The 115,343-nt window shown below is 52.2% G+C and carries 100 protein-coding genes, 1 other RNA gene and 1 pseudogene (2 of these 102 running past the window's edge); 69 read left to right on the forward strand and 33 right to left on the reverse strand.

Going from position 1 to position 115,343, the window contains the following annotated elements:
- A protein-coding gene (locus tag GN242_RS04805) for a hypothetical protein (protein ID WP_156286988.1) crosses the window boundary here: on the forward strand, positions 1–42 show its 3' end. 381 nt of this gene lie to the left of the window's left edge; only the last 42 of its 423 coding nucleotides appear in the window; the start codon falls outside the window, past its left edge; the stop codon is at positions 40–42.
- Between the two features lie 41 nt (positions 43–83).
- Here the strand turns inward: GN242_RS04805 and speG are convergent, their stop codons facing one another.
- The 7 genes from speG to GN242_RS04840 form a co-directional block, all read right to left on the reverse strand.
- The gene (gene speG / locus GN242_RS04810) at positions 84–650 is read right to left on the reverse strand and encodes a spermidine N1-acetyltransferase (protein ID WP_156286989.1); all 567 of its coding nucleotides are present in this window, start codon (positions 648–650) and stop codon (positions 84–86) included.
- A gap of 110 nt (positions 651–760) precedes the next feature.
- A complete protein-coding gene (locus tag GN242_RS04815) occupies positions 761–1,627 on the reverse strand; it encodes a nucleoside-specific channel-forming protein Tsx (RefSeq protein ID WP_154753724.1) in 867 nt (288 codons plus the stop codon).
- Positions 1,628–2,037: 410 nt separating this feature from the next.
- Entirely contained in the window at positions 2,038–3,180 is a 1,143-nt protein-coding gene (locus GN242_RS04820; protein ID WP_154753725.1) for a DUF4056 domain-containing protein, read from the reverse strand.
- Positions 3,180–4,229, reverse strand: coding sequence for a BamA/TamA family outer membrane protein (locus GN242_RS04825; protein WP_231617131.1), 1,050 nt, complete (start codon positions 4,227–4,229; stop codon positions 3,180–3,182). The genes GN242_RS04820 and GN242_RS04825 overlap by 1 nt, the downstream gene beginning before the upstream one ends.
- Positions 4,230–4,315: 86 nt before the next feature.
- Complete coding sequence (locus GN242_RS04830; protein WP_154753727.1) at positions 4,316–5,365, reverse strand: hypothetical protein; 1,050 nt, start codon at positions 5,363–5,365, stop codon at positions 4,316–4,318.
- A gap of 286 nt (positions 5,366–5,651) precedes the next feature.
- Positions 5,652–6,179 carry a rhodanese family protein gene (locus GN242_RS04835; RefSeq protein WP_154753728.1) on the reverse strand — a complete coding sequence of 176 codons (528 nt, stop codon included), beginning with the start codon at positions 6,177–6,179 and terminating at the stop codon, positions 5,652–5,654.
- 9 nt (positions 6,180–6,188) lie between these two features.
- Positions 6,189–6,494 (reverse strand): ArsR/SmtB family transcription factor, encoded by a 306-nt coding sequence (locus tag GN242_RS04840; protein ID WP_154753729.1) that lies wholly within the window; start codon positions 6,492–6,494, stop codon positions 6,189–6,191.
- 315 nt (positions 6,495–6,809) lie between these two features.
- Between GN242_RS04840 and GN242_RS04845 the strand changes: the two genes are divergently transcribed.
- Positions 6,810–7,577, forward strand: a complete 768-nt coding sequence (locus GN242_RS04845; protein WP_154753730.1) for a TdeIII family type II restriction endonuclease — start codon at positions 6,810–6,812, stop codon at positions 7,575–7,577.
- Positions 7,578–7,619: 42 nt separating this feature from the next.
- On the opposite strand, the gene GN242_RS04850 is transcribed toward GN242_RS04845, so the two are convergent.
- From GN242_RS04850 to GN242_RS04880, 7 genes are all read right to left on the reverse strand, one after another.
- Positions 7,620–9,002, reverse strand: coding sequence for a DNA cytosine methyltransferase (locus tag GN242_RS04850; protein WP_156286990.1), 1,383 nt, complete (start codon positions 9,000–9,002; stop codon positions 7,620–7,622).
- A 225-nt stretch (positions 9,003–9,227) separates the two neighbouring features.
- Entirely contained in the window at positions 9,228–10,082 is an 855-nt protein-coding gene (locus GN242_RS04855) for a PA4780 family RIO1-like protein kinase (RefSeq protein WP_154753732.1), read from the reverse strand.
- A 279-nt stretch (positions 10,083–10,361) separates the two neighbouring features.
- The gene (locus tag GN242_RS04860) at positions 10,362–11,438 is read right to left on the reverse strand and encodes an ABC transporter ATP-binding protein (protein WP_154753733.1); all 1,077 of its coding nucleotides are present in this window, start codon (positions 11,436–11,438) and stop codon (positions 10,362–10,364) included.
- Positions 11,431–13,200, reverse strand: a complete 1,770-nt coding sequence (locus GN242_RS04865) for an ABC transporter permease (protein ID WP_154753734.1) — start codon at positions 13,198–13,200, stop codon at positions 11,431–11,433. The genes GN242_RS04860 and GN242_RS04865 overlap by 8 nt, the downstream gene beginning before the upstream one ends.
- A 78-nt stretch (positions 13,201–13,278) precedes the next feature.
- Positions 13,279–14,367 carry an ABC transporter substrate-binding protein gene (locus GN242_RS04870; protein ID WP_154753735.1) on the reverse strand — a complete coding sequence of 363 codons (1,089 nt, stop codon included), beginning with the start codon at positions 14,365–14,367 and terminating at the stop codon, positions 13,279–13,281.
- Positions 14,368–14,540: 173 nt separating this feature from the next.
- A complete protein-coding gene (locus tag GN242_RS04875; RefSeq protein ID WP_156286991.1) occupies positions 14,541–15,239 on the reverse strand; it encodes a response regulator in 699 nt (232 codons plus the stop codon).
- On the reverse strand, positions 15,217–16,881 hold the full coding sequence (locus tag GN242_RS04880; RefSeq protein WP_156286992.1) for an ATP-binding protein: 1,665 nt from the start codon (positions 16,879–16,881) through the stop codon (positions 15,217–15,219). Before GN242_RS04880 ends, GN242_RS04875 begins: the two co-directional genes overlap by 23 nt.
- Before the next feature lie 1,029 nt (positions 16,882–17,910).
- Between GN242_RS04880 and GN242_RS04885 the strand changes: the two genes are divergently transcribed.
- Entirely contained in the window at positions 17,911–18,261 is a 351-nt protein-coding gene (locus tag GN242_RS04885; RefSeq protein WP_154753738.1) for a hypothetical protein, read from the forward strand.
- Between the two features lie 164 nt (positions 18,262–18,425).
- Here GN242_RS04885 and GN242_RS04890 read toward each other — a convergent pair.
- The 3 genes and pseudogenes from GN242_RS04890 to smpB form a co-directional block, all read right to left on the reverse strand.
- Positions 18,426–18,849: pseudogene (locus GN242_RS04890) on the reverse strand (integrase arm-type DNA-binding domain-containing protein); the annotation flags it as partial.
- Between the two features lie 190 nt (positions 18,850–19,039).
- Positions 19,040–19,403, reverse strand: a transfer-messenger RNA (tmRNA) gene (gene ssrA / locus GN242_RS04895).
- A 49-nt stretch (positions 19,404–19,452) separates the two neighbouring features.
- The gene (smpB, locus tag GN242_RS04900; RefSeq protein WP_154753739.1) at positions 19,453–19,935 is read right to left on the reverse strand and encodes an SsrA-binding protein SmpB; all 483 of its coding nucleotides are present in this window, start codon (positions 19,933–19,935) and stop codon (positions 19,453–19,455) included.
- Positions 19,936–20,166: 231 nt separating this feature from the next.
- Here smpB and GN242_RS04905 point away from each other — a divergent pair, with 231 nt between their 5' ends.
- Together GN242_RS04905 and GN242_RS04910 are read left to right on the forward strand one after the other, a co-directional pair.
- Complete coding sequence (locus GN242_RS04905; protein ID WP_154753740.1) at positions 20,167–20,601, forward strand: type II toxin-antitoxin system RatA family toxin; 435 nt, start codon at positions 20,167–20,169, stop codon at positions 20,599–20,601.
- Complete coding sequence (locus GN242_RS04910; RefSeq protein ID WP_156286993.1) at positions 20,594–20,881, forward strand: RnfH family protein; 288 nt, start codon at positions 20,594–20,596, stop codon at positions 20,879–20,881. The genes GN242_RS04905 and GN242_RS04910 overlap by 8 nt, the downstream gene beginning before the upstream one ends.
- Positions 20,882–20,956: 75 nt before the next feature.
- Here GN242_RS04910 and bamE read toward each other — a convergent pair whose 3' ends face one another.
- From bamE to nadK, 3 genes are all read right to left on the reverse strand, one after another.
- The gene (gene bamE, locus GN242_RS04915) at positions 20,957–21,304 is read right to left on the reverse strand and encodes an outer membrane protein assembly factor BamE (RefSeq protein WP_154753742.1); all 348 of its coding nucleotides are present in this window, start codon (positions 21,302–21,304) and stop codon (positions 20,957–20,959) included.
- 183 nt (positions 21,305–21,487) lie between these two features.
- A complete protein-coding gene (gene recN / locus GN242_RS04920) occupies positions 21,488–23,149 on the reverse strand; it encodes a DNA repair protein RecN (protein WP_154753743.1) in 1,662 nt (553 codons plus the stop codon).
- A gap of 85 nt (positions 23,150–23,234) precedes the next feature.
- Entirely contained in the window at positions 23,235–24,113 is an 879-nt protein-coding gene (gene nadK / locus GN242_RS04925; RefSeq protein WP_154753744.1) for an NAD(+) kinase, read from the reverse strand.
- A gap of 123 nt (positions 24,114–24,236) precedes the next feature.
- On the opposite strand from nadK, the gene grpE reads away from it, so the two are divergent.
- Complete coding sequence (grpE, locus tag GN242_RS04930; RefSeq protein ID WP_154753745.1) at positions 24,237–24,818, forward strand: nucleotide exchange factor GrpE; 582 nt, start codon at positions 24,237–24,239, stop codon at positions 24,816–24,818.
- Positions 24,819–24,936: 118 nt separating this feature from the next.
- On the opposite strand, the gene ung is transcribed toward grpE, so the two are convergent.
- Positions 24,937–25,626, reverse strand: a complete 690-nt coding sequence (gene ung / locus GN242_RS04935) for a uracil-DNA glycosylase (RefSeq protein WP_154753746.1) — start codon at positions 25,624–25,626, stop codon at positions 24,937–24,939.
- A 289-nt stretch (positions 25,627–25,915) separates the two neighbouring features.
- On the opposite strand from ung, the gene grcA reads away from it, so the two are divergent.
- Positions 25,916–26,299: an autonomous glycyl radical cofactor GrcA gene (gene grcA / locus GN242_RS04940; RefSeq protein WP_154753747.1), complete on the forward strand. Its 384-nt coding sequence runs from the start codon at positions 25,916–25,918 to the stop codon at positions 26,297–26,299.
- 228 nt (positions 26,300–26,527) lie between these two features.
- Here grcA and srmB read toward each other — a convergent pair whose 3' ends face one another.
- Positions 26,528–27,856: an ATP-dependent RNA helicase SrmB gene (srmB, locus tag GN242_RS04945; RefSeq protein WP_154753748.1), complete on the reverse strand. Its 1,329-nt coding sequence runs from the start codon at positions 27,854–27,856 to the stop codon at positions 26,528–26,530.
- 132 nt (positions 27,857–27,988) lie between these two features.
- Between srmB and trmN the strand changes: the two genes are divergently transcribed.
- On the forward strand, positions 27,989–28,726 hold the full coding sequence (gene trmN, locus GN242_RS04950; RefSeq protein WP_154753749.1) for a tRNA(1)(Val) (adenine(37)-N(6))-methyltransferase TrmN: 738 nt from the start codon (positions 27,989–27,991) through the stop codon (positions 28,724–28,726).
- Here trmN and nadB read toward each other — a convergent pair whose 3' ends face one another.
- Positions 28,727–30,328 carry an L-aspartate oxidase gene (nadB, locus tag GN242_RS04955; RefSeq protein ID WP_154753750.1) on the reverse strand — a complete coding sequence of 534 codons (1,602 nt, stop codon included), beginning with the start codon at positions 30,326–30,328 and terminating at the stop codon, positions 28,727–28,729.
- Positions 30,329–30,799: 471 nt separating this feature from the next.
- Between nadB and rpoE the strand changes: the two genes are divergently transcribed.
- From rpoE to acpS, 11 genes are all read left to right on the forward strand, one after another.
- The gene (gene rpoE, locus GN242_RS04960) at positions 30,800–31,375 is read left to right on the forward strand and encodes an RNA polymerase sigma factor RpoE (protein ID WP_062744587.1); all 576 of its coding nucleotides are present in this window, start codon (positions 30,800–30,802) and stop codon (positions 31,373–31,375) included.
- 29 nt (positions 31,376–31,404) lie between these two features.
- Positions 31,405–32,058 (forward strand): anti-sigma-E factor RseA, encoded by a 654-nt coding sequence (gene rseA, locus GN242_RS04965; protein WP_154753751.1) that lies wholly within the window; start codon positions 31,405–31,407, stop codon positions 32,056–32,058.
- Positions 32,055–33,011: a sigma-E factor regulatory protein RseB gene (gene rseB / locus GN242_RS04970; RefSeq protein WP_156286994.1), complete on the forward strand. Its 957-nt coding sequence runs from the start codon at positions 32,055–32,057 to the stop codon at positions 33,009–33,011. Before rseA ends, rseB begins: the two co-directional genes overlap by 4 nt.
- Positions 33,008–33,472, forward strand: coding sequence for a SoxR-reducing system protein RseC (rseC, locus tag GN242_RS04975; protein WP_154753753.1), 465 nt, complete (start codon positions 33,008–33,010; stop codon positions 33,470–33,472). Before rseB ends, rseC begins: the two co-directional genes overlap by 4 nt.
- Positions 33,473–33,710: 238 nt before the next feature.
- Complete coding sequence (gene lepA / locus GN242_RS04980) at positions 33,711–35,510, forward strand: translation elongation factor 4 (RefSeq protein WP_154753754.1); 1,800 nt, start codon at positions 33,711–33,713, stop codon at positions 35,508–35,510.
- Between the two features lie 29 nt (positions 35,511–35,539).
- Entirely contained in the window at positions 35,540–36,475 is a 936-nt protein-coding gene (gene lepB / locus GN242_RS04985; protein ID WP_154753755.1) for a signal peptidase I, read from the forward strand.
- 138 nt (positions 36,476–36,613) lie between these two features.
- Positions 36,614–37,294, forward strand: a complete 681-nt coding sequence (rnc, locus tag GN242_RS04990; protein WP_154753756.1) for a ribonuclease III — start codon at positions 36,614–36,616, stop codon at positions 37,292–37,294.
- Positions 37,291–38,196, forward strand: coding sequence for a GTPase Era (gene era, locus GN242_RS04995; protein ID WP_154753757.1), 906 nt, complete (start codon positions 37,291–37,293; stop codon positions 38,194–38,196). Before rnc ends, era begins: the two co-directional genes overlap by 4 nt.
- 5 nt (positions 38,197–38,201) lie before the next feature.
- Positions 38,202–38,939, forward strand: a complete 738-nt coding sequence (gene recO, locus GN242_RS05000) for a DNA repair protein RecO (RefSeq protein WP_154753758.1) — start codon at positions 38,202–38,204, stop codon at positions 38,937–38,939.
- Between the two features lie 74 nt (positions 38,940–39,013).
- Positions 39,014–39,745: a pyridoxine 5'-phosphate synthase gene (gene pdxJ / locus GN242_RS05005; protein WP_154753759.1), complete on the forward strand. Its 732-nt coding sequence runs from the start codon at positions 39,014–39,016 to the stop codon at positions 39,743–39,745.
- The gene (gene acpS, locus GN242_RS05010) at positions 39,745–40,125 is read left to right on the forward strand and encodes a holo-ACP synthase (protein WP_154753760.1); all 381 of its coding nucleotides are present in this window, start codon (positions 39,745–39,747) and stop codon (positions 40,123–40,125) included. Before pdxJ ends, acpS begins: the two co-directional genes overlap by 1 nt.
- Here acpS and GN242_RS05015 read toward each other — a convergent pair.
- The gene (locus tag GN242_RS05015) at positions 40,122–40,376 is read right to left on the reverse strand and encodes a YfhL family 4Fe-4S dicluster ferredoxin (protein WP_156286995.1); all 255 of its coding nucleotides are present in this window, start codon (positions 40,374–40,376) and stop codon (positions 40,122–40,124) included. The genes acpS and GN242_RS05015 overlap by 4 nt on opposite strands.
- A 755-nt stretch (positions 40,377–41,131) precedes the next feature.
- Here GN242_RS05015 and tssF point away from each other — a divergent pair.
- From tssF to GN242_RS05085, 14 genes are read left to right on the forward strand one after another with little or no spacing between them, the layout of a single operon-like run.
- Positions 41,132–42,865, forward strand: a complete 1,734-nt coding sequence (tssF, locus tag GN242_RS05020; protein ID WP_154753761.1) for a type VI secretion system baseplate subunit TssF — start codon at positions 41,132–41,134, stop codon at positions 42,863–42,865.
- A 10-nt stretch (positions 42,866–42,875) separates the two neighbouring features.
- A complete protein-coding gene (tssI, locus tag GN242_RS05025; RefSeq protein WP_154753762.1) occupies positions 42,876–44,753 on the forward strand; it encodes a type VI secretion system tip protein TssI/VgrG in 1,878 nt (625 codons plus the stop codon).
- 10 nt (positions 44,754–44,763) lie between these two features.
- Positions 44,764–46,005: a hypothetical protein gene (locus tag GN242_RS05030; RefSeq protein WP_154753763.1), complete on the forward strand. Its 1,242-nt coding sequence runs from the start codon at positions 44,764–44,766 to the stop codon at positions 46,003–46,005.
- A 26-nt stretch (positions 46,006–46,031) separates the two neighbouring features.
- On the forward strand, positions 46,032–46,271 hold the full coding sequence (locus GN242_RS05035) for a hypothetical protein (protein ID WP_154753764.1): 240 nt from the start codon (positions 46,032–46,034) through the stop codon (positions 46,269–46,271).
- Positions 46,272–46,285: 14 nt separating this feature from the next.
- Positions 46,286–47,317 carry a DUF2169 family type VI secretion system accessory protein gene (locus GN242_RS05040; RefSeq protein WP_154753765.1) on the forward strand — a complete coding sequence of 344 codons (1,032 nt, stop codon included), beginning with the start codon at positions 46,286–46,288 and terminating at the stop codon, positions 47,315–47,317.
- On the forward strand, positions 47,314–48,387 hold the full coding sequence (locus tag GN242_RS05045) for a hypothetical protein (RefSeq protein ID WP_154753766.1): 1,074 nt from the start codon (positions 47,314–47,316) through the stop codon (positions 48,385–48,387). The genes GN242_RS05040 and GN242_RS05045 overlap by 4 nt, the downstream gene beginning before the upstream one ends.
- Positions 48,371–49,462, forward strand: coding sequence for a DUF4150 domain-containing protein (locus tag GN242_RS05050; protein ID WP_154753767.1), 1,092 nt, complete (start codon positions 48,371–48,373; stop codon positions 49,460–49,462). The genes GN242_RS05045 and GN242_RS05050 overlap by 17 nt, the downstream gene beginning before the upstream one ends.
- Positions 49,463–49,491: 29 nt before the next feature.
- A complete protein-coding gene (locus GN242_RS21620) occupies positions 49,492–50,478 on the forward strand; it encodes a type VI immunity family protein (RefSeq protein WP_197094764.1) in 987 nt (328 codons plus the stop codon).
- Positions 50,479–50,512: 34 nt separating this feature from the next.
- On the forward strand, positions 50,513–51,502 hold the full coding sequence (locus GN242_RS05060) for a type VI immunity family protein (RefSeq protein WP_154753768.1): 990 nt from the start codon (positions 50,513–50,515) through the stop codon (positions 51,500–51,502).
- Between the two features lie 34 nt (positions 51,503–51,536).
- Positions 51,537–52,523 (forward strand): type VI immunity family protein, encoded by a 987-nt coding sequence (locus GN242_RS05065; protein WP_154753769.1) that lies wholly within the window; start codon positions 51,537–51,539, stop codon positions 52,521–52,523.
- Between the two features lie 34 nt (positions 52,524–52,557).
- A complete protein-coding gene (locus GN242_RS05070; RefSeq protein WP_156286996.1) occupies positions 52,558–53,544 on the forward strand; it encodes a type VI immunity family protein in 987 nt (328 codons plus the stop codon).
- A 34-nt stretch (positions 53,545–53,578) separates the two neighbouring features.
- The gene (locus GN242_RS05075) at positions 53,579–54,688 is read left to right on the forward strand and encodes a DUF4150 domain-containing protein (RefSeq protein ID WP_230320739.1); all 1,110 of its coding nucleotides are present in this window, start codon (positions 53,579–53,581) and stop codon (positions 54,686–54,688) included.
- A 29-nt stretch (positions 54,689–54,717) separates the two neighbouring features.
- Complete coding sequence (locus GN242_RS05080) at positions 54,718–55,704, forward strand: type VI immunity family protein (RefSeq protein WP_154753771.1); 987 nt, start codon at positions 54,718–54,720, stop codon at positions 55,702–55,704.
- Positions 55,705–55,738: 34 nt separating this feature from the next.
- Positions 55,739–56,725 carry a type VI immunity family protein gene (locus GN242_RS05085; RefSeq protein ID WP_154753772.1) on the forward strand — a complete coding sequence of 329 codons (987 nt, stop codon included), beginning with the start codon at positions 55,739–55,741 and terminating at the stop codon, positions 56,723–56,725.
- Positions 56,726–56,905: 180 nt separating this feature from the next.
- Here GN242_RS05085 and GN242_RS05090 read toward each other — a convergent pair whose 3' ends face one another.
- Positions 56,906–57,745: a MurR/RpiR family transcriptional regulator gene (locus GN242_RS05090; RefSeq protein ID WP_154753891.1), complete on the reverse strand. Its 840-nt coding sequence runs from the start codon at positions 57,743–57,745 to the stop codon at positions 56,906–56,908.
- Between the two features lie 186 nt (positions 57,746–57,931).
- Between GN242_RS05090 and murQ the strand changes: the two genes are divergently transcribed.
- From murQ to tadA, 3 genes are all read left to right on the forward strand, one after another.
- The gene (gene murQ / locus GN242_RS05095; RefSeq protein ID WP_154753773.1) at positions 57,932–58,828 is read left to right on the forward strand and encodes an N-acetylmuramic acid 6-phosphate etherase; all 897 of its coding nucleotides are present in this window, start codon (positions 57,932–57,934) and stop codon (positions 58,826–58,828) included.
- A gap of 159 nt (positions 58,829–58,987) precedes the next feature.
- Positions 58,988–59,626, forward strand: a complete 639-nt coding sequence (gene yfhb / locus GN242_RS05100; RefSeq protein ID WP_154753774.1) for a phosphatidylglycerophosphatase C — start codon at positions 58,988–58,990, stop codon at positions 59,624–59,626.
- Between the two features lie 71 nt (positions 59,627–59,697).
- Positions 59,698–60,195: a tRNA adenosine(34) deaminase TadA gene (gene tadA, locus GN242_RS05105; RefSeq protein WP_156286997.1), complete on the forward strand. Its 498-nt coding sequence runs from the start codon at positions 59,698–59,700 to the stop codon at positions 60,193–60,195.
- On the opposite strand, the gene mltF is transcribed toward tadA, so the two are convergent.
- Positions 60,187–61,644, reverse strand: coding sequence for a membrane-bound lytic murein transglycosylase MltF (gene mltF / locus GN242_RS05110; RefSeq protein WP_154753776.1), 1,458 nt, complete (start codon positions 61,642–61,644; stop codon positions 60,187–60,189). The two genes, tadA and mltF, sit on opposite strands and share 9 nt — an antisense overlap.
- Before the next feature lie 270 nt (positions 61,645–61,914).
- Between mltF and purL the strand changes: the two genes are divergently transcribed.
- The 5 genes from purL (at position 61,915) to glnB (ending at position 70,423) form a co-directional block, all read left to right on the forward strand.
- Positions 61,915–65,799, forward strand: coding sequence for a phosphoribosylformylglycinamidine synthase (purL, locus tag GN242_RS05115; protein ID WP_156286998.1), 3,885 nt, complete (start codon positions 61,915–61,917; stop codon positions 65,797–65,799).
- Between the two features lie 664 nt (positions 65,800–66,463).
- Positions 66,464–67,840 carry a HAMP domain-containing sensor histidine kinase gene (locus GN242_RS05120; protein WP_154753892.1) on the forward strand — a complete coding sequence of 459 codons (1,377 nt, stop codon included), beginning with the start codon at positions 66,464–66,466 and terminating at the stop codon, positions 67,838–67,840.
- 5 nt (positions 67,841–67,845) lie between these two features.
- Positions 67,846–68,577, forward strand: coding sequence for a two-component system QseEF-associated lipoprotein QseG (qseG, locus tag GN242_RS05125; RefSeq protein ID WP_154753778.1), 732 nt, complete (start codon positions 67,846–67,848; stop codon positions 68,575–68,577).
- The gene (gene glrR / locus GN242_RS05130; RefSeq protein ID WP_154753779.1) at positions 68,574–69,908 is read left to right on the forward strand and encodes a two-component system response regulator GlrR; all 1,335 of its coding nucleotides are present in this window, start codon (positions 68,574–68,576) and stop codon (positions 69,906–69,908) included. Before qseG ends, glrR begins: the two co-directional genes overlap by 4 nt.
- A gap of 176 nt (positions 69,909–70,084) precedes the next feature.
- Positions 70,085–70,423 carry a nitrogen regulatory protein P-II gene (gene glnB / locus GN242_RS05135; protein WP_062744629.1) on the forward strand — a complete coding sequence of 113 codons (339 nt, stop codon included), beginning with the start codon at positions 70,085–70,087 and terminating at the stop codon, positions 70,421–70,423.
- A gap of 63 nt (positions 70,424–70,486) precedes the next feature.
- Here the strand turns inward: glnB and hmpA are convergent, their stop codons facing one another.
- On the reverse strand, positions 70,487–71,671 hold the full coding sequence (gene hmpA, locus GN242_RS05140) for an NO-inducible flavohemoprotein (RefSeq protein WP_154753780.1): 1,185 nt from the start codon (positions 71,669–71,671) through the stop codon (positions 70,487–70,489).
- A gap of 332 nt (positions 71,672–72,003) precedes the next feature.
- On the opposite strand from hmpA, the gene glyA reads away from it, so the two are divergent.
- Together glyA and GN242_RS05150 are read left to right on the forward strand one after the other, a co-directional pair.
- Complete coding sequence (gene glyA / locus GN242_RS05145; protein WP_154753781.1) at positions 72,004–73,257, forward strand: serine hydroxymethyltransferase; 1,254 nt, start codon at positions 72,004–72,006, stop codon at positions 73,255–73,257.
- 194 nt (positions 73,258–73,451) lie between these two features.
- Entirely contained in the window at positions 73,452–74,588 is a 1,137-nt protein-coding gene (locus tag GN242_RS05150) for a 3-phenylpropionate MFS transporter (protein ID WP_154753782.1), read from the forward strand.
- On the opposite strand, the gene csiE is transcribed toward GN242_RS05150, so the two are convergent.
- Complete coding sequence (gene csiE / locus GN242_RS05155) at positions 74,589–75,857, reverse strand: stationary phase inducible protein CsiE (protein WP_154753783.1); 1,269 nt, start codon at positions 75,855–75,857, stop codon at positions 74,589–74,591. It lies immediately after the preceding gene.
- 136 nt (positions 75,858–75,993) lie between these two features.
- Here csiE and GN242_RS05160 point away from each other — a divergent pair, with 136 nt between their 5' ends.
- Both GN242_RS05160 and GN242_RS05165 read left to right on the forward strand, forming a co-directional pair.
- Positions 75,994–76,641 carry a DUF1007 family protein gene (locus GN242_RS05160; RefSeq protein ID WP_154753784.1) on the forward strand — a complete coding sequence of 216 codons (648 nt, stop codon included), beginning with the start codon at positions 75,994–75,996 and terminating at the stop codon, positions 76,639–76,641.
- On the forward strand, positions 76,632–77,633 hold the full coding sequence (locus tag GN242_RS05165; RefSeq protein ID WP_154753785.1) for a nickel/cobalt transporter: 1,002 nt from the start codon (positions 76,632–76,634) through the stop codon (positions 77,631–77,633). The genes GN242_RS05160 and GN242_RS05165 overlap by 10 nt, the downstream gene beginning before the upstream one ends.
- Before the next feature lie 84 nt (positions 77,634–77,717).
- Here the strand turns inward: GN242_RS05165 and suhB are convergent, their stop codons facing one another.
- Positions 77,718–78,521: an inositol-1-monophosphatase gene (gene suhB / locus GN242_RS05170; protein WP_154753786.1), complete on the reverse strand. Its 804-nt coding sequence runs from the start codon at positions 78,519–78,521 to the stop codon at positions 77,718–77,720.
- Between the two features lie 257 nt (positions 78,522–78,778).
- Here suhB and trmJ point away from each other — a divergent pair, with 257 nt between their 5' ends.
- The 5 genes from trmJ to sseB all read left to right on the forward strand — a co-directional run bounded on the left by trmJ (position 78,779) and on the right by sseB (position 83,852).
- A complete protein-coding gene (trmJ, locus tag GN242_RS05175) occupies positions 78,779–79,504 on the forward strand; it encodes a tRNA (cytosine(32)/uridine(32)-2'-O)-methyltransferase TrmJ (RefSeq protein ID WP_154753787.1) in 726 nt (241 codons plus the stop codon).
- A 165-nt stretch (positions 79,505–79,669) separates the two neighbouring features.
- Complete coding sequence (gene iscR, locus GN242_RS05180) at positions 79,670–80,167, forward strand: Fe-S cluster assembly transcriptional regulator IscR (protein WP_154753788.1); 498 nt, start codon at positions 79,670–79,672, stop codon at positions 80,165–80,167.
- A 141-nt stretch (positions 80,168–80,308) separates the two neighbouring features.
- Positions 80,309–81,508 carry an IscS subfamily cysteine desulfurase gene (locus GN242_RS05185; RefSeq protein WP_154753789.1) on the forward strand — a complete coding sequence of 400 codons (1,200 nt, stop codon included), beginning with the start codon at positions 80,309–80,311 and terminating at the stop codon, positions 81,506–81,508.
- Positions 81,509–81,691: 183 nt separating this feature from the next.
- Positions 81,692–82,981, forward strand: coding sequence for an aminopeptidase PepB (gene pepB, locus GN242_RS05190; RefSeq protein WP_154753790.1), 1,290 nt, complete (start codon positions 81,692–81,694; stop codon positions 82,979–82,981).
- A gap of 91 nt (positions 82,982–83,072) precedes the next feature.
- A complete protein-coding gene (gene sseB / locus GN242_RS05195) occupies positions 83,073–83,852 on the forward strand; it encodes an enhanced serine sensitivity protein SseB (protein ID WP_154753791.1) in 780 nt (259 codons plus the stop codon).
- Between the two features lie 42 nt (positions 83,853–83,894).
- Here sseB and sseA read toward each other — a convergent pair whose 3' ends face one another.
- The gene (gene sseA / locus GN242_RS05200; protein WP_154753792.1) at positions 83,895–84,749 is read right to left on the reverse strand and encodes a 3-mercaptopyruvate sulfurtransferase; all 855 of its coding nucleotides are present in this window, start codon (positions 84,747–84,749) and stop codon (positions 83,895–83,897) included.
- Positions 84,750–84,941: 192 nt separating this feature from the next.
- Between sseA and GN242_RS05205 the strand changes: the two genes are divergently transcribed.
- The 13 genes from GN242_RS05205 (at position 84,942) to GN242_RS05265 (ending at position 106,166) form a co-directional block, all read left to right on the forward strand.
- The gene (locus GN242_RS05205) at positions 84,942–90,893 is read left to right on the forward strand and encodes an alpha-2-macroglobulin family protein (protein WP_156287000.1); all 5,952 of its coding nucleotides are present in this window, start codon (positions 84,942–84,944) and stop codon (positions 90,891–90,893) included.
- Positions 90,894–90,917: 24 nt separating this feature from the next.
- Positions 90,918–93,233, forward strand: a complete 2,316-nt coding sequence (pbpC, locus tag GN242_RS05210) for a penicillin-binding protein 1C (protein WP_156287001.1) — start codon at positions 90,918–90,920, stop codon at positions 93,231–93,233.
- A gap of 219 nt (positions 93,234–93,452) precedes the next feature.
- Positions 93,453–93,884, forward strand: coding sequence for a nucleoside-diphosphate kinase (ndk, locus tag GN242_RS05215; RefSeq protein ID WP_154753795.1), 432 nt, complete (start codon positions 93,453–93,455; stop codon positions 93,882–93,884).
- Positions 93,885–94,051: 167 nt separating this feature from the next.
- Positions 94,052–95,221, forward strand: a complete 1,170-nt coding sequence (gene rlmN / locus GN242_RS05220; RefSeq protein WP_154753796.1) for a dual-specificity RNA methyltransferase RlmN — start codon at positions 94,052–94,054, stop codon at positions 95,219–95,221.
- 87 nt (positions 95,222–95,308) lie between these two features.
- Positions 95,309–96,040 (forward strand): type IV pilus biogenesis/stability protein PilW, encoded by a 732-nt coding sequence (gene pilW, locus GN242_RS05225; RefSeq protein ID WP_156287002.1) that lies wholly within the window; start codon positions 95,309–95,311, stop codon positions 96,038–96,040.
- A complete protein-coding gene (gene rodZ / locus GN242_RS05230) occupies positions 96,030–97,028 on the forward strand; it encodes a cytoskeleton protein RodZ (RefSeq protein WP_154753798.1) in 999 nt (332 codons plus the stop codon). The genes pilW and rodZ overlap by 11 nt, the downstream gene beginning before the upstream one ends.
- Positions 97,029–97,068: 40 nt before the next feature.
- Entirely contained in the window at positions 97,069–98,190 is a 1,122-nt protein-coding gene (gene ispG, locus GN242_RS05235) for a flavodoxin-dependent (E)-4-hydroxy-3-methylbut-2-enyl-diphosphate synthase (RefSeq protein ID WP_154753799.1), read from the forward strand.
- A gap of 96 nt (positions 98,191–98,286) precedes the next feature.
- Complete coding sequence (gene hisS, locus GN242_RS05240; protein ID WP_156287003.1) at positions 98,287–99,564, forward strand: histidine--tRNA ligase; 1,278 nt, start codon at positions 98,287–98,289, stop codon at positions 99,562–99,564.
- Positions 99,565–99,601: 37 nt separating this feature from the next.
- Complete coding sequence (locus GN242_RS05245; RefSeq protein ID WP_156287004.1) at positions 99,602–100,222, forward strand: YfgM family protein; 621 nt, start codon at positions 99,602–99,604, stop codon at positions 100,220–100,222.
- A gap of 33 nt (positions 100,223–100,255) precedes the next feature.
- A complete protein-coding gene (bamB, locus tag GN242_RS05250; RefSeq protein WP_154753800.1) occupies positions 100,256–101,437 on the forward strand; it encodes an outer membrane protein assembly factor BamB in 1,182 nt (393 codons plus the stop codon).
- Between the two features lie 220 nt (positions 101,438–101,657).
- Positions 101,658–103,157: a ribosome biogenesis GTPase Der gene (gene der / locus GN242_RS05255; protein WP_154753801.1), complete on the forward strand. Its 1,500-nt coding sequence runs from the start codon at positions 101,658–101,660 to the stop codon at positions 103,155–103,157.
- Positions 103,158–103,246: 89 nt separating this feature from the next.
- Positions 103,247–103,471, forward strand: a complete 225-nt coding sequence (locus GN242_RS05260; protein ID WP_154753802.1) for a zinc ribbon domain-containing protein — start codon at positions 103,247–103,249, stop codon at positions 103,469–103,471.
- Between the two features lie 262 nt (positions 103,472–103,733).
- A complete protein-coding gene (locus tag GN242_RS05265) occupies positions 103,734–106,166 on the forward strand; it encodes a glucose/quinate/shikimate family membrane-bound PQQ-dependent dehydrogenase (protein WP_154753803.1) in 2,433 nt (810 codons plus the stop codon).
- Positions 106,167–106,254: 88 nt separating this feature from the next.
- Here the strand turns inward: GN242_RS05265 and xseA are convergent, their stop codons facing one another.
- Positions 106,255–107,628 carry an exodeoxyribonuclease VII large subunit gene (gene xseA, locus GN242_RS05270; RefSeq protein ID WP_154753804.1) on the reverse strand — a complete coding sequence of 458 codons (1,374 nt, stop codon included), beginning with the start codon at positions 107,626–107,628 and terminating at the stop codon, positions 106,255–106,257.
- A 170-nt stretch (positions 107,629–107,798) separates the two neighbouring features.
- On the opposite strand from xseA, the gene guaB reads away from it, so the two are divergent.
- The 6 genes from guaB to GN242_RS05295 all read left to right on the forward strand — a co-directional run bounded on the left by guaB (position 107,799) and on the right by GN242_RS05295 (position 113,342).
- Positions 107,799–109,265, forward strand: coding sequence for an IMP dehydrogenase (gene guaB / locus GN242_RS05275; RefSeq protein ID WP_154753805.1), 1,467 nt, complete (start codon positions 107,799–107,801; stop codon positions 109,263–109,265).
- Positions 109,266–109,348: 83 nt separating this feature from the next.
- Positions 109,349–110,929: a glutamine-hydrolyzing GMP synthase gene (guaA, locus tag GN242_RS05280; RefSeq protein ID WP_154753806.1), complete on the forward strand. Its 1,581-nt coding sequence runs from the start codon at positions 109,349–109,351 to the stop codon at positions 110,927–110,929.
- 126 nt (positions 110,930–111,055) lie between these two features.
- Positions 111,056–111,205 (forward strand): phage integrase N-terminal domain-containing protein, encoded by a 150-nt coding sequence (locus GN242_RS21710; RefSeq protein ID WP_230320740.1) that lies wholly within the window; start codon positions 111,056–111,058, stop codon positions 111,203–111,205.
- 92 nt (positions 111,206–111,297) lie between these two features.
- Positions 111,298–111,774, forward strand: a complete 477-nt coding sequence (locus tag GN242_RS05285; RefSeq protein WP_231617151.1) for an integrase domain-containing protein — start codon at positions 111,298–111,300, stop codon at positions 111,772–111,774.
- The gene (locus GN242_RS05290; protein WP_156287005.1) at positions 111,758–112,417 is read left to right on the forward strand and encodes a hypothetical protein; all 660 of its coding nucleotides are present in this window, start codon (positions 111,758–111,760) and stop codon (positions 112,415–112,417) included. The genes GN242_RS05285 and GN242_RS05290 overlap by 17 nt, the downstream gene beginning before the upstream one ends.
- Before the next feature lie 148 nt (positions 112,418–112,565).
- Positions 112,566–113,342 (forward strand): hypothetical protein, encoded by a 777-nt coding sequence (locus tag GN242_RS05295; RefSeq protein WP_156287006.1) that lies wholly within the window; start codon positions 112,566–112,568, stop codon positions 113,340–113,342.
- A 417-nt stretch (positions 113,343–113,759) separates the two neighbouring features.
- Here the strand turns inward: GN242_RS05295 and GN242_RS05300 are convergent, their stop codons facing one another.
- Both GN242_RS05300 and GN242_RS05305 read right to left on the reverse strand, forming a co-directional pair.
- Positions 113,760–114,899, reverse strand: coding sequence for a response regulator (locus GN242_RS05300; RefSeq protein ID WP_156287007.1), 1,140 nt, complete (start codon positions 114,897–114,899; stop codon positions 113,760–113,762).
- Positions 114,892–115,343, reverse strand: partial view of an HDOD domain-containing protein gene (locus GN242_RS05305; RefSeq protein ID WP_156288190.1) — the 3' portion only. It continues 646 nt past the right edge of the window; 452 of the gene's 1,098 nt are visible here — the last part of the coding sequence; its start codon lies off the right edge, out of view — the gene reads right to left on this strand; the stop codon is at positions 114,892–114,894. Before GN242_RS05305 ends, GN242_RS05300 begins: the two co-directional genes overlap by 8 nt.

The raw sequence follows: 115,343 nt of genomic DNA on the forward strand, positions 1-115,343 counted from the left end.
CTGCAGACCATTATGAATCCGGTTGGCGCACGCGGCGGTTAAAACCAAACGGCAGGCGGGATTATCCCCCTGCCGTTGTCGTTTTATTGTGCAGTGGTTTTTACCATGCCCTGTGCAGGTTTAAATTTCTCCAGATACTGATGCTGGAAGATGCACATACGAATAGTGTTGCGGTATTCACCGTTGATAAAGAATTCGTGGATCAGCTCGCCTTCAATTTCAAAACCCAGCTTGCGGTAAATATGTATCGCTCTCTCATTCTCTTTATCGACAATCAGATAGAGTTTGTAGAGGTTGAGCACGGAAAATCCGTAATCCATCGCCAGTTTCGCCGCCTTGCTGCCCAGCCCTTTTCCCTGATGGCTGGGGGCAATAATGATCTGAAACTCTGCGCGGCGATGGATATGATTGATCTCCACCAGTTCAACCAGCCCGGCGTTACATCCATCGTGTTCCACCATAAAGCGGCGTTCGCTCTGGTCGTGGATATGCTTGTCGTAAAGATCGGACAGCTCCACAAATGCCTCATACGGCTCTTCAAACCAGTAGCGCATCACGCTGGCATTATTATCCAGCTGGTGGACAAACCGCAGATCTTCACGCTCCAGCGGGCGCAGTTTTACGCTGTTATCAACATACCTGGCAGACATAAAAATTCCTTTTAGCAAAAGCAACATTGCCCGGAGAGTATAACGGTTTATCACGGCCAAAAAAAACGCGCCCTGAGGCGCGTTAAGTCAGTATTGGATGATACGGTCAATCAGAAGTTGTAACCGACAACCAGGTAGTAACCGAAACCATTAGATTTCACGTTAAAGTTACCTTTACCGAAGTTCAGCTCGGTGCCGTCGTTCCACTGGCCGCCGTTGTGGAAGTAACGCGCCACAAACGAGTAGTGCCAGTGGTCGTAGCCCAGCGCAAGAATGTGGCTGGAAGCAATAGAGTTACTGGTGCGCTGGTGGTTTGGATCGTCACCGAGGTCGGAGCCCCAGTCAAAGTTGGTGAACCCGATATAGGTCAGGTTGCCGCCCCACAGCTGGGTCAGTGGTACAAAGTATTTCACCTTGAAGCGGTAGCCATCCCAGCTATCTTCATTTGCTGCACCGTAGTTTTCCCACTGGTGTTTCGCATATACGTTCAGTGACAGGCCAATATCGGAATGGGTGTCGATATCGGTACCCAGACCCATGTACCAGGTATTCTGGCGGCTCGCCTTATTGTCGCCCATATCGTAGATATAGTTGTTGGCGAAATACCACTCTTTAAACGGACCAAAACCAAGGTTAGTGCCGGTCAGTTTATCAATAGAGAAGCGCGGTTCGATCTCCATAAAGAACGGAGAACCATCGTCCCATGCGCCGACATCGTTGCCATTACCGACGCCGAACACTTTTGGCACATCGATATAGCCATAAAAATCAAACCAGTCTTTTTTGGCAAAGGCTTCGTATTCAAGATACAGGTCGTTATTCAGCTGCGGCCCGAAACGGGTATGGTAGCTTCCCACTACGTTAACACTCTGATGCCACCAGTCGGAAAGGTATTCCGGGTTGCTCTCTTCAGCCATTGAAACATTGGTATAAGAAAGTGCTGCCAGTGCGCCAGCCATCATAATTTTATATTTCATTTTTTATTACCACATGCTCTGAGACCTTGCTCAACAGCCAGCGCGCTGGAGGGGTCAGGTTATCTAAGGGCGACAAATGGGTGATTATTGATAGGAAGAAAGCACCCGCCATGAATACTGCGGCAGTGTGCCGCTAACAGGTCATTAGGAAATAGAGATTGCTCACACTTGTCAAATTCTGTTTCATTTCAATTCAGCTAAAGTGTGATGTAAGTCACAAATAATCACCCGTGCCGGGAACTTTCTCAATAATTGCGGTTTTCTGCGCCTGAAAACCTAAGTAAACGGTTGCCTGCGATAAGATGGCCTGTTCAGAGGAAAATCGGTCATTCATAACGCTACCCGTGCACGCTCGCAGTCTGCTTTAAATATAAGAATTTCTTATAAAAAAGAGCGTCGCTGCGGGGGTTTTAGTTGCATCCATCCCCGAGTTGCGCCAGCGTTTTTTGGTCGGATTTTTCCGCCTGCTGCGCCAGACGGGGAAAATCATCATAGCTGTACATCAGTGAAGGGGCGGGCAGGTTAGCCATATGATTACCCTGCCAAATCTCCAGGCGGCCAAAGTGCGAAAGGGGCTGATGGCCAAAATGATCGGGCAGCGTCAGCCAAAGTTCTGGCAGCGTATCTGCCGGACGAGAGGGTAAACGCCTGTCGCTGACGCTGTAGTTGCGTAGCCTGACCAGAAACTTATCCGGCACACGGCAGTGGCTGTTCCACCATGTGCCATCCACCATATCAAAATGGAAACGTGTGGCCTGCGGGCTGACCGCCTGTAGCTGTGCCAGCGCCTGTGGGATCATTTGTGCCATCGAATGCTGATACTGACGCAGTGACGACCCCCCGCCATTATTCAGCAGGTCGGTGGCTATACGTGCGCCGATCAGATTGGAATAAAGATCTTCCGGTGAAAACGCAGAAATAGCTTCTGAGTAACCGGGAACAGACTGGAAACCATACCACTGGGCGACTTCATGCCAGGTAGCGATCTGAAACGCGAGATGTGCAGCCAGACTGACGGACAGCTGGTATCGAGCCAGTTCACTTTTTGGTGGGGAGAACCGCCATAGCCGGATGATTCGCTGCCCCAGCTCATCGTCCAACTTTATCGTGGCGGGTTGACCCAGCTGCGGCAAAATTTGATTGAATAACCACAGAGTGTTGTCCGCGGTATCGCGCACGTGGGCGAGGTCAATAAAGCCGCCTCGTCGCGTGTAGACAATGCCATCATGTTCGCTGTTGATCCCACTCAGGGTAGAGAGGATGCTGATCCAGCTGTCATTGTAGTGATGCTTCCCGGTATCATCCGGCGCGACGATATTGCCTAACTTAAATAACGGAACCGGAATACCAATAAGTTTTGCACGCACGTCATAGCCAAAGGCGCAGCACGGGCGCAGACCATTTGGCGCTGAGAGTTTAGAAATTGTTGGCCATACGCGTAACGCCTGCGTTGCCGGGTGCTCTAAATCTCCCGTCGTCATCGGCTTAAATGGCTTTGGTGAAATATGGCAGGCATTCAGCAGCAGGCTTAACAGCACCATGCACTTTTTCATCAGAAGGCTTCTCCTATCTGAAAGTAAAAGCCTGAGCTCCTCTCACCGACACCATAGTCAAAGCGCAGATTCATTCTTTTTTTAATCTCAAAACGGTAGCCTACGCCCACCGAAGGCAGCCAGCGTCCATCTATCACTTCACTCGGGCGAGAGGACATACTGCCAGCGCCGACCCAGGCAACCACACCGTGCCTCCAGCTCAGTTTTTTACGTAATTCAAGCTGAGTCGTCATCGCATTACGTTCGCGATAACGCCCCTCGTAGTAGCCCCGCAGATGGTGGCTGTCGCCCAGGCTTCCCATCATGGTCCAGGGGACATGACCTGCGGCGAAACGGCCGTACAGATCCCAGGCAATCAGGGTGGTTGGATTTATCGGATGGTACAGATCGTACTGCATATCCCAGACGGTCAGATGATGATCTCCGCCCAGGGCCGGGGTGTAATCAGTGTAGCGAATATTCATCTGCTGGCCCCGGGTGGGATTAACAGGGAAATCACGTGTGTCATAGAGGAAGATGACGCTGACGCCAACATTCAGTTCGTTTAACGGTACCGGATGCTGGTAAAAGCTTCCTGATGCCTTATGTTGCAGCTTTGTCGCTCTTTGACTGTCAATCGCCGCACCAATCCCCGCGTAGGTATGTTGTTGCAGACGATACAGGATCTGCGGATTCGCTGAGATATTGCGAGAATTGTAGGACTGCTTGCCATGATTATTTCGCCCGGCAGAATATCCCTCGCCCCAGTAGTGAAGCGGGCGATGGCTGAACTGACCGTTGAGATAAAAGCGCCACTGGTCATTACGCAGGAACGTGTTGTTTTCGAAACCCACTCCCAGCGCTCCGGTTGAGCTGCCAAAACCGGTTAACGAGAGCGAAGAGAGCGGGGTATTTTGCTGATAGTCATCAGGTCGATAAAAACCAGCAGCAGCTACCCCGATGCCGATGCCCAGCTCAGGGGTGTAAAAAGGCCCTACCACCGTGCCCCAGTCGATGCTTTCTCGTGGGTCAACGTTGTGAGAACTCAGCTTGCAAAGGTATTCATCCACAGTTTCCCTGCTGGGCAAAAAGGAAGCCTGCGACAGCGGGGACGAGAGCATCAAAATTACCAACAACGTAAGGTGTGTTCGCATATTTAGAAACGAAACTCACCGCCCACCATTAAACTGTTACGCTTTTCAAAGCCCACTTCGGTGATGATATTAAAGTTGCGCGTAAGCTCATACTGGCCTCCGACCAGAATATTCCACGGCGACTTAAGGTGCTGTTTCACCCGAAAGTGTCCCTTCTTATCCTGGTTAACGAAGTTGACCAGATCGACAAGATTCGCTGGCATGTGAAGGTTGCTCAGACTGCCTCTGAAATCCTGATCCACATCCTGATACATACTGCCAACCCATAAGCTGGCGTGAGATACCGGAATAGAATATTTAGCAGAGCCTGGAATGGTAAACCGGTAACCTACGCGTGGTGTAAACGTATAGGCAGAGATGCTGCCGTCAAGAATATTAAAGCTGGTACGGGTATAGTTAAAATCTAACGTGCCGAACCAGTTATGATAACCATAGGCCAGAGTTGTCCCCCCTCCGTAAGTGGTACCTTTGAATTTTAATGTAAAATCCATATTTTTTAATTGACCCGGGCAGGTACCGAGCGTACAGACGGAAACATTAGATACGGAACTTCCCCTTGTATGGCCAACAATCCCATACACATTTAAAAATGGGAATAACCAGGTGTCCAGCCGTGCTGTTTCGGTTTTCGATTTTTCCCGGGTTCGCCCAACGTTGATATTGAACATGTTTCCGGGCAGCGGTATAGGTTTCATACCCGGGAACAGTCCTGGAATTTTAAGGTTAGAAAACTGAATGCTTTTTACCTTAATATTCTGATGTATGTTCATATAATTAAACCCTATCCCATAGGGATCGGGTAAATCATAACCACGCTTGCGAATTTCATCACCAAAAAAAGGCAGAGGCCCGGTAGATTTTCCAAATAAATCAGGTGGTTCTGGTGCCTGTACCTCATTGTCCCCCAGTGAATCTGTTCCGTCATTGTGATAATCAAGAGAGAGCGGTGTTTTTCTGGCATTAGGCACATCAGCCCAGGCAAACGTTAACGGCACAGCAAAAAGAAAAAGGCCGGTAAGCACATTTACTTTTGTGCAGGGATATTTCCTCATAATTACATTCCGTGTATTTCAAGTAGTATGGGCGGGCAGCATAGCGATAGTAAGATGGGTTTGCATTCCAGAAAATGCGATGTGCGGGGGCCGGCTCTATGTTTGGCTTAAGTATTATTGGTTCTGGTAATTTTTGTTTTTTTTCTAAACAAATTGGGCTAATGATTGTTACTATCGTTTATTTCTTGTTAGTAATCATTGCCTGTGAAGATTACTGAATATATCAGAATAATATATCGCTTATTATTCCCGGTCGCATTATCATCGCATTCTGTACGTCACAACATTACTTAATTTTGTTCCATGGCATTTTGGCCAGCACGTTTGCCATTCCGCACCATCCGCTAAGACCGGCGAAGACCAAACCCGCCCCGATAAAGCCAGATAGTAAGAAGAATCCGGTTCCAAGGGTGTAACCGAGCAGCACTCCGATAACCACCAGGCTGCCAGCGGTGATTTGTACCTGACGCATAAGCGGCAGAGGCTGCTTTTTGTCTTCAATGGTGGGGAGTTTCGCCTGCTTCCACCCGCTTAATCCCCCCTCCAGCAGCATGACTTTATGAGGATGTGCAGCTTTGATAAGAATATCCGTGTGCTGTTGGGTTCTGGCACCAGACAGGCAGTGGAAAATTACCGGGTGCTGTAATGAAACCGGGGGCAAAGCCTTTCCTTTTTGTATCTCTGAGAGGGGAAGGGTGAGCGCATCAGCAATATGCTCGCGCAGGAACTCCGCAGGCTCGCGGATATCCACAATCGTCGCTCCCCGGGCCTGAAGATCCTTAGCTTCAGTTGGAGAGATAACCTGATATTTCATAATGACTCCTTAAGGACAATAAATAGCTTTTAACGTTGTCACAATTTTCAGCACTGAGGGGGATTTAATAAAGTAGTTAATCCTCTGCGCTTCCCTTTTAAATTCAATCAGATGCTCCTCTCTCATGCGTGCAAGATGCTGAGACGTTGCTGAGGCGCTTAATCCTGTCAACCGGGATAAGTCTCCGGCGGAGGTGCCCGGTGAATCAATCAGCATACAAAGAATCAGCAGCCGGTGAGGGTTGCTCATCGACTTCAGCAGCTGTGCTGCCTGGGCGGCGCTGTCGCGCAAAAGAGTCAAATCCGTATCTGTCATGGTTTTACTTTAGCATTTACTTAATTTAGATAAATCTAAACTAATCTGGCTTGCCGGGCAAGGGGATTTGCGTTGAGATGAGCGATAAACAGATTGAAACAGTATGACGACAGTGAGGTCGAAGAGAAAAACCCGCCTAATCAGTCGAATATTGATGGTTTAATTATTGTCTGTTATTTTGTTTCACACAGTTTAAGGTGTAATAGAGTTTGCAGGAAACATAACGAATTGTATTCGAGGTTCACCGCGTAACGTTACGCAGAACCTGGTGAAAGCGATAACTAGTTAGTAATAATATAATTACGGGTGACAACCATGGATGTTGAATGTGAAAATCTTGTCCGCAGCGAATTTAAGGACTGCATCGAGAGAACTTTGGCAAGGCTACAGCGTGACCCTACAAGCATGCCTTTTCATGAGGCGCTGTTAAGCCGTGAAGCAATCTTCTGGAGCCGTTTTGAACGTTCTTTCAGTACAAGTTTTGGACAGCGAGTCATTGAAAAAATATCAGCAGATATAGCGCGGTATTCTGGTGCCCGCAATGTGACCACTCAAAAGCAGACTTTAGTCACATTAAGCGCATCTCAGTTTTCAGCAATAGAGAACAATATCCATACGGCACGATCAAATACTTTAGGGCACTCTCCAAACTGGAATGCTGAAGTTGAAAATATCTTTAGTATGCATTCAGGTGGTATGCGGGAGACTCAGCGGGTTATTTCCGATCTCTATTTTGAACGTGATGGTCAGGCAAATTACTTCTCAATAAAAACCGTTAAGCCAAATATTGATCAAACCGCAGAAGCTAAACGAGATTTGTTAAAGTTAAAACTGGCTGATAGCTCTGCTAATGTATATTTTGGTCTCTATTATAATCCATTTGGTGAGGGGCGGGAGTTATATCGCTGGACACCACCTATGAAGATATTTAACTTTCATCGCGATCCCTGCGTTCTTATCGGCAGAGACTATTGGGACACGTTAGGTGGAAGAGGAACCTATGATGCCGTGCTGGAAATTGCTCAATCTGTTAGCGAGGAGTTACAGCACAAGGTAAGGCAGTATGGTATCGACAGTCTTTAAAAAAAGGAGGCAGATGCCTCCTTTTTTGTTTGTACAGGGTGATTAGTTTTTATTAACTATCATTGCAAGATGCTTTTCAAGATAGAGATCCGAGGTGTTTTTATATCTCGAATATTTGAAGCCCGGATACTCTTTAAAGCTAACCCCTTGATCAAATGCAAGGATATGCCGACCAACAGCATAACCCAAACCAATCGGTACAGCATTTCCCAGTTGTTTATACTGATCAAGAAGCTTCCCTTCAATTTTCCAGCTTTCAGGGAACTGCTGTACTCGCTTATATTCCTCAACAGAAAGAGGGCGTAACTCTTCAGGATGTGCCAGATCAGTAGCAGGCATCGCCGGGTGAGTCACTAATGTAGGCGAAGGTTTATCCCAGGCCAATCTTCTTAAAAATCCGGTTTTGCCGCCACCGGAGAAATATGAATTTCCCAGCGCTTCCATTTGCAAGTCAGTCGGCAAGTTTTTCCAGTACTGACCAGGCCCTAGCAATCTGTAATATTTCTTTCTTTTCTCCGGAAAATCAAGATGGGAGTGTGAGGAGATATCAAGGTCGCTCACCGCATCTTTAAATGTTTTCCAGGCGGGGAGATTAAACTCGCCACTTTGAGAGTGCGTGGGTTCCAAATACGGGATTTTTTCCCCATCTCTGGAGCACATCATAATCACGCGTTCTCTTGTTTGAGGAACACCAAAGTTCGCCGAGTTATATAATTCGAATGAGCAGCTGTATCCAGACGCTTTAATCATGCGATAGACATAGCTTAATACACCACCCGCTTCCTCTTCACTTTTTAAAGGAGGGAAGTCATCGCCTCTCTGGCTATGTGGCCGGTGTTGTAATGGGGCAGAAAGAAGACCACGAACATTCTCGATTAAGAAATATTTTGGCCTTATCTCAAACACCGTCTCAAGGTATTTCAGGAATACGTTTCCTCTTTCATCCTCTAAACCCTGGCGTTTTCCCGCAGTTGAGAATGCCTGGCACGGAGGACCACCCATAATGAGGTCGACTTCATCGCCTAAATTAAGTCCGGCATGTTCCATAATCTCCTGAGGAGAGTAGTCACGAATATCCCCGATTAATGCAATGTCGGGTCTGTTTGCTTTGATCGTTTTGCGCGCACTTTTATCAATTTCACAGGCAAGCAGAGTTCTGAATCCGGCTTTTTCAATACCTAAATCCAACCCCATTGCACCTGTAAAAAAACTTAATGCGATAGGGGCTGTAGTGGTAAAGTTCGCCACTCTGTCTTCTGCATTTAAGCTGCTTTTATAATTCAACACGCTTTGCTCATCAATTAACCATATTTTCCCTGATTGACGAGTATTTGGAATGCGACCAGCCCGGCAAAGTGAGCGCACACGCTGTGGGGAAATTTCTAAGATTTCAGCAGCTTCATTCACTGTTAAAGTGGTACTCAATTTAGGTTTCCCTAACGATAAAAAATTTATACCAATTTGCCTTTTACCGGCTTTAATGTCAACGTCTTCCTGAATCCGTTTCCAGTAATTTTATGCAGATAGCGACCGGCAGCCCCTCATTGAAGAACAAATAAAACAGACAAAAAAGCCCACCCGGCGCTAGCCCGGTGGGCTTATTAGCTGATGCTGAAGATTATTGCTAACGGCGCTGCGACAACACCAATCTTACTCGTCGTCGCGCTCTCTGGCTGCCCGCTGGCGTTCGTAATAATCATCTTCCGCTGTAATGATTTCGTCCATCAGTGAATCCATATCCACCTCATGAACTTCCTCGACGAAGAGACCGGTTAACGGTGTCTCTGGCGTTAATTTGCCGTCTTCAAACAGCATCCAGATCTCTTTCGCATAGCGTGTCTGCAAAAGCTGCGGTGCGAACTGCCCATAGTAAGCGGTGATATTATTCACATCACGCTCAAACATGGCCTGCGCATGGTTGTTGGCGGCGGCGTCGACGGCCTGCGGCAGGTCGATAATGACCGGGCCTTGCGCATCAAGTAGCACGTTAAACTCCGATAAATCTCCATGCACCAGGCCAGCGCACAGCATACGTACGATGTTGCGGATCATCGTATGGAAATCAGCTACTGCGCACTCTTCCGTCAGGGTCACGTCGCTAAGACGTGGAGCAACCCCTCCTTCTGCATCAGTGACCAGCTCCATCAACAGCACGCCATCAACGCAAAGATAGGGCTGCGGCACGCGGACGCCAGCATTAGCCAGGCGGAACAGCGCTTCAACTTCCGCCATCTGCCAGGTCTCTTCCTGCTGCTTACGGCCGAACTTTGAACCTTTTTGCATGGCGCGGGTATTACGCGAACTACGCACCTTGCGCCCTTCCTGGTACTGCACAGCCTGCTTAAAGCTGCGCTGCGATGCTTCTTTATAAACCTTGGCACAGTTGATCTTGTCACCGCATAGCACGGTGTAGACATCTGCTTCTTTACCGCTTTTCAGCCGTTGCAGCACATCGTCTATCAGACCATCATCGACCAGGGGTTGTATTCTGTTTGGGATTTTCATGCGGCTTTATACCTTATTTCAGCCGCCTTTCGTATCAATAACAGAAACGACGAGACTGGAGAAAATGGTGGAGGTTGAAAAAAGATCTCAATTTTACAGAAAAAAATGGCTTTCGCCAGTTGAGAAAGGGCAGAAAAAAACACCCTGTGGCCTGTCCGGGCACAGGCAGGCCACATGACGGCCAGAATGGTGATCTCTGAGGGGGATTATATCTAATTATCCCCCTGCGTGACTCAGCAATAAAGCCAGTAAAACATATCCTTTTCACGCTTTATGAAATCAGGGTTTAGGGAAGATCCACACATGATTTTCAGGCAGCTCCAGATAACAATGCAGCGGATCGCCAACTTCATTACCGTAAGCGCGGATAACAAAATCATCGCCTGAAGTACGGAACAAATATTCCCAGCGATCCCCGAGATACATGCTGGTTAACAGCGGCAATTCCAGCTGGTTATGACTCTCCGTTGCCTGGTCTCTCAGTATCACCCGCTCTACACGGATAATCGCCGTTCCTTCCTGACCGGGTTGTACACCTTCGCCCGCCAGCCCCCACAGCGCCCAGCCTCTGCCTTCGATGCGTGCTTTCCCCTCGCGTACTTCAGTTACTTTGCCATGCAGGCGGTTATTGCTTCCCATAAACTCTGCGGTAAACAGCGTTTTAGGCGTTGCGTACATCTCCTGTGGCGTGCCCTGCTGTTCGATTTTGCCGTTGTTGAGTAACAGAATGCGATCGGAAATCGCCATGGCTTCATTCTGATCGTGCGTGACCATCAGCGCAGATAAACCAAGTTTGATAATCAGCTCGCGCAGGAACACACGGGCTTCTTCTCGCAGCCTGGCATCAAGGTTAGATAGCGGCTCATCCAGCAGAATGACTGGCGGGTTATAAACCAGCGCACGACCAATCGCAACGCGCTGTTGCTGTCCACCGGAAAGCTGATAGGGATGGCGTTTACCGAGATGCCCGAGTCCCAGCTGATCCAGCACGGCCTGAACGCGCTGCGCAATCTCCGCTGTTGCCACTTTTCGCAGTTTTAGCGGATAGGCCACATTCTCGAAAACGGTTTTGTGCGGCCACAGCGCGTAGGACTGAAACACCAGCCCAAGATTGCGCTCTTCTGCCGGGATTTCACTGCGGGGCGTGCCGTCATAAACCTTGTTTTTTCCGATAAAAATCGTGCCTTCGGTTGGTTTTTCCAGACCAGCAACCGCACGTAGCAGCGTCGTTTTTCCGCTTCCGGAAGGGCCGAGCAGAGAGACCACTTCCCCGCGTTTCAGCTCCATGGAAACACCCTTTAACACCGGATTGTCGCCGTAAGTTAAGTGCAGATTCTCGACCAGTAATTCAATCATGTAATTTCACTCCAAAGCGCAGGGCAATACCCAGACCTACGACGACCAGCAGGATGTTAATAAAGGAGAGTGCAGCAACGATATCAATGGCACCGGCCGCCCACAGGGAAACCAGCATGGAGCCGATGGTTTCAGTACCCGGAGAAAGCAGGTATACACCGGTGGAATATTCGCGTTCGAAAATCAGGAACATCAGCAGCCAGGAACCAATCAGTCCGTAGCGTGATAATGGGATAGTGACGTGACGGGTAATTTGTCCCCGCGTCGCTCCCGTACTGCGTGCCGCTTCTTCCAGTTCCGGGCCAACCTGTAATAACGTTGAGGAGATCAGCCGTAAGCCATAGGCCATCCATACCACGGTATAAGCCAGCCAGACGCTGAAAATGGTACTGCGCAGCGAGCGTAGCCAGACCACCAGATTATCCCGCAGCCACTGCGACCACGGCATCCCTGAAAGCCAGCCGGATTTAAGCGCGTTATCAAGCCACATAGGCAGGAAGAGAAATACCCAAAGAAATGCCAGCCCGGCCAATAGCCCGGGAACAGCGCGTGGCACCAGCACGCTGTAATCAAGAAAACGCGTGACGTTATCGGGTTTACGGTGCATGGCAATCCCGATAAACAGATAACAGGCCACGGCCAGCGCACCGCCAATCACACCTATCGCCATTGAGTTGACGATGGCCCGCAGCAGATTTGGCTGTTCCCAGATATTACGGAACGTATTGAGCGACAGCTCATCCCAAAGGGAAACACCAACGCCCCAGTTGGAGATAAACGCACGCAGCACCACGCCAATTAACGGCACACCGATGGTCACCGTCAGCCAGAAGGCCACCACGGCACCGGCCACCCAGCGCCATTTCCCCAGCGGCAGGGCACGCGCCTGAGACGCTTTGCCTTTCACCGTGACAAAGCGATTTGCGGTGCGCATCAGGCGCCGCTGCAACGCCACCAAAGGGATAGTGATACAGATGAGCACCACGGCAACTGCTGCCATCAGGTGGTATGACGGCGTACCGAGCTTATTGGTTAACTGATACAGATAGGTGGCCAGCACCATGTTGCCTTCGGGATCGCCGAGTACCAGCATCAGGCCAAACACTTCCAGACCGAGGAAGAACAGCAAAACAGAAGCATACAGAATCGACGGACGCACCATCGGCAGGCTGACTGCCGTCATCACCTGCAACGGTGAAGCGCCAGAGATTCGTGCGGCCTCTTCAACGTCTGAACCCACGCTACGCAGCGCTGAAGAGATATAAAGATAAGCATGCGGGACGTGTGTCAGACCGGCGATGATCACGATGCTCGACATGTCATAGATATTCCACGGTACAAAACCGAATATCGACTGCGCCCACTGCGAGAAGAAGCCCACCGGCCCGGCGGCGACAACGTAGCCAAATCCCAGCACCATTGGTGAGACAAAAATGGGCACCAGGATCAGCGGCTCAATAAAACGCCGGGCGGGTAAATCGGTACGCACCATCAGGAAGGCTAAAATGCCCCCCAGAGGAATAGCGATAATCACCAGACCGAATGCCAGAATAAATCCGCTTTTAAGCGCCTTATAGAAATCGGGATCGGTAAAAATGAACTCAAAAGACTCAAGGCTCCACTCTTTCGATGGGGCAAAGAATGGCGCGGAGAGAAAACTTTGTATCACGATAAACGACAGTGGGATGTAGATAACCAGCGTGGTTATCAGCACCACAATGCCGCGCGGCAGGTTCTGCCACTTTCTAAACAATGCACTCATGCGAATTCCCTTAGTTTATTCGTCCTGAAAATGCCATCAGGTAAGAGAACAGGGAGGCGACGAACGCCTCCGGAATATTTATTTAGCGGCAGCAGTGCGCCATTCTTTGATGTAATCCAGACGTTTTTTCGGTTGCAGATACTCAAGCAGGCTTTCGTCGACAGGGATAGGTTTGAGCGCATTGCCTAACATTTTGGTCATGCCATCAATGTCGTTTTTACCTTCGATATCGTTGCGGATCGATGGAATATCCGCCTGATTTGCCAGGATACTCTGGCCTTTCTCAGACAGGACATAGTCCAGCCACAGCTTTGCCGCATTACCGTGTTGCGCCTGCTGGCTGATGAATGAAACGCGTGACAGCACCAGGGTGTAATCCTTCGGATAAGAGATGCCGAGGGACGGGTCGGTTTTCGCACGAGCTTCCGCATAAGAACCGAGAATATTAAAGCCAATCAGGTTTTCGCCGGATGATACGCGTTCCATCATGGTGCCGGTTGAGGACTGTACCGCCAGGCCGCCTTTAGCGATGTCAGCCAGGGTTTTGAAGTAATTCGGGTCGGCTTTGGAGTCCTGGGCGGACAGCATAAAACCGAGGCCGGATTTCTCGATATCGTAGGTGGTGACTTTTTTGCTGAATTTTCCGGTCTGGCTGGCGATCAGTTTCGCCAGCGCGCTATGAGAGTCCGGAACTTCGCCTGCGGGGATCTGGCGTTTGTTATAGATAAATACTACCGGCTCGTAGGTGGTGCCATAGGCTTTGTTTTTCCATACGGCCCATTTTGGCAGCTGGCGTTGCTCGGGGGAGGGGTATTCCTGTGCATAGTCGACGGCCAGTTTCAGGGCGGTATCCATCGACGAACTCCACACGATATCACCGCTGGTGCCGCCTGATGCCTGTTCGCTGATATAACGGTTGTACAACTCGGTGCTGTTCATGTCGTTATATTCAACTTTAATGCCAGGATAAGTGGCCTCAAACCCCTGAATTAGCGGGCCTGCGGCTTTGGTATCCGTTGTAGAGTAAACCACCACTTTGCCTTCTTTGGTCGCGGCATCCACCACTTTCTGGTAGTCGGCCGGGTAGCCTTCAGGTAATGCGGAAATGGCAGAGGAAGAGATCAGAACAGTGGCAGAGAGCAGGGAAAGATGTAATTTGTTTAACATTATTATTAACCTTTAGTTTATCTCGGTAACTAAAAGTCAACATAGCGCATAGTGTCGGGCAGACAATGGGGGGAACTTTTTATCTTCACGATCTGTGATTCGGGGCTTTTTTTAGGCAATTAACACCATTAACACCACGGGAATGGTCATCATGCAGCCCGTGAATTTGCCGGTTACACGGCAGCTTTTTTACGATAAAGCCGTCTCGGATGCCCGATATTGCCATATTGCATCTCGATGCTAATAAAACCCATCTCCACGCAATACTCCAGATAACGGCGACATGTCGTTTTGCTGATACCGACTTTCTCCACTACCTGCTCAACAGACCAGCTGATATCCGCGCCGTCGGTAAAAATGCGCTGCACTTTACCCAGCGTTGTGGGTTCAATGCCTTTAGTGGAAGGGGATGACGGCGTATTGATAGTGGGTAGGTTATAAAGCCGGTCAAGGGCGCTCTGATCGACAACTTTCACATGGCGTAAGGTTTTAACCAGGTGCATGAAACGCTCCAGCGAACTGCGCAGCCGGTGAAACGAAACCGGCTTGATGATGTAGTCAAAAGCACCGTTGCGCATGGCCTGACTACAGGTCTGCATATCGCTGGCCGCAGTGATGAAAATCACCGAACAATCTAAACTTTTTAGCCACGGACTGGCTATCAGCTCCACGCCCTGACCATCAGGCAGGTAGTTATCGAGCAGTACCAGATGAGGCTGATGTAAATTGAGGAGGGTTCGCGCCTGCTCAATCGTCCCGGCGATACCCACAACGCGTAGCTGAAAGTTTTGCTCAATAAAATCACGATGCAAAGCGGCAAGCTCCGGCTCATCTTCCACAATGAGGACATTAAAGAGCGAGTTGTGATTCATAATGTTCTCCTCCTGACGCATCTGACGAGAAGGGAATAAAAACCGATAAGATGGTGCCCTGTGACTGATTATCGCTGATTTCGATACTGCCACCGGCCTGATGAACGTAACCCGCCACCAGGTACAGGCCCAGACCATGATCGGAACCGGCTAATTCATGATTATCCGAAAGCTTAGTGGTCACGCCCTGTTCGAAGATATGCGGTTTCATTGCATCTTCCACCCCGCAGCCCTGATCCGCGACTTCGATAAGCAGCTCCTGATTTCTGTCTGAAATATAGAGTTCTACAGGCGAAGATTGATGGGTTTGCAGAGTGGCATCCACGGCGTTATCCAGTAAATTACCTATAACTGACATTAATGCCGTTTCGCTGATAGCTGGTGGGATATGAGTCAGCTGACAGGCGGGATCGAGCTTCAGTTCAATGCCTTTCTCTCGCGCGCTGACGTACTTACCCAGTAGCAGACCGCACAGGGCAGGGGATGTAATGTGAGCCGAGACAAAGTCCAGCACTGACTGTGCGTCCGCTGATTGCGATTGAATATAGTGCATCGCCTCTTCATAACGCTTCATCTGCAATAAACCTGCCAGCGTTGCCGTCCAGTTCAGCTGTTCATGACGCATGATGCGCAGGTTATCTGCATAGCGCGTTACCTGGCTCAACTGGCTGCTCAGGGTGTTGATCTCATTTTTATCACGAAAGCTAAAAACCCAGCCGCTTTCGTCACCGGGGGCCAGCGCTATCGGCACGCAGTTAACAATTACCTGCCGCTGATTGAGTACCATTATCCGATCGTGATGGCTGCGGGTTGAGGTGAAATCATTTTCGCTGAAAAAGGCTGAGGGTAAGCGGATAACCTCTGCTAACGGTCTTCCGAGCAGTTTATTTTCCGGGTGACGAATATCCAGCAATTCACGCGCCGTATGGTTAATTAAAACTATCTGCTGTTCGGCATTAATGGCAAATACACCTTCATATAACGCATCGAGCAGTGCTTTCTGCTGACGTACCAGCATCGCAATTTCTTTAGGTTCCAGCCAGAACATTTGTTTTTTCACGTTGCGGCTAAACATCCATGAAAAGATAAACAGCAGGCACAACAACAGCAGGCCATATAAGGCGGCTTGCCCAAGCTGGCGGGTATTAATATTGGCGATATAGGAGGTGAGATAACCGACGGAAACAATCCCGATCACCTTGTTATTGCCATCAAGAACGGGCGCTTTGCTGCGCAAAGAGACACCAATGCCCCCCTGACGCATCGAAATAATCGTTTTGCCCTGTAAAACCTCGGCGTTATCACCGCCGATCATCGGTAAATGAAGGCGCTCCGGTGATGCAGAGTGGTAAAGATGATTCTCATGCACGTCGCCAATCACGATATAGCTGGCATCGCTTTGATTGCGCAGCGGTTGAATCATAGCCGCAATCCCGAAGATATCCCTGGCAGCGACTTTCTCTGCAAGCCCTGGCATCAGCGCAATTTGACTGGCCTGAACCCGTGCGCGCTGTCCCAGGTCGTGATGAATTTGCCGGTCAATAACATGATATAAAATGCTGCCCAGCAGGGTTAACAGCAGGCACGAAAATCCCACCAGAGACAAAAAGAGTTTCACCTGAAAAGACAATCTGCGTCTCATATCATCCGCTGTGGATATAACAAAATGTTAACATTCATGCAGACTATCACGCCATTATCTGGACGTTAACCGGGTAATCGCAGAGTTGTGAAGTGACAGAAATCATGGGGGGCAAAGTGCAGATTTGAGTAGAGGTGGGGAGGGTACGGGTGCGGATTTAACGAGCTGGCTTCAGACTTCGTGGGACAAATTGAGGGCACAAAAAAGCCCATCTGGTTTGTGTGACATAGACTCTTTAGAGGTTATCGAATGACACTGGTAATGATGATTGAAAATTTTAGTGGAGTTCAATCTGAATGACGCTAAATACTAACTTTCTGATTCTTTGGCAAAGTAGCAGGAATCAATTTCGCACCAGCATATAGAAAAATAGCCTTGCTTCAAAGTTGTGGGTACTGTTTATAAAAACAGTGCTTTCTATGATCTGCATCATGGTTAGCCCTTGGGTTAGTATTGTTAACAATATTATTCTCGAATATTATGTTCGATCGTATTTGGTTGCATAGAGTCAATATATTGTATTTCTCCAGGAAATATTCTATGTCTATTAACAAAAAGTAATCCTCATCTAAGCTTGCCTCTCAAGCAGCTAAAGCTCTACAAAACGAAAATTCATCTGAAATTAAAAGGAAGCTTGCTGCTTCTGTGGTTTCCCTGGCTCGTACAGATAAGCAAACAGGGGCTGATATGGAGACGGTAGTTTTAGATGTTATGATATAGTGAGGAAACAAAAAGCCATACCGCATCATTGTTGTCACAGTCGAATAAATCCCGTTAAGTTCAGTTAAAGGAGTTGATATATGGCAAAGGCCGAGGGGGAGCGAGTGTAATTATCCTGAATGATTTTTCCAAAACTGAATTTTTAGCTCAATGATTAGTTTTCATTAGACAGAATCGCGGCATACCTGGAATATTCTATGAAATTCAGTATGGATAATGTGCCAGGTTTTATTTAAACCCCATTGGAATAAAGAGCGTAATTGTAGAATCAGCTTCAATAGCTGAAGCTGCGCAAAAAATAGGATGAAAATGTATAAAATAACGATATCTGAAAGTGTTATACGATGTAACGGAAAAGATGGATTACACGTAGAGGCCGACTGTAAAGTCCATATTACTTTGAATCAATCTGTTATACATGATAATGCTGGAAGTGGCATTGCAGTTCAACCATCCGCTAAAGGACTGCATGAAGCTGGAATCAACCCCTCCGTTTCATTTGAAGCACTTAGAAAAGCGCATGATGCCCTGAAGAATATTGATTCAGATGATAAAAATTCTATCTTCCAAAAACTATCTGAAATTGGGTTTACAGAATATCTATCTGCAACTGCAAATTTAACATCTGTTGCGGAATTCATTATGACGTTAACCTGCTGACTTCTTTGTGGCGGCAACCTTTTTTTTCGCCGCCACAGTTCCTTCCCTATTTTTATGAACCGAGCATCGCCCGTAGTTCTGCTTTATACGGCATCTGAGATGTCTGTTCGGACATACTAACAGACATATCTAATACTGGTGGGGCAGGTCACATTAAGGCTTCTGGGAAAGACATCTCTTTTAAGAGAGCGCCAGATATTTTCCGCATAGTCCTCTGTCACACTGGCTTTCATCACATTCTACCAACGTTCAGCCACAAGTTGGAAAGTATTGGTTTTAGCTTCAAGCTAAGTGCGCAGTTGTTCTTGTTGATGTTCCTGAGGATCGATTTGTTTTGCCAGGAGAGAGCGAGACTCTGCCCGAAAGTTTCTGGCATCGGTAAGGAGGTTACTGCCGGATAGGGGGGCCAATGCTCTTTTTCGCACGCTTTTTGGTAACAGGGCGAATGTAGCGGAACTGCCATATTTTTCTGCCGGTGGATTTGATGAGTAGCTCAAGGCCATCGCCATCGTAAAGAACGTAGTCAGCGTCCTTAGGTTTAGCGGATTCGATTTCCTTGACGGATAAAGGTTTGGTTTGTCTTGCGATTGCCGTGTTTCCATAGTTTTAGGCAGCTCAAGAAAAATAAAACTTTACGAGGTGCCTAAAAGGTTCGAATTTGACGAGCTGGCTTCAGACTGAGTGGGACAAATTGAGGGCACAAAAAAACCCGCAAGGCTTACACCATGCGGGCTCTCAGGACTTCTGCGGTCGGCTCTGGAACCGCCGCGAAAAGATTTGGTGGAGCTGGCGGGAGTTGAACCCGCGTCCAGAATTACTACACCGTCGGCACTACATGCTTAGTCCATCTTTACATTCGCCGGTCAGCTGCGAACGGACACGCCACTGACAAACTAGCCTGATTAGATTTTAGCGCTTCAACCCCAGGCAAGGTATTCACGCGAGTTCTTTTAGGTTTGACCTCTCTTGATCCCCGTCTTAAGAACGGAAGCTAGGGAGAGAGGGCTCTAAGCAGGTTATTAAGCTGCTAGTGCGTAGTTTTCGTCGTTTGCAACTATTTTTTTGCGGCTTTTAACGAGGCAAACCGCCCCTCGGCATGCTCCTAGGGCTTCGCAAATCCTGTCGAATCCAGAATCAGCCCCAAGTACTGTTTAGCAGTATATCAGAAAAACCTGTCGCTGCACCAGTAGGTTAGCGATTGGAGTTCTTCATGATACGTGCTTTGTCTAATTTCCACTCACGATCTTTAATGTCATCGCGCTTGTCGTGCTCTTTCTTACCTTTTGCCAGGCCGATTTTTAACTTAGCCCAGGCGTTCTTCCAGTACATTGACAGCGCGACAATAGTGTAACCATCGCGATTGGCTTTACCGATCAGGGTATCCAGCTCGCGCTTTTTCAGCAGCAGCTTGCGGCTGCGGGTGGGATCGCAAACATAATGCGATGATGCCACGCTGAGGGGCTGGAAAGTTGAACCGAACAGGTAGGCTTCGCCATCGCGCAGCATAATATAGCTGTCGCTGATATTGGCCTTACCGGCGCGGAGGGTTTTGACTTCCCATCCCTGGAGCGAAAGCCCGGCTTCGAACTCTTCTTCGATGAAGTATTCGTGGCGGGCGCGCTTGTTCATGGCAATGGTCGCGGAACCGGGTTTATGTGCTTTTTTCTTTGTCATAGTGCCACTTAGTGTACATGAAGCAGTGATTAATGGCATCCCCCCGTAGCGTCAGGCGCATGAGAAAATGCCGATTCCATATCCGTCGTTCATCTGGCTGCACAGGCGTTAGCTGCACCTGCACGTAGCTCGAATTGCTAAGGTTATAACAGATGCTATGCAGGAGAGAATTTTTGTTTGATTGCCTGCGATGGTATTATTTAGGAGTTAAAAGTAAAGACAGGAATTGATATGTCCCAGATTAGTCGTTCGGCGCTGGTGCCGTACAGTGCGGAACAAATGTACCGTTTAGTAAATGATGTAGACAGTTATCCGCAGTTTTTGCCGGGCTGTACCGGGAGCCGGGTGCTTGATGCCAGCTCCGAGCAAATGACAGCCTCTGTTGATGTCTCTAAAGCGGGGATCAGCAAGACCTTTGTCACGCGTAATACGCTGACAAATAATCAAAGTATTCATATGCAGCTTGTGGACGGGCCGTTCCGTAAACTAAGCGGTGGCTGGCGTTTTACCGCGCTGAGTGATGAAGCCTGCAAGGTAGAGTTAAATCTGGATTTCGAGTTCACCAATATGCTGGTCGAGCTTGCTTTTGGGCGCATCTTTAAGGAACTGGCCAGCAGCATGGTTCATGCCTTCACTCAGCGTGCTAAAGAGGTTTACAGTGCCTGATATCGCCGTTGAAGTGGTGTATGCCTTGCCGGATAAACAGTATCTTTATAGCGTGAAGGTGGAAGAGGGCAGCACCGTTGAGCAGGCAATCATCGCATCCGGTCTGCTGGATTTACGCAAAGATATCGACTTGAAGACCAATAAAGTGGGTATTTTTAGTCGCCCGGTAAAATTGCATGATGTTGTGCAAAGCGGCGACCGGGTAGAAATCTACCGTCCGTTAATTGCCGACCCTAAAGATCTGCGTCGTCAGCGTGCAGAGCGAGCGGCAAAAAAATAAGGCGCAATTAGCGCCTTATTTTTTGTGAGCTGACCGAAACCGGGAAGTCAGCCCCGCATATCAAACAAACTGCTGTCAGCCTGCGTTCTTAGTCAGGGCAGGTTTGTTATCAATATTGATTAATGTACCGCTCTTATCAAAGGTCAGAGTCAGTGTCTGCTGCTTCACTGCCTCATGCCCTGGCTGTTGGCGGAACAGGTAGTACCAGACGTTGCTGCCAAACGGGTCATGCATCATTGGCGTACCCAGGGTGTAAGCCACCTGCTGCTGGGTCATCCCCGTATGAATCTTTGCAACATCGTTAGCGACCAGGTAGTTGCCCTGGTTGATATCCGGGCGGTAAACCACGCGCTCCAGAGTGGAACAACCAGCGGTCATCATCAGAAGAACCACTGCAGCAGCAGTCAGCGTTTTACAGCGCATAATCAATGTTTATTCCTTTGTGGCTATATTCGTATCCCCTGAAACCGCAGCTCCGGGTCTTTCGGGTTTATCAGTGTGCAATGATGATACCAGCGTAACTTGCCGATGATAATAAACCTTTCCGCAGTTTAAAACCTCTGCGAAGCAACGATATGACCACAAACCGGTAAAAAAGTGCAATGGTCAGGCGGCTAAAAGTTCTTTTGCGTTCGCCAGAGTGTTGCGTGTGACTTCGCTGCCACCGAGCAGACGAGCCAGCTCTTGCAGGCGCGCACGCTTGTCCAGAGGCTGCATATGCGTCTCAGTCATTGCGCCATCGGTCTCTTTACTGACAAAGAAATGCTGATGACCACAGCCAGCAACCTGTGGCAGGTGCGTTACACACATAACCTGCGTGGACTCGCCCAGCTGACGTAGCATTTTGCCCACAACGGCCGCCGTTGGCCCGCTGATACCCACATCCACTTCGTCGAAAATCAGTGCCGGTGTGTCCATTTTACGCGCAGTAATTACCTGAATAGCTAGCGCAATACGCGAGAGCTCACCGCCGGAAGCAACTTTCGCCAGCGGCTGCACGGGCTGCCCCGGGTTAGTGCTGACGCGGAAATCAATACGGTCAGCACCTTCGGCTGTCAGATGGTCAGGGTTGAACTGAACATCAATGGTAAAGCGCCCGTGGGGCATCGACAGCATATGCATGCTTTCAGTGATCAGCCCGGTCAGCTCTTCTGCAAAGTGTACACGCCGTTCATGCAGCTGGCGGGCGCAGTTGAGGGCCGCATCATAATGGATGCTGACGGCGTGGCTCAGTTCATCCTGGTCACTTTCCTGCTGATCCAGCAGCTGCTGTTCTGCCAGCAGTTGCTGATGAAAGACGGGGAGTTCTTCCGGGGCAATATGGTGCTTACGGCCCAGGCTGATCTGTCGTGACAGGCGCTGCTCCAGCTCATGCAGCCGGTTAGGATCGAGATCCAGTCGATCGCAGTAGTGACGCAGTTCATCACTGGCTTCACTGATCTGAATCGCGGCTTCTTCCAGCATGCCAGATACTCCGCTGAGTTTGTCATCCATCTCAATCAGCTCTGTCATCAGCTGCCGGGCGGTATAGAGCTGGCTTTGCAGGTTGTTATCTTCGCCATCAGCCAGCATCAGCAGGGTCTGCTGGCTGGTTGAAAGCAGCTGACCGCTGTTTGCCAGGCGTTTGTACTCTTCATCAATCTGCTCATATTCCCCGCTAACCGGGGCGAACTCATTCAGCTCTTTCAGCTGATATTGCAGCAGTTCGCGACGGGCTTCACGCTCCTGTGACAGTTGCTGATGCTGGGCCAGCGCACGACAGCTTTGATGCCACTGACGGTAATGTTGAGCCATGTTTTGCATCAGCAGCGGTTCACCAGCATAGGCATCCAGCAGATTTTTTTGATGTTCAGGTTTTAACAGGAGCTGATGGGCATGCTGCCCGTGGATCTGAATCAGTGCCTGACCCAGATCGCGCAGCTGTGAAAGGGGCACCGCGGTACCGTTAATAAAGCCGCGAGAGCGACCATCGCTGCTAATTACCCGGCGCAGCAGACATTCGTTGCCATCATCGAGCTGATTATCGTTCAACCAGCGCTGTGCCGGGGGTGTATCTTTCAGAGAAAAACGCGCACAGATATCGGCACGGGGCGCACCCTGACGTACCATATCGGCATCAGCACGACCACCCAGACACAAACCCAGCGCATCAATAGCAATAGATTTACCCGCCCCGGTTTCACCGGTAATGGCCGTCATTCCGCGCTGAAAGTCGATCTCCAGTTCGCGTACAATCGCAAAGTTACTGATGGTCAGTTGCGTCAGCATAGTCGTATCCTGTATGAAAACACAGTCGTGGTTTTTCATACAGTATATACTGGTTTTATAAACAGTAAACTAGCTGCAATCAGTTTTAGAACAATTTTTTTGACCAGCCAAGTTTTGAACTTAATGTATTGAAATAATTATAGTTTTTTGGGTGTATCAGATTGAGGTGATAATCGCTGCGGCGAATTAACACGTCTTCACCCTGCTGAATCGGTAGTGCTATCTGGCTGTCACAGCTGATCTCAAGGTCGCTGCGCATATGGGAAAAACGCAGCCGGATAGTGCTGCTGCTGTTGATAACCAGCGGGCGCGCTGACAGCGTATGTGGGAACATCGGTACCACGGCGATGGCATCCAGCGAAGGCGTCAGAATCGGGCCTCCAGCCGAAAGTGAGTAAGCGGTTGAACCCGTAGGTGTCGAGATGATTAAACCATCCGAGCGTTGCGAGAAGGCGAAGCTTTCATCGATATACACTTCGAATTCAATCATATGCGCTACCTTGCCCGGATGCAGCACCACCTCGTTGATGGCGGTGCCAATACGCGGAGCACCCGACTGACGGCAAACCTGAGCCTCCAGCAGAAAGCGGCTTTCAGCGATATATTCCCCTTCCAACACGTCGGCGAGCTGTTGCTGGGCGTTGTCGGGGTCGAGATCGGTGAGGAAACCGAGATTACCACGGTTAATACCGATAACCTTGATATCGTAGCGTGCCAGCACTCTCGCTGCACCCAGCATATTACCGTCACCGCCGACGACAACCGCCAGGTCAGCATTGCGGCCAATCTCTGCCATTGTACCGGTCTGAACGCCTTCCAGTTTCAACTCACGCGCAATCTGCTGCTCTATAATTACCTGATAGCCTCTTGCTGTCAGCCAGCGATAGAGCATTTCGTGGGTGGTCAGTGCGGTGGGGTGACGTGGATGGCCGACAATCCCGATGCAGTTGAAGTGGTTATTCATGTTCCTTGCATTCCTCACGAGGTAAACTCCCTCGACAATGTGACCGGTTCCCTTGAAACCGCGATTCTGATCCCCATAATAAGCGAACCAGCGAGATGAATATGTACAAACGCGGAGAAATTCATGAGTAGTAAAGAACAGAACACACCTTACGAGCAAGTCTCAGATGAAATTGAGATGGAGCAGGCGCAAACCCAGGACGCGGAGACAGCAGAAGTGGTGGATCCGCGTGATGAGCGTATTGCAGAACTTGAAGCACAGCTTGCTGAATCACAGGGCGGCGTGCGTGAAGCACAGCTGCGTGCGCAGGCGGAGATCGAAAACATCCGTCGCCGTACCGAGCAGGATGTTGAAAAGGCGCATAAATTTGCGCTGGAGAAATTCGCCAACGAGCTGCTGCCAGTGATTGATAGCCTGGAGCGCGGCCTGGAAGTTGCTGATAAAGCAAATCCTGACCTGGTTCCAATGATCGAAGGCATCGAACTGACTAAGAAAGCCCTGCTGGACGCCGTACGTAAGTTTGGCGTGGAAGTCGTGGGAGATACGAACGTGCCGTTCAATCCGGAAGTTCATCAGGCGATGTCGATGATGGAATCTGAAGAGGTCGCGCCAAATCACGTGCTGATGGTGATGCAGCGTGGCTATACCCTGAACGGTCGCCTGCTACGTCCGGCGATGGTTGCAGTGGCTAAAGCCAGGGACTGATAGTTTGAAATCAAAATAGCCGCGTAATGCGGCTATTTTTGTCTTCATCTGCGCTGGTGAATGTTATTCATCGCTAATCCCGTCCAAATCAACAGGGGGGCCGATACCCCCCTGATAATCACTTCTCTTCTGAAGGCAGGTGTGGCGTCCAGTCGATCGGCGTTTCACCACGTTCGATCAGCCACTGATTAGTTTTCGAAAAATGAGCTGATCCGAAGAAGCCGCGATGTGCAGAAAGCGGGGAAGGGTGCGGTGCCTGCAGGACACAATGCCGACTGCGATCGATAATGCTGCCTTTCTTCTGCGCATGAGAACCCCAGAGCAAAAAGACCACCCCTTCCCGATGCTGATTAATCGCCGCAATGACATTATCTGTGAATGTTTCCCAGCCAAATTTGGCGTGCGAATGGGCCTGACCTGCTTCTACCGTTAATACGGTGTTGAGCAGCATCACGCCCTGGCGTGCCCAGCTTTCAAGAAAACCGTGCTTTGGCCGCTCAAAACCAGGGATATCCGTTACCAGCTCTTTATACATGTTCACCAGGGAAGGGGGAACCGCAACGCCTGGAAGTACCGAGAACGCCAGTCCGTGGGCCTGATTCGGCCCGTGGTAGGGATCCTGCCCCAGGATCACTACTTTTATCTCTCCCAGTTCGGTTAACCGGAATGCGTTAAAAACATCTTTCTGCGGGGGATAGACGGTCTTTCCGGCCGCACGCTCTGCTGCGACCATTGCCAGCGTTTCCCTGAAATAAGGTTTCTCTTTTTCCTCTGCCAGCACATCGTGCCAGGTCATGTTATTGACCATCACCGTCTCCTTTTCGTCATCAAAGTGGGTAGCTTATCGCGCTTTGCGGCGGGGTAGTACTTAAAAAAAAATTGAAAATTTGCAAAAAAAGAAGAATTTTTTATCTGCATAAAATTGATATAAAACATAAAGTTGCTGTTTTAAGCACATTGATGACCCCTCCCGGGTTGATTTGTATCAAAGAGACACCATTCTTGTACTGGTATACAGATCCCAGAAGATCACGGTTTTATCCATCGACCCGGCGCTGGAATTGATATCAGCGCCCTATTGCCTGGGAGGCGACATTATGATTACCGGAATTCAAATTACTCAAGCATCCAACAGTGCGTTACTGAATTCTTTCTGGCTGCTGGACAGTGACAAAGCAGAAGCGCGTTGCGTTTGTGCTAAAGCAGGTTACAGCGAAGATCAAATTGTACCCGTCAGCGATCTTGGCCAGATTGAATACCGTGAAATCCCACTGGAAGTGCAGCCACAGGTGCGCGTAGAAGGTGGTCAGCATCTGAATGTTAACGTGTTGAGCCGCGAAACACTGGAAGAAGCGGTGAAGTACCCGGAAAAATATCCGCAGCTGACAATTCGTGTTTCTGGTTATGCAGTGCGTTTTAACTCGCTGACCCCAGAACAGCAGCGTGATGTTATTACCCGTACCTTTACTGAAAGCCTGTAAGCACTAACAGGGCGGGATAACAGGGCGGAAGGTGAAAAACTCACCCTCCGCCTTTTTTTATTAACATAATGATGTGAAAGGTAATTTTTTCTTTATAAAGCGTCACAAATTTAACTTTTTTGTTAAAATGCAGCCGTGTGAGAATTTTCTGAATCTGAATGTTATTTTTATTGGTTTCAGATAATAAAAAACCGCCCGGTGAGGCGGTTTTTTTGTTATGCAGTGTGATTATTCAGCACTGTTGGTTTTCGCAGCAGCAGGTTTACGGCGTTTACCCACGTTCTTGGCGTCACGGTGACGCTCTTTGACGCGTGGTTTCTCTTCAAGCTTCTCTTTCTCTTTCTTCTCTTTACGCTTGGCCAGTACTTTCTTCGACGGCTTGCCTCTGAGCTTTTCGTTTGGTGCTCGGGTGCTTGGGCGCAGTTCATCAATGGTACGCGCCTTAAGCGGCTCCTTGATATAACGACTGATTCTGCCCAGCAGCATATTGTCGTGCGCTTCTACCAGTGAAATAGCGATACCTTTTTTGCCTGCGCGGCCAGTGCGGCCGATACGATGCAGGTAGGTGTCAGCGGTCAGCGGCATATCGAAGTTAAACACGTGGCTGACGTCGTCGATGTCGATGCCGCGAGCCGCGATATCCGTCGCTACCAGCACGTTGACACGGCCTTCTGCAACGCGCTTAATCGCTTCATTACGCTTCGCCTGGACCAGTTCTCCTTCCAGATAGCTGGTGTTAATGCCCGCTTCACGCAGCCAGCCACACAGCTCGTGCACACGCTCACGCTTACGCACGAAGACGATTGCACGGGTAACTTCCGGCTGCTTCATCAGGTGGATCAGCAACGCAGTTTTATGTTTGATATCGTCTGCGCGGTAGTACCACTGCTGAATTTTCTTGCGCTCACGACGTGCCGGATCGGCTTCGATCTCGATAGGTTCGTTGAGAATACGTTCGGCGAAATCTTTGATTGCTTCGCCTTCCAGCGTGGCGGAGAACAGCAGGGTCTGCTTGCGCCAGCGGGTTTCAGCCGCGATGGTTTCGATATCCTGAGCAAAGCCCATGTCCAGCATACGGTCGGCTTCATCAAGAACCAGTGTTTCAACTGCGCGGCAGTCAAAGTTCTCTTCTTTGATGTATTGCAGCAGACGTCCGGTGGTGGCAACCACGATATCCTGGTTTTCGCTGAAGACTTCAGCATGGTTCATAAACGCCACGCCGCCGGTGATGGTTGCGATATCCAGATGGGTATGTTTTGCCATTTCACGCGCCTGGTCTGCCACCTGCATCGCCAGTTCGCGGGTTGGGGTCAGGATCAGAATACGCGGTGGGCCGGACTTCTTACGCGGGAAATCGAGTAAATGTTGCAGCGCGGGCAACAGGTAGGCCGCAGTCTTGCCTGTACCGGTTGGTGCCGAACCCAGAACGTCGCGACCCTCCAGTGCTGCCGGAATAGCCTCTGCCTGGATGGCAGTAGGACGGGTGTAGCCTTTCTCCTGCAGGGCTTGCAGTAGGCTCTCGTCTAGTTCGAGTTCGGAAAAAGTGGTTACAGTCATGGTCTACCTCAGTTTGGGGCGCTGATTATAGACAGATTGAACACGATCTTCATCTGTTTGTGTGGAGTTAATGACTTTTCCTTCGTCACAGTTTGTCCTATGCTAGCGCCGTTTCCATTTCAGGTCAGCCAAATGTCACAACAGAAAGCCATTCTCCGCGCCAACGGATTCACCTTCAAACAGTTTTTTGTCGCCCACGATCGCTGTGCTATGAAAGTCGGCACCGACGGCGTTCTGCTTGGCGCATGGGCTCCTGTAGCCAATGTTCAGCGGGTGCTGGATATCGGCAGCGGCAGCGGGTTGATTGCCCTGATGATGGCGCAGAGAACCGCAGAGTCGGTGCAGATCGATGCGGTGGAGCTGGATGAAATGGCCGCCGCCCAGGCGCAGGAAAACGTGGCGGCATCGCCCTGGCCGGAGCGAGTGCACGTGCATCAGGCGGATATTGTTGAGTGGTCACAGCGCTGTGACCAGCGTTATTCGCTGATCGTCAGCAATCCACCTTATTTCTCCCCCGGCTCAGAGTGCGCCTCGCCTGAACGGGCTTCGGCGCGTTATACCACCGATCTGACCCATGACGTGCTGCTGGTTTGTGCGGAAAACCTGATTGCAGAAGAGGGTTTTTTCTGTGTGATCCTGCCGGAATCGGCGGGGAGTAAACTGGTGGAGCTGGCGTTACAGCGCGGCTGGCATCTGCGTTTTCGTACTGATGTTGCCGATAACGATAACCGTCCGCCAAACCGGGTATTGCTGGCGCTCTCACCAAACCCGGGTGAGCAGCTGCTGGATCGCATGACGATACGCGGGCCTGACCACCAGTATTCTGATGCTCACTGTAGTCTGACCCGCGACTTCTATCTGTTCCGCTAATCAGGGAACCAGGACGGTCGGCAGCGCTTCTCCCAGCGCCTCAGGATAGTCGAGGGTGTAATGCAGGCCCCGGCTCTCTTTGCGCGCCATAGCGCAGCGCACCATCAGCTCTGCCACCTGCACCAGGTTGCGCAGCTCCAGCAGATTGTTGGAGATGCGAAAGTTCGCATAATACTCATCTATTTCCTGTTGCAGCGTCATAATACGGCGCAGCGCGCGCTCCAGCCGTTTCGTGGTGCGCACAATCCCCATGTAGTCCCACATAAATAACCGCAGCTCATGCCAGTTATGCTGAATGACCACTCGTTCATCGGAATCATCTACCCGGCTTTCATCCCAGGCTGGCAGGCTCTCGACCAGGTCGACCGCTGGCAGATGCTGGTTAATATCTTCTGCCGCAGACCAGCCGTATACCAGACACTCCAGCAGTGAATTTGACGCCAGGCGGTTTGCCCCATGAAGCCCGGTATAGCTCACCTCACCGATAGCATACAGACCGTTCAGATCAGTGCGCCCCTGCTGATCAACCATTACGCCGCCGCAGGTGTAGTGTGCTGCCGGAACGATTGGAATCGGCTGCTTAGTCAGATCGATACCCAGCGTCAGCAGTTTTTCGTAAATGGTAGGAAAATGCGCACGGACAAACTCCGGCGGCTGATGGCTGATGTCCAGATACATACAGTCAGCCCCAAGGCGCTTCATCTCATGGTCGATGGCGCGTGCCACAATATCACGCGGGGCCAGTTCGCCACGCTCATCGAAATCAGGCATAAAGCGGGTGCCGTCAGGGCGTTTTAACACGGCACCTTCGCCGCGCAGCGCCTCGGTCAGCAGGAAATTGCGTGCATCGGGATGGAACAGACAGGTTGGATGGAACTGATTAAACTCCAGGTTAGCCACTCGGCAGCCTGCGCGCCACGCCATGGCGATGCCGTCACCAGAGGCCACATCAGGGTTGGTAGTGTACTGATATACTTTTGCTGCGCCGCCGGTAGCCAGCACCACTGCGCGTGCGCGACAGGTCTCTACAGCTTCACGTTTGCGGTTCCAGATGTACGCACCCACCACACGCCGCTCACCCGGCAGGCCGATTTTATCAGAGACAATCAGGTCGACGGCGTTTCCGCGCTCAATCAGAGTGATATTTGGATGGTTTAACGCCTGGCTGACCAGGGTGTTTTCTACCGCTTTTCCGGTGGCATCTGCACTGTGCAGAATACGGCGATGGCTGTGACCGCCTTCGCGGGTCAGATGGTAGCGCTCTTCGCTGTTTAGCGGAGTTTCTTTATCGAATAACACGCCATTATCAATCAGCCATTGCACACAATGGCGCGCGTTGCTGGCGATAAAAGAGACTGCCTCGCGCTCACACAGGCCACCACCGGCTATCAGGGTATCCTCAACGTGCGATTCAATGCTGTCTGTTTCATCAAATACGGCGGCAATACCGCCCTGGGCGTAAAACGTGGAGCCTTCGCTGACCGGGCCTTTGCTCAATACGGTGACCTGATGCTTCTCTGCCAGGCGTAATGCCAGTGACAGACCCGCTGCGCCGCTACCAATAATTAACACATCACAGCTGTAATCGGAGGAAAGAGTCATGTTGTTTAATTTACTAAACAGAGTGTTTGTTGAGCATAACACTCACTTATCCCGTCAAAAAGGCTTTTTATCGGCGATCTGCTTCAGCTGGAACTAAATCAAAAAGGACAACTTTCATTGCACTTTCGTGACAGATGAAATGCCCGGGCACTGTTTTCTCAGACAAACTGTCACTGAATGACGTGATTATAAGATGAAAAAAAAGACTTGTTGCGTTACTCTGCGGGCGTCATCAGGCTTCTGAACTATGATACTTCGGAAGTTAAAGAGAGGCAGTGGCTTACAAACCAGCGAGAATGCATAAAAAAGCGTGCCGGTTTGTAAATATCCCCTGATGACCAGACAAATATAATGGTGTAATGGAACTTTCCCGATGAAAACGACTCAGACTGGATGCTCGTTCATAATGATTGAGTTATTGCTGGAAGTGCGATTACGCGTGGAGACAAGTTTGGGGAGATCTTACCTCGGATGAGCGAGCAGCTAACGGATCAGGTTCTCGTTGAACGAGTGCAGAAAGGAGATCAGAAGTCATTCAATTTACTGGTAGTTCGCTATCAGCATAAAGTGGCGAGCCTGGTTTCCCGCTATGTGCCGTCTGGAGATGTACCTGATGTAGTGCAGGAGTCGTTTATTAAAGCCTATCGCGCACTGGAATCTTTCCGGGGCGACAGCGCTTTTTATACCTGGCTCTATCGGATTGCCGTCAATACGGCCAAAAATTACCTGGTTGCTCAGGGGCGCCGTCCGCCGTCTAGCGATGTGGATGCAATCGACGCCGAGAATTTCGAAAGTGCGGGAGCACTGAAAGAAATTTCGAACCCTGAGAACTTAATGTTGTCGGAAGAATTGAGACAGATAGTTTTTCGTACCATCGAGATGTTACCCGAAGACTTACGTATGGCAATCACCCTACGTGAACTCGATGGCCTGAGCTACGAAGAGATAGCTGTTATCATGGATTGCCCGGTTGGTACGGTTCGTTCTCGTATCTTCCGCGCCCGTGAAGCTATTGATAATAAAATTCAACCGCTTATCCAACGCTAGCGATAGCGACACAGGAAGGGTATTGAGGCATGCAGAAAGAACAACTTTCCGCTCTTATGGACGGTGAAACGCTGGACAATGAACTTATGTCTGCGTTGTCTAAAGACGTTGTGCTGCAGAAAAACTGGGAAAGCTATCACCTGATCCGCGATACACTGCGCGGTGATGTCCCGCAATTGCTCGATTTTGATATCTCAGCCCGTGTTATGGCAGCGATTGATAACGAGCCTGCGAAAAATATCACGCGACTGATTCCTGAAGCGCAGCCATTACCAGAACAGGCTGCTGCAATGCCATTTTGGGCGAAGCTGCGTCCATGGGCTGCTCAGATCACTCAGGTCGGTCTCGCCGCCTGCGTTTCTCTGGCCGTGATTGTTGGTGTGCAGCAGTACAACAAACCAAGTGAGAGTCAGTCTCCGGATTCGCCAGTCTTCAATACGCTGCCGATGATGGGCCAGGCATCTCCTGTCAGCCTCGGTGTGCCAGCGGATAACGCTAACACACAGCTGAATGCTAATCAGCAGGTGCAGGATCAGCGTCGCCGCGTTAATGCACTATTGCAGGACTACGAGCTGCAACGTCGCCTGCATGCAGAACAGTTACAGTTTGAGCAGAGTCCTGATCAACAGGCTGCTGCTCAGGTTCCTGGTACTCAGTCGTTAGGAATGCAACCGCAGCAATGAAGCAGCTTTGGTGCGCCGTCAGTCTTATCGCTGGTAGCCTGATTTACTCTTCTGTCGCCCCGGCCGCTCAAACGCCATCCGGGGCGTTGTTACATCAGATGGAGCAGGCCAGCGAGTCTCTCAACTATGAGCTTGCCTATATCAACGTATCGCGTTTAGGCATTGAATCATTACGTTATCGTCACTCTGTCATCAACAACAAAGTCTATGCGCAGCTGTTGCAGATGGACGGCCCTCGTCGTGAAATTATTCAGCGCGGCAATGAAGTCAGCTATTTTGAATCAGGCCTGGAGCCGTTCACTATGGTGGGGGATCATATTGTTGATTCACTGCCTTCGCTGGTTTATGCCGACTTTGCGCGTCTGGCTGAAACTTACGATTTTGTCTCCGTTGGCCGCACACGTATTGCCGATCAGCTGTGTGAAGTTATCCGTATCGTGCCACGTGATGGTACGCGCTACGGCTATATCGTCTGGCTGGATAGTGAAACGAAGCTCCCTTTGCGGGTAGATCTGCTCGATCGTGACGGCGAAACGCTGGAGCAGTACCGGGTAGTAAGTTTTGCGGTAGATGACGGCGTGCGCAATATTATGAAGGGGCTGGAGACCGCCAAACTCCCTCCGGTATTATCTGTGCCAACGGCAAATGCGGTAACATTTAACTGGAAAGCGGGCTGGTTACCGGCGGGTATGAAGGAAGTGGCGCAAAGCCGCCGCCAGCTGCCATCTCTCGATCGTCCTGTAGAAACCCGGCTCTACTCTGATGGCCTGTTTAGCTTCTCTATTAATATTACGATGGCCGATAAAAACAGCGTGCCGCAACAATTGCGCACTGGGCGTCGTACGGTGCAAACTGAAGTGCGTAATAATGCGGAGATAACGGTGGTGGGTGAACTTCCTCCTGCTACTGCGAAGTGTATTGCTGATAGTGTTACTTTAGGGGCCACGCGATGATGAGAGAATGGGCTACGGTAGTGTCGTGGCAGAACGGCATTGCCACGCTGCACTCCGAAATAAAAACATCCTGTAGCAGCTGTTCCGCGCGTAAAGGCTGTGGTAGTCATATGCTGGATAAGCTGGGGCCAAAAAATGCCCACGTAATGAAAATAGCCAGTGCACAACCGCTGATACCAGGCCAGCGTATTGAGCTGGGTATTGCTGAAAATAGCCTGCTTAGTTCAGCGTTTCTGGTCTATATGACTCCCCTGATTGGGTTGTTTATCCTGGCGGGTCTGTTTCAGATGCTGTTTCACAGCGATCTGGCGACTGCCTGTGGTGCGCTGCTCGGTGGCGTTGGTGGGTTTATTATTGCAAAAGGTATTTCTGGCATACTGGGACGCTCCGCCTCATTTCAGCCAGTGATCCTCAGCGTGGCGCTGCCACCTGACGCTATTCACGTCAGTACCGATGCCTGACCCGCGAAAGGGCGGTTGGCTATTTAGCCTGCCAGCTGTCCTGTTTCAGCCTGCGAATACTCCTTATTTCCCCTGCGATATGGCATTGCAAACATTATTGCCTGCCCGCGACGATTCCACCCCTTTGATATGTAGTGTAGAATGCTGCCTTTCGGGCCAGTGTCCGCCTGTGATATCACGCTCTCCTGACTTCGCATCGCGAGAGTTCCAGAATTTGTAAGGCAGAAAAATCTCAATAATGAAGCACATAAGAAACTTTTCTATCATCGCCCACATCGACCACGGCAAATCAACGCTCTCTGACCGTTTGATTCAAATTTGTGGCGGGTTGACCGAACGTGAAATGGCTGCACAGGTTCTGGATTCCATGGATTTAGAACGCGAGCGCGGCATCACTATTAAAGCGCAGAGTGTTACCCTCGATTACCATTCGCCAGATGGTGAAACTTACCAGCTCAATTTTATCGACACCCCGGGCCACGTTGACTTCTCCTACGAAGTTTCCCGCTCGCTGGCCGCCTGTGAAGGCGCATTGCTGGTGGTAGATGCCGGACAGGGCGTAGAAGCCCAGACCCTGGCAAACTGCTACACCGCGATGGAAATGGAACTGGAAGTCGTACCTGTACTGAATAAAATCGATCTACCAGCTGCCGATCCCGATCGTGTAGCCCAGGAAATTGAAGACATCGTTGGTATCGATGCCACTGACGCAGTGCGCTGTTCGGCTAAAACCGGTATCGGCGTTCCTGACGTGCTGGAACGTCTGGTGCGTGACATTCCGCCACCACAGGGTGATCCGGATGGCCCGTTGCAGGCGCTGATTATCGATTCCTGGTTTGATAACTACCTTGGCGTGGTTTCCCTGGTGCGTATTAAAAATGGCACCATGCGCAAAGGCGAAAAGATTAAGGTGATGAGCACCGGTCAGACTTATAACGCCGATCGTCTGGGTATCTTCACCCCGAAACGTGTTGATACTGATGTGCTTAACTGCGGTGAAGTAGGCTGGCTGGTATGCGCCATCAAAGACATCCTGGGCGCACCGGTAGGGGATACCCTGACTCTGGCGCGTAACCCGGCAGAAAAAGCACTGCCAGGCTTCAAAAAAGTTAAGCCGCAGGTTTACGCGGGTCTGTTCCCGATTAGCTCTGACGATTATGAAGCCTTCCGTGATGCTCTGGGTAAACTGAGCCTCAACGATGCATCTCTGTTCTATGAACCAGAAAGCTCTACCGCGCTGGGCTTCGGCTTCCGCTGTGGCTTCCTTGGTCTGTTGCATATGGAGATCATCCAGGAACGTCTGGAGCGCGAGTATGACCTCGAGCTGATCACTACGGCTCCAACGGTTGTCTATGAAGTTATTACTACGGACAACCAGACTATCTATGTTGACAGCCCGGGCAAATTACCGCCGCTGAACAACATTGAAGAGCTGCGTGAACCGATTGCTGAATGCCATATGCTGTTGCCGCAGGAGTTCCTCGGTAACGTTATCACGCTGTGTATCGAAAAACGTGGCGTTCAGACCAACATGGTTTACCACGGTAACCAGGTTGCGCTGACGTACGAAATCCCGATGGCCGAAGTGGTGCTCGACTTCTTTGACCGTCTGAAGTCGACCTCTCGTGGCTATGCTTCACTGGATTACAACTTCAAACGTTTCCAGGCTTCCAACATGGTACGCGTAGATGTATTGATCAACTCCGAGCGTGTCGATGCTCTGGCGCTGATTACGCACAATGACAACGCGCCGTATCGTGGTCGTGAACTGGTCGAGAAGATGAAAGAATTGATCCCACGTCAGCAGTTTGACATCGCGATTCAGGCCGCAATTGGTAACCATATAATTGCCCGCTCTACGGTAAAACAGTTGCGCAAAAACGTTCTTGCCAAATGTTATGGCGGTGACGTCAGCCGTAAGAAAAAACTGCTGCAGAAACAGAAAGACGGTAAGAAACGCATGAAGCAGGTAGGTAACGTAGAGTTACCGCAGGAAGCGTTCCTTGCCATTCTCCACGTGGGTAAAGACAGTAAATAAGCCCGGATACGGGCTTCGAGGGAACTGGAATGGCTAATATGTTCGCCCTGATTTTGGCGATAGCAACGCTGATTACCGGAATTATCTGGTGTATCGACAAATTTAAATGGGCACCCGCCCGTCGTGCTAAACGTGCGGCTGCGCAGGCAGCAGGTATTGAAGCAACCAAAGCCGATAAGCAGCCAGGTTGGGTAGAAACTACCGCTTCGGTCTTCCCTGTGCTGTTCGTGGTGTTTGTGGTGCGTTCATTTATTTATGAGCCATTCCAGATCCCGTCAGGTTCAATGATGCCGACTCTGTTAATCGGTGATTTTATCCTGGTGGAAAAATATGCCTACGGCATTAAAGATCCGATTACCCAGACGACGCTGATTGAAACCGGGCATCCGAAGCGTGGCGATATTGCGGTATTTAAATATCCGAAAGATCCGAGTATGGATTACATTAAACGTGTGATCGGTTTACCCGGCGACCGTGTGACTTACGATCCGTTGAGTAAAACAGTGTCGGTACAGCAGGCCTCAACCGCGCTGCCAGTGACCTACTCTGATGTTGAAGAGAGTGATTTTATCCAGACCTTCAGCGGCTTCAGCGGTAACGAAGTCGGCAACGGTTTCTTTGAGACACCGAAAGGTGAAACCATCAAAGGTGGGGTTCGTTTAGTTACCCGCAATGAAACTCTGGGCGATGTTACCCACCGTATCTTGCTGATAGCTCAAGCGCCAAGCCAGCCGGGTTCATACTATCAGCAACCAGGTCAGCCGCAGTCAAGCTGGGTTGTGCCAGAAGGTATGTACTTTATGATGGGTGATAACCGTGATAACAGTGCTGACAGCCGTTACTGGGGCTTTGTCCCGGAACGCAATCTGGTAGGCAAAGCGACGGCTATCTGGATGAGTTTTGACAAGCAGGAAGGGCAGTGGCCAACTGGCGTGCGCCTGAGCCGTATTGGCGGTATTCACTAATGAGCGCCTGCGGGCGGCATTAAAACGGGTGGTCTGTCATATTGGCAGACCACTGCACACGAAACAGATCGTGTTGGTGTTCAGGTTCAGCCCTGTTCCGTGTGCAGCATAATTGACGCATTAAGAAATTGGTAACGCATGAACCCCATCGTAATTAACAAGCTTCAACGGAAGCTGGGCTACACTTTTACCCATCAGGAATTGTTACAGCAGGCGCTGACTCATCGTAGTGCCAGCAGTAAACACAACGAACGACTGGAATTTCTGGGCGACTCTATTCTGAGCTACGTGATTGCTAATGCCCTTTATCACCGCTTCCCGCGCGTGGATGAAGGCGACATGAGCCGTATGCGTGCAACGCTGGTTCGCGGTAATACGCTGGCAGAAATGGCAAGGGAATTTGACCTGGGCGAGTGTCTGCGCCTCGGGCCGGGTGAGCTGAAAAGCGGCGGTTACCGTCGTGAGTCAATCCTGGCTGATACCGTGGAAGCGCTGATTGGCGGGGTGTTCCTCGACAGCGATATCCAGTCGGTAGAGCAGCTGATCCTGAGCTGGTACGCCAGCCGTCTCGATCAGATCAGTCCGGGTGATAAACAAAAGGATCCAAAAACGCGTCTGCAGGAGTTTTTGCAGGGTCGCCATCTGCCGTTGCCATCTTATCTGGTGGTGCAGGTGCGTGGCGAAGCGCACGATCAGGAATTTACTATTCACTGTCAGGTAAGCGGCATGGCAGAACCGGTTGTGGGAACCGGCTCCAGCCGTCGCAAAGCTGAACAGGCAGCAGCCGAACAGGCGCTGATTAAGCTGGGAATTGAATGAACGAACAAACTACCCATTGCGGCTTTATTGCTATTGTAGGCCGTCCGAACGTTGGTAAATCTACCTTACTGAACCAGTTACTGGGGCAGAAGATTTCCATCACCTCGCGTAAGCCACAAACCACGCGTCACCGCATTATGGGCATCCATACCGAAGGGGAGTATCAGGCGATCTACGTTGATACCCCGGGCCTGCATATGGAAGAAAAGCGGGCGATTAACCGCCTGATGAATCGTGCTGCCAGCAGTTCGATTGGTGATGTGGAAATGGTGATCTTCGTCGTCGAAGGCACCAAGTGGACTGCCGACGACGAAATGGTGCTGAACAAGCTAAAAGATGGCAAGGTGCCGGTGCTGCTGGCGATCAACAAGGTCGACAATATCACTGATAAAAGCATTCTGCTGCCGCACTTGCAGTTCCTCGGTCAGCAGATGAACTTTATGGATGTGGTACCTATCTCAGCCGAAAAAGGCACCAACGTGGATACCATCGCCAGCATCGTGCGTAAGCGCCTGCCGGAAGCGGAACATCACTTCCCGGAAGATTACATCACCGATCGTTCCCAGCGCTTTATGGCGTCGGAAATTATTCGTGAAAAACTGATGCGTTTCCTCGGTGCCGAACTGCCGTACTCCGTTACGGTTGAAATCGAACAGTTCCTCACCAATGAGCGTGGCGGCCTGACCATCAACGGTTTGATTCTGGTAGAACGCGAAGGCCAGAAAAAAATGGTGATCGGTAATAAAGGCTCCAAAATTAAAGTTATCGGTACTGAAGCACGTCGTGATATGGAAGACATGTTTGAGGCGAAAGTTCACCTTGAACTGTGGGTGAAAGTGAAGTCCGGCTGGGCGGATGACGAACGCGCCTTACGTAGCCTGGGCTATACCGACGACCTCTGATCCTGATGGATGGCTGGCAACGCGCATTTGTCCTGCATGGACGCCCCTGGAGCGAAACCAGCCTGCTGCTTGATCTGTTCTCTGAACAGCACGGCAGGGTACGGGTGCTGGCTAAAGGCGCCCGTTCCAAACGATCCAGCCTGAAAGGTGCGTTGCAACCCTTCACGCCATTACTGGTGCGCTGGGGCGGTCGCGGAGAAGTGAAAACTCTGCGCGGCGCTGAACCGGTCTCCATGGCGTTACCCCTTAGCGGCACCACTCTTTATTGCGGCCTTTACGTTAATGAGCTGCTCTCCCGCGTGCTGGAACACGAAACTCCCTTCAGTGAGCTTTTCTTCGATTACCTGCACTGTATTCAGACGCTGGCAGCTGATGCTGGGTCGCCTGAGCCTGCGCTAAGACGTTTTGAACTCGCTATGCTCGGTCATCTTGGCTACGGCGTTGACTTTCTGCACTGCGCAGGTAGTGGAGAAGACGTTGCCGATGGTATGACTTACAGCTATCGCGAAGAGAAAGGATTTATCGCCAGCCTGGTGGTGGGCCATCGTAGTTTTACCGGCCGCCATTTAAAGGCGCTCTATCTGCGTGAATTCCCGGATGCGGATACCCTGCGTGCCGCCAAACGATTTACGCGCATTGCTCTGAAACCCTACCTTGGCGGTAAACCGCTGAAGAGCACGGAACTGTTTCGCCAGTTTTTGCCGAGAAAACGACCAGATGCAGCACTTCCTGGCGATGAATAGCCACGGGTCATACCCCTGCATGCATTGATCGTTGTACACTGACCAAAACTTTTCGCGATTTTCTGAGGACTATCATGGCAGAGCTTTTGTTGGGCGTTAACATCGATCACATTGCTACCGTACGTAATGCACGCGGCACTCATTATCCCGACCCGGTACAGGCTGCTTTTGTTTCTGAGCAGGCCGGAGCCGACGGTATTACCGTGCATCTGCGCGAAGATCGCCGCCATATCACCGATCGCGACGTACGCATTTTGCGACAGACCATCCAGACGCGCATGAATCTGGAGATGGCCGTAACGGATGAGATGGTGGATATTGCCTGTGAAATTCTGCCCCATTTCTGCTGCCTGGTGCCGGAAAAACGTGAAGAAGTGACCACCGAAGGCGGTCTGGATGTTGCCGGGCAACAGGAGAAAGTGAGCGCTGCGGTTAAACGCCTTAACAATGCCGGAATTCTGGTGTCACTGTTTATTGATGCTGACCATCGACAGATTGATGCCGCTGTCGCTGCCGGTGCGCCGTATATCGAGATCCACACCGGCGCTTACGCTGAGGCGGAAGAGGGGCCGGAGCGTGACACAGAACTGGCGCGTATTGCAGAGGCTGCCACTTATGCAGCGGGTAAGGGCCTGAAAGTCAATGCCGGGCACGGTCTCACCTACCACAACGTACAGCCAATTGCGGTTCTGCCAGAAATGCACGAACTGAATATCGGCCATGCGATAATCGGGCGCGCGCTATTTAGCGGTCTGGCAGAAGCTGTGAAAGAGATGAAGCTGCTGATGCGGGAAGCACGACGTTAATGGCTATTCTTGGCCTCGGTACCGATATTGTGGAGATTGCCCGTATTGAAGCGGTAATCTCCCGCTCCGGCGATCGCCTGGCAAAACGGGTGCTCAGTGATAATGAGTGGGCACAGTACCAGGCGCATAAGCAGCCGGTACGTTTTCTCGCTAAACGTTTCGCGGTTAAAGAAGCAGCAGCCAAAGCCTTTGGCACCGGAATTCGCGGCGGCCTGGCGTTTAATCAGTTTGAAGTTTATAACGACGAGCTGGGCAAGCCGGGGCTGCGCTTTTTCCAGCATGCAGAGCAAGTGGCGCAGAAACTGGGCGTAGCCCATGTTCATGTTACGTTAGCGGATGAGCGCCACTATGCTTGCGCGACGGTGATTATTGAGAGTTAACCCGCCGGATGCAGCACCACAAACTTTTCCCACAGCTGGTCATTACTTTCGATATGCAGCGGGTCAGTAATAATGGTGTTATCAATTGGACATACCTGCTGGCAGGTAGGGGTATCATAATGGCCGATGCACTCTGTGCAGCGGTCAGTATCGATCTCGTAAAACTCGTCCCCCATCGAAATGGCTTCATTAGGGCACTCAGGTTCACACATGTCGCAGTTGATACAACGCTTCGTAATTAGTAAAGCCACTTCAATCACTTACCTTTTTAATCGCGTTAAATTAGTGTTTTAGCTGTGTTTTGTATTTCTTACGAGATTAACTTCCGTACATTAATCCTGTGTCCTGAACGCTTGTGGGTCAGACACTTAACACAAAGTCGCAATACAGGCCGTTTGTGCTTCAGGTTTACCCCCCCCCTCATTTGTGTAACAGTAGTTGAGAGCGCCTGAAGTCAGGAAATCGTAATGGCGCGCACTGTAACACAAACAGTGAAAACACCCAATAACGACGAGTTTTCAACATCGATAGCGCAGCCTGAGCGGGTAAGCTGTCGTCACTGCTCTCTTTTATTATTCTGCCCGCAAAAACCGCATCGTTATTTTCTCTGGCAGAATAGAATAATAATGATATTTATCGTTAATTTAAAGGCGGAGTTTAACGTTTGCAGTAAGTTAAATAATATAACTCTGGTAGCAAGTGTAAATTTGTTATTTTATTTTTTACGATAATGTGACGGTTTGGCTCTTTTTTATAATGATAAAGGCGTCGTCTTCCTGTTAATTACTGAAAGTTTTTACTGTTTCTACTTATCAAGGTTTAACTGTATCTGATCTTTACTCCATCTTTTTTTGATGTAGTATTGAACGGTCATTATAACAATGTCGCACTATATAATTAGTAATACTACTAATTGTAAGGTTCATATTTGTTGTTATTAATCAGTTTTGTCTGTGTCTGATTCATAATATGAATCAGGACATGATGCTTGCTATGGAAAAATGACATGGAATCGTTTGAAAATCTTTTTCGTGATGAATTAGATTATCTGCAACAGCTGATGGCACATCAGGCTAAGTCCAGCCCACACCTTTCTGATTTCTTGCCGAATTCGGGCGATGCAGATGTGGCTCGACTAGCGGAAGGGTTTTCTGCTTTGACAGCCCGCCTGCGGCAAAAAATTATTGATGACTTTCCTGAAATTACTCAGAATCTGCTGGCTGATGTCTGGCACCTTCCATTGCGTCCGATCCCATCAACTTCGATTATCCATTTTTCTCCAAAAAAGCATTCTATTGATAAGGCGATGAGTGTACCGAAACAGAGTCAGCTGTTTGCCCGACATGACGGTAACACATTCTCTTTTCAGACTTGCCATGACCTGCAAGTTGAACCCCTGACATTGCTTCACCGTGAGTTAACCCATAGCGCTGGCAACAGCCGGATCACGCTGACATTTCGTTATGACGGCAGGGATGTGAGCTGGCAGCAAGCCAGGCCACTCCGGCTGTTCTTGTCTGAGGATAAAACGCTTGCGGCAACATTAATGCTATGGCTGGAACAGTATCTGACCAGGATCACAATCCAATATGACTCCAATCCGCTTAGTATTGACCCGGTTGTTACTGGCTGGGAGCCTGATGCTGATAATTTGATATTACCCACGGATAAACCGGATTTTTGGCCGTTACAGCTGCTGCCAGAGCTGTTTTATTTGCCTCACGTTCATGACTTTATCTCACTGGATATTTGCAATGAACGAGGCTCGTTGCCGTTATCACCGGGGCAACAGTTTGCTGTTTCTTTTGAGTTTGATGGAGCGATACCCATCAGGACGGTTGAAGGCGCTTTCATAATGCACTGCGTTCCGGCGATTAACCTGTACCGGGCGCAAACCGCGAAAATTGACTTTCAGCAGGATCAAGCCTGCTACACGCTGCCGCTGCCTGATAATCAGCTGTTTTCTATCCATTCTGTCGTCAGCCAGCAGGAGCCTGAGAACGAGCCGGGTGAACCAAAGCAGTTCATACCGATAAGTGCAGGCGCGTTAGCCGCCCGGCGCAATTTAACGTATCCACAGCAGGACTTTTTTTATGAACTAAGAAGACAGCAGGATGCGTTTGACAGAGAACAATGCCAGCTGGTTTTTTATCAGTATGACGCTAAACCGATGGTCAGATCTCATCTGGAGTACTTTATATGCCATTACACCGCAGCTGATAAACAGGCAGAAAGGCTTGAGCCAGGCATGATCAGCATACCGGGTGAAACCATTCAAAGCGATCTGGCAGTGAGGAACATAACGCCTGTAACGCCTTACTACCCGGTGATGATAAAAACGCTGTGGCCGCTGCTTTCCCTGTTGCAGTTAAATACGTTTTACTTCAATGATATCAACGCTATAAAAGCATTGCTTAAAGTATTTGATCTCTACCCTGAGCGCAACGTGATATTAAGCCGCAATATTCAGCGCTCTATTGACGGGCTGATCAATATTGTTGCACGGCCGATTGACCGCCTGCATAAAGGACTGCCCTTCCGGGGAATGGGTATTACGCTGACGATGGATGAGCATTGCTATGAAGGCGATGGTGAAATGTATAAGTTTGCCGTGGCGCTCAACTCTCTTTTTTCAGTCAGTCAGACGGAAAATAGCTTTATTTGCATGGATGTTATTCAGCTACATTCACAGGAACAATGGTGTTTACCCCAGGTAGATGGCCACAGGAAGATCATGTAAGGACACAATTATGAAAAAAACAGGACTTTATTTCTCCTGCCAGCTTGGGGAGCTGCTGGATGATACGTTTGATGTTGCTGAATTTACCCTGACCGAAGGTCTCTCTGAACTGTTTACCCTTTCGCTCACGCTGGTGAGCCGGCGCAGTGACATTGATACCGATGCACAGCTGCTACAAAAAGGTTCGCTGACCGTTAAAGTCAGTGGTGAAGAACAGCGAACGATTAACGGAATAATAGAAAGTATTGAGCTGGGAAACAGCGGCTTTCATCGCACCTGGTATTATGTCACGATCCGTCCTGAAATGTGGCTGCTGACACTGGATCAGGACAGCCGTATTTATCATCAGAGCGCGGTTCCGGATATATTAAAAGAAATCCTGCGGCAAAAAGGCGTAACGGGAAACAGCCGGTTTCTCGATGCTCATCACCCCCGTGAATACGTCACCATGAAACGGGAATCAAGTTACGACTTTTTTAGTCGATTAGCCGCAGAAGAAGGGATCGCATTCTGGTTTAACTCTGATGGGCGCGTCTATTACAGTGATTCTCATCTGAGCATGACGGCGGGTATTGATGTGATTTATAACCCCGACGCCCGCCCGGTCAGTGAAGAAAATGTGATTAACCGGCTCCGCTTTGGCTCCCGCGCCCGCCCCGGCGAAACCGTACATAAGGATCGTAACTACGGTAATCCCGACTATGACCTGAAGCACGGAGCCGCAGCGGAGCTGGGCGGAATACCAGGGCACTCAGTATTTGAAAGTTACGGGCGTTTTCAGAAGGATAATGTGGCGAAAACATTCGCACAATACCGGATGGAACAACTGAATGCTGACAGTAAAGCGGGTGTTGCACACTCTAACTGCATCAGGCTTATGCCCGGAAAAATATTCAAGCTGTCGGCCCATCCGGTTGAAGCGATGAATGACCGCTGGCAGGTGGTGAGCGCCATACACCACGGTGTCCAACCTGCCGCACTGGAGGAAGAAAGCCGCGGGCAGGGGACGTTTCTCACCAATAAAGTGAATTTTATTCCCGGACGTAACGACTGGCGGCCGCCATATCATTACAAACCGCTGGCGGACGGTGATGAGGTAGCTACCGTCGTAGGGCCGAAGGGTGAGGAAATTTACGTCAATGAAGATGGTGCGGTACGCGTTCATTTCCACTGGAACCGTTACGACGTAGCCGATGACACAGCCTCCTGCTGGGTCAGGGTGGCACAGGGATGGAACGGAAACGGTTTTGGTTTTCTTGCCACCCCTCGTATCGGCCAGGAAGTCATCATTTCCTATCTCAATGGTGACATTGATCGCCCAATCGTTACCGGTTGTACTTATAACGGCCTGAACCAGCCGCCGCTGGACTTACCGGCAGAAAAAACCCGCACCACAATTAAAACAAAAACCCATAAAGGAGAGGGATTTAACGAGCTGCGCTTTGACGATGAGAAAGGTAAACAGGAAGTATTTATTCATGCGCAGAAAGATATGAATACTAAAGTGCTGGATAACCGTAGCACAGCAGTCGGTACAGACCACACAGAGACGATTGGTCACGATCAAACCATCGAAGTAAAGCACGATCAAAAAACTACCGTAACCAATGACCAAACACTGCTCGTTGAGAAAAACCGCCAGAAAACGGTCAATGTTAGCCAAAAAACGGAGGTGAAAGAGAATGATATCGAGAGTGTTGGTATCAAACAGGCCATCGAAATCGGCAAACTTTACGAATTGACAGTTGGTGACAGTCTAACCATCAAAGTAGGTGAGTCCAGACTGGTTATGAGAAAGGATGGCACTATTATCTTGAAAGGGATTCGTATCTTAGTTGATGCCGATAAAGGCATCAAAAATATTGCTGATAAGATTAATTTGAATTAATGGTGATTGAATGTTGACCAGAAGTGTTAACCCTATTTTGGTTGAGCAATATTCCGATATGCACGCCGTAGATTTTCGGCGTAGACGGCTACTGTTAGAATCCTATCAGCATGATCTTAATGACCTATATCAACTGGATATGAGGTTGTTTAATTATATGCGTGGGCTTGAGCTATTGTCGGGTGATGCTAAAAGCTATCTGCAAGAGCAGCTTCTTTCACCATTAAGCGTTGGTGATATATTTACCATAGCCTTGTTTTCTGTGAAAACGGATAATAATGAATTGCTGGAGGGGTGTTTAACGTTAGCGAAAGTTGTCTCTCATTTTACTCCAGCAATAAAATCTCTTATTGAGTGGGCACCAACAGAATCTATTCTATGGAAGCAGCTAGATAACCATCCGCATCTTAAAATATTAGCAATTTACTTGAGATCAGAAGTCTCTCATGTAATTGAATTGACAGAAAGTGATATTGCATATTTGCATGATAAGGAAGAATACGCACCCTTACTGATTTATGCTCTTTTTTATAAAAATCACCCCGCTGCGCATGATATTGCGGAGGGTTTTTTAGCAATCGCCAACCCATCTGTGAAAGTGGCGATAGTAGATATTTTATTGCGCTACCATTTTCCTGTTGGCATCGAAAAAGAAGAGGTCATCTTCCCTTTAATGTATACATCTCCTTCAGATGTCGTTTTGAAAGCAGTACGACTTTATACATTAAATTTTCATTATTCAGCGGCTGAATACTCTACTGTGGTGACGCCATGTAAAGTCGGTAGCCGTGCGTATATTCAAGCTCTGGGCTGGTCTGGCTATGCTTCAAATATACCTTTGCTAATCGATTATTTAGATGATCCTAAATATTGCAGATTAAGCGCGGCATCAATCACCACTATTACCGGTTCATTGCCGGAAAAATATGGTTGGAATGAACTAAGTGCGGAGAGCTTTCTGCCGCCAATCGTTGAGAGCTCAGTAATTCCGGACGACGATCCTGATATCGCTTTAACCTGGCCGAATAAAGTTGCGTTTTTGCGCTGGTGGCAAAAAAATGCCGGGCGTTATGAGCCTGGCGCTACTTATCTTAACGGCGTACCTGTTCATAATGATGGCCTGTTATTAGTTCTTCGCCACGGTAGTCTGATATTACGACGGTTGGCGGCAGAGCGATTACAGAATCAAAAATTATCTCTCACACTAAACACTGATGCGCCAGCGTTTCGTCAAATGACACGAAGAGTATAAGAAATCTAGCAAAGGAAGCTTAAACCATGACTGATACATTATTGAAAAAGTCTACATATACTGTGAGCAATAAATTTCCTGAAAAAGAAGAGAGTGAGACGTCAGAGGAAATTCTGTTACGTTCCAATAAAAAAATCACTATAGAGTGTGGGAAATCCAGTATTACGTTACACCCCAATGGCAAGATTGTATTGAAAGGGGAGTACATCTTTAGTGACGCAAATGGTGTTAACCGTATAAGTGGCGGCAGGCTCGAACTTAATTAAGGGAATAAGGCACTATGTGGGGGATTGATAATCGAACACCCTATGCCGCAAGTAGTTCGTGGATAAGGGATAGTAACGGAGCAGAGGTATGGGTTGTCGCCGTTAAAGCAACCTATAACTTTTTACCTGATGGGCAGGTGGTGTTATCAGAAATACAGCACCCCTTATATTCTGGCCCGGTAATGCATTCTGCGGGGAAAAGCCTGCTATATGACAATGAAGTGGGGGCATCTAAACCATTTACGGATGTAATTCTTAATGGTAGTGCCTGGTCTCCTACAGATTCTGCTTCACCAGAATTCAGCATTGGTTTGCGTATCGACAACAACGTCAAACTGGCGCGGGTATATGGGGAACGGGTTTGGGAAGGAAGGGGGTATAGCGCCCCTGAGCCTACAGAGCGTGTAGAATTACTTTATGAAAATATGGTCTGCGGGCCTGAGTATGCCAGTGGTTATGCCAATCCAGTAGGTGTGAATCTTAGCACGGAGCGGCTTGAGTCTTTATCACGTCTTCCCTCCATTGAGATGTTAGGACAATCAGACACAGATATTCGCGGATTTGGGGCGCTCGCCAGTCACTGGCCTGATAGGGTGTGTTATGCAGGCACTTATGACAATCACTGGTCTTTACAACGAGCACCATTGCTACCAGAAGATTTTAATCCGCTGTATTGGCAGCTTCTCCCTGAAACCGACAAAAAAAAGGCCAGGCAGCTTAAAGGTGGTGAATTGGTTACTCTGGCAGGAGTAACGCCAAAGACGTTTAGTGAGTCCCGCCTGATAAGCTTCTTCTTACCTAAAGTGTCTCTGCTATTTCGGACGCGTTTTTTTGATGGGAGTATTCAAGAGCACCGGGCAAAGTTGCATACCGTCACTATTGAGCCTGACAGGAATCAAATCATGATGGTGTGGCATACCACATTATCATGTCATCGCAAGGTTAATCAGCTTGCCGAAGTATTAATTAAGGAAAAAAAGTGGTTAACACCAGTCCGTGTTGCACAGGGTAAATCTTTCCCTGAGTGGGAGGCTACCTTACAATGAATCTTTCGATTATTGCTGCCGGAGGAATTTTCCCTTCAGGCCCAACGCTGCCGTTGGCTGATATTGCCGTCAGCGTTGAATTTTCCTTACAGCGCCGCTATCCATTTTATACCGATCAATGCGGCATTCCCGTTAGTCTGAGTTATTTCTCTGGGGGCTGTATGGATTTCGGTAACGGACGCTGGGAGGCGTTATTAAAGGCTATTCTGGAGGATGTAAGTCAAAGGGAATTAGATCTCGATATAAAAAAACAACCTGCAAACATTTGGTTTATTCTACCTGCCAAAGAAATTTTTGTATTTCCAGAGCAGATTGAATTGATACTTTGTCAGGTATTATTCGAATACGCACCGCAATGGAAAGTTAAGCATATTTATTATGGAGAGCATGCTCAGACGGGCAAAGTATTGGAGGATATAGCACGCACTGCTCAACAAGCGCATGACCAGCATCTGGATATCGTGATTGCCTTACATTCCTGGGCCACGCTGGAAGCGCTGTTATGGTTAGAATCACGAGCATTATTACATGGCAGTCATACTTTTTATCAAGACACGCTGCGTTCCAACCCTTATGGGCGCGTTCCAGGAGAGGGGGCTGCATGTATCGTGATTAGCCATAATCTGACAACGTCCTCCTGGTGTCAGATTACCAGTATTGCAGTTACGCAGGAAGAAGTGCTGGCAGATAGCGACCTGCCCTGTACTGGAATGGCATTAAGCCAGGCTGCCAAACAGGCAATAATGTTAGCAGGGGCGCCTGTAATTTCGCAGCTGGTGACAGATTTTAACGGAGAGACTTACCGGGCAGATGAATTGGGTTTTACCTTATTACGTTTAAAGCACAATCAATTATTGAAAGATTTTCAGCAAGTTACGCCAGCCCTGGCGTCAGGTGACGCAGGCTGTGCCAGTATGTTATTACATATGGCTATTATTGCCTGGCGCTACGCGCAAAATAACGGGGCGAACAATCATACTTTATTACTGTCCAGTGCGGACAGCGGGCAACGCAGCGCGACAGTGATGTCACCTTATTACAGGGAGAGCAGGGATGGCCGCCAGAATTAATGTTAACGGGCTGACCTTATGCCATAAAGGCTCAGGGGGCGTCAGCCATAATACACTTCCTGACGTCTGCAAAATACCGGGTAGCGGTATTCCGGTTCCGTTCCAGAATGAGGCTTTTTCCCGGACGCTGACGAAAAGCACCGTCAGCGTATTTGCTGACGGGGGAAATACCATTGCCAATATGGGGTCGCAATTTGCCGGCAGTATATTTGATGAGCCGGGAGCGCTGGGCGGGATAGTTTCCGGCACTAATATGGCGGAAGCGGAGTGGATGACCGGTTCCTTTGACGTGTTTATTGAAAAGAAATCCGCGTGCCGGTTATCGGATAAGATGTGGATGAACCGTCGTAACACGGTCAATATGAGCGGGCTGCGCCAGCCGGGCTTGCCGGAGGATGAGTTTTTAAAGTTAATCTGCGAGATTGCCGTCGAATGTTATATTCAGCACTGTAATAACCTGAAGGGAAATAAAGGTGCGTCAGGCGCTGAATATCACCAGTTTGAACAGTGCGTGGACGATAAAATAAGAGAGAAGAATTATAACGGGCGTTATCCAGAGGACGACAGCTCTGTCTGGTCAGAGGTGCATTTTGATAAAAATCTCGAACTGATAAAGCAGGGCGGGGGCAGTGGCCCTTTCCCCAGCGCCCGCCCGATAACCCCGAAGGGAGGGCGGCGGATGGATATTATCCGGGTTGATCCCGTGACTAAACAGCCTCTGGGATTATATGACTTAAAGTTTCCAACGGATGTGAAAACGTTACCGCGGAACAGGCTGAGTGATTATGAAGAAATGGCAAAAAAGCTGAATGCGAAATATCAGACCTATAATGTCAAACGAATGTGCGATGGATTTCCCGATGAGTGCCCCAACCCACGGCCCGTGCCTGTACCAGAGCCCGTACCGGCCCCTGCTACAGAAGAGAAGGAAAATAGCGGCCGGGCCTGGGCCGGGCTGATCACGCTGGGCGTTGTGGCGGTGGTGGTAACGGTCTTCCCGCTTGATGGCCCGGCGGGCGATGTTGTCGCCTGGGGCGCATTTGGCGCGCAGGCCACGGCCATGGGCATGTGGTGAGCACTCGCAGTTAACAAAGGAGAAAGGTAATGGAAAATACATCAGAGTCAGCCCTGCCCGGCCTGCCGGATATCGGCCAGCTGGATCAGCTCTTTATCTCTCACCCCAAGGGGGACATTCTGGCGCGGATTGTTCTGGGCTGCGAGCTGTACTTTGCCCCGCCGGAGGACTTTCCGGCCTTCTATGCGGATTTAATCTGGGCGGTGGGGGACTACTACTCGCGTTACGGGAAGTATGTTAACCGCTATACGCTGCCGGGCGATGCCGGCAGCGGCAGGATCAAGGGTGATCCCATGCCGGAATTCTGGCGGGCGCTGGCCGGTCAGGATCCGGATTACAATATGGGCGGGGGGCTGTGGTTTGAGGATCGGCCGGGCTATCACGCCACCTCATGGGAGGTAGGCGTGGTGGGCCTGGCCCCACATAAAAAGATGCTCTCGTCGCTCTTCGCCTCGATGCCGGTGGGGAACGGAGAGGGCGGTAACCGCTTCGGCGAGCTGGCGGATCTGGTGCTGGCCTGGTGCGAGCGGCTACAGCCGGTACACGGCTCGGCGGGGTTCTGCTTCAGCTACCCGATAGGTTTAAAACCAGATCCTCAATATACCTGGGCGCTGCTTCAGCGCTGCCCCGGCATTGACCACAGCTATACCCCAATGTTTTCTGTGGAGGCCGGGCAAACCTGGAACCGGATCAAAGGGGTGAACTGGCTGACGGTATTAAGCGATCCCATTGTGGCGGAGTTGGGGGGTCTTGCGGCGGTAGAGGCGCAGCTGGCGGGCGCGTGCCGGATTAAACCCTATCGGGGGGGAATTATTATTATTGCCGGTCCGGTGCCGCAGCTGGGCGACCGTTACTCGGGCCTTATTCCGGTGCGCTATCAGGCCGCAGCGAGGGTGACCCGGCCCGTGCGTTTTGAAGACTATCAGCGGGCCTTCGTGGAGTTGCCGGAACCGTTTGATGAAAAGACGGAGAGCCTGAAGTGGATCCGGCGCTTTGACGCTGACGGGGAGGCGTAAAGCCGGGAGGGAAGCGGAATAAAGGAGACAGAAAATGACAGGGAATACATCAGCGCCGGTACTGCCCGGCCTGCCGGATATCGGCCAGCTGGATCAGCTCTTTATCTCTCACCCCAAGGGGGACATTCTGGCGCGGATTGTTCTGGGCTGCGAGCTGTACTTTGCCCCGCCGGAGGACTTTCCGGCCTTCTATGCGGATTTAATCTGGGCGGTGGGGGACTACTACTCACGTTACGGGAAGTATGTTAACCGCTATATGCTGCCGGACGATGCCGGCAGCGGCAGGATAAAAGGGGATCCCATGCCGGAATTCTGGCGGGGGCTGGCGGGTAAGGATCCGGATTACGGCCTGGGCGGGGGGCTGTGGTTTCAGGATCGGCCGGGCTATCACGCCACCTCCTGGCAGGTAGAAATGATGGGCCTTCCCCCGCATGAAAAGGGTCTGTCGGCGCTCTTCGCCTCGATGCCGGTGGGTAACGGAGAGGGCGGCAACCGCTTTAGCGAGCTGGCGGATCTGGTGCTGGCCTGGTGCGAGCGGCTACAGCCGGTACACGGCTCGGCGGGGTTCTGCTTTACCTACGCGGTGGGTTTAAAACCAGAGCCTCAATATACCTGGGCGCTGCTTCAGCGCTGCCCCGGCATCGATCACAGTGATATCTCAATGTTTTCTGTAAAGGCCGGGCAAACCTGGAACCGGATCAAAGGGGTGAACTGGCTGACGGTATTAAGCGATCCTGTCGTGGCGGAGTTGGGGGGGCTTGCGGCGGTAGAGGCGCAGCTGGCGGGCGCGTGCCGGATTAAACCCTACCGGGGGGGAATTATTATTATTGCCGGGCCGGTGCCGCAGCCGGGCGACCGTTACTCGGGCCTTATTCCGGTGCGCTATCAGGCCGCAGCGAGGGTGACCCGGCCCGTGCGTTTTGAAGACTATCAGCGGGCCTTCGTGGAATTGCCGGAACCGTTTGATGAAAAGACGGAGAGCCTGAAATGGATCCGGCGCTTTGACGCTGACGGGGAGGCGTAAAGCCGGGAGAGAAGCGGAATAAAGGAGAAAGGTAATGGAAAATACATCAGAATTAGTCTTACCCGATTTGTCCAATATAGGTCAGTTGGACCAGTTACTTATCACCTCCCCCAAAGGAAGTATTCAGGGACGGATTGTTCTGGGCTGTGAACTGTATTTTGCACCACCGGATGACTATCCAGCCTTCTATGCTGATTTGCTTTGGGCGGTTGGGGATTACTACGCCCGATATGGTGTGTTTGTGAACCACTATGCGCTACCGAACGAAGCAGGCAGTGGCAAGATTAACGGCGACCCAATGCCGAAATTTTTGCAGGCGGTGGCTAATCAGGATCCGGATGAAGGTATGGGCGGGTTGCTGTGGCGGCAAGAGCAACCGGGCTATCACGCCACTTCATGGCAGGTTGACGTGGTGGGATTGGCACCACGTAAGAAGAGGCTATCATCACTGTTTGCCTCGATGTCGGTTGGTAAAGGAGAGGACAGTAACCGCTTTAGCGAACTGGCGGATCTGGTGCTGGCCTGGTGCGAGCGGCTACAGCCGGTACACGGCTCGGCGGGGTTCTGCTTTACCTATCCGGTGGGTTTAGTGCCGGAGGCGAAATATACCTGGGCGCTGCTTCAGCGCTGCCCCGGCATCGATCACAGTGATATCTCAATGTTTTCTGTAAAGGCCGGGCAAACCTGGAACCGGATCAAAGGGGTGAACTGGCTGACGGTATTAAGCGATCCTATCGTGGCTGAATTAGGCGGTCTTGCGGCAATCCAGGCGCATTTGGCGGACAAGTGCCGGATTAAAACCTATCGGGGCGGCATTATTATTATTGCCGGTCCGGTGCCGCAGCTGGGTGACCGTTATATTAACTTTATTCCCACCCGTTATCAGGCCGCTGCCAAAGTGACCCGGCCCGTGCGTTTTGAAGACTATCAGCGGGCCTTCGTGGAGTTGCCGGAACCGTTTGATGAAAAGACGGAGAGCCTGAAGTGGATCCGGCGCTTTGACGCTGACGGGGAGGCGTAAAGCCGGGAGAGAAGCGGAATAAAGGAGAAAGGTAATGGAAAATACATCAGAATTAGTCTTACCCGATTTGTCCAATATAGGTCAGCTGGACCAGCTACTTATCACCTCCCCCAAAGGAAGTATTCAGGGACGGATTGTTCTGGGCTGCGAGCTGTACTTTGCCCCGCCGGAGGACTTTCCGGCCTTCTATGCGGATTTAATCTGGGCGGTGGGGGACTACTACTCGCGTTACGGGAAGTATGTTAACCGCTATACGCTGCCGGGCGATGCCGGCAGCGGCAGGATAAAAGGAGATCCCATGCCGGAATTCTGGCGGGCGCTGGCCGCTCAGGATCCGGATTACGGCATGGGCGGGGGGCTGTGGTTTCAGGATCGGCCGGGCTATCACGCCACCTCCTGGCAGGTAAGCGTGATGGGCCTGGCCCCGCATGAAAAGGAACTGTCGGCGCTCTTCGCCTCGATGCCGGTGGGGAACGGAGAGGGCGGTAACCGCTTTAGCGAGCTGGCGGATCTGGTGCTGGCCTGGTGCGAGCGGCTACAGCCGGCGCACGGCTCGGCGGGGTTCTGCTTTACCTATCCGGTGGGTTTAAAACCAGAGCCTCAATATACCTGGGCGCTGCTTCAGCGCTGCCCCGGCATTGACCACAGCTATACCTCAATGTTTTCTGTAAAGGCCGGGCAAACCTGTAACCGGATCAAAGGGGTGAACTGGCTGACGGTATTAAGCGATCCCATTGTGGCGGAGTTGGGGGGGCTTGCGGCAATCCAGGCGCATTTGGCGGACAAGTGCCGGATTAAAACCTATCGGGGCGGCATTATTATTATTGCCGGTCCGGTGCCGCAGCTGGGTGACCGTTATATTAACTTTATTCCCACCCGTTATCAGGCCGCTGCCAAAGTGACCCGGCCCGTGCGTTTTGAAGACTATCAGCGGGCCTTCGTGGAGTTGCCGGAACCGTTTGATGAAAAGACGGAGAGCCTGAAGTGGATCCGGCGCTTTGACGCTGACGGGGAGGCGTAAAGCCGGGAAAGAAGCGGAATAAAGGAGACAGAAAATGACAGGGAGAGCAGGGATGGCCGCCAGAATTAATGTTAACGGGCTGACCTTATGCCATAAAGGCTCAGGGGGCGTCAGCCATAATACACTTCCTGACGTCTGCAAAATACCGGGTAGCGGTATTCCGGTTCCGTTCCAGAATGAGGCCTTTTCCCGGACGCTGACGAAAAGCACCGTCAGCGTATTTGCTGACGGGGGAAATACCATTGCCAATATGGGGTCACAATTTGCCGGCAGTATATTTGATGAGCCGGGGGCGCTGGGCGGGATTGTTTCCGGCACTAATATGGCGGAAGCGGAGTGGATGACCGGTTCCTTTGACGTGTTTATTGAAAAGAAATCCGCGTGCCGGTTATCGGATAAGATGTGGATGAACCGTCGTAACACCGTCAATATGAGCGGGCTGCGCCAGCCGGGTTTGCCGGAGGATGAATTTTTAAAGTTAATCTGCGAGATTGCCGTCGAATGTTATATTCAGCACTGTAATAACCTGAAGGGAAATAAAGGCGCGTCAGGCGCTGAATATCACCAGTTTGAACAGTGCGTGGACGATAAAATAAGAGAGAAGAATTATAACGGGCGTTATCCAGAGGACGACAGCTCTGTCTGGTCAGAGGTGCATTTTGATAAAAATCTCGAACTGATAAAGCAGGGCGGGGGCAGGGGGCCTTTCCCCAGCGCCCGCCCGATAACCCCGAAGGGAGGGCGGCGGATGGATATTATCCGGGTTGATCCCGTGACTAAACAGCCTCTGGGATTATATGACTTAAAGTTTCCAACGGATAAAACGACGCTACCCCATAAGAGGCTGGAAGATTACAGGAATATGGCAGAAAAACTGAATGCGAAATATCAGACCTATGAAGTCAAAGAAATGTGCGATGGATTTCCCGATGAGTGCCCCAACCCACGGCGCGCTCCTGCACCAGAGCCGGCCCCCGCACCGGCTGCGGAAAAGAAGGAAAATAGCGGCCGGGCCTGGGCCGGGCTGATCACGCTGGGCGTTGTGGCGGTGGCGGTGACGGTCTTCCCGCTTGATGGCCCGGCGGGCGATGTTGTCGCCTGGGGCGCGTTTGGCGCGCAGGCCGCGGCCATGGGCATATGGTGAGCACACGCAGTTAACAAAGGAGAAAGGTAATGGAAAATACATCAGAGTCAGCCCTGCCCGGCCTGCCGGATATCGGCCAGCTGGATCAGCTCTTTATTACCTCCCCAAAAGGGAGTATCCGGGCGCGTATTGCCCTGGGCTGCGAGCTGTACTTTGCCCCGCCGGAGGACTTTCCGGCCTTCTATGCGGATTTAATCTGGGCGGTGGGGGACTACTACTCGCGTTACGGGGAGTATGTTAACCGCTATACGCTGCCGGACGATTCCGGCAGCGGCAGGATAAAAGGGGATCCCATGCCGGAATTCTGGCGGGCGCTGGCCGATCAAGATCCGGATTACAATATGGGCGGGGGGCTGTGGTTTCAGGATCGGCCGGGCTATCACGCCACCTCCTGGCAGGTAGAAGTGATGGGCCTGGCCCCGCACAAAAAGGGCCTCTCGGCGCTCTTCGCCTCGATGCCGGTGGGTAACGGAGAGGGCGGTAACCGCTTCGGCGAGCTGGCGGATCTGGTGCTGGCCTGGTGCGAGCGGCTACAGCCGGTACACGGCTCGGCGGGGTTCTGCTTTACCTATCCGGTGGGTTTAGTGCCGGAGGCGAAATATACCTGGGCGCTGCTTCAGCGCTGCCCCGGCATCGATCACAGTGATATCTCAATGTTTTCTGTAAAGGCCGGGCAAACCTGGAACCGGATCAAAGGGGTGAACTGGCTGACGGTATTAAGCGATCCCATTGTGGCGGAGTTGGGGGGGCTTGCGGCGGTAGAGGCGCAGCTGGCGGGCGCGTGCCGGATTAAACCCTACCGGGGGGGAATTATTATTATTGCCGGGCCGGTGCCGCAGCTGGGCGACCGTTTCTCGGGCCTTATTCCGGTGCGCTATCAGGCCGCAGCGAGGGTGACCCGGCCCGTGCGTTTTGAAGACTATCAGCGGGCCTTCGTGGAGCTGCCGGAACCGTTTGATGAAAAGACGGAGAGCCTGAAGTGGATCCGGCGCTTTGACGCTGACGGGGAGGCGTAAAGCCGGGAGAGAAGCGGAATAAAGGAGAAAGGTAATGGAAAATACATCAGAGTCAGCCCTGCGCGGCCTGCCGGATATCGGCCAGCTGGATCAGCTCTTTATCTCTCACCCCAAGGGGGACATTCTGGCGCGGATTGTTCTGGGCTGCGAGCTGTACTTTGCCCCGCCGGAGGACTTTCCGGCCTTCTATGCGGATTTAATCTGGGCGGTGGGGGACTACTACTCGCGTTACGGGGAGTATGTTAACTGCTATATGCTGCCGGACGATGCCGGCAGCGGCAGGATAAAAGGTGACCCCATGCCGGAATTCTGGCGGGGGCTGGCGGGTAAGGATCCGGATTACGGCCTGGGCGGGGGGCTGTGGTTTCAGGATCGGCCGGGCTATGACGCCACCTCCTGGCAGGTAGAAATGATGGGCCTGGCGCCGCACAAAAAGGGCCTGTCGGCGCTCTTCGCCTCGATGCCGGTGGGTAACGGAGAGGGCGGTAACCGCTTTAGCGAGCTGGCGGATCTGGTGCTGGCCTGGTGCGAGCGGCTACAGCCGGCGCACGGCTCGGCGGGGTTCTGCTTTACCTATCCGGTAGGTTTAGTGCCGGAGACGAAATATACCTGGGCGCTGCTTCAGCGCTGCCCCGGCATCGATCACATTGACATCGCTCAGTTTTCTGTGGAGGCCGGGCAAACCTGTAACCGGATCAAAGGGGTGAACTGGCTGACGGTATTAAGCGATCCTATTGTGGCTGAATTAGGCGGTCTTGCGGCGGTAGAGGCGCAGCTGGCGGGCGCGTGCCGGATTAAACCCTACCGGGGGGGCATTATTATTATTGCCGGGCCGGTGCCGCAGCCGGGCGACCGTTACTCGGGCCTTATTCCGGTGCGCTATCAGGCCGCAGCGAGGGTGACCCGGCCCGTGCGTTTTGAAGACTATCAGCGGGCCTTCGTGGAATTGCCGGAACCGTTTGATGAAAAGACGGAGAGCCTGAAATGGATCCGGCGCTTTGACGCTGACGGGGAGGCGTAAAGCCGGGAGGGAAGCGGAATAAAGGAGACAGGAACAACGGCCCGGCCTGATCTGTCTGGGCCGTGATTTCCTGAAATACCGGAATAAAGGAGAGAGGGATGACGGCGAATACATCAGTGTCAGCCTTGCTCAGAGCCTGGAGCCTTTAAAATGCGCGGGTAATATACGCGCACTTTTTACTCAGACCAGTTTTTTCACCAGCGCTTCACTGTGGCGAATATGGCTGGAAGCGCGCTCCGGATCGCGCTGGATCAATGCCATAAACAACAGGTCGGTCAGTGCCAGTTGTGCAGTTGTCGAAGAGATAGCGGCACTGCGCGTAGTCTGCTCTTCTGCAACGGTATACAGACAGTGGCTCGCCGACTGTTGCAGCGTATTGGGGGTAAAGCCGGTAAAAGCCAGCACAGTAGCTCCTATACGCTGCGCTTCCTGTGCCGCAAGATTAATTTCGCGGCGCTCCCCGGTATACGAGATAGCCAGCAGCACATCGCCAACCTCTAGTGCCTGCACGCTGGAGAGCAGGGCATGCATATCCTGCTCGGCGACCGCACTGATGCCAATTTTCATCAGCTTCCAGGAAAAATCTTTTGCTACCAGGCCTGAAGCACCAATCCCGACCAGCACAATCCGCCTTGCCTGTTTCAGCAGGCGCAACGTTTCCAGCAGCATCTCCTCACTGTTAATGTCCAGCGTGGCACGGATCGCGGAGCTCTTTTCGGTAAACAGTTTTTCGCCAACCGTCTTCAGTGCATCATCGCTGAGAATATGGTTATGTACAGTGATGGGGTCTTTTTCAGCCAGGGACTCGCTCAGGGCTAGTTTCAGCGCCGGAAAACCTTTGTAGCCGAGCTTTTGTGCAAATTTCACCACGCTCGACTGGCTGACACCTGACTCATCCGCCAGCTTCTGTGAACTCAGGTGGCGTGCCCGGTCTGGCTGCGACAGCAGGTAGTCAGCCAGCCGACGTTCGTTCAGCGCCAGGCTTGGATAAAGCTGACGGATACGCAGCAGTGAACTCATCATTTTTCCTCTTGCTAATTCAGGCCCATCATATTGAATTATCTGTAATGATAACATTCAGAGCTGTAAGTCTAACGCGGGTTTTGACGGTTTCCATGATTAAGACAGGTAAAATGTCTTACCGTGATAAATAAAATATTCAATGATAATGCAGTTGAATGATTTAAAAATTCGAAAGGAGTGATAATGAATCTTGGTTCACTGGTGTCAGAAACGCGTAATCCGGAGACTTTCGACCTCGATAATTTGTCGACGCTTGCGATGGTTACCAAATTTAACCAGCAGGATGCCACCGTTGCTGCGGCGGTAAGTTTGACACTGCCGCAGGTTGCGCAGGCGGTGGATGCCGCAGCTGAGGCCCTCTCAGCGGGTGGGCGGATGATCTATATGGGCGCAGGCACCAGTGGCCGTCTCGGTGTGCTGGATGCCTCGGAATGTCCGCCAACCTTCGGTGTACCGCATGGTGTTATTGTCGGATTGATAGCTGGCGGGCCTGGCGCTTTACTCAAGGCGGTGGAAGGGGCTGAAGATAACGAACAGCTGGGTATCAGCGATTTGCAGGGACTGAATCTGACAGCGAACGATATGGTGGTGGGCATTGCTGCTTCAGGCCGTACACCTTACGTTATTGGTGCACTACGCTATGCCCGCCAGCAGGGATGTCGCACCGTTGCCATCTCTTGCAATCCCGACTCGCCCATTGCCCGGGAAGCAGAGATTGCTATCTCGCCGGTGGTCGGGCCGGAAGCACTGACCGGATCGACCCGTCTTAAATCCGGCACCGCACAGAAACTGGTGCTGAATATGCTCTCCACCGGCGCGATGGTGAAAATTGGTAAGGTGTATCAGAACCTGATGGTTGATATGCAGGCAACCAATATCAAACTGGTCGACCGTGCGCGTCGTATGGTATGTGAAGCCACAGGTTGTGATGCCCATCAGGCCGAAAGCGCACTGCAACAGGTGCACTATGAGGTCAAGACGGCGATTTTGATGATTCTGGGTGATCTCCCCGCAGAGCAGGCAAAACAGCGGCTGGCGGCTCACAAGGGCTTTTTACGCGCGGCACTCTCAGGGGGCTGACGGTAAAAAGATATCCTGTGGAAAAACTCAGGCTGCGACTGACTACACTTATGACTGCGATACCGTGCACCGTGCTGTGACAGCTACCGGATGGTATGCTTTCTTATGCGATCGATAGATTTTAGTTTTATAGGATCTCATGATCCTGAGGAGTCAGGTTTGACAACCAGTCGGGAACGACGCGTGGTATTTTTTGATCTTGATGGCACCCTGCATCAACAGGATATGTTTGGCACTTTTATGCGCTGGCTGCTCTGGCGTCAGCCACTCAATCTGCTGCTGGTGGTGCCGCTATTACCGGTGGCCGGCCTCGGACTGCTGGTAAAAGGCAGGGCAGCGCGCTGGCCAATGAGCCTGCTGCTGTGGTCAATTACTTTTGGTCGCAGTGAAGCGTATCTGGTGCGGCGTGAGCAGCAGTTTGCCCAGTGGTTCCGCCAGCGTGTTACCGCCTTTCCGGTCGTGGTGCAGCGGCTGACCGATTATCTTAGCAGCGAAGATGCCGATGTCTGGCTCATCACCGGCTCGCCGCAGCCGCTGGTGGAGCAGGTCTATTTTGATTCGGCATTTTTGCCAAGGGTGAAACTGATCGCCAGCCAGATGTCACGCGCTTATGGTGGCAGGGTGCTGGCAATGCGCTGCCTGGGCCATGAAAAGGTGGCGCAACTGGAAGAGCAAATCGGCACGCCGTTACAGCTTTACAGCGGCTACAGCGACAGCAAGCAGGACAATCCTTTACTGTTCTTCTGCCAGCACCGTTTCCGGGTCACGCCTGGCGGTGAATTGCAGCAGCTGGAATAAGCGCGCGATGGGATAGTCTCTCAGCGGCAACTAACGATATAATGCCGCGCTTTTTTTTGCTGGAGACTCAGGTGACCGATAATAACGATGAATTCTGGATGCGCCATGCGCTTCAACTGGCGCAACGGGCCTGGGAGGAGGGCGAGGTGCCCGTGGGGGCCGTACTGGTGCATCAGGGACGGGTCATTGGCGAAGGTTGGAACCGTCCCATAGGCCATCATGATCCCACTGCTCATGCTGAGATGATGGCCATTCGTCAGGGCGGGAAAGTCATTGAAAACTACCGGCTGCTGGATACCACGCTTTACGTCACGCTGGAACCCTGTGTTATGTGTGCCGGTGCGATGGTGCATAGCCGTATTGGGCGGCTGGTGTTTGGCGCGCGCGATGCAAAAACAGGCGCGGCAGGCTCCCTGCTGGATGTGCTGGGCCATCCCGGAATGAATCACCAGGTTAAGTTTGAGCATGGGATTCTGGCTGAGGAGTGTGCTGCGCTGCTGAGTGATTTTTTCCGCCAGCGCCGCGCTGAGAAAAAAGCGCAGCGCCAGAAAAATTCAGGTTTAGTTTAACGCGATTTTCGCGGCCACCGTGGGGTAGCCGCTGCCCAGTTCGGCTTCTGTTGCCGCCTGCTGCGCCAGCTTTCTCTCCTGATCCTGTAGGTAACCCACCAGACTGATTTGATATTTGCGGATATTTTCCACATAGGCATAGGCCTCATGGCCGCGTGCATAACCGTAGCTGGTCTGGCTGTAATAGCGCTTCTGGCTTAACATGGGCAGACGAATCTTCACATCGGCCCAGCTATCCGGGTTACCTTTCTGTTTATCCGTCAGCTTACGTGCGTCGAGCATATGGGCATAGCCCATATTATAAGCCGCCAGTGCAAACCAGATGCGCTCATCTTCAGGAATGGTAGACGGCACCTTTTCCATCATTCGCACCAGATACTCACTGCCACCACGAATGCTCTGCTCGGGATCCGTTCTGTCGCTGACATTCAGGCTATCGGCAGTATTGCGCGTCAGCATCATCAGGCCGCGTACACCCGTCGGAGAAGTGGCCTGCGGGTTCCAGTGAGACTCCTGATAAGAGATAGCGGCCAGTAAACGCCAGTCAATAGTCTGGGCGTACTTCTCAAACAGCGGCTTGATATCCGGTAGCGTTCCATCAATTGCTCGCAGGAAGGTACGGGTATCAACATAGTCGAATGTACCAACGTGACCGAGGTATTTCTCATCCAGCCGCGCCATTGCGCCTTCTTCACCCATCTGGTTGAAGAAATCCAGCAGCGCTGCGTTCATACTATCGTCCTGCTCACGCTGCACATACCAGGTGACCGGCTCTTCATCGGTGATATCAAAAGCCACCGCCAGCTGAGGATGGATCCTCTGCATCAGTGCGATGGTAACTGAATCTCCCACCGTATAGTCGAGCTTGCCATCAGCAACCGCCTCCAGCAGGCCCTGAGGGGTCTGATCGGTCGAAATTGCCCAGTCCAGATCAGGATACTGATGAGCTTTTACATCGCGCAGGGTCGACAAATAAGCGGAGCCTGATGCCGCCGTCAGACGACCTTTAAGATCGCCCAGATTCTTTGGCCGTGGCGTACCGATGCGGTAGACCAGCTGCTGAGAGACGGAGTAGTAAGACGGGCCAGCGCGAAAACGCGCCAGTCGCTCATTATTGTAAATCAAACCTGCCGCCAGCATGTCAGCTTTATCATCTTCAAGGTCGTCAAACAGGTCGCCAAGATTTGGGCGAACGGTGACTTCTAGCTTAACCCCTAAATAATTGGCGAAGCGCTTTGCCAGCTCGTAGTCCATACCCGCTGGGGATTTGTTGACTGTGTAGTAAGTCAAAGGGGAGTGTATCGTGCTGACACGTAATACTCCCCGCGATTTTATCTGTGCGATACGGTCAGTCGAACCGCCGTACCACGGTATCGAGGGCCACAGTGCAAGCGCAAGAAGCACGGTGATCATTCCGACCAACAGATAATTAAATTTAAGGCGTTTCAAATAGTTATCTCTCGGTGATTCTCAGGTATCTGTCTTTTATGGCAGTATTTGTGGTCTATAATTAGTCCTGAGAGTGGGGCATTCTGCGCAACTCCGCGCAGCTCCGCAACTGAATTCCACCTGTTTTGTGTGTTTTTCAGCCAATTCCTTATAGCGATTAATTCTGCGCAAACGGTTTCGTAACCGGTGCGGATTCACTATAATAGCGCCCGTTTTCCCCTGTTGCGCCCAATGAAGCGTCGCCCGGCGCTTCGAGACGAGAGATCTTTAATGATGGAAATTCTGCGTGGTTCGCCCGCTCTGTCGGCATTTCGTATTAACAAACTGCTGGCCCGCTTTCAGGATGCTCACCTGCCGGTGAGTGACATTTACGCTGAGTATGTCCATTTTGCTGATGTCAGCGCGTCACTGAGCGAGGATGAAAAATCCCGCTTGCAGCGTCTGCTGAAATACGGCCCCTCTCTCGCTGAACATACCCCGGAAGGCCGCCTGCTGCTGGTAACGCCGCGCCCCGGAACTATTTCGCCGTGGTCTTCAAAAGCGACAGATATCGCCCATAATTGTGACCTGCCGCAGGTCGTGCGCCTTGAGCGCGGTATGGCCTTCTATGTACAGGCACCACAGCTTACTGAAGCACAGTGGGGGGAACTGGCTGCACTGCTTCATGATCGCATGATGGAAACCGTTTTTGCAGACCTGAATCAGGCAGAAGCACTGTTTGCTCATCATCAACCTGCTCCACTGCAAAGCGTTGATGTGCTGGGTGAAGGTCGCAACGCACTGGTTCAGGCCAATATCAAACTGGGTCTGGCACTGGCTGACGATGAAATCGACTACCTGCTGGACGCGTTTGAAAAACTCGGACGCAACCCGAACGATATCGAGCTGTATATGTTTGCTCAGGCAAACTCTGAGCACTGCCGCCACAAAATTTTCAACGCTGACTGGGTGATTGACGGTAAACCGCAGCCCAAGTCGCTGTTCAAGATGATCAAAAATACCTTTGAGAAAACCCCGGATCACGTGCTGTCTGCCTATAAAGACAACGCAGCGGTGATGGAAGGTTCTCAGGTAGGGCGCTTCTACGCAGATCCGCAGGGGCACTACGACTTCCATCAGGAAGATGCACATATTCTGATGAAGGTAGAAACTCACAACCACCCAACGGCTATTTCTCCGTGGCCTGGCGCCGCGACGGGATCCGGCGGTGAGATTCGTGATGAAGGCGCAACCGGGCGAGGCGCCAAGCCGAAAGCAGGCCTGGTGGGCTTCTCAGTATCGAACCTGCGTATTCCTGGTTTTGAACAACCATGGGAAGAGGATTTCGGTAAGCCGGATCGCATCGTAACTGCACTGGATATCATGACCGAAGGCCCTCTGGGCGGCGCAGCATTTAATAATGAATTTGGTCGTCCGGCACTGAATGGTTACTTCCGTACCTATGAAGAGCGCGTTAACAGCCACAATGGTGAGGAGCTGCGCGGCTACCACAAGCCGGTAATGCTGGCAGGCGGCATTGGCAACATCCGTGCCGATCACGTGCAGAAGGGCGAAATCACCATCGGTGCCAAACTGATTGTACTGGGCGGCCCGGCAATGAATATCGGCCTTGGCGGCGGCGCGGCTTCGTCAATGGCTTCCGGCCAGTCTGATGCCGACCTCGACTTTGCTTCCGTACAGCGTGATAACCCTGAAATGGAACGCCGTTGTCAGGAAGTTATCGACCGTTGCTGGCAGCTGGGCGAAGAGAACCCGATTCTCTTTATCCATGACGTCGGCGCGGGCGGCCTGTCCAATGCCATGCCTGAGCTGGTGAGTGATGGCGAGCGCGGCGGTCGTTTCAACCTGCGCGACATCCTTAATGATGAGCCAGGCATGAGCCCGCTGGAAGTGTGGTGTAACGAATCGCAGGAGCGTTACGTGCTGGCCGTCTCCCCGGACAGCCTGCCGCTGTTTGATGCACTGTGCAAACGCGAACGCGCGCCTTACGCCGTTATCGGTGAAGCAACCGAAGAGATGCACCTGTCGCTCTCTGACAGCCATTTCGGCAACACGCCTATTGATATGCCGCTGGACGTGCTGCTGGGTAAAACCCCGAAAATGACCCGCGACGTCACCACGCTGAAAGTGAAAGGCGAGGCGCTGGTGCGGGACGGCATCAGCGTGGCTGACGCGGTTAATCGCGTACTGCACCTGCCGACTGTTGCGGAAAAAACCTTCCTGATCACTATTGGCGACCGCTCGGTAACCGGAATGGTTGCCCGTGACCAGATGGTGGGGCCGTGGCAGATCCCGGTGGCGAACTGTGCGGTGACTACCGCCAGCCTCGATAGCTACTACGGTGAGGCGATGGCGCTGGGTGAACGTGCCCCGGTTGCGCTGCTGGACTTTGCTGCTTCCGGCCGTCTGGCCGTGGGTGAGGCGATTACCAACATCGCGGCAACTGAGATTGGCCCGCTGACGCGTATCAAGCTTTCCGCTAACTGGATGGCTGCTGCTGGTCACCCGGGGGAAGATGCCGGCCTGTATGAAGCGGTGAAAGCGGTGGGTGAAGAGCTGTGTCCGGCGCTGGGTATCACTATTCCGGTTGGCAAAGACTCTATGTCGATGAAAACCCGTTGGCAGCAGGGAAGTGAACAGCGTGAGATGACCTCTCCACTGTCGCTGGTGATCACCGCGTTTGCCCGCGTGGAAGACGTGCGTAAAACCGTTACTCCGCAGCTCCAGACGGTGGATAACGCCCTGCTGCTGATTGACCTTGGTAAAGGTGTTAACGCACTTGGTGCCACTGCGCTGTCGCAGGTTTACCGTCAGCTGGGTGATAAGCCTGCCGATGTGCGCGATGTACAGCAGCTGGCTGGCTTCTACAATGCTATTCAGGCGCTGGTGGCTGACAGCAAACTGCTGGCCTATCACGACCGTTCAGACGGCGGCCTGCTGGTTACGCTGGCAGAGATGGCCTTTACCGGCCACTGTGGTGTGGAAGCGGACATTGCAGCGCTGGGCAGCGATAGCCTGGCCGCACTGTTTAACGAAGAGCTGGGCGCGGTTATTCAGGTGGCAGCGGCCGATCTCGCCGCCGTTGAGCAGATCTTTGCTGCGCACGGTCTCGCCGATTGTGTCCACGTACTCGGCAAAGCGGTGTCAGGGGATCGCTTCGTTATTACTTCCGGTGATTCTGCCGTGTACAGCGAAAGTCGTACCACCCTGCGTACCTGGTGGGCAGAAACCACCTGGCAGATGCAGCGCCTGCGTGATAACCCGAATTGCGCCGATCAGGAGCATGAAGCGAAGAAAGACGATCGCGATCCGGGCCTGAATGTCGCGCTGACCTTTAAGCCGCAGGAAGATATCGCCGCGCCATACATTGCCAGCGGTGCCCGCCCGAAAGTGGCGGTGCTGCGTGAGCAGGGCGTTAACTCCCACGTTGAAATGGCAGCCGCCTTCCATCGTGCCGGATTTGATGCAGTAGATGTGCATATGAGTGACCTGCTGGCGGGGCGTCGCGGTCTGGATGACGTGCAGGCGCTGGTTGCCTGTGGTGGCTTCTCTTACGGTGATGTGCTGGGTGCAGGTGAAGGCTGGGCGAAATCAATTCTGTTTAACGCCCGCGTACGCGATGAGTTCGAAACCTTCTTCCACCGTCCACAGACGCTGGCGCTGGGCGTGTGTAACGGCTGCCAGATGATGTCTAACCTGCGTGAGCTGATCCCGGGTAGCGAAGAGTGGCCACGCTTTGTACGTAACCAGTCCGAGCGCTTCGAGGCGCGTTTCAGTCTGGTTGAAGTGGCAGCCAGCCCTTCACTGCTGCTGGATGGCATGGTGGGTTCACGGATGCCTATCGCCGTATCGCATGGGGAAGGTTTTGTGGAAGTTCGTAGCGATGCTCATCTGGCACAGCTGGAAAGCAAAGGTCTGGTAGCGCTGCGCTTCGTGGATAACTTCGGTAAAGTGACTCAGCAGTACCCGGCAAACCCGAACGGCTCCCCGAACGGTATAACCGCTGTTACCAATGAAAGCGGCCGGGTCACCATCATGATGCCGCATCCTGAGCGTGTATACCGCACCGTGAGTAACTCCTGGCACCCGGCAGAGTGGGGCGAGGACAGCCCGTGGATGCGCATCTTCCGCAATGCGCGTAAACAGCTCGGCTAATCCCTTGATAACATTCTCTGAGAAACCGGCCTGTAACAAGGGCCGGTTTTTTTTCACCCCGGATACTGCGAAATTGGGAGTGTAGTCATTTTGCAACAAATGCCGATTTGCTCTGTCGCTAATTGGAGACATATAACCTGTTGATTTTAAAAGGGTGATGAGACTTGATAGCGGAGTGTAGCTATATAGCGACACTTTTTCAGACTCAATGGTCAAAAATCCAGCCAGCAGGAAAGGTTTTTTTATTTAACTTCTTATATTCCAATGGATTATAAAATTAATTTAATTCTGGCATGGAAGTTGCTAAACTAAGTCCAGTGGCTCATTCACCTGGTTATGACAGCCCTGCGCAAGCGGACAAGTGCCCATAACATCCAGAATGACGCACAATACGGTGCCTGTCGTCCACCTCACCGATAATCGTTCACTCTGTGACGTTATCAAACATCGGACGCAACGTTGAGTTAGGCACCACCTATTCAGTTACGCGGGTTCTCCGGCGTAACATAAATGGCCGGTTCATTGAACCGGCCATTTTCATTTTGATTCGTCGCACTTTCTTCTCTGCTCACTCTCAGCTAGCATCGCCCTAACTACTGGAAAGAGAATCTGTGTCGTGAAGAAATGGCGTCTGTTACCGCGATCGCTACGTCAGCTGGTGCTGATGGCGTTTTTACTGGTGTTGTTACCGTTGCTGGTACTGGCATGGCAGGCATGGGAAAGCCTGTCGGCGCTCAGTGACCGCGCGGCAGATACTAACCGCACCACGCTCACCGATGTCCGTCGCAGCGAAGCCATGGCACGTACGGCGCTGGAGCTGGAGCGTAGCTACCGTCAGTACTGTGTGCTGGATGACCCGATGCTGGCGCGCCTTTACCAGACTCAGCGCAGCCGTTACTCACAAATGCTGGATGCTCATGCACCGGTGCTGCCTGATATCCGTACCTGGCAGATCCTGCGTCAGAATCTTACTCAACTCAGCCAGATAAAGTGCCAAAACAGCAGCCCGGTGTCCGCAGCGGCCGATCAGCTGGAGGCATTCTCTGCCGCCAACAGCCAGCTGGTAAAGGCGACGCGTGAAGTGGTGTTCTCTCGCGGGCTGCAATTGCAGCGTGAAATTGCTGAACGCGGTCAGTATTTTGGCTGGCAGGCACTGATCCTCTTTCTGCTCAGTCTCGGGCTGGTAGTGCTGTTTACCCGGATGATTATCGGCCCGGTAAAAGCAGTAGAGCGCATGATCAACCGTCTGGGAGAAGGGCGGCCCCTGGGGAACAGCCTGGCGTTTAAAGGCCCACGTGAGATCCGTTCACTCGGGCAGCGCATTCTCTGGCTCAGTGAGCGCCTGGCCTGGCTGGAGTCGCAACGGCATGAGTTTCTGCGGCATATTTCCCACGAGTTAAAAACACCGCTGGCCAGTATGCGCGAGGGCACCGAACTCCTGGCTGACGAGGTGGTTGGGGCGCTGACGCCTGATCAGAAAGAGGTGGTCAGCATTCTTAACGACAGCAGCCGCCATCTGCAAACGCTGATCGAACAACTGCTGGACTATAATCGCAAGCTGGCCGATGGCCCGGTGGCGCTGGAAGACGTTCAGCTACGGCCCCTTATTGATTCACTGGTTGCCGCACACAGCCTTACCGCACGCGCCAAACAGCTGCATATCAGCATTGATCTTCAGGCAGACAGCTGCCGCGCAGAACCGACTTTGTTGCTGAGGGCAATCGATAATCTTTACTCCAATGCGGTACACTATGGCGCTGAGTCCGGGAATATCTGGATCCGCAGCAGGCAGCAGGGAAACCGCGTGGTGATCGAAGTTGCAAATACCGGAACGCCTGTTCCTGCCGCTGAACGGGCGATGATCTTTGAGCCATTCTTCCAGGGCAACCTGCAACGTAAGGGAGCGGTAAAGGGGAGCGGGCTGGGGCTGAGTATTGCGAAAGACTGCCTGCGCAGGCTACAGGGGGATCTGCAACTGATTGACAGCCCAGATGCTGATGTCTGCTTCCGCATCGAATTAAACACCACCGCCGGGAAGTAATCATAATGCAAACATCACGTTTTTCTGCCGCACTGCCACACGGGCGTTTGGGCAGATTTACCGGCGCCATCATCCTGGCGCTTGGGCTGCTGGGCTGTAGCCAGCAGCCGTCACAGAAAGTGACAAGCCGCACGGATAGTTCGTTAAGTGAACCTGACGTCAAAATCGTCGATTATCAGCTGGTCTCCTGCCAGCATATCTGGGCATTTGACGATGTCGCTGCCACGGGTAACCCACTCTACTGGCTGCGTACTATTGACTGCGGCGTTCGGCTTTCACCGGCGGATGCCCGTGCTGAAGCACGACGCTGGCCGCTGGATGACTGGCAGAGCGCCTTTAAACAGGCAGTATTATTGAATAACGGCAATGTCACTCCGGTGGAGCGCCGTCAATACCTGAGCAGACTGGATGGTTACAGCTATGATTATCCGGCGTCTGTCCGCCCGTTAATGATGCTGTGGCGTGAAGGGCAAGGCTCACTATTACAGCTCTCCGAAGAACGTACGCGCTATGCACATCTCCAGGAGAGCAGCGACGGCCAGCTGGACGCGCTACGCCAGCATCAAATCGTCCTGAAAAACGAGCTGGCGATCACCCGGCGTAAGCTTGATACGCTGACGGATATTGAGCGCAGACTCTCGTCGCGCCGCTCCCCGGATGCCGCCGATACCAGCAGCCACGGCAATGAAAAAAACAGCGCGGCTGATAACTCGTCACAGGATGATGCAAACCCATGATCAAAAAGTCGGCCCGGCTGCTGTTAGTAGATGATGATCCCAGCCTGTTGAAACTGCTGGGGATGCGCCTCACCAGCGAAGGATTCAGTATCACTACGGCAGAAAGCGGCCCGGAAGCGCTTCGGGTGCTGAATCGCGATACCATTGACCTGGTGATTAGCGATCTGCGAATGGATGAGATGGACGGCATGGCGCTGTTTGCTGAGATCCAAAAACTCCAGCCAGGGATGCCGGTAATTATCCTTACGGCCCACGGTTCGATTCCAGATGCAGTTGCAGCGACCCAGCAGGGGGTATTCAGTTTCCTCACTAAACCGGTCGACCGCGATGCCCTCTATAAGGCTATTGATGAGGCTCTGGCCCATCGTGCGCCGACCAGCGATGAAGCCTGGCGCGAAAGCATTGTCACCCGCAGCCCGGTCATGCTGCGCCTGCTCGAACAGGCGCGAATGGTGGCGCAGTCGGATGTCAGCGTGCTGATCAACGGTCAGAGCGGCACCGGCAAAGAGGTGCTGGCACAGGCTATCCATGCGGCCAGCCCGCGAGCAGGAAATGCATTTATCGCCATAAACTGCGGGGCGCTGCCGGAACAGCTGCTGGAGTCAGAACTTTTCGGCCATGCGAAAGGGGCCTTTACCGGTGCTGTCAGCAGCCGTGAAGGGCTGTTCCAGGCCGCTGAGGGGGGCACGCTGTTCCTTGATGAAATAGGCGATATGCCGCAGGCACTGCAAGTCAAGCTGCTGCGGGTGTTGCAGGAACGCAAAGTCCGTCCCCTGGGCAGCAACCGCGACCTTGATATCAACGTGCGCATTATCTCCGCGACTCACCGCGATCTGCCCAAAGCGATGGAGAAGAAAGAGTTTCGCGAAGATCTCTTTTACCGCCTCAACGTGGTTAATTTGAAGATCCCGGCGCTGCATGAGCGTGCAGAGGATATTCCACTGCTGGCTAATCATCTGCTGAAGCAGTCGGCGGAACGGCATAAGCCTTTTGTGCGCAGCTTCTCCATTGATGCGATGCGCCGCCTGATTGCGGCCTCATGGCCGGGTAACGTCCGCCAGCTGGTCAACGTCATCGAACAGTGCGTGGCGCTGACATCGGCTCCGGTGATCGGTGAGGCGCTGGTGGATCAGGCACTGGCAGGAGAAAACACCGCGCTGCCTACTTTTGCAGAAGCGCGTAACCAGTTTGAGCTTAACTATCTGCGCAAACTGTTACAGATGACCAAAGGTAACGTGACCAATGCCGCACGGCTGGCAGGGCGCAACCGTACTGAATTCTATAAGCTGCTGTCACGCCACGAGCTGGATGCTGCCGATTTTAAAGAATAATTTTCACTGCGGTAACTTTGTCTGATTATGGTAGTTTAACTGCCTGAAAAGAGACGGACATCCGGTATACCCGTATTTTCAGTTTGTTGTTGCCAACGGCAGGCAGGCTGACAGTAACGTGGTATACACTTAACTGATTACCCGTCCGGGCACGGAGGGAGAGAAAAGGGTCTGCCATGAAAAAGATTGATGCAATTATCAAACCGTTCAAACTGGATGATGTGCGTGAAGCGCTGGCGGAAGTCGGCATCACCGGGATGACCGTGACTGAAGTGAAAGGCTTTGGTCGTCAGAAAGGCCACACCGAGCTGTATCGTGGCGCAGAGTACATGGTCGATTTTCTGCCAAAAGTGAAAATTGAAATTGTCATCGCGGACGATATCGTTGATACCTGCGTCGACACCATTATGCGTACGGCGCAAACGGGTAAAATTGGCGACGGCAAAATCTTCGTATTCGACGTTGCGCGTGTGGTACGTATCCGTACTGGCGAAGAAGACGAAGAAGCGATCTGATTCTTCGCTTCATTTGCTAAACGAAAACGGGCTGATCGCGTTGTGCGGGCAGCCCGTTTTTATTTACAACGCCTTATGCGGGCCAAACACTTCGTAATGAATGCGTTCTTTCGCCACGCCCAGCTCAATCAGGCGTTTTTCTTCTTCTGCCATAAAGGCCACCGGGCCACAAATATAAAATTGCATGGCCGGATCGCTGACGCGAGACTCCAGCGGCAGTAAGTTCATCAGCCCGCGCTGGTCATATTTCCCTTCATCCTGCGGATGTGGGTGGTTATACCAGACGTGCTGCCAGAAATTCGGCAGCTTCGCGCCAAGTGCGGCGACTTCTGCTGCAAAAGCATGGGTTGCGCCATTTTCAGTGGCATGTAACCACTGCACGACAGCCGGATGCTTATCTTTTGCCAGCTGACCGAGCATCGCCAGCACTGGCGTCAGGCCTACTCCGCCAGAAATCAGCGTTACAGGGGTTTGCGGAGTAACATCCAGGAAGAAATCCCCTGCGGGTGGTGCCAGATGAATATGTTTACCAGCATGCTGCTGGTGCAACCAGCTCGACATCACGCCGCCTTCCTCATGACGCACTGCGATACGGTAATCGCGACCATTTGGCGTGCGCGTCAATGAGTATTGACGAATCTCCTGGTTCTTAAAGCTGGGATCTTTTACCCATATCGCCAGATATTGTCCGGCTTTATAATCCACCACCGGTTTGCCATCGACAGGGGTCAGGATAAAGCTTTTGATGACTGAGCTTTGCGGGACAACTTCGCTGATCACAAACTCACGATTGCCACCGCGCCAGCCGCCGGTTTTTTCTTCCACTTCTTCATAAATCTGCTCTTCGCGCTGAATAAAAATCCCCGCCAGCACGTCGTAAGCCTTACTCCAGGCCTGCATAACTTCTTCGCCCGGTTGCAGCATTTCATCAATACTTGCCAACAGATGCTTACCTACGATTGGATACTGATCGGGGCGAATAGCAAAACTGGTGTGTTTTTGGGCAATTTTCTCTACCGCAGGGCCGAGAGCGGCCAGATTATCGAGGTTGCTGGCATAGGCGCAGACAGCGTTAAACAGCGCTTCCGGCTGGTTACCCGTGCTCTGGTTACTCATATTAAAGATATCTTTCAGCTCGGGATTGTGACTAAACATCCGATGATAAAAATGCGAGGTGAGACGTGGGCCTAATGCCGCAACGGCGGGAATAGTCGACTTAACGGTGGCAATAGTTTTGCTGTCCAGCATAGCGTACTCCTTAACAGGAAATATAAACATGTATTTCAAATGCATCTTATAATGCATCGTAGTGTGCTGTAAATACACCTTTCATGCGGGTGGTTATTTGCCCCTGCGTCAGGTAGGGTCAATATGAAAAAACAGCATCTGGCAGATGAGGATAATTCCGTATCAGGGGCTTGCAATAAACAGGAACTAACCCTAGCGCTAACTGAAGCCAATCGTTTGCGTAAAAAGGCGGTCTTGAAGCTATTCAACAGGTGCGAAAACAGTTTAAACTGTTGCCATCACCCCCGACGGGGGCATTCATTATTGAAAGTCAGTTGAGTCAGGAGATGCAGATGTTAAAGCGTGAAATGAACATTGCCGATTACGACGCCGATTTATGGCAGGCGATGGAGCAGGAGAAAGTGCGTCAGGAAGAGCACATCGAGCTGATTGCTTCAGAGAACTACACCAGCCCACGTGTGATGCAGGCTCAGGGATCACAGCTGACCAACAAGTACGCTGAAGGTTATCCGGGCAAACGCTACTACGGTGGCTGTGAGTATGTGGATATCGTTGAACAGCTGGCTATCGACCGCGCAAAAGCACTGTTCGGTGCTGATTACGCCAACGTTCAGCCGCACTCTGGTTCCCAGGCTAACTTCGCGGTATACACTGCGTTGTTGCAGCCGGGCGATACCATTCTGGGCATGAACCTGGCTCACGGTGGCCACCTGACCCACGGTTCCCCGGTTAACCTTTCCGGTAAACTGTATAACGTCATTCCTTATGGCATCGACGAAACCGGTAAAATTGATTACAACGAGCTGGCCGAACTGGCGAAAAAACATCAGCCAAAAATGATTGTCGGCGGCTTCTCTGCCTACTCCGGCGTGTGCGACTGGGCAAAAATGCGCGAAATCGCGGATACCGTTGGCGCTTACCTGTTCGTGGATATGGCACACGTTGCCGGTCTGATTGCGGCGGATGTTTACCCTAACCCGGTACCGCATGCGCATATTGTGACTTCCACTACGCACAAAACCCTGGCTGGCCCACGCGGCGGTCTGATCCTCGCCCACGGTGGCTCAGAAGAGCTGTACAAGAAGCTGAACTCTGCTGTTTTCCCTGGTGGACAGGGCGGCCCACTGATGCACGTTATCGCGGGTAAAGCTGTTGCGTTCAAAGAAGCGATGGAGCCAGAGTTCAAAACCTACCAGCAGCAGGTAGCTAAGAATGCTAAAGCGATGGTAGAAGTGTTCCTGGAGCGCGGCTACAACGTCGTTTCTGGCGGCACACATAACCACCTGTTCCTGCTGGATCTGGTGGACAAAAATCTGACCGGTAAAGAAGCTGATGCTGCCCTGGGCCGCGCCAACATTACCGTTAACAAAAACAGCGTACCTAACGATCCGAAGAGCCCGTTTGTGACTTCTGGTATCCGCATCGGTTCCCCGGCTGTGACCCGTCGCGGCTTTAAAGAAGCAGAAGTGCGCGAACTGGCAGGCTGGATCAGCGATATTCTCGACAATATCAACGATGAAGGCGTCAGCGAGCGCGTGAAGAAGCAGGTGCTGGATATCTGCGCACGCTTCCCGGTCTACGCATAATATCCCGGTCATACCTCGAGCAGCAGGGCGCATTGCGCTGTTCAAAAAGGCTAAAGCCTTTTAGTCCTGCAGCTTGAATTATTCAGGGTATATACTGAACGCTGTAATCGATAAATAGCGGAACACGAGAGTGTCCCGCTATTTTTTTATCCCGTGCCGCGGTGTACATTAGCCTCCACATTATCGGAGGGAAAATGACGATACGCTCCACGTACTGGCTTGGACTGAGCTACTTCACCTACTTTTTCGCCTATGGCGTTTACTTACCGTTCTGGGGCGTCTGGCTAAAAGACAGCGGCCTGCAACCGGAAAAAATTGGCCTGCTGCTGGGCTGCGGCATGATTGCCCGTTTCGTCGGTAGCCTGATAATTGCCTCACGCGTTACCAATCCTTCCCGTTTAATCAGCGTACTGCGCCTGCTGGCATTGCTGACGCTGCTGTTTGCTTTAGGCTTCTGGGCGGGCACCCAGTGGGTCTGGCTGCTTCTGGTCATGATCGGTTTCAACCTGTTCTTCTCGCCGCTGGTGCCGCTGAGTGATTCTCTGGCCGCCACCTGGCAGCGACAAATTGCGCTGCCTTACGGTCCGGTGCGGCTGTGGGGATCGCTGGCCTTTGTTATCAGCTCTGCTCTTACTGGCGTTATGGTCACGCATTTTTCCTATCACGCCATCCTGATACTGCTCTGCATTGGCTGTGGAGCGATGATCGCCGGTATGATGCTGCGTCCGGCGGTCATGCCATTGGGAACGGAAAAACAGACCGCGCACAGCGGATGGGCGCAGTGGAAGCAGATGCTGAGTGAAACTGCCGTCTGCCGTTTCCTGCTGTGCGTAACGTTAATGCAGGGGGCACACGCCGCCTATTACGGTTTTAGTGCGATCTACTGGCAGGAAGCGGGTTACTCATCGAGCATCGTCGGCTATTTGTGGTCGCTGGGGGTGGTGGCCGAGATCGTGGTATTTGCCGCCAGTAGCCGACTGTTCCGCCGCTGGAGCGCGCGTGACCTGCTGCTGCTCTCCTGCATATCTGCGCTGATACGCTGGGGCATTATGGCTTCATCCACCGATCTGGGTTGGCTGATCGTTGCGCAGATTCTGCACTGCGGCAGTTTTACCGTTTGCCATCTGGCTGCGATGCGCTTTATCGCTGCCCGTGATGGTGGCGAGGTGATTCGCCTGCAATCGGTCTATTCGGCGCTGGCGATGGGCGGCGGTATTGCTTTGATGACAATGGTGTGTGGCGTGCTGTTCCAGCATTTGCAGGGCGGTGTGTTCTGGGTAATGGCGCTGCTGGTGGTTCCAGTATTGTTCCTGCGGCCGAAGGTAACCTGACTATGACTCCAGCAGCAGGCGGATGCTACGCTGCTGGTGTTCTCCCAGCGGGAGTTCAGCATGAATCAGAGGCGGTGAATAGAGCGGCAGTGGAGTGGCATAGGGCGTAATCACCAGCGCGATGCCTTTAGGCGCGCTATGCCGTTGAAAATCGCTGACATCCTGATACTTAATATTGAGCGGCAGCAGCGTCAGTTCGCGTAGCTGCCGCTCAACCAGACGTTCCAGCTCGCTGTCACGCCCGATTAACAGCAATACCTGCTTCTCTTGCAGAGCGCTCTCCTGCATCAGCCACGCACCAAAAATAATCACAATCAGCCCCATCTCTTCATCGCTGAATTGCACACTGTACTGCTGCTCAAATGCGGCAATGGCCTCACGGGTGGTGCGTAACAGGCGCGGATATTGCTGGGCGATATCTTCAACCAGACTGTGATCGATGCCGATGGAAAACAGAGTCCGCTCCAGCGCCTGGGCCAGGTGAGTATAAAGCTGGGTACTCAGCCCGGCGTCATTGCTGAAGACCATACCGGACAGAGCCTGGAAGCGCTGGATCAACAGTTCAACAGCGTGGAAAAGCTGACGTTCATGATCGCCGTCGATATGCTGCACTAGCGGAATATGTAGCTGGCTGAACAACAGCGCCAGCAGATCGATCTCACTGTCAGTAGCCTGGTAACCACGTTTACGCCAGCAGTGCCCAATATTTTTAGCCAGTGCATACTCAGATTTACCTCTGAGCCACTGCTGCTGCTGCAATGTAAATTCTGGCCGACAGTGCCAGGCGAGGGAATAGCGTAGCCATACCTGTAGAAAATGGCCGTCGCGGCTGCTGAATTCACGGCCCAGATAGAGCGAGCAGTGCTGAATCAGTGCCGTCAGATTTTGTTCGTCGTACAGAGCTTTATCCACCGGCAGCATTCGCAGCTGGTGTCTGATGGCAGCAGAAAATTCGTTATGGATAAAGTCTGGCGACAGCCGAAGCGCCCGACGCAAACTATGCAGCAGGCACAGGCGCTGATCTAAGTGCGTACCAATAATACGCAACATTCCCAGGCTATCCTGCTCAATAGCAAGACGGTGATAACGCTGGATTTCCTCTGCCACCTCCGCTATATCTTGCCGGGTCAGGGCGGGATCCACACTGTTAAGCTGGCAAACTGAATCCACCGTAACAATGAATTCAGGAAGGCATAGCATTAAAAGCAGGTGGCAACGGCGCTGTGGACTGGAGAGGACAGAAATTTCTGGTGAGTGTGCACTCATCATCTGTGATCCCAGTAGCGATTGATTATGTTAAGAATAGCCTGAGCTGCCAGCGCTGTGACCCCCCGGGCCAGTTTTATTCAGGGCTTTCAGGACAGGTCACAAAAATAATCAGCAAATATTGAGGTTGAAGATTAATTTGTTACATTATAACAGATGTGGGATCGCGGCTCTCGGCCTGATAATTGCCTTCTCTTCGTCAATTGTCTGCGCGCATCCGCACAGTTTTATCGATATGCAGACCTCGCTGGTACATCAGGGCGATGAGCTTACCGGGTTAAAAATGCGCTGGGTAATGGATGAAATTACTTCTGCTGATCTGCTGTACGATGCCGGAACGGCAAAAGCGGACTCGGTGGTGTGGAAAAAACTGGCAGCCGAAGTGATGGCAAATGTGCTGGGGCAGCACTACTTTACCGAGTTCTGGCATCAGAAACAGCCGGTTAAATTTGAAAACCTGCCGCCGGAGTATCATCTTTCACGGCAGGGGCATCAGGCGGTACTGGAGTTTATTCTGCCGCTGGCACATCCGCAGGCCTTGAAAGGTCAGCGATATACTTTCTCGACCTTCGATCCAACCTACTTTGTTGATATGTATTACGACTCTGAAAAAGCACTGATTGTCCCGGCTGAACTGGCAGCACAATGCCATTTCGAACTGTATACACCAAAACCGGATGCTTCCATGCAGGCCTATGCGTTGTCTCTGGATAAAGCCGATGCGCCAGCGGAAGAGATGGATCTTGGCCGCCAGTTTGCTCAGACCGTGACGTTGATATGCCAGTAAACGATCTCAGCCGCCCTTTGCGCCGGGGGAGAATCTGGCCGCCCGGACTACTGCTTGCTGCTTTCGTGCTGGCGGCGCTATGGGTCTGGCAGCGCTGGCCGCAGATTCTTTTACAGAGCATTTTATGGCAGAAAAGCCTGCATCAGCAGATGACCGGTTTACTGCAACAGGTAGCCAGCGACCCTCATCAGGCCGGGCTGGCGCTGATGGGATTTAGCCTGCTTTACGGTGTGCTGCATGCGCTTGGGCCAGGACATGGCAAAGTGGTTATCGCTACATTCCTTGCCACTCATCCCACAAAAATGAAAACCAGCCTGCAACTGACGCTGGCCGCTGCGGTGGTGCAGGGCGCAGTGGCGATTGCGCTGGTAACAGTGATGCTGGGAGTTCTACAACTCTCTTCCCGTCAGCTGCATCTCAGCAGCTACTGGCTGGAGAAGGGCAGCTATCTGCTGGTGAGCGGACTGGGCCTGTGGCTGTGCTGGCGAGCGCTGAAAAAACTGTGGATAGCGCTGCGGCCTGCCCCCGTCAGAATGACTATCACCCGTATCCTGCCCGCCGGGCATCAGCACGGTGAACACTGCGGCTGCGGGCATCAGCATATCCCTGACAGTGCGATGCTGTCACAGGCGACCGGATGGAAAACGAAGGCAGCGGTAGTGCTGTCGATGGGATTACGCCCCTGCTCGGGTGCCATCATGATGCTGCTGTTTTCAAAAGTGATTGGTGTCTACGTATGGGGTGTGCTGTCGGCACTGGTGATGGCGCTCGGTACGGCATTGACCGTATCAGGCATGGCGCTGGTGGTGCAGCTATCGCGTTCGCTGGCACAGCGGTTAACCCGCAATAGTGGTGCTGCCGCCTGGCATAATGTGCTGCTGAATTGTCTGGCGTTAACGGGAGGAGTGCTGCTGGTCGCTGCGGGAGTGCTGCTGTGGTTCAGTGCGCAACCGGCGATGTCTGGAGGCATCCGGCCAATGCTACTGCGTTGAAGATTAGCTGGCGATCGGGACTGTGCTGCATAATCTTCTGCGGATTTTTATAAAGGGGCGAGGCACGCCTCGCCCTGTCGCAAATTAACGCTTCAGTGCTTCACTCAGCTCGTCACGCATATTTGCCAGCATGGCCTTCACCACGCGTGGGTTACCCGCCACAATATTACCTGAGTGCATATAGCCATGAGCGCCAACGAAGTCAGTTACCAGACCGCCTGCTTCACGCACCAGCAGTTCACCTGCGGCGAAATCCCAGGGCTTCAGGCCGATTTCGAAGTAACCGTCTACGCGACCGGCAGCCACATAGGCCAGATCCAGCGCAGCAGAACCGGTGCGACGGAAGTCAGCGCACTGGGTAAACAGTTTGCCCACGATATTGATATACGGGGTTGCGTGCTGCTTCAGTTTGAACGGGAAGCCGGTAGCGAGAATGGTGCCATCCAGATCGCGAGCGGTGCCGCCGCGCAGACGGTAGCCGTTAAGCTGGGTGCCCTGGCCGCGTACGGCGCTGAAAAGTTCATTGCGCATTGGATCGTATACAACGGCGACTTCAGTGCGGCCTTTGATACGTACGGCGATAGAAACACAGAAGTGAGGCAGGCGTTTGATGTAGTTGGTGGTGCCATCCAGAGGATCGATAACCCATTGCACATCCTGGTCTTCGCCCTGCAATTCACCACTCTCTTCAGCGATGATGGTGTGCTGTGGGTAAGATTTGCGGATCACTTCAATAATCTGACGTTCCGCTTCACGGTCAACATTGGTGACAAAGTCATTGCTGCCTTTCTGGCTGGCTTCGACGGAGTCCGGGGTTTCATAGTGCTTGGCAATTACGTTTCCGGCCTTGCGCGCAGCGCGCACGGCAATGTTGAGCATTGGATGCATAGTAAGTTTCGTCTCGCTGGATGTTAAAGAACGGTTTACCCTTCATGCTTGAAGCTGTCGCCGCGTTAGCCGCGCTCGCTCACCCGAATCACTTACTTTAGTAAGCTCACGGGATTCGCTCTCTTGCTACAGCACCAATCATTTTGGGTAAATATCAAATCTTATAGAAAACGGCGCGTAGTATAGCAGGGCAGCGCGGTAAATGTCCTGAAAATATGTTAGCATCGTCAAATTAACTCCCAGACCCCAGAATCCTTATGCTGCAAAATATCCGAATTGTGCTGGTCGAGACCTCTCACACTGGCAACATGGGCTCTGTCGCCCGTGCGATGAAAACCATGGGTTTAACTAACCTTTATCTGGTCAATCCACTGGTCAAGCCGGACTCGCAGGCCATTGCCCTGGCGGCTGGCGCCAGCGATGTGATTGGTGATGCGAAAATCGTTGATACTTTCGATGAAGCGATTGCTGGCTGTAGCCTGGTGGTGGGAACCAGCGCCCGATCGCGCTCCCTGCCGTGGCCGATGCTTGACCCGCGCGAGTGCGGTTTAAAGAGCGTGGAAGAGGGCCGGCAGGCGCCAGTGGCGCTGGTATTTGGCCGCGAACGCGTCGGTCTGACCAATGAAGAATTGCAGAAATGCCACTATCACGTGGCGATTGCCGCAAACCCGGACTACAGCTCGCTGAACCTGGCGATGGCTGTGCAGGTCATTACCTATGAAGTGCGTATGGCCTGGTTACAGTCGCTGGAAGCTGAACAGGAAGCACCAGAGGAGTCACCTTATCCGCTGGTCGACGATCTCGAGCGCTTCTACCAGCATATGGAAAAAATGATGACCCGCAGCGGATTTATCCGTGAAGCCAGCCCGGGGCAGGTGATGAGCAAGATGCGCCGTCTGTTTACTCGTGCGCGCCCCGAGCGCGATGAGTTGAATATCCTGCGCGGTATGCTCTCCTCGCTGGAGAAACCACGCGGCGAGTAGCAGTATTGTTGAATAAAATAGCAGCATAATAGTTGAGTGTTTTACTTGGTTAAATAGTTGAGTGTTTTAGTAGGTTAAATACTTGACCAATTTACTCGGGAATGTCAGACTTGCGTCCATAATTTGTTAACACCCACCAGGGTTATAACCGAGGTTTTACACGCCATGAGACTGACATCCAAAGGCCGTTATGCTGTTACCGCTATGCTTGATGTGGCACTGCACTCTCACGAAGGCCCGGTGCCTTTAGCTGATATTTCAGAGCGTCAGGGCATCTCCCTTTCTTATCTTGAGCAGCTGTTCTCTCGTCTGCGTAAGAATGGTCTGGTGGCCAGTGTACGCGGTCCGGGCGGTGGTTATCTGCTGGGCAAAAGCTCTGATGCCATCGCAGTGGGTGCAGTGATCACTGCCGTTGACGAATCTGTTGATGCCACCAAATGCCAGGGTAAAGAAGGCTGCCAGGGTGGCGAACGCTGCCTGACTCATGTGTTGTGGCGCGATCTGAGTGAGCGCATCAGCGACTTCCTCAACAATATTACACTGGCAGAACTGGTCAACAACCAGGAGATCCTGGAAGTTGCAGACCGCCAGAACAGCAATGAAATCCGTCGTGCGCCAAATGGCCGCGTGCAGGAAACAATTAACGTCAATCTGCGCGCCTGATCGCAGTGCGGGCGGGGTGTACTCTTCGCCTCCGGAAATGAATAAAAGGCCAGCATCGGCCTTTTATTCATTTCTGCTTCCAGTAAAGATTTCAGGGCGCAGAAGGGCGGCAATCAAAAACCTCCCGGAGCTTAACAAGCTATGAAATTACCGATTTATCTGGATTATTCCGCTACCACACCTGCCGACCCCCGTGTGGCCGCAAAGATGATGCAGTATCTTACTCTCGACGGAACCTTCGGTAATCCGGCCTCGCGATCTCACCGCTATGGCTGGCAGTCAGAAGAAGCCGTGGATGTTGCCCGCAACCAGATTGCGGAACTGGTCGGCGCTGACCCGCGTGAAATTGTTTTCACCTCCGGCGCAACGGAAGCCAACAACCTCGCAATCAAAGGTGTCGCCACTTTCCATCAGGAAAAGGGCCGTCACATCATCACCTGCACCACCGAACATAAAGCAGTACTCGATACCTGTGCGCAGTTAGAGCGCGAGGGCTTCAGCGTGACGTATCTCAATCCGCGCCATGACGGTACTCTTGACCTGCAACAGCTCGCCGATGCCATGCGTGACGACACCGTGCTGGTATCAATTATGCACGTCAATAATGAGATTGGCGTGGTGCAGGATATCGCCACTATCGGTGAAATGTGCCGCGAGCGTGGGATCATCTTCCATGTTGATGCTACCCAGAGCGTCGGCAAATTGCCTATCGACCTGAGTGTGCTGAAAGTTGACCTGATGTCCTTCTCCGCCCATAAAATTTACGGGCCAAAAGGGATAGGCGCACTTTACGTAAGCCGTTCGCCGCGCATCCGTCTGGACGCTCAGATTCACGGTGGCGGCCACGAGCGCGGGATGCGTTCCGGTACTTTGCCGGTGCATCAGATTGTCGGAATGGGAGAAGCCTACCGCATCGCTAAAGAAGAGATGGCTAGCGAAATGGCGCGCCTGGCTGCCCTGCGTAGCCGCCTGTGGGCGGGGATCGGCAGCATTGAAGAGGTTTACCTCAACGGCTCGCTTGAACAGGGCGCGGCAAATATCCTTAACGTCAGCTTTAACTATGTGGACGGTGAGTCGCTGATTCTGGCGCTAAAAGATCTGGCGGTCTCTACCGGTTCAGCCTGTACCTCTGCCAGCATGGAGCCATCCTACGTGCTGCGGGCCATTGGTCTTGACGATGAACTGGCGCACAGCTCGATCCGTTTCTCGCTCGGGCGTTTCACCACGGAAGAAGAAATTGACTACACCATTCAGCTGGTGCAGAAATCCATCGCCCGTCTGCGCGAGCTGACACCCGGCTGGAAAGCGTTGAAAACCAGCGGCACCGTTCAGGCTGGCTGATCCTTCTCCGGCAGGAAAAGAGACGGGCCAGATCTTTGGCCCGTTCTGCGCATCCTGTCGCATCCTGTAAAAACATCCCTGCTACATTTCTGTTAGTCTGACTGTACAATCATCCTGCGGAAAAAATCGCAGCGGCCGGGCAAACCCGGTTTGCAAGATGACAAAAACAAAAGGAGCCATGCGATGACCACCCCTATGAATATTACCCTGTCTACGGCTGCGGCCGACCCGCGTTGGGGCGATAAAGCGACCCTGAGCAGTAATGACAGCGGCCTGACCATTCATCTTACCGGCAGTGAACCGCTGGTTACCATTCAGCGCGCAGCGCGCAAAATTGACGCTCAGGGCATTCGCCACGTCAGCCTGAGCGGCGATGGCTGGGATCTGGAGAGCAGCTGGGCATTCTGGCAGGGCTACCGTGGGCCGAAAGGCACCCGTGAAGTGCAGTGGGCAGCGCTGGAAGATGCCGATCAGCTGGAGCTGAATAACCGCTTGAAAATTATCGACTGGGTGCGCAATACCATTAACCTGCCAGCGGAAGAGCTGGGGCCGGAACAGTTAGCGGCACGTGCGGTTGATCTGCTGTGTGATGTGGCTGGTGATGCGGTCAATTATCGCATTACCAAAGGTGACGATCTTAAATCACAAAACTATATGGGGCTGCATACGGTCGGCCGTGGATCCTCGCGCAGCCCGGTACTGCTGACGCTGGATTATAATCCTGGCGGTAGCGATGAAACTCCGGTTTATGCCTGCCTGGTCGGTAAAGGTATCACCTTTGATACCGGCGGATACAGCCTGAAGCAGAGCGGTTTTATGGACTCCATGAAGTCTGATATGGGCGGCGCAGCTACCCTCACCGGTGCGCTGGCGCTGGCGATCAGCCGTGGCCTGAAAAAACGGGTAAAACTGATTCTTTGCTGCGCAGATAATATGGTCAGTGGTAACGCCTTCCGGCTGGGCGACATTATTCGCTATCGCAACGGAAAAAGCGTTGAAGTCATGAATACCGACGCCGAAGGCCGTTTGGTGCTGGCTGATGGCCTGATCGATGCCAGCGCATTTAATCCTGAACTGATTATCGATGCGGCAACCCTGACCGGCGCGGCGAAAACGGCTCTGGGGAATGATTACCACGCGCTGTTCAGCTTTGACGATGCCCTGGCGCAGTCGTTGCTGAAGAGTGCCGACGGCGAAAACGAACCGTTCTGGCGTCTGCCTCTGGCTGAGTTCCACCGCAGTCATCTGCCGTCTAACTTTGCCGATCTCAATAACATTGCCAGCCCGTCCCACTCGGCCGGTGCCAGTACTGCTGCGGCGTTCCTGTCGCATTTTGTCAGTGACTACAAGCAGGGCTGGTTGCACATTGACTGTTCTGCGACCTACCGCAAAGGTGCGGTGGATCAGTGGGCTGCCGGTGCTACCGGGCTGGGCGTGCGTACCGTTGCAAATCTGCTATTAAATAAAGCGTAACAACCTGGGGCGACCGACATAAAAGTCGCTCCAGCCGTTCGTGATTACCTGACCATTGCGGTCTGTCTGATGCCTATACTGGAACATTGAGATGAACGATCTGAACCCGCGCCTGGAAGAAGTGCTGAAACTGGCGGCGACGGAACCGGCGCACCGCCCGGAATTTTTTACCCTGCTGATGGATGCCAGCGTGGTGGTGCCCGGGGAAAGCTCCCGGCCCGATGTTGTGCCGGATGCCAGTACCCCGGTTGATTTACAGCACTGGGAAAAAGAGGACGGAACCAGCATTATTCCGTTCTTTACCTCAGCAGAAGCGCTGGAGCAGGCGGTCAGCGGTGAACAGGCTTATCTGGTAATGCCGGTACGGACGCTGTTTGAAATTACTCTGGGTGAGGCACTTTTTCTTAACCCGAAATTACCCAACGGTAAAGAGTTTTCCCCGCGTGAAATTGCTCATTTGTTAGGCGAGGGCAGTAGCGCTCTCAGTCAGCAGACGGTGCTGGATGGTGGTACTTCGCTGCTGCTGTCAGAAATTGCCGAGCCACCGACCCAGATGATTGACTCGCTTACCCAGCTGTTTGCCAAGTACAAAACTGTGCGTCGTGCCTACGTAGCGCTGATCAAAGAGCATGCGGATCAGCCTGCTAATCTGCTGATTGGTATTGAAGGCGATGGCGATCTGGAGGCGGTTATTCAGGCGGCAGGCAGTGTGGCAACGGATACGCTGTTAGAGGATGACCCAATAGATATCTGTCAAGTGAGGGATGGGGAGAAAGGCATCAGCCACTTCTTTATTGCCCATATCACGCCATTCTATGAGCGCCGCTGGGGCAGCTTCCTCAGAGACTTCAAAGTTAAAAATATCGATTAAAAAAACGGGCCATCAGGCCCGTTTCTCATCAGTAGCGGGCATTTATTCCGCGTCATTCACGATTGGCAGGTCGTTACGCGCACCCCATTCGCCCCAGGATCCATCGTACAACGCGACGTTTTTCACTCCCAGGCTGGTCAGGGCCAGAATCACGACTACCGCAGTTACCCCGGAACCACAGCTGGCAATAATCGGCTGCGCCAGATCGACTCCCTGCTGATGGAAAATGGCCTGCAACTCAGCCGCTGGTTTTAAACGCCCTTCAGTGACCAGCGTATTCCAGGGCACGTTCAGGCTGCCCGGAATACGCCCACGGCGCAGACCCGGGCGCGGTTCATCCACTTCCCCGTGAAAGCGGTTGGCGGCGCGGGCATCAATAATTTGTGCGCCTCCTTCATGGCTGATAAGCAACACATCGGTTACGCGTTTCACTTCGCCTTCACCGTGATCCACTGCAAACTCACCTTCGGCAAGATTCACCGGCCCGCTTGCCAGCGGCAGCTGGGCCTGTTTCCAGCCCGCAAGTCCACCCGCCAGAATAGAGACCTGTTTTACGCCAAAGTGACGCAGCATCCACCAGGCACGCGGTGCTGAGAACAAATTACCCTCGTCGTAGACAATCAGATGCTTATCATCGTTGACGCCCAGTTCACGCATCGCCACTGCGAAAGTCTCCGCACGTGGCAACATATGTGGGTAGGCGCTGGTGTGATCCGACAGCGCCTCAATATCAAAAAAGGGGGCATTTGGCAGATGTCCGGCCAGATATTCGGCCTGCACATCGCGGGTTTTTTCCTGGCCCGGCGGTAGCATTCGTGCGTCCAGAACCTGGATATTGTCATCATTCAGATGCTCTGCCAGCCATTCAGCAGAAACAAAAAGAGAGGGATTCGTCATCGCGGCCTCGTAGTCAGTAACGTTTAGCTGAGTGTCAGCGATTTTGTTAGCCAGCACAAGGTCAGGCTGTGAGCCTGTATCACACTATTCAGAGCCGCCTCTGAGTTCCGGCAAAAAGATTACAGATAATAGATATTACACTGATAAACTATTACTCTTTGACCAGGTTTGTAACAGGGAAGGTTCCTTCTGATGGATGTGCTCAAGTTTCTCCTGCGTTTACCTTTTACAGTGATTAAAGCGCTGTGCTGGCTGCTGTCTCGTATGTTCTTTGTGCTGGGACTGCTGCTGCGTCCGCTGCTGGGTGAGGTTCGCTGGCGCGCCCCACGCTGGGTTGCGCCGCTGAAAACGGGCTTTGCCCGGCTTGAGCAGGGAGTCGATCGCCATCCCCGGATTATTGCCCTGAGCGTCCTGCTGCTGGCGGCAGCAGGAGTTGCCGGTGTTTATGGCTGGCACTGGTGGCAGAACCGCCCGAAACCAATTGATGTCGCCCCGTTGGCGATCCAGCAGAGTAAGGCGCAGGTAGTGAACCCTGCTGCGGTTGACTACAGCGTAGCAAAACCTGCCGTGCAGCAGCTGACCCTGAGATTCAACCAGTCCGTTGCCCCGGTGACTCTGGTGGGCAAACCTGTCACGTCTGGTATCAGCCTCAAGCCTGCGCTTGCCGGTGAGTGGCAGTGGCAAAATGCCTGGACGCTGCTCTTTACCCCGCAGCAACCGCTGCCAATGGGCGCAAACTATGAAGCCACTCTTGAGCCTGATGTGCTGCTGGCTCCGCAGATTCGCCTTGAACAGACCCGTTACACCTTCAATGTACCTGCTTTCGACTACCAGATCGGTAGCAGTGAGTATTATCAGGATCCGCAGGATCGTAGCCAGCAAAGCGCTATTTTCAATATCACGTTTAACGCCCCGGCCGATGTGCAGAGCGTGGAAAAACAGCTGACGCTGGGCCTGAGCACGGCACAGGGGCAGCCAGAACAGCCGCTGAAATTCAGCGTGACCTGGGATGAGAAAAAACTTAATGCCTGGGTGCGTTCCACCGCTATCAAACCGATGGATCAGGGCGGCGCGGTGCATTTACAGGTTAACAGCGGCGTTAAATCCTCCCGTCCCGGCAATCAGGTAACGCGTAAAAGTGACAGCTGGGTAAAAGTACCAAATCTCTATAGCCTGAGCCTGAGCGATATCAGCGCCGAAGTGGTGGATAAACCAGGCAGCCAGGGAGAGCGGGCATTGATCGTTGGTTTCAGCGATGCAGTACGCGACCGGGATGTTGGCAGCGCAGTAAAAGCCTGGCTACTGCCAGCGCAGGATCCAAGGCGTCCGGCCAGCGAGCAGTCCGAAGACGAGTTTACCGTCTGGGATCAGGATAATATTGACCAGAGCGTGATCGCCAGTTCACCGTCAGTGCCCTTAAGCCTCAACGATGCCGAAGAGAACTGGCAACCGCAGTTCAGCTTCCGCTTTGATGCCCCGGCGCAACGTTATTTGCTGGTGTCAATTGATCGCACAATGACTTCTGCTGGCGGTTATAAAATGCCGGAGAAACAGTGGCGCGTGGTTCAGGTACCGGACTATCCGAAACTGTTGCAGTTTGCTGCCCAGGGGGCGTTGCTGTCGGTCAACGGAGATAAACGCATCAGCGTGGCAGCACGTAACGTGCCAGGGCTGCGTGTGGATATCAAACGCGTGATCCCAGGCCAGTTGCAGCATATCGTTTCATTTAAAAGCCGGCAGTTCGCCTCCGCCGATTTTAATCGTCTGAATGATGAGTACTTTACCGAGCGCTTCCGCTATCAGACCGCGGTAAATAATGAAAAACCGGGCGAAGTCAGCTATCAGGGCATCGACCTGTCACGCTATCTCTCAACGCGCCCTGATTCCCATCGTGGCGTATTCCTGTTGACGCTCTCTGAATGGTCGCCGAAGCAGAAAGAGACTGCGCCAGCGGAAGAGGAATATCAGGAAGAGGAAGGGCAGCAGGAGGTCATTGGTGATTCACGCTTCGTGGTGGTCACCGATCTGGGAATTATTGCTAAACGTTCGCAGGATAAAACCCGTGACCTGTTTGTGCAGTCGATCGCCAGCGGCCAGCCCGTAGCGGGTGCGCAGGTATCTGTGGTGGCGAAGAACGGTGAGAAACTGCTGACCCGTCAGACCGCCAGCGACGGTCACGTTAGCTTCCCGTCGCTGGAGGTATATACCAACGAACGCGAGCCGGTGATGTTCCTGGTTGAAAAAGAGGGTGACGTTTCATTCCTGCCGACCGGGCGTGATAACGATCGCGGCCTCGATTTCTCGCGCTTTGACGTCTACGGCGAAACCACGCCGGACGACACCCGTACCCTCGGAAGCTACCTGTTCTCCGATCGCGGCGTCTATCGCCCGGGTGACACCTTCCATATCGGCCTGATCACCCGTGCTGCCGACTGGTCAGTGCCGGTGGGAGGGATTCCGGTACGTGCCGAAATACGCGACCCGCGCGATAAACTGATGCGTACCGTACCGCTGACCCTCAGCGCCAGCGGTTTTAACGAATTGAGTTTCACTACGGAAGAGAGCTCTCCAACCGGCGAATGGAATATCTACCTCTACCTGCCAGGGAAAGATGATGACTCCACCCGGTTGCTTGGCAGCACCGCAGTTAACGTCAAAGAGTTCGAGCCGGATCAGCTCAAAGTCAGACTTACGCTGACGCCAGACCGCCAGCAGGGCTGGGTTAAACCTGATGCGTTGCGGGCGAATATTGACGTGCAGAATCTGTTTGGCACCCCAGCGCAGGGGCGGCGCGTAGCGTCTAAAATGACGCTGCGACCGGTTTATCCGGCATTCGATCGCTATGCTGACTACGCCTTCTATGAAGCGCGCTCGGCCAGCGACGGTTACGAAACTGAGCTTGAAGACAGCACCACTGATGATAAAGGTGCCGCGGCGATTAAACTGGATCTGAGCGGTTTTGGCGAGTCAACCTACCAGCTGCAATTACTGTCAGAAGCCTTTGTCGCTGGTGGCGGACGCTCAGTGGCCGCTACTGCCCGTACTCTCGTCTCGCCGTATGACTATCTTATTGGTGTAAAAGCCGATGGTGAGCTGGGCTACATTCATCAGAATGCACAGCGCAATATCAATATTATCGCCATTGACCCATCGCTGGATACTATTGCGCTTAACGGCCTGAAACTGCACCTGCTGGAGCAGAAATACCTGTCAGTGCTGACGCGCCAGGAGTCCGGTGTCTATAAATATCAGTCGAAATTGAAAGAGATCCCGGTGTCTGATGCCGCGCTCGATCTGCCAGCCGCTGGCCATACGCTGGCGCTGGCCACTGATAAACCCGGCGACTATGTGCTGGTGGTGGAAAATGCCAAAGGTGAAGTGCTTAATCGCATCTCCTATAGCGTGACCGGTGAAGCTAACCTCACCCGTTCACTCGATCGCAATGCGGAACTGAAGCTCAAGCTCAACAGCGACAAGTATCAGCCAGGCAGTGAAATCGAAGTAGCCATCAACGCGCCATATACCGGTAGCGGTCTGATTACTATCGAAAAAGATCGCGTATACAGCTGGCAGTGGTTCCACACCACCACCACCAACTCAGTGCAGAAGATCCGCATTCCGGCTGGTCTTGAAGGCAATGCCTATATCAACGTGCAGTTCGTGCGGGATATTAACTCCGATGAGATCTTTATGAGCCCCCTAAGCTATGGGGTGATGCCGTTTAAGATCAGTAACGATGCGCGGAAAAATACGCTGAAGCTTGACGTGCCTGAGGTTATTAAACCGGGCGAAGATCTGACCATCAATGTCACGACCGATGGTCCGCAGCAGGTGGCGCTATTTGCCGTGGATGAAGGGATCCTCCAGGTCGCGCGCTATCGCCTGACCGATCCGCTGGACTACTTCTTCCGTAAGCGTGAACTGAACGTGGAAAGCTCACAGATCCTCGACCTGATCCTGCCTGAGTTCAGCAAGCTGATGTCACTGACCTCTGCACCAGGCGGTGACGGAGGCGAAGGGCTGGATCTGCATCTCAACCCGTTTAAACGTAAACGTGACAAACCGGTGGCTTACTGGTCGGGGATTACCGAAGTTAATGGCCAGGCGCAGTTCACTTATCCGGTGCCGGACTACTTCAACGGTAAAATTCGCGTGATGGCGATCTCGGTAACGCCGGAGAAAATCGGTAAAGCACAAACGGAAACCACCGTGCGTGACAACTTTATTCTGACGCCAAATGTGCCATCGATGGTGGCTCCGGGGGATGAATTTGACGTCAGCGTGGGCGTCAGCAATAACCTCGAAGGGCAGGGCGAAGGCAAACTTCCGGTGGCGATCAAGGTAACACCACCGCCGCAGCTGGACGTGGTTGGCCCGGCTGAACAGTCGCTTGAGTTAGCGGCTAAACATGAGGGCGTGGTCAGCTTCCGTCTGCGTGCAAAAGCTGAACTGGGCGATGCGCCGCTGGTCTTCAGCGCGCACTACAGTGATAAAACCAGCCGCCGGACAATCAGTACTTCGGTACGCCCGGCGATGCCGTTCCGGATACAGACCGTAATGGGGCGCATGAGCGGTAAGCAGCAACAGGTGGATAACCTGCGCCAGATGTTTGGTGCCTATGCACAGCGCCAGGCTGCGGTCTCTAACTCGCCGCTGGTATTGACCAGCGGGCTGGCAAGCTACCTGGCTAACTACCCGTATTACTGTTCGGAACAGATTGTCAGCCAGTCAATTCCGCTGCTGCTGCAAAGCGAGCATCCGGAACTGCGTAGCGGTCTTGATGCCGATAAAGTACGTCAGCAGCTGAAAGGTATCCTTGATGTACTGCGTTCGCGCCAGAATGGTGATGGGGCCATCGGGCTGTGGATGGCCTCTCCGCAGGCCGATCCGTTTGTCACGCCGTATGTAGTGCAGTATCTGCTGGAGGCGAAAGCTGCCGGTTATCCGCTGCCCGCCGGAATGCTGGACGATGCTAACGTTGCGCTGCGTACGCTGGCGGCCAGCGGCTATGATGATCTCTACCGCCTGCGCCTGCGTGCCTGGGCTGTCTATCTGCTGACGCGCCAGGGGGAGATCACCACCAATGCGCTGGCCTCGGTGCAGGAGACGCTGAAAAAACGCTACCCTGACAGCTGGCAGACTGACCTCAGTACGCTTTATCTGGCCTCATCGTGGCGCTTACTCAAGGCGGATGATGAAGCAGAGCGGTTGATGCAACCAGGCTGGCAGGCGCTCAACAAGGCATACGATAAGAGCTGGTGGACGCAGAACTATTACGATCCGCTGGTACAGGATGCGACCCGGCTCTATCTGATTACTCGTCACTTCCCGGAAAAAGTCTCAGCTATTCCGCCGCAGCTGCTGGAAAATATGGTGATGTCGCTGCGTGAAGAGCGTTACACCACCTTCTCTGCGGCCATGAGTATTCTGGCGCTGGAAAGTTACTCGGAGCAGGTGGCGCAGCAAAACGATCCACAGGCGCTGACCATCAGCCAGCTGGGGCGTGAGAATAAAGTTCCGCAGCTGATATCTGCGCTACAGGGGCGATTTGCTCAGGGTAGTTTCAGTGCGGATACCGCAGCGGTACAGTTCCATAACGCCGGAAAATCGCCAGCGTGGTACGTGGTGACACAGGCAGGTTACGATCTGGCCGCACCAGATAAGGCAATCAGCCGTGGGCTGGAGATCAGCCGCGACTACACTGATGCCGCAGGTAAAGAGATCGACAAAGTCACACTGGGTCAGACAATCAACGTTCATCTGAAAATCCGTGCTAACTCAAAGGCAGCGCTGAGTAATCTGGCGATCGTAGATCTGCTACCAGGCGGTTTTGAGGTGGTGCAGCAGACGCCTCCGCCGCCAGAAACAGACGATGAGCAGCAGGATGCGTCAGCAGCAGGCTGGCAGTCGCCGCTGGCTGCCAGCGGGTCAACCTGGGCACCGGACTTTAGCGATATCCGTGAAGACAGAGTGATCATCTACGGCAGCGCCAGTACGGAATTGCAGGAGTTTGTTTATCAGATTAAAGCAACCAATACCGGCAGTTTCGTTATTCCTCCGGCCTATGGTGAAGCAATGTATGACCGTGAAATCCAGGCGATGTCAGCCAGCGCCGGGAAACTCACGGTGGTTCCTGCTGAGTAATTCACCGCAGGAACGCGTGGCATAATGAAACGGCTGCTGCAAAATATGGCCGTGGCGCTGGGATTACTGGCGCTGCTGCTGGCGGGCTTTCGCCTGTGGCCGCACGCGCCGCTATCCCAGGGTGTGCCGCTCTCAACGGCCTGGTATGACCGGCACGGTACGCTGCTGCGGCTGTCGCTTGCCAGTGATGACCGCTATCGTCAGTGGACGCCGCTGGAGGCGATCTCACCGCTGGCGGTAGACGGCCTGTTGCTGCATGAAGACCGCTGGTTTTATTTCAACCCCGGCGTTAATCCCCTGAGCCTGGTGCGCGGTTTTTGGCGCAGCTATGTGCTGGGAGGCAACAAGCAGGGCGGTTCCACTATCACCATGCAGCTGGCCCGTATGATGTGGCAGCTCAACACCCGTTCCCCGGGTGGAAAGGTGATTCAGGTGCTGCGTGCCGTTCAGCTGGAACTCAGCTACTCCAAGCACGATATCCTGGAAGCCTATCTTAACTACGCCCCTTACGGGCGTAACATCGAAAGCATTGGCGCAGCCAGCCTGATCTACTTTGCGAAGCCGCCCTCACAGCTGACGCTGGCAGAAGCGCTGACGCTGGCGGTGCTGCCTCAGTCACCCAGCCTGCGCATCAATCCGCGCAGCGGCGAGGTCAGCCCGCCGCTGATGCAGGCACGTAATCGTCTGTTCCGTCGCTGGCAGCAGCATTACGCCACCGATCCCGGTCAACAGGCACTGTTTCAGCTGCCGCTGGCCTTACGCCAGCCGCAGGATTTACCCTTCACCGCGCCGCATTTTATTGAACAGTTGCAGGCCGGTGAACGTTTGCCCCGGGTCGATACCACGCTGGATGCCAGCCTGCAACGGCTGGTGGAGCGACAGGTAACCGCATTTATTCGCCGCAACCAGAGCCGGGGTATTCACAACACATCGGTGCTGCTGGTGGACACCCGCGATATGGGCATACGTGCAATGGTGGGATCAGCCGACTATTACAACCGACAGATTCACGGGCAGGTTAATGGCACCTTAGCTAAACGCTCGCCGGGGTCGGCGCTGAAACCATTTATCTATGCGCTGGGTATGGAGCAGGGTGTGTTGCACCCGATGACCGTCCTGAAAGATGTACCGTACTCTTTCGGCAGCTATGCGCCAGAAAACTTTGACCGCCGTTTTCTTGGCCCGGTTACCGCCACCGATGCGCTGAATTTCAGCCGCAATATTCCGGCGGTAGCAATTGCATCCAGGCTGCGTCAGCCAGGCTTCTGGCAGTTTTTACAGCTGGCGGGTATCAGCGGCATGGCCAGCGAAAAACATTACGGACTTTCTCTGGTACTCGGCGGGGGAGAAGTCACGGCACAGGAGCTGGCAAAGCTCTACGCAATGCTGGCAAACCGTGGCGAACTGCGCGCGCTGCGTATGCGCGAGCGTGAACCACTGCCGCCCGCTTTCCGCCTGCTAAGTGAAGAGGCCAGCTTTATGACGCTGGATATTCTGCGCCAGCACCGCCGCCCTGGTGATACGCTGGCGCAGCGTCCTTCATCGCTGCCGGTGTACTGGAAAACCGGCACCTCCTGGGGATTTCGTGATGCGTGGAGCGTGGGCATTTTCGGCCCCTACGTGCTGGTGGTCTGGCAGGGTAATTTTAACGGGCAGGGTAATAACGCCTTTGTTGGCGTAGAGGCTGCCGCCCCGCTGTTTTTCAATATCGTCGACAGCGTGATCGCCAGCTACCCGGGGTTGAGCGAACCTAAACATCGTTTCCCTTCACATCTGAAACGCGTGGAAATCTGTCTGCCCAGCGGTGACCTGCCGACACAGTGGTGCCAGCAGCGCGGCAAAAGCTGGTTTATCCCCGGAAAGTCGCCGATTAAAGTCGATACTGTTTACCGGCCATTGCGCATTGATAATCAGAGCGGGCAGCCGGTATGTGCACCCTGGGATGCTCAAACGACGCATATAGAGGTATTCGAATACTGGCCCTCAGACCTGGCTAATGTCTTTATGCAGGCAGGGTTACCTAAGCGCCAGCCACCGCCTGTTACCTGCCAGCAGGGCGCAACAGGCGGAGATGCGCCGCGTATCACTTCGCCGCTAAAACAGACCACTTACCAGCTGCGTCAGTCGCAAAAAGGGCGGGATAATATCAGCTTCAGTGCCGTAACTGACGCTGACAGCACCACCGTTTACTGGTTTGTTGATGATGTTTATCTGGGGAGCAGCGCCAGTAAAACGCCCCTCGACTGGCGACCATCCCGCCCCGGGAAATACCGCATTCGGGCAGTGGACGATCGCGGCCGCGCCGATAGCCGTGTGATTAATGTTGCGTTAATTAACTAATTTCAGACGGATCCCAAGGCGCTTTTATAGTCATCATTCGCCAGCCTGCGTAAAATAGCCGCAGGTGGGGGAGAAATGGCGCGATGAGGATCGAATTTTTCAATAAATTATTGAATCTTCGGTATGCATCTCTCGCTATGCCCCCTATAATCTGCGGCCATTTTCCCGGCCGGGAACCGTTTTCGCGGCTAAACTCGAAAGATAATACAGGGGTCAACAATGACTATTGAGCGTACATTTTCCATCGTAAAACCAAACGCTGTAGCAAAGAATGTTATCGGTGCCATCTTTAACCGTTTTGAAAGCGCTGGCTTCAAAATTGTTGGTACCAAAATGCTGCACCTGAGCAAAGAGCAGGCTGAAGGTTTCTACGCGGAACACCAGGGTAAACCTTTCTTTGATGGCCTGGTAGAATTCATGACTTCTGGCCCGGTTGTTGTTTCTGTGCTGGAAGGCGAAAATGCCGTGCAGCGTCACCGTGACCTGATGGGCGCAACTAACCCGGCGAACGCGCTGGCAGGTACTCTGCGTGCTGACTACGCTGACAGCTTCACCGAGAACGCGACCCACGGTTCTGATTCTGCTGAATCTGCTGCCCGTGAAATCGCATACTTCTTCGGTGAAGGCGAAATCTGCCCGCGCACCCGTTAATTCGGCTGCTGACGCAGAGGGTTTACAAAAAAAGCGCGTTTGCTGCTTTAACCCTGCTGAAGTCATGAGTACAATAATGCGCCCCTGACATTATGTTCAGGGGCGTTTCTATTTTATTCACTCCAAAACCAGTGCCATAACGTGTAACAACGAGGCCAGAGAATATTATGTCAGAACTTATTGTGACTCCGTCGTCCGCATCTCCTGCAATCGTTACCCCTAAAAAAGACAAAATCAATCTGCTTGATCTTAACCGTCAGCAGATGCGTGAGTTTTTTGCCAGCCTGGGCGAAAAACCTTTTCGTGCCGACCAGGTAATGAAATGGATCTATCACTATTGCTGTGATGATTTCGATGAGATGACCGACATTAACAAGGTCTTCCGCAACAAGCTAAAAGAGCTGGCTGAGATCCGCGCACCGGAGGTGGCTGAAGAACAACGCTCCTCAGATGGCACCATCAAATGGGCTATTCAGGTGGGTGGGCAGCAGGTAGAAACGGTCTATATTCCGGAAAAAGATCGCGCCACCCTGTGCGTCTCTTCCCAGGTGGGCTGTGCGCTGGAATGCAAATTCTGTTCAACAGCGCAGCAGGGCTTTAACCGCAATCTGCGCGTATCAGAAATTATTGGTCAGGTATGGCGTGCGGCGAAAATCATCGGTGCAGCCAAAGTCACCGGCCAGCGCCCTATCACCAACGTGGTGATGATGGGGATGGGGGAGCCGCTGCTCAACCTGACCAATGTGGTTCCGGCCATGGAAATCATGCTGGATGATTTTGGTTTTGGCCTGTCCAAACGCCGCGTAACACTCTCCACTTCTGGTGTTGTTCCGGCACTGGATAAGCTGGGCGATATGATCGATGTGGCGCTGGCGATTTCTCTGCATGCGCCAAATGACACAATTCGTGACGAAATTGTGCCGGTTAACAAAAAGTACAATATTGAGACCTTCCTGGCATCGGTCAGCCGCTATATCAGCAAGTCCAATGCTAACCAGGGGCGCGTAACCATTGAGTATGTGATGCTCGATCACGTCAACGACAGCACCGATAATGCCCATGAGCTGGCTGCGTTGTTGAAAAATACGCCATGTAAAATTAACCTGATCCCGTGGAACCCCTTCCCGGGGGCACCTTATGGTCGCAGTTCGAACAGTCGTATCGATCGCTTCTCTAAAGTGTTGATGGATTATGGTTTTACTACTATTGTGCGTAAAACCCGTGGTGATGATATTGATGCCGCCTGCGGTCAGTTAGCGGGTGACGTTATTGACCGCACCAAGCGTACTCTTAAAAAGAAAATGGCGGGTGAAGCCATATCTGTGAAGACGCTCTGAAACCAGGCTTTTTCCTGCGTAGTTCCGTGTTGCACCTGAGCATATTGGCGTACCATAAGTCGCTGATGGAGACAGGAGGAAACAGGGATGCAGGCAGGGATAGTCGCGTTGTTACTCGTGGTATTGCTGGCGGGGTGCCAAACTTCGCCGCCGCCGGATGCACTGGTTGAAACCCGGATTCAGTTGGGAATGGCCTGGCTGTCGCGCGGCAACAATGATGCTGCGCGCAGAAATTTACAGCGTGCGATTCACCTCGCACCAGGCGATTATCGTACCCAACTGGCAATGGCCCGCTATCAGCAGCAGATGGGCGACAACAGTATGGCGGAGCAACATTATCGTCGAGCCCTGAAATTAGCAGCGCAAAACGGCTATGTGCTTAATAATTACGGTGCGTTTCTCTGCGGTTTAGGGCAGTATGATGCGGCACAACGGCACTTCCGCAGGGCCATGGATGATTCAGCAAATGGGCTTCGTGCCGATAGTGTTGAAAACTCCGGTTACTGTTATTTGAATGCCGGCCAGTATGATGAGGCGCGTAAAGCGCTGAAGGACGCGGTGCAAACCGATGCAACCAAAGGAATGCCAATGCTGGCAGAAGCCGAAAGGCGATTTGGAAAGGGGAGCCGTGCAGATTCACGCCTTCTGTTAGATGTTTATCAACACAACTTTCCTGTTTCGGCAGAAAGCCTGTGGTTAGAGATTCGCTTCGCCGCGCAGGCAAATCAGCCTGATGATGTTCGTTATTATGGGGCACAGCTTGCGCAAGTTTTTCCACAATCGATACAGTACCAGCATTTTTTAGCTAATGAATACTGAAGCCACTCAAGAAAAATCTAACGTAAATTCAACAGGCGAGCGCCTGCGCGGTGCCCGTGAGCTTATGGGCCTGACTCAGCAGAATGTTGCTGAACGCCTCTGCCTGAAACTTTCCACTGTTCGTGATATTGAAGAGGATAAGTCGCCTGCCGATCTGGCATCGACCTTCCTGCGTGGCTATATCCGTTCTTACGCGCGCCTGGTTCGCGTGCCGGAAGAAGAGCTGCTGCCGATGATGGCCAAACAGGCCCCGGTCAGAGCCGCGAAAGTAGAACCGATGCAGAGTTTCTCCCTCGGTAAACGCCGCAAAAAACGCGACGGCTGGTTGATGATTTTCACCTGGCTGGTGTTGTTTGTTGTGGTGGGACTGACGGGAGCCTGGTGGTGGCAGAATCATAAAGCCGCTCAGGATGATCTGGTGACTATGGCAGATCAAAACGCGACGTCTGAAGGGGATAACAGCCAGTCGATCCCATTGACCGATAGTAATGCCAGCACCGGCATTGATACCGGTGGGCAGATGGCAGCACCGTCAGATACCACGCCGCCAGCAGATTCTGCGAACACCAGCAGTACGCCTGCTGTTGCCGCACCATCTGCCACGGCGCAGTCATCTGCGGCAAACACTCAGGCTGATAATTCTCAGCCTGCGGTGGTTTCACCAAGCCAGGCACCGGTTGATACCGGTGCCAGTGGTCAGTTGCCTACCAGCAGCGCTGGCGTCAGCCAGCCTGCTGTTGACCCGAACGCTGTAGTAATGAATTTTTCCAGCGATTGCTGGCTGGAAGTGACCGATGCAACAGGTAAGAAACTGTTCAGCGGTATTCAACGCAGCGGTGGTAAACTCAGCCTTGCCGGCACTGCGCCCTATCGTTTGAAGATTGGTGCTCCGGCCGCAGTACAGATTGAATATCAGGGTAAACCTGTCGATCTGAGTCGTTTTATCCGTACTAACCAGGTTGCTCGCCTGACCATCGGTGCGCAATAACGCATCTTTTTCTGGTCGCGAGTGATTGTGGAGAAAGAATATGCATAACGAAGCACCCATTACCCGTCGCAAATCAAAGCGCATTTACGTCGGCAAGGTGCCTGTGGGTGACGGCGCACCGATTGCCGTTCAGTCCATGACCAATACCCGTACCACCGACGTTGCCGCCACGGTCGCACAGATTAAAGCTCTGGAGCGCGTTGGTGTTGATATCGTGCGCGTGTCCGTGCCAACGATGGATGCCGCAGAAGCTTTCCGTTTGATCAAACAGCAGGTGAATGTCCCGCTGGTCGCAGATATCCACTTTGACTATCGTATCGCCCTCAAAGTTGCCGAATACGGCGTTGACTGCCTGCGCATTAACCCAGGCAATATCGGTAATGAAGAACGTATTCGTTCCGTTGTGGACTGTGCGCGTCATTACAATATCCCGATCCGTATTGGTGTGAACGGCGGATCGCTGGAAAAAGATTTGCAGGAAAAATACGGCGAACCAAACCCGCAGGCATTGCTGGAGTCCGCCATGCGTCATGTGGATATCCTCGATCGCCTCAACTTTGATATGTTCAAAGTCAGCGTGAAAGCTTCGGACGTGTTCCTTGCCGTTGAGTCGTATCGACTGCTGGCGAAGCAGATCGATCAGCCGCTGCATTTGGGGATTACCGAAGCAGGCGGCGCGCGGGCGGGCGCGGTTAAATCTGCGATTGGCCTCGGACTGTTACTGTCTGAAGGCATCGGCGATACTCTGCGTATCTCGCTGGCGGCTGACCCGGTTGAAGAAGTGAAAGTGGGCTTCGACATCCTCAAATCGCTGCGTATCCGTTCCCGTGGGATTAACTTTATCGCCTGTCCAACCTGTTCCCGTCAGGAGTTTGACGTGATTGGTACGGTGAATGCGCTAGAAGAGCGGCTGGAAGATATCATCACGCCGATGGATATTTCTATTATTGGCTGCGTGGTTAACGGCCCGGGCGAGGCGACGGTTTCAACGATGGGCGTCACCGGCGGCAGCAAGAAAAGCGGCTTCTATGAAGATGGCGTGCGTCTGCGCGAACGTCTTGATAATGACAATATGATCGACCAGCTGGAAGCGCGCATTCGTGCCAAAGCCACTATCCTGGACGCATCGCGCCGGATTGATATTCAACAGGTCGAAAAATAATTTTAGCAAAGTTCTGTATCAGGCGATGCTGAAGCGCGCCGGGCTCTAAATGGCCAGTAAGCTGGCCTGTACAGACTTAATTTTGAGAGAAATTTAGTGGCAAAAAATATCCAGGCCATTCGCGGCATGAACGACTACCTTCCTGCGGACACCGTGGTGTGGCAGCGTATCGAGCAGATCCTCAAGCAGGTTCTTGGCAGCTACGGTTTTAGTGAAATCCGCCTGCCGATTGTAGAGCAGACCCCGTTATTCAAACGCGCTATCGGTGAAGTTACCGATGTGGTTGAAAAAGAGATGTATACCTTCGATGACCGCAACGGTGAAAGCCTGACGCTGCGTCCGGAAGGTACCGCTGGCTGTGTGCGCGCGGGCATTGAACACGGTCTGCTGTACAATCAGGAACAGCGTTTGTGGTATATCGGCCCGATGTTCCGCTATGAGCGACCGCAGAAAGGGCGTTATCGCCAGTTCCACCAGATTGGTGCCGAAGTGTTTGGCCTGCAAGGCCCGGACATTGATGCTGAACTGATTATGATGACGGCTCGCTGGTGGAAAGCATTGGGTATTGCCGATCACGTGAGCCTGGAGCTGAACTCCATCGGGTCGCTTGAGGCGCGTGCTAATTACCGTGATGCGTTGGTGGCCTTCCTTGAACAGCACGTTGATGTGCTGGATGAAGACTGCAAACGCCGCATGTATACTAACCCGCTGCGCGTGCTGGACAGTAAAAATCCAGATGTTCAGGCTCTGCTGAATGATGCGCCAACCCTCGGCGACTATCTGGACGACGAGTCTCGCGAGCATTTCACCGGGCTGTGCAGCCTGCTGGATGCAGCCGGAATTGCCTATACCGTCAATCAGCGTCTGGTTCGTGGTCTCGACTACTACAACCGCACGGTGTTTGAATGGGTGACCAGCAGCCTGGGCTCACAGGGCACAGTTTGTGCCGGTGGGCGCTACGATGGCCTGGTCGAGCAGCTGGGCGGGCGCGCAACGCCAGCCGTTGGTTTTGCGATGGGGCTGGAGCGTCTTGTTCTGCTGGTTCAGGCAGTTAACCCTGAATTTGAACCGACGCGCATTGTTGATGTCTATGTTATCGCTTCAGGTCAGGGCGTCCAGAGCGCAGCAATGCTGCTGGCAGAACAGCTGCGAGATGCGCTGCCGGAATTGAAGCTAATGACTAACTTTGGCGGTGGCAACTTTAAGAAGCAGTTTGCTCGTGCAGATAAGTGGGGTGCCCGCATTGCACTGGTACTCGGTGAAGACGAAGTGGCTAAGAGCCAGCTGGTAATTAAAGATTTACGTAACGGCGAGCAGCAAACGCTCGCGCAGTCTGATGCGGCAGCCACGCTGGCATCGATGTTACAGCGTTAAGCCTCTGCGGCGGCACGATTTAAAGGAGTAGGATTGCGTGGAAGTGTATAGCAACGAGAACGAACAGGTAGATGCGCTGAAAAACTTTTTTGCCCAGAATGGCAAAGCGTTAGTGGTTGGTGTGGTGCTGGGCGTCGGCGCATTACTTGGCTGGCGTTACTGGAACAATCACCAGGACAGCGGATCGCGTGAAATTTCTGCGTCATATCAGCAGGTGACGTCGGCGCTGGACGCCAGTAAACCTGCCTCTCTTGAAGCAGTGGCGAAGTTTGCCAGTGAAAATAACAATACCTACGGTGCCCTGGCCTCGTTGGATCTGGCAAAACGTTATATCGACAACAATCAGTTGGATAAAGCAGCAGAGCAGTTGCAGAGTGGGCTGAAAAGTACCAAAGACTCTAATCTGCAAGCGGTACTTAATTTGCGTCTTGCACGTATCCAGCTCCAGCAGAAACAGCCTGACTCCGTGTTAAAAACACTGGAAAGCATTAAGGGCGACGGCTGGGCAGTCATCGTGGCCGATATCCGCGGCGAAGCGTTACTCAGCAAAGGCGACGTAAAAGGCGCACGCGATGCGTGGAGCCAGGGGATCGCTTCTGATGCGTCTTCGACGCTGAAAGAGATGCTGCAAATGAAAGTGAACAATCTGCCGGGTTAATAATTTGGCCTGAAATGGCACAAGAGGGATTTCATGGAATTGCGTAAGTTACTTCTGCCGGGGCTGATGTCAGTCACCTTACTTAGCGGATGTTCATGGTTCAGCGGTGAAGAAGACGTTGTTAAAATGTCACCGTTGCCGACTGTACAGAATCAGTTCGAGCCAGAAAAAGTCTGGAGCACTTCAGTCGGCAATGGCGTGGGCGATTTCTACTCTAATCTCCACCCGGCCTGGGCTGACAGCACCGTATATGCTGCCGATCGCCACGGTGTGGTTAAAGCGCTGAATGCGGGTGATGGCAAAGAGCAGTGGAAAGTTGACCTGTCAGAAAAAACGGGCTTCTTCTCCAGTAATATTCCTGCATTGCTTTCTGGTGGTTTGACCGTTGATGCTGGCCATCTCTATGTTGGCAGCGAGCGCGGTCAGATTTACGCATTGAATACCAGCGACGGTTCGATCGCTTGGCAGACTAAAGCATCCGGTGAAGTGCTGTCCCGTCCGGTTGTCAGCGATGGCCTGGTACTGGTGCATACCAGCAACGGTATGCTTCAGGGCCTGGATCAGACCAGCGGTAACGTTAAGTGGACTGTTAACCTCGACGTGCCGGCACTGAGCCTGCGCGGTGAGTCTGCGCCTGCAACCGCCTTTGGTGCTGCCATTGTGGGTGGCGATAACGGTCGCGTGAGTGCCGTAATTATGAACCAGGGCCAGATTATCTGGCAGCAGCGTATCTCTCAGCCGAGCGGCGCGACCGAAATCGATCGCCTGGCGGATGTGGATACCACTCCGATTATCGTTAACGGCGTTGTCTATGCACTGGCCTATAACGGCAATCTTACCGCGCTGGATCTGCGTTCTGGTCAGATTCTGTGGAAACGCGAAATCGGTTCAGTCCACGACATGATTGTTGACGGTGGCCGTATCTACCTGGTGGATCAGGACGATCGCGTGATTGCTCTGAACATTGATGGTGGTGTTACCGTGTGGCGTCAGAGCGATCTGCTGCACCGTAACCTGACTTCACCAGTGCTGTATAACGGTTACCTGGTAGTTGGCGACAGCGAAGGTTACCTGCACTGGATCAATACCGAAGATGGCCGCTTTGTTGCACAGCAGAAACTGGACAGCTCCGGCTTCCAGACTGAACCTGTTGTTGCCAGCGACAAGCTGTTGATCCAGTCTAAAGACGGTGAGGTTTACGCGATTACGCGTTAATCCTTCTCTCTGAGTTATTACCCGATAAATTTCCGCCTGCCTGTTTGCAGACGGAAAGATGACGGTAAAGCGGCTCCTGATTTCATCAGGGGCCGTTTCGTTTTGCTCCAGGCGTGTTATCCTTAGCGCCATCAGCCTGAGCCCTGCGGTCGGAACTCTGCCAGTCGCGGCGAATAAACTTCACAGCCAGGCGTAATTATTTTAGTTATGAGGCTTCAATATGGTACCTGTGGTCGCGCTGGTCGGGCGTCCCAATGTGGGAAAATCCACCCTGTTTAACCGTTTAACGCGCACGCGAGATGCGCTGGTGGCGGATTTTCCTGGGCTTACTCGAGATCGCAAATATGGCCGCGCTGAGATAGAAGGGCGTGAGTTTATTTGTATTGATACCGGCGGTATCGATGGTAACGAAGAGGGCGTAGAAACACGTATGGCTGCACAGTCGCTACTGGCGATTGAAGAGGCTGACGTGGTGCTGTTTATGGTCGATGCTCGTGCCGGGCTGATGCCTGCTGATACGGCCATTGCTAAACATCTGCGTTCACGTCAGAAGCCAACTTTTATCGTTGCCAACAAAACAGATGGTCTGGATGCAGACTCTGCCGTTGTCGACTTCTGGTCACTCGGTCTGGGCGAGATCCATCCGATTGCAGCATCCCACGGACGCGGTGTTACCAGCCTGCTGGAGCTTGTGCTGCTGCCGTGGATGGATGTTGTTGCGCCAGAACGTGAGCTGACAGAAGAAGAAGAAAACGAGGCCTATTGGGCTGAACTGGCAGCGAAAGAAGCGAAAGCTAACGGCGAAGAAGCGCCGGAAGAAGTCGATGATTTCAACCCGCTGGATCTGCCGATCAAATTGGCTATCGTTGGCCGCCCTAACGTGGGCAAGTCAACGCTGACTAACCGTATTCTCGGTGAAGATCGTGTGGTGGTGTACGACATGCCGGGTACCACCCGTGACAGTATCTACATCCCGATGGAGCGTGACGGTCGTGAATATATTCTGATCGACACCGCAGGCGTGCGCAAGCGCGGCAAAGTGACAGAAACCGTTGAGAAGTTCTCGGTAATTAAAACACTACAGGCAATTGAAGACGCCAACGTGGTGTTGCTGGTTATCGATGCGCACGAAGGTATTTCCGATCAGGATCTTTCGCTGTTGGGCTTTATCCTCAATAGTGGCCGCTCACTGGTGATTGTGGTTAACAAGTGGGATGGCCTGTCGCAGGAGATCCGTGACGAAGTGAAAGAGCAGCTGGACTACCGTCTGGGCTTTATCGACTTTGCACGTATTCACTTTATCTCCGCTCTGCACGGCAGCGGCGTAGGTAATCTGTTTGAATCGGTGACCGAAGCTTACGACTGTTCAACGCGCCGCGTTAACACCTCAATGCTGACGCGCATTATGAATATGGCTGCCGATGACCATCAGCCGCCGCTGGTACGCAGCCGTCGTGTGAAGCTGAAATATGCTCACGCCGGTGGTTATAACCCGCCGATTGTGGTGATCCACGGCAACCAGGTGAAAGACCTGCCGGACTCCTATAAGCGTTACCTGATGAACTACTTCCGTCGTTCACTGGAAATTATGGGTACACCAATCCGGATTCAGTTCAAAGAGGGTGAGAACCCTTATGAAGGCAAACGTAACCTGCTGACGCCAAATCAGCAGCGTAAGCGCCAGCGCTTAATGAGCCATCTGAAAAAGAACAAACGTTGATCCACAAAGGGGCCTGATGGCCCCTTTGTTTTATACCCGTCTGGCGCAATTTTTGGATATGCTGAAAGCAAAGAGACAGGAGATACCAAATGGACATACTTTGCCCGCAATGCCAGCATCAAATGACGACCACTGATAGCGGGCTTTTCTGTCCGCAATGTCAGCAGCACTTCACCGCCTGTTGCCCTGATTGCCACCATCCCCTGAACGTACTGAAAGCCTGCGGTGCCATCGACTATTTTTGCCAGCAAGGACACGGGTTGATATCAAAAAAACGTCTGCTTTGGCTGCCTTCGCCCCCCGCTAATCAATAAACCCCAGCAAAGATAACGTTAATCATTTTGTGCGACTGCTTGCGCTACGGTTGTTGATCGTGAGCAGCTTGTTAATTTTCTGTTTATCACATTATGAACCTGGTGGTACAATTCTGCCGCTTACTACCGGTGCTCTTCCGCACCAGCCGTGCATTCTGAGCATCAGCGGTAAAAGCAGGACGGGATCGCTCCCGTGTAACATGTTAATAAAAATAGGGTATTTATAAAAAACCGCCTTATTTCCTCCAGGAGTATTTCTGCTATGCCTCAAATAAATGCCGGGTCATCCAAATGGTTGAGCCTGTGGTGTTTCTTGCTGGGATTAATTTTACTGGCAACAGGCCTCTATTTTGTTATTGGTGGTGGAAAATTAGTTTCACTCGGTGGGAGCTGGTATTTCGTGATTGCCGGTATTTTCACCGTGCTGTCCGCCATTCAGTTCTTCCGTCGCCGGGCCTCAGCGGTGGTTATTTTCGCCCTGGTGTTTGTTGGTTCAGCCATCTGGGCTGTGCTTGATGCTGGCATTGACTTCTGGCCGCTGGTTTCCCGCCTGATGTTCCTGGCAGGTATGTTATTGCTGGCACTGATCACCTGGCCTTCGCTGCGCAAGCGTGAAGGCAAACCTTCATGCGCGAAAGGTGCTTACGGCCTGAGTGTGGTGACAGTAGTGGGCCTGCTGGCAACCCTGTATGGCATGTTCCAGCCGCATCCGACCGTGGCATCGAATGGTCAGCAGCTGCCGCTGGTACCGGTTGATAAAGCAACCGAGCAGAAAAACTGGGATAACTACGGCAATACCCCGGGCGGTAGCCGCTTCGTGGCGCTGGATCAGATCACCCGCGACAACGTGAAAAATCTGAAACCAGTATGGACTTTCCGTACCGGCGATATTCCGGACAGTCCGACCGGTAACGGCGCAGAAGATCAGCAGACGCCATTACAGATTGGCGATCGTATCTTCCTCTGTACCCCACATAACAATGTGATTGCCGTTGATGCGGATACGGGCAAACAGATTTGGAAAACCGAAATCAATGCACAGGCGCAGGTATGGAATCGCTGCCGTGGTCTGGCTTATTTCGACGCTACTAAACCACTACAGCAGCCTACGGTGCCTGACTCTACGCCTGTCACCGCAGTAACTCTGCCTGCGGGCGATACCTGCCAGCGTCGTATTCTGATGAATACCATTGACGCTCGTCTGGTGGCGATCAACGCTGATAACGGTGAAATGTGCCAGAACTTCGGCAACAAAGGTTTTGTTGACCTTAAAGCCGGTCTGGGTGATGCCAGCGATCCTAAATATCAGCTGACTTCTGCCCCAACGCTGGCCGGTACCACCGTGGTTGTCGGTGGCCGTGTGGCGGATAACGTGCAGACCGATATGCCTGGCGGCGTACTGCGCGGCTTCGATGTGATCACCGGTGAAATGCGCTGGGCGTTTGACCCGGGCAATCAGGATCCGAATGCGAAACTGGAAGAGGGCAAAACCTTCGTTCGCAGTACGCCGAACTCCTGGGCACCGATGTCCTACGATCCGGCAATGAACACCGTATTCCTGCCAATGGGTAGCTCTTCTGTTGACCTGTGGGGCGCGAACCGTAACGCACTGGATCATAAATACGGCGCTTCCATCCTGGCGCTGGATGCAACTACCGGTAAAGAGAAGTGGGTTTATCAGACCGTGCATAACGATCTGTGGGACTTCGACCTGCCAATGCAGCCAAGCCTTATTAACTTCCCAATGAAAGACGGTAGCAGCAAGCCAGCCGTGGTTATCGGTACTAAAGCTGGGCAGATTTTCGTGCTGGATCGCCTGACCGGCAAGCCGCTGACCGAAGTGAAAGAAGTACCGGTGCCGCGCGGTAATATTCCGAACGAGCAGTACACCCCGACGCAGCCGAAGTCGGTGGGTATGCCGCAGATTGGTGCCGACACGCTGACTGAATCTGATATGTGGGGCGCCACGCCGTTTGATCAGCTGGCCTGCCGTATTGGCTTTAAATCTATGCGCTATAACGGCCTTTATACCGTGCCGGGTACCGATCTCTCCCTCAGCTTCCCGGGTTCACTGGGCGGTATGAACTGGGGCAGCCTGTCTACGGATCCGAATAACCACTACATTTTTGCCAACGATATGCGTCTGGGCCTGTGGGTACAGATGATCCCGGCGAAAACCAGCGAAGGCCCTGCCAGCAATGGCGGAGAATCGGTGAATACGGGTATGGGTGCGGTTCCGCTGAAAGGAACGCCATTTGCGGTAAACAAAAACCGCTTTATGTCGCCGCTGGGCATTCCCTGCCAGAAGCCACCGTTTGGTACACTGTCCGCAGTTGATCTGAAAACGCAGAAAATCATGTGGCAGGTGCCGGTCGGTACCGTGCAGGATACCGGGCCGTTTGGTATCAAAATGCATGCTCAGATGCCGGTTGGTATGCCAACGCTGGGCGGTACGCTGGCAACGCAGGGTGGCCTGGTGTTTATCGCAGGTACTCAGGATTACTATCTGCGTGCATTCGACACCTCAACCGGTAAAGAGGTGTGGAAAGCTCGTCTGCCTGTGGGTAGCCAGGGCGGCCCGATGAGCTACAAATCACCGAAAACCGGTAAGCAGTACATTCTGATCTCAGCGGGCGGCGCAAGGCAGTCGCCGGATCGTGGTGATTATGTAATTGCTTACGCACTGGACAAATAAGGCCTGGCTAATCACTTGCTGACCTGATGTCAAAAAGGCCCCTTTATCGCTAAAGGGGCCTTTTTTTATTGCTTCCGAATAGAGGGGATCAGGACGGGTTACGTTTACGCGTCTTTTTCACCGGAGTGATAACGGTAACTTCACTCTCCACCCAGCCGTCGTCGAGACGCGTTTTAAGCGTATCGCCAGGGTGCAGCTGTTTGGTTTTTTTCACCACCTGGCCGTCAGCAGCCGTCGTCACGCTGAAACCGCGTGCCAGTGTCGCCAGCGGGCTGACGCCTTCCAGCTGCGCAGCAAGGCTACCGAAACGCTGTTTATTTACATTGAGCTGCTGCTGCATCGCCTGTTGCAAGCGGTAATGCCACTGCTGTAGCTGCTGCCCGGCCCGCTGTACGCGCATCTCCGGACGGATAGCGCTCAGACGCAGCCCGATGCGTTCCTGCTGGCGCACAGCCTGACGCAGCCGCAGCTGCATCGCATCATCAAGACGCCGCTGGAGCTTCATCAGCGCGGTCTGCTGACGGGCGAGGCGTAGCTGAGGATGCTGCTGTTGCAGCCGATGCTGGATGCGGGTAAACGTACGCTGCTGCTGCGCAAGATAATAATCCATTGCCATTTCCAGCCGCTGCTGCTGCGACTGCAACTGGCGCAGCAGTTCAATCTGATTACGGCTGACCAGCTCCGCTGCCGCAGACGGGGTAGGGGCGCGCAGATCGGCTACGAAGTCGGCGATAGTAACATCGGTTTCATGGCCGACGGCGCTGACGATCGGAATGCGGCTGGCATAAATCGCCCTGGCGACACGTTCGTCGTTAAAACTCCACAGGTCTTCCAGCGATCCGCCGCCGCGTCCTACAATCAGTACATCACACTCATTGCGGGCGTTTGCCAGCTCAATGGCCCGTACGATGCCTGAGGGCGCTTCTGCGCCCTGTACCTGCGTCGGGTAGATAACCACCGGCAGTGAAGGGTCACGACGCTGTAGCACGCGTAGCACGTCGTGTAGCGCAGCACCGCTGGCAGAGGTAATCACCCCGACCTGGCGCGCCGGTTCCGGCAGCGGCTGTTTATGCTGCTGCTCAAACAGACCTTCCAGCATCAGTCGCTGTTTTAACTGCTCAAACTGCTGCTGCAACAGGCCATCGCCAGCGGGCTGCATACTTTCTGCAATCAGCTGATAGTCGCCGCGTGGTTCATACAGGGTTATGGTGGCGCGCACCAAAATCTGCTGGCCATTTTGCGGGCGGAAGGTCACTCGGCGGTTGCTGTTACGAAACATCGCGCAGCGAACCTGGGCACCATCATCCTTCAAAGTGAAATACCAGTGACCGGAAGAGGGCTGGGAGAAATTCGAGATCTCCGCGCTCAACCAGACCTGGCCCATTTCCATCTCCAGCAGCTTGCGCACTGTCGTATTGAGACGGCTGACGGTAAAAATATTGGCGGTTGGAGGTAGCGACATGTGATGAAGATCAAACTTTAAATCAGAGGGTTAATTAATCGATACTACATGGCTTGCTCAGGGGATCAAGAGTTTTTCGTAAATAATGCTGGAGGCAATCGATTACGCCCTGTATAATGCCGCGGCAATATTTTACAAGTTCTCATTCACCCTGAGGTTGAGATATTGCCATGCTAAGAATCACTAAAGAAGCCCTGACATTTGACGACGTTCTGCTCGTTCCTGCACATTCCACTGTCCTGCCAAACACGGCCGACCTCAGTACCCAGCTTACAAAAACCATCCGTCTGAACATTCCTATGTTGTCCGCTGCTATGGATACCGTGACCGAAGCAGGTCTGGCCATTGCACTGGCGCAGGAAGGTGGTCTGGGCTTTATTCATAAAAATATGTCCATCGAGCGCCAGGCTGAAGAAGTTCGCAAGGTGAAGAAACATGAAAGCGGCGTAGTAACTGACCCGCAGACCGTGTTGCCAACCACTGCTCTGAGCGAAGTGAAGATCCTCACCGAACGTAACGGTTTTGCCGGTTATCCGGTCGTTAACGGCGAAAACGAATTGGTGGGTATTATTACCGGCCGTGACGTTCGTTTTGTTACTGACCTGAGCCTGCCGGTTTCTGCGGTGATGACGCCGAAAGAGCGCCTGGTTACGGTGAAAGAGGGTGAAGCCCGCGAAGTCGTACTGCACAAAATGCACGAAAAACGCGTAGAGAAAGCGCTGGTAGTGGATGACAGTTTCCACCTGCTGGGCATGATCACTGTAAAAGACTTCCAGAAAGCTGAACGTAAACCTAACGCCTGTAAAGACGAGCATGGTCGCCTGCGCGTGGGTGCTGCTGTTGGCGCGGGTGCCGGTAACGAAGAGCGCGTTGATGCGCTGGTTGCGGCGGGTGTTGATGTTCTGCTGATCGACTCTTCCCACGGTCACTCTGAAGGCGTACTGCAACGTATCCGTGAAACTCGTGCTAAATATCCTGACCTGCAAATCCTCGGTGGCAACGTTGCGACCGGTGCGGGTGCTCTGGCGCTGGTAGAAGCAGGCGTGAGCGCGGTGAAAGTGGGTATCGGCCCTGGTTCAATCTGTACCACCCGCATCGTTACCGGCGTTGGTGTTCCACAGATTACCGCCGTCTCAGACGCGGTTGAAGCGCTGGAAGGTACCGGTATTCCGGTTATTGCTGATGGTGGTATTCGCTTCTCTGGCGATATCGCCAAAGCTATCGCCGCCGGTGCCGCAGCCGTTATGGTTGGCTCTATGCTGGCCGGAACCGATGAATCTCCGGGCGAAATCGAACTCTACCAGGGCCGTTCATTCAAGTCTTACCGCGGAATGGGTTCTCTGGGCGCGATGTCTAAAGGTTCTTCCGACCGTTACTTCCAGACCGATAATGCCGCTGACAAACTGGTGCCGGAAGGTATCGAAGGTCGTGTAGCTTATAAGGGCTTCCTGAAAGCGATCGTGCATCAGCAAATGGGCGGCCTGCGTTCCTGTATGGGTCTGACCGGCTGTGCTACTATCGACGAACTGCGCACCAAAGCGGAATTTGTTCGCATCAGCGGTGCCGGGATTCAGGAAAGCCATGTGCATGACGTGACCATCACCAAAGAGTCCCCGAACTACCGTATGGGTTCCTGATAACCCTGTACTGCATGCCCGGCTCCTGAGCCGGGCGTTTTACTCCTTCTCCCGAATTTGTATTACATCGCTGGAATAGCCCAATGACGACGGAAAATATTCATAAACATCGCATCCTGATCCTCGACTTCGGTTCTCAATATACGCAGCTGGTTGCCCGCCGCGTGCGTGAGCTGGGTGTCTACTGTGAACTGTGGGCGTGGGACGTTACCGAAGAGCAGATTCGTGGTTTTAACCCGAACGGCATCATCCTCTCTGGTGGCCCGGAAAGCACCACCGAGCACGACAGCCCTCGCGCGCCTGACTATGTCTTTAACGCAGGCGTTCCGGTTCTGGGCGTGTGCTACGGCATGCAGACCATGGCAATGCAGCTGGGCGGTCAGGTTGAAGGTTCGACTGAGCGTGAATTCGGTTATGCACAGGTTGAAGTACAGACTAACAGCGCATTGATTCGCGATATTGAAGATGCCATCAGCCCGGCTGGTAAGCCGCTGCTGGACGTCTGGATGAGCCACGGCGACAAAGTTACCGCTATCCCGTCTGATTTCGTCACCGTTGCCAGCACTGAAACCTGTCCGTTTGCCATTATGGCCAACGAAGAGAAGCGTTTCTATGGTGTTCAGTTCCACCCTGAAGTGACTCATACCCGCCAGGGGCTGCGTCTTCTGGAGCGCTTCGTGCTGGATATTTGCCAGTGTGAAGCCCTGTGGACTCCGGCAAAAATCATTGAAGATGCCGTTGAACGTCTGCGTGTGCAGGTGGGTAACGATAAAGTCATTCTGGGTCTATCCGGTGGTGTTGACTCCTCCGTGACCGCAATGCTGCTGCATCGTGCCATTGGCGACCGTCTGACCTGCGTATTTGTTGATAACGGCCTGCTGCGACTGAACGAAGCTGAACAGGTGATGGAGATGTTTGGCGATCACTTCGGTCTGAACATCATCCATGTGGAAGGCGAAAAACGCTTCCTCGACGCGCTGGCAGGAACGGATGAACCGGAAGCCAAGCGTAAAATTATTGGCCGCGTATTTGTGGAAGTCTTTGACGAGCAAGCGCTGAAGCTGGAAGACGTGAAGTGGCTGGCGCAGGGTACGATCTATCCAGATGTGATTGAATCAGCCGCTTCTGCCACTGGCAAAGCGCATGTGATCAAATCGCATCACAACGTGGGCGGCCTGCCAAAAGAGATGAAGATGGGCCTGGTTGAACCGCTGCGTGAGCTGTTCAAAGATGAAGTACGTAAAATCGGTCTGGAACTCGGTCTGCCACATGCCATGCTGTTCCGTCATCCGTTCCCGGGCCCAGGTTTAGGTGTGCGCGTACTGGGCGAAGTGAAAAAAGAGTATTGCGATCTGCTGCGTCGTGCGGATGCCATCTTTATTGAAGAGCTGCATAAAGCCGATTTGTACAACAAAGTCAGCCAGGCCTTTACCGTCTTCCTGCCGGTACGCTCTGTGGGCGTGATGGGAGATGGTCGTAAATATGACTGGGTGGTTTCCCTGCGGGCCGTCGAGACTATCGACTTTATGACCGCACACTGGGCACACCTGCCATATGACTTCCTCGGCCGCGTATCCAACCGCATCATCAATGAAGTCGACGGTATTTCCCGTGTGGTTTACGATATTTCAGGTAAACCACCGGCGACGATTGAGTGGGAATAAACCTTTAGTGTCCCATTGAGTGTCATTTAGTATAAAAAGCCAGTTTTATCATAAAGATAGCTGGCTTTTTTGTTTCATGGAATCCAAAGTAGTCTCATATACACCGTACCGTTATGTTTTAGAAATATGCGTTCTTCTTCTCTAAAAACTAAACATATTACCTATTTAGTTAAGCAGTGGCAGGAGCAAAAATTATCAACAGGTACGATTAAAAATCGCATGGCACATCTACGTTGGTGGGCTGAAAAAGTCGGTAAAAAGGGGAGCGATCCCTAAACACAATATTCAATTAGACATTGAAAACCGATCCTCATGTACGTATGAGTTTGATATTACAATAGGAGTTTGGCTTAAGACGAGAGGAGTCGATCAACTTCCAGTCCGCATATGCTGATAAAGGCGATCATGTTCAATTAAAAGGCAGTTGGACAAAAGGAGGCCGCGAAAGAACGACCCCAATTTTGACGGCAAAGCAACGGTATATGCTTGATGAAGTGCACAAACTTGCCTATAAAGGTTCGCTTATTCCTGTTGATAAGAGTTATATTCAACAACGTAATGTATATGATGGACAGTGCCAAAGAGCAGGATTAAATAAAATGCACGGTTTGCGACATGCTTATGCACAAGCAAGATATAAAGTCCTGACTGGCTGGCAAGTACCTAAGGCGCGTGGGGCAGGGAGGAAAGAACTGACTCCCGAGCAACAGATTAAAGATGCCTTTGCCAGACAGACGATTAGTCGGGAGCTGGGGCATGAGAGGGTTGAGGTTGTGGCGGTGAAATTTTTTCTAAGTAATTTTATTCAAGACAAGGATGGTGATGAATATGAGTGTGAATTTTAACTTTAATCAATTACAGGCCGTTTATTCTAAAGCATGGTTGGAAAGAAAACCAACAATTGCCTTTGAACTTGTTGTAGGAAGAGGATGTTTTGTTTTTATGATCTTTTTTTCACCCGAAGATAAAAAGACTTCAGGTGAGAATCTTTTTGTATATCTTCGTCATATGAACTCTTTATTAAAACTAAAGTTATATGGAAGTCGTAGAAATGGTGACTTTAAAGTTTTTTTAAATGAGAGACAAGAAAAATTAATGGTCGACGAGCTTCAATTAGTAGCAGGGCGAGGGAATTTTAGTTTTGAACAGCTTCTATTAGAATTAAATAATAGTATTCCACAAGAGTTACCAGAGCAAGAAAATGTTAATACATTGAGGCGCGTTTGGCCTGATGTTAGGGATGAATTAAAAGACACAGTTGATGAAGCGGAAAGAACAATTCTTATTGGTGTAATAAAGCTTCCTGATAACAAAAAACCACAAGATAAAACTTTAAGAAAGTTATATATTTTTACAAATAGTACAGCAGAAGATATTAATGATTTCATTAAGGTATTAAAAGAAAATAACCATACCTTGAAGTGGACTGATGACCAAGAAAAAGTTCCAAAATCATTTGCTGATTTGATTATAAAAATAAAAATATAATGATTTGGAAAGAAGGTTTCTTTAATTTGTCTGGAAACCTCACATAGAATGAAGTATTACTAACATCATTGTGTGTTAATCAATAGGAGAGCAGCTCAGAAGGTTCTACAACCGGATTTATAGCTTCCAATACGTTTGGAGATTTTTGATGGGAATATTTTTCGAACCGTACCAAGCAGATAGTTGTTGTTTGTGCGGATCTAGTGAGTCGCTCACTGGAGAACACAAAATAAAAGCTTCGGCCTTGCGAAAAATCTTCGGGAAGGATGCGATGGTTATCGGTAATTTCGATGGAGAAAGAACTCTTCGTTCGGCACAAGGCCCGAAGTCTCAAGCTTTTCACTTCTCAGCTCGAATGTGTTCTTTATGTAATAGTACTCGCACACAGGCTGCTGATCATGAATTCGATCGGTTTCATGCTTTGGTCTCCTCGCTTTTATCAGAAGGGCGAGATCCTTCATTAGTATTTAATTTTCCACAATATAATTTTGGCTCAGAGGCATATCTCAATATATTTAGATATTTTTCCAAAATACTATGTTGCCATGTCGCTGAATCATCTGGCCCCCGCCCATTGGAAGCTTGCGAATTCGCTATGGGAAAGACGAGTCGGAATATTGTCTTTCTATACATTGATATAGATCCGACCTATGAGGCTTATCGTGATAGATTCGTAGAGCATCAATTCGCAGGGCACGGAGGGCTTATTGTTCCCTTTGACTCAAAAACACAAAACCCCACAGGCTTTCGAAGCTCAATAAGTTTGGGAGCGGTGCGATATATATTTTGGGTTAAATTTAACGCAATGATCGGAATTGTATTACGTAGATTTCACTATGAATTTTGGCGCAAGTGTGAGGCAGCATGCCAAGATGCTTTGAAAAATCCTTTATCGAAAGAGCAGCGACATCGCTTGGGCCTTTGACTATACTTATATTGCACTCCAATTTTTGTACAGACACTATATTGATTAGCTATTGATAATTAAATTTATGTAATTATCAGGAGCTAATTTAATTTTTAAGAAAGGGAAAGTCAAAATCATAGGCAAGACAAACCCTTTTGAAAATATTTTGATCGCCTTCATTATGAGCACCTAAAGTTAGATTGATTTTATTGAGTTTTTCATCTATTAACAATTTACGGTGTTTTCAACGGTATAAATCTAAGTTATTTTTATAGCCGTTTTATTTTTATTTGAAAATAATTAAATGCAACAATCGGGTGGGAATAAACCCGTTCTGTTACCGCCAGAAATTTGGTGGTATTTAAGTATGACGAAGCCCGCGTAACTGCGGGCTTTTTTGTCGTTATTACTGGGTTATCTGCTGTTAAAAGATCGCTACGATGCCGCACCATCCGGTAGCCCGCGTACGCGGATAGGCTCCCTGACGGCGTTTGCGGCAAGAAGACGTTGCAGCGCAGAAATGGCGGTATCAGTGAGCTCATGCCCCTTGGTGAGAACCATCAGCCCGTTGGTTGTCAAAATATCCTCATCCACCACCCATCCCGGAACCAGTTCACGAATACGCGCGGAGCGCACACCGGCTATGTTAGCGCGAAAATCTGACAGCGATTTAATAATGTACTCAGGAATGGGAGGCCGTGCGGCACGCATGACCTCCCACGGGCGCTCCAGGCTCTCGCCGCGTGCCAGGTGGCGTTCAAGTTCAAGAGCGGCACGAAGGAGCTGAGAACCACGGATAACTTCTACTGGGGCACTGGTCGGGGCTTCTTTGGCCTGGTGTCGGATAATCTCGGCTACCCGCTCAAGCCGTGGAATGCCTGCAACTAAACGGCTGGCCACGTCAGGATGTTCCTGCAACAGTTTTTTCTCATCGTCAGTGAGCGTTCTCTGCGCGGCATCGGCCTTCATGATATCCGCAGGAATACCGACACAACCAATCTGGCTCAGTGATGCGGCAATGGTGTAGATCCATCCGTCAGCCCAGTCGAGTTTTGGCAGTGCATGCTGAACACAGGACTGGGCAAAAGCTGCCCGCTGAAAAGCCCATGGGGCCACCATCGCCAGCACCTCTGTCATGGTTTTAACGGAAGCGGTAAGGGTTGTAGCCAGCAGTTCTTTCTCTGCACGCACCAGACGGTACTGATTAACAGCATCATTAAGCGCTGAACTGAGATCTTCGCGCGCGCAGGGCTTGCAGAGATAGCGGAATATAGCCCCTTTGTTAATGGCAGCAATGGAAGACTCCACATCGGCCTGACCGGTAAGGAGAACGCGTACGCTGTCAGGGGAAACTTCCCGTGCTTTGGCGAGAAAAGTTGCCCCGTCCATACCGGGCATACGCATATCCGACATGATCACGGCGAAAGGTTCGCTCCAGGAAATAGTGCGCAGGCCCGCATCGCCACTTAATGCGGTCACCACATCAAATTCACCGAATAGATTACGCTCCATCGCCGCAAGCACATTGGGTTCATCGTCTACGCACAGCACCCGGGGTAAGGCGGTATCAGTCATCTAAATTTTCCTGCGTGTGGGCGAGCATCTCCTGCCAGGCAGGCAGTTGATGGAGAACGCCAGTGTGTTCGAGATAGTCCGCATCCGGGACAACGTTGTTGGCGAGGGCGACCGCGATATGTACGGTGCCGGTCACGCCGAATTTATTATCCGTTAAAAGAGCAGGGTGTGCGTGATCCGCCACCGCTTCAACAATGTCCATCGGCAAGCCCCACAGAGCCAGCAGATAAGCACCTACAGCGGCATATAACGGAGTGTTTCCGCGCGTTTTTGTTGCTGCATACTCAGGTTCCCTCATTTCAGGGATAAGTAGCGCAATATGAGCAAGCAGCGCGGCGGTCGACTCCACGCCCAGGTGACCGGAAATACGGGCAGCCAGCGTTGAAGCGAGCAGGGCACGTCGTTGTAATTGGTCTATATAAGGATCCGTTCCCGCTTCAGAGA

The sequence above is a fragment of the Erwinia sorbitola genome, assembly GCF_009738185.1.
GTDB classification, from domain to species: Bacteria; Pseudomonadota; Gammaproteobacteria; order Enterobacterales; family Enterobacteriaceae; genus Erwinia; species Erwinia sorbitola.

Excerpts from the sequence above, each read along its gene's own strand:
- speG (WP_156286989.1), bottom strand. The coding sequence starts at position 650 with ATGTCTGCCAGGTATGTTGATAACAGCGTAAAACTGCGCCCGCTGGAG.
- GN242_RS04815 (WP_154753724.1), bottom strand. The coding sequence starts at position 1,627 with ATGAAATATAAAATTATGATGGCTGGCGCACTGGCAGCACTTTCTTAT.
- GN242_RS04820 (WP_154753725.1), bottom strand. The coding sequence starts at position 3,180 with ATGAAAAAGTGCATGGTGCTGTTAAGCCTGCTGCTGAATGCCTGCCAT.
- GN242_RS04830 (WP_154753727.1), bottom strand. The coding sequence starts at position 5,365 with ATGAGGAAATATCCCTGCACAAAAGTAAATGTGCTTACCGGCCTTTTT.
- GN242_RS04835 (WP_154753728.1), bottom strand. The coding sequence starts at position 6,179 with ATGAAATATCAGGTTATCTCTCCAACTGAAGCTAAGGATCTTCAGGCC.
- GN242_RS04840 (WP_154753729.1), bottom strand. The coding sequence starts at position 6,494 with ATGACAGATACGGATTTGACTCTTTTGCGCGACAGCGCCGCCCAGGCA.
- GN242_RS04845 (WP_154753730.1), top strand. The coding sequence starts at position 6,810 with ATGGATGTTGAATGTGAAAATCTTGTCCGCAGCGAATTTAAGGACTGC.
- GN242_RS04855 (WP_154753732.1), bottom strand. The coding sequence starts at position 10,082 with ATGAAAATCCCAAACAGAATACAACCCCTGGTCGATGATGGTCTGATA.
- GN242_RS04860 (WP_154753733.1), bottom strand. The coding sequence starts at position 11,438 with ATGATTGAATTACTGGTCGAGAATCTGCACTTAACTTACGGCGACAAT.
- GN242_RS04865 (WP_154753734.1), bottom strand. The coding sequence starts at position 13,200 with ATGAGTGCATTGTTTAGAAAGTGGCAGAACCTGCCGCGCGGCATTGTG.
- GN242_RS04870 (WP_154753735.1), bottom strand. The coding sequence starts at position 14,367 with ATGTTAAACAAATTACATCTTTCCCTGCTCTCTGCCACTGTTCTGATC.
- GN242_RS04875 (WP_156286991.1), bottom strand. The coding sequence starts at position 15,239 with ATGAATCACAACTCGCTCTTTAATGTCCTCATTGTGGAAGATGAGCCG.
- GN242_RS04880 (WP_156286992.1), bottom strand. The coding sequence starts at position 16,881 with ATGAGACGCAGATTGTCTTTTCAGGTGAAACTCTTTTTGTCTCTGGTG.
- GN242_RS04885 (WP_154753738.1), top strand. The coding sequence starts at position 17,911 with ATGTATAAAATAACGATATCTGAAAGTGTTATACGATGTAACGGAAAA.
- smpB (WP_154753739.1), bottom strand. The coding sequence starts at position 19,935 with ATGACAAAGAAAAAAGCACATAAACCCGGTTCCGCGACCATTGCCATG.
- GN242_RS04905 (WP_154753740.1), top strand. The coding sequence starts at position 20,167 with ATGTCCCAGATTAGTCGTTCGGCGCTGGTGCCGTACAGTGCGGAACAA.
- bamE (WP_154753742.1), bottom strand. The coding sequence starts at position 21,304 with ATGCGCTGTAAAACGCTGACTGCTGCTGCAGTGGTTCTTCTGATGATG.
- recN (WP_154753743.1), bottom strand. The coding sequence starts at position 23,149 with ATGCTGACGCAACTGACCATCAGTAACTTTGCGATTGTACGCGAACTG.
- nadK (WP_154753744.1), bottom strand. The coding sequence starts at position 24,113 with ATGAATAACCACTTCAACTGCATCGGGATTGTCGGCCATCCACGTCAC.
- grpE (WP_154753745.1), top strand. The coding sequence starts at position 24,237 with ATGAGTAGTAAAGAACAGAACACACCTTACGAGCAAGTCTCAGATGAA.
- ung (WP_154753746.1), bottom strand. The coding sequence starts at position 25,626 with ATGGTCAATAACATGACCTGGCACGATGTGCTGGCAGAGGAAAAAGAG.
- grcA (WP_154753747.1), top strand. The coding sequence starts at position 25,916 with ATGATTACCGGAATTCAAATTACTCAAGCATCCAACAGTGCGTTACTG.
- srmB (WP_154753748.1), bottom strand. The coding sequence starts at position 27,856 with ATGACTGTAACCACTTTTTCCGAACTCGAACTAGACGAGAGCCTACTG.
- trmN (WP_154753749.1), top strand. The coding sequence starts at position 27,989 with ATGTCACAACAGAAAGCCATTCTCCGCGCCAACGGATTCACCTTCAAA.
- nadB (WP_154753750.1), bottom strand. The coding sequence starts at position 30,328 with ATGACTCTTTCCTCCGATTACAGCTGTGATGTGTTAATTATTGGTAGC.
- rpoE (WP_062744587.1), top strand. The coding sequence starts at position 30,800 with ATGAGCGAGCAGCTAACGGATCAGGTTCTCGTTGAACGAGTGCAGAAA.
- rseA (WP_154753751.1), top strand. The coding sequence starts at position 31,405 with ATGCAGAAAGAACAACTTTCCGCTCTTATGGACGGTGAAACGCTGGAC.
- rseB (WP_156286994.1), top strand. The coding sequence starts at position 32,055 with ATGAAGCAGCTTTGGTGCGCCGTCAGTCTTATCGCTGGTAGCCTGATT.
- rseC (WP_154753753.1), top strand. The coding sequence starts at position 33,008 with ATGATGAGAGAATGGGCTACGGTAGTGTCGTGGCAGAACGGCATTGCC.
- lepA (WP_154753754.1), top strand. The coding sequence starts at position 33,711 with ATGAAGCACATAAGAAACTTTTCTATCATCGCCCACATCGACCACGGC.
- lepB (WP_154753755.1), top strand. The coding sequence starts at position 35,540 with ATGGCTAATATGTTCGCCCTGATTTTGGCGATAGCAACGCTGATTACC.
- rnc (WP_154753756.1), top strand. The coding sequence starts at position 36,614 with ATGAACCCCATCGTAATTAACAAGCTTCAACGGAAGCTGGGCTACACT.
- era (WP_154753757.1), top strand. The coding sequence starts at position 37,291 with ATGAACGAACAAACTACCCATTGCGGCTTTATTGCTATTGTAGGCCGT.
- recO (WP_154753758.1), top strand. The coding sequence starts at position 38,202 with ATGGATGGCTGGCAACGCGCATTTGTCCTGCATGGACGCCCCTGGAGC.
- pdxJ (WP_154753759.1), top strand. The coding sequence starts at position 39,014 with ATGGCAGAGCTTTTGTTGGGCGTTAACATCGATCACATTGCTACCGTA.
- acpS (WP_154753760.1), top strand. The coding sequence starts at position 39,745 with ATGGCTATTCTTGGCCTCGGTACCGATATTGTGGAGATTGCCCGTATT.
- tssF (WP_154753761.1), top strand. The coding sequence starts at position 41,132 with ATGGAATCGTTTGAAAATCTTTTTCGTGATGAATTAGATTATCTGCAA.
- tssI (WP_154753762.1), top strand. The coding sequence starts at position 42,876 with ATGAAAAAAACAGGACTTTATTTCTCCTGCCAGCTTGGGGAGCTGCTG.
- GN242_RS05030 (WP_154753763.1), top strand. The coding sequence starts at position 44,764 with ATGTTGACCAGAAGTGTTAACCCTATTTTGGTTGAGCAATATTCCGAT.
- GN242_RS05035 (WP_154753764.1), top strand. The coding sequence starts at position 46,032 with ATGACTGATACATTATTGAAAAAGTCTACATATACTGTGAGCAATAAA.
- GN242_RS05040 (WP_154753765.1), top strand. The coding sequence starts at position 46,286 with ATGTGGGGGATTGATAATCGAACACCCTATGCCGCAAGTAGTTCGTGG.
- GN242_RS05045 (WP_154753766.1), top strand. The coding sequence starts at position 47,314 with ATGAATCTTTCGATTATTGCTGCCGGAGGAATTTTCCCTTCAGGCCCA.
- GN242_RS05050 (WP_154753767.1), top strand. The coding sequence starts at position 48,371 with ATGGCCGCCAGAATTAATGTTAACGGGCTGACCTTATGCCATAAAGGC.
- GN242_RS21620 (WP_197094764.1), top strand. The coding sequence starts at position 49,492 with ATGGAAAATACATCAGAGTCAGCCCTGCCCGGCCTGCCGGATATCGGC.
- GN242_RS05060 (WP_154753768.1), top strand. The coding sequence starts at position 50,513 with ATGACAGGGAATACATCAGCGCCGGTACTGCCCGGCCTGCCGGATATC.
- GN242_RS05065 (WP_154753769.1), top strand. The coding sequence starts at position 51,537 with ATGGAAAATACATCAGAATTAGTCTTACCCGATTTGTCCAATATAGGT.
- GN242_RS05070 (WP_156286996.1), top strand. The coding sequence starts at position 52,558 with ATGGAAAATACATCAGAATTAGTCTTACCCGATTTGTCCAATATAGGT.
- GN242_RS05075 (WP_230320739.1), top strand. The coding sequence starts at position 53,579 with ATGACAGGGAGAGCAGGGATGGCCGCCAGAATTAATGTTAACGGGCTG.
- GN242_RS05080 (WP_154753771.1), top strand. The coding sequence starts at position 54,718 with ATGGAAAATACATCAGAGTCAGCCCTGCCCGGCCTGCCGGATATCGGC.
- GN242_RS05085 (WP_154753772.1), top strand. The coding sequence starts at position 55,739 with ATGGAAAATACATCAGAGTCAGCCCTGCGCGGCCTGCCGGATATCGGC.
- GN242_RS05090 (WP_154753891.1), bottom strand. The coding sequence starts at position 57,745 with ATGAGTTCACTGCTGCGTATCCGTCAGCTTTATCCAAGCCTGGCGCTG.
- murQ (WP_154753773.1), top strand. The coding sequence starts at position 57,932 with ATGAATCTTGGTTCACTGGTGTCAGAAACGCGTAATCCGGAGACTTTC.
- purL (WP_156286998.1), top strand. The coding sequence starts at position 61,915 with ATGATGGAAATTCTGCGTGGTTCGCCCGCTCTGTCGGCATTTCGTATT.
- GN242_RS05120 (WP_154753892.1), top strand. The coding sequence starts at position 66,464 with ATGGCGTTTTTACTGGTGTTGTTACCGTTGCTGGTACTGGCATGGCAG.
- qseG (WP_154753778.1), top strand. The coding sequence starts at position 67,846 with ATGCAAACATCACGTTTTTCTGCCGCACTGCCACACGGGCGTTTGGGC.
- glrR (WP_154753779.1), top strand. The coding sequence starts at position 68,574 with ATGATCAAAAAGTCGGCCCGGCTGCTGTTAGTAGATGATGATCCCAGC.
- glnB (WP_062744629.1), top strand. The coding sequence starts at position 70,085 with ATGAAAAAGATTGATGCAATTATCAAACCGTTCAAACTGGATGATGTG.
- hmpA (WP_154753780.1), bottom strand. The coding sequence starts at position 71,671 with ATGCTGGACAGCAAAACTATTGCCACCGTTAAGTCGACTATTCCCGCC.
- glyA (WP_154753781.1), top strand. The coding sequence starts at position 72,004 with ATGTTAAAGCGTGAAATGAACATTGCCGATTACGACGCCGATTTATGG.
- GN242_RS05150 (WP_154753782.1), top strand. The coding sequence starts at position 73,452 with ATGACGATACGCTCCACGTACTGGCTTGGACTGAGCTACTTCACCTAC.
- csiE (WP_154753783.1), bottom strand. The coding sequence starts at position 75,857 with ATGATGAGTGCACACTCACCAGAAATTTCTGTCCTCTCCAGTCCACAG.
- GN242_RS05165 (WP_154753785.1), top strand. The coding sequence starts at position 76,632 with ATGCCAGTAAACGATCTCAGCCGCCCTTTGCGCCGGGGGAGAATCTGG.
- suhB (WP_154753786.1), bottom strand. The coding sequence starts at position 78,521 with ATGCATCCAATGCTCAACATTGCCGTGCGCGCTGCGCGCAAGGCCGGA.
- trmJ (WP_154753787.1), top strand. The coding sequence starts at position 78,779 with ATGCTGCAAAATATCCGAATTGTGCTGGTCGAGACCTCTCACACTGGC.
- iscR (WP_154753788.1), top strand. The coding sequence starts at position 79,670 with ATGAGACTGACATCCAAAGGCCGTTATGCTGTTACCGCTATGCTTGAT.
- GN242_RS05185 (WP_154753789.1), top strand. The coding sequence starts at position 80,309 with ATGAAATTACCGATTTATCTGGATTATTCCGCTACCACACCTGCCGAC.
- pepB (WP_154753790.1), top strand. The coding sequence starts at position 81,692 with ATGACCACCCCTATGAATATTACCCTGTCTACGGCTGCGGCCGACCCG.
- sseB (WP_154753791.1), top strand. The coding sequence starts at position 83,073 with ATGAACGATCTGAACCCGCGCCTGGAAGAAGTGCTGAAACTGGCGGCG.
- sseA (WP_154753792.1), bottom strand. The coding sequence starts at position 84,749 with ATGACGAATCCCTCTCTTTTTGTTTCTGCTGAATGGCTGGCAGAGCAT.
- GN242_RS05205 (WP_156287000.1), top strand. The coding sequence starts at position 84,942 with ATGGATGTGCTCAAGTTTCTCCTGCGTTTACCTTTTACAGTGATTAAA.
- pbpC (WP_156287001.1), top strand. The coding sequence starts at position 90,918 with ATGAAACGGCTGCTGCAAAATATGGCCGTGGCGCTGGGATTACTGGCG.
- ndk (WP_154753795.1), top strand. The coding sequence starts at position 93,453 with ATGACTATTGAGCGTACATTTTCCATCGTAAAACCAAACGCTGTAGCA.
- rlmN (WP_154753796.1), top strand. The coding sequence starts at position 94,052 with ATGTCAGAACTTATTGTGACTCCGTCGTCCGCATCTCCTGCAATCGTT.
- pilW (WP_156287002.1), top strand. The coding sequence starts at position 95,309 with ATGCAGGCAGGGATAGTCGCGTTGTTACTCGTGGTATTGCTGGCGGGG.
- rodZ (WP_154753798.1), top strand. The coding sequence starts at position 96,030 with ATGAATACTGAAGCCACTCAAGAAAAATCTAACGTAAATTCAACAGGC.
- ispG (WP_154753799.1), top strand. The coding sequence starts at position 97,069 with ATGCATAACGAAGCACCCATTACCCGTCGCAAATCAAAGCGCATTTAC.
- bamB (WP_154753800.1), top strand. The coding sequence starts at position 100,256 with ATGGAATTGCGTAAGTTACTTCTGCCGGGGCTGATGTCAGTCACCTTA.
- der (WP_154753801.1), top strand. The coding sequence starts at position 101,658 with ATGGTACCTGTGGTCGCGCTGGTCGGGCGTCCCAATGTGGGAAAATCC.
- GN242_RS05260 (WP_154753802.1), top strand. The coding sequence starts at position 103,247 with ATGGACATACTTTGCCCGCAATGCCAGCATCAAATGACGACCACTGAT.
- GN242_RS05265 (WP_154753803.1), top strand. The coding sequence starts at position 103,734 with ATGCCTCAAATAAATGCCGGGTCATCCAAATGGTTGAGCCTGTGGTGT.
- xseA (WP_154753804.1), bottom strand. The coding sequence starts at position 107,628 with ATGTCGCTACCTCCAACCGCCAATATTTTTACCGTCAGCCGTCTCAAT.
- guaB (WP_154753805.1), top strand. The coding sequence starts at position 107,799 with ATGCTAAGAATCACTAAAGAAGCCCTGACATTTGACGACGTTCTGCTC.
- guaA (WP_154753806.1), top strand. The coding sequence starts at position 109,349 with ATGACGACGGAAAATATTCATAAACATCGCATCCTGATCCTCGACTTC.
- GN242_RS21710 (WP_230320740.1), top strand. The coding sequence starts at position 111,056 with ATGCGTTCTTCTTCTCTAAAAACTAAACATATTACCTATTTAGTTAAG.
- GN242_RS05290 (WP_156287005.1), top strand. The coding sequence starts at position 111,758 with ATGAGTGTGAATTTTAACTTTAATCAATTACAGGCCGTTTATTCTAAA.
- GN242_RS05295 (WP_156287006.1), top strand. The coding sequence starts at position 112,566 with ATGGGAATATTTTTCGAACCGTACCAAGCAGATAGTTGTTGTTTGTGC.
- GN242_RS05300 (WP_156287007.1), bottom strand. The coding sequence starts at position 114,899 with ATGACTGATACCGCCTTACCCCGGGTGCTGTGCGTAGACGATGAACCC.